Here is an 86,004-nt window from a genome sequence, read left to right on the forward strand (position 1 = left end):
GCGTGAGGAAAGACTCGGGCTGTGGATGGTAGTGACGGGTCATCGGAGGGCTGACCTTCGGCCGACACGGCGGGGGGCCGCGATACCGCTCATCGGTGGGCCACCACCCCGTACACGCCCGTGGCCTTCACCGACGCCTGTGGTTGTGGCGGCTGGCCCGGTCGCCACCGCTCGATCGGAACCAGACCGGGATCCACCAGCTCCATATCAGCAACAAACCGGGCGATCTCCGCCTCCGTACGGAGCCGGAGGGTGCCGTGATCGCCGGTGCCGATGAGGTCTGTGAGCCGGTCAGCGGTCTTAGCGGGAAGGAAATCGGCGGTGGCGTGCGACAGGACCACGTAGCTGCCGGGCGGCAGCGCCCGCACCAGCTGGGAAACGACCTGGTAGGGGTTGTCGGCGTCGTCGAGGAAGTGCAGCACGGCAACAGTAGGAGCCCGACCGGCCGGGTGAGGTCGAGCGTCCGGGTCAGGTCGGGGTGGGCCAGGATCGTTTCCGGCTCGCGCAGGTCGGCCTCGATGTAGGCGGTGGCGCCGTGCGGGGAGCTGGTCATCAGGGCCTGGGCGTGGCGGAGGACCAGCCGGTCGTAGTCGACGTAGACGACCCGCGAATCGGCGGCGATGGCCTGTGCCACCTCGTGCACGTTCGGCGAGGTGGGGATGCCGGTGCCGATGTCGAGGAACTGCCGCATCCCGACCTCGCCGGCTAGGTAGGTCACCACCCGACGCATCCACTGGCGGTTCTCCAGCGCCGCGGTTCGGGCGCCTGGGTAGATCTGCAGCAGCGCCTCCGCCGACTCCCGGTCGGCGGCGAAGTTGTCCTTGCCGCCGAGCAGGTAGTCGTAGCGGCGGGCCGGATGCGGCGTTGTCGTGTCGATCGGCCGGTGGTGGCTAGCGGGGCTACCTGACGTCACGATTGCCGCAGGGGGCACCGGTACGCGGGGAAACGGCTGGAGACTTTCACCCATCGCGGTGCCCCCGCTCGCGCTGGCCAGGCCGCTGACCGATCGCCGGCGGTTCGAAGGTGTTCGCGGCGCAGGCGCCTGTGGCGGGTAGGACGGGCACGGCCACGGCGGTGACCGCCAGACGGCGTGTGGATCGAGGCAGGGCAATCATCGGGGGGCGGTTTCTTTCGTGGTCGTGGCGGAGGGTGGCGAGGAGACCCACCGGTCGCCGGGGGTGTCAGGTTGCGGTGGGGCAAGGCATGCGTCGGGGCGTTTGCGTCGGCGGTGGCGGCCGTACCAGGCGGTGCCGTGCAGCACCTCGCCGCCGTCGCCGGGTGAGCGCGACCCGATCACCGGTCACGCTCCGGTGCTCCGCCGGCCAGGGACGAGGCGGCGGCCGCCGGCGATGCGTGGCGGACGCACCGGCCAGCTGCACCAGTCGCCGCGATCGCGGCGCCCTCAGGGTGGTAACCGGGCCGATCAGGCCACCGCGCATCGCGGGCAGATCCTGGAACGCCAGCAGTTCCTGGCCAACTCCGGACAGAGAGTGGGCAACACCTCGACGTCCCACACCAGGACCAGGTCCGTCCCGGCGTTGAGCGCATCGATGGCCGGGCCCGCCCGGTAGCCCAGCAGCGCCGGATGATGCTCACCTGGCAAACGACGCCCGCCGAATCGTCGGCGCGCGGCCCGACGCGCAGCGCCCACCACCGCGAGGCGGTACCGCGGCGGACCCCACCACGCCCCATCCGGCCAGGCCATGCGCCGACAGGCCCCCTCCGCCACCGGTTGCATCTCCGACAACCCAGCGAGGCGGACCAGCTCTGAGGCCCGGACGTCGTGACCGTGCCACCCGTCCGAGGGTTGCAGTCCGCGCCGGCGGTCGACCCACCCCCCGATCTCGCCCGCGCGGCGGTCTTGCAGGATCACCGCGCGAGCGAGCTGTTCGAGCACCCGTCCTTCATCGGCAGTGGCGCGTTCCTCGTCCTCGGGCGGGCACGCGAGATCTCGCTCGTAGTGCACAGCGGCTCCCTGCGCCGCCCGGTCGGCGATGATCTCGCGTAGCTGCGCGTAGTAGGACGACGCCCCGATCGGCCAAGTCCCCACAACGGTCACCAGCCGCCGGTCAGCCTCGTCCTCGTAGTAGCAGACGGGGGTCTGCAGCCGCCGAGACGCGACGATCCGCAGACCGGGGCCGATCGCAGACGAGTGCCCTGTCACTACAGTCGCTCCCGGGTATGGGCGGCCTGCGCGGCCAGATCGAGCTAGGTCATCTCGGCTGTGGCGACCTGCTCGATCGCTTCCGCCAGCCACCGCGACCGAGATTCCGAGGCCGGGTGTCCTCGACCTAGGATCGCCCTGTCTGCCGTGACATGCAGAAACGGTGGGTTCGCGATTCATGGCAGTCGCTTCCTCACGTCAATATCACTGCGGACTTGGGGTGGGATGGGGTTCCGCCGCGCCGGAACCGGCGGAACCCCACCCCACGTCAGGGGGAATCAAGCTGATCTGGTCATCGGCCAGAACGGCGGCCCACCGTCGGGCAGATGCACCGGAGCGAGCTGCCGGTAGCCGTGCCGGGCATACAGCGCGACGGCCCGCTCGCTGGCCTCCGCGTAGGCCGGGGAGCCAACCGCGTCCAGGTGGAGGTGGTGCTGGGCCAGCAGCGCGGCACCGATCCCCTTGCCCTGCCAGGGCGGGACGACGGCCAGGTAGGCCAGGTGCTCGTGCGGCGCGGTCGGATGCACACTGTCGAACGCCTCGTCCAACTCGAAGAACCGCTCCGCCCACGGACCGCACATGCTGCGTACCAGCTCCTCGTAGCGTGCCGGTGGACGCAGATCCCGCGTACGGTCGAACCACACAGCGGCGCCGGTAACGCCAGGGCCGTTGACGTCCTCGGCCACGTACACCGTGCCGGTCTCGAATGCGTGCAGCACCCAGATCAAACAGTCGGCGGTGAGCACGGACAACCGTGCGTCCGGGTCCGGAACGAGCCACTGCGAGATGGCCGACGGCCTGATCGCCTTTGCAATCAGCGCGGCGACCTGCTCGGCCTGGTCCGGGGCGGCGGGCAAAATACGGGGCCGAGTCATCGCCGGACGCCTTCCACCAGCTCCGGCTTGCCGGTCACGATCATCGGCGTGGGCACGCTTCTGGCACCCCTGCCCGCGCACGTCGCCGGTCGGGAGGCCCACGGGGAGCCTTTGGCGGGCCGGCCGGTGCCACAGCGGCGGGCACTGACGATAGTTCGGCGCCGACTGCCGGTTACTCGCATGGTTCCAGCCTGCTCAACACCACGAGCAGGCGGAAGGTCCCCCTGCCGAACCGTTGCTGCATCCGCGCAGAACCTACAACGCGGCACGCCGCCGTATCGGGGCCGGGTCGCCCGTTGTGTGGCGGAGCTTAAGAGTTACGCGGGCGCTGCAGACCCAAAGACATCAGGTGTCACTGCGCATCTGAACCCGGTGTCGTCATCGAACATATCAACGGATGCATCGTTGCTCGCGGCGCCAGCCGCCATCCTAAAAGGACTGGTAAATGCACTGCCCTTGAGTACGTAGCGACCCGGAGCAGTCTCGGTTCGACACCACTCCCACACGTTGCCGCTCAAGTCGTACACACCATATGGGCTAACGCCGCTGTGGTAGCGCTCCACGGGTGTCGTCCGCCCGATACCTGACTCACGTACATTGCATTTCGCGACCGTCGCCTGATCACCCCAAGGATAAGTCTGCCCATGCACGCCGCGCGTCGCCTTCTCCCACTGCTCCTCGGTGGGCAGGCCCACCCCGGCCCATTGGCAGTACGCCTCCGCATCCCAATGAGTCACGTTCACCACTGGATGATCTTCGATTTCACTCGGACAGCGGCCGCCTCTCCAGTGGTCAGGAAGACGATATGACGCAGCAGTAACGAACCGGGCGTAATCGGCATTCGTCACCGGAGTCGCGTCGAGATAGAAAGTTGGCAGTTCCACGACCCTGTTGTATGGTCCGAACAGAAAGGGACCAGCCTCCACTTGGATCATCTTCTTGCCCGTGCGTGGATGGACTCGCCCTCCGCCCAGTTGCGCAAGAGGCGCTGGAGCGTTCACCGGCGGTCGGGGTTGATCCCGCATGAGAGCGCCCAGCGCGGCGGCCTCGCGTTCGATTAGTAGATCAAATCGGTTTCGCACCTCATCGCCGGAACGTTCTAAGACCGTGTCCAGCATGGCCTGGCTATCCGGGCGGGGCTGTATCCGCTCTGCACCCGCCTCCCATTTCGACACCGTCCGGTCGCTGACCCCGAGGTACGCGGCAAATTCCCGCAGACTCATCCGCTTCGCCTGCCGCAGCGCCCGCGTCTCGCGCCCAGACCACTTTCCCACGGCCGTCAAGGTTCAGTCCTTCTGATCAACAAGATCTGAGCCTCCGTCAGACCCTTGATCGACATAGGCATCCACATGACCACATCTGGCGTTGTCCCGTCAACGTTGGCGAACTCAGGTTGCTAGAGACTGAAATCTAGCTGTTACAACGATTGCCACTCGATCGCGGCGTACTCCTTGCGCAGCCGGTCGACGAAGCCTGTGCCATCGCCCAACTCGACTCCGTCGATGCTTTGAACGGCTCGTACTCCGACAGCAGCGTTAGTGATGAAGGCGGCGCGCACACCAGCAAGCTGACTAAGCGCGATCGTCTCCCGCTGCACCTCGATCCCCGCCCGCTCCATCGCAGCGCTCAGTAGACGCATCGTGACCCCCGGCAGGCAGTCGGCTGCCGGCCAGCTCACCCGCCCGTTGCTGACGAAGCCGATGTTCCAGGTGGCTCCCTCGGTCACAAATCCGTCGAACCCTACGAAGAGAACATCGTCGAATCCTGCCTCCTGCGCAGCGCGTCGTTGATACACGGTGCCGAACAGCCCGGTGTGCTTCACCTCGGGCAGATCCCGCTCGTACCGGATGGTTCGCAGCTTGATTGGCGGCGCGGCCTCGATGGGGGCGGGTCTCAAAGTGATCAGCACACGAGGATGAGCGTCGCCGGCCGGATGTCCGAGGTTAAGGTCTGGGTCGAAGACGGTGACCCGCATCGTCACAGGTCTCCGCACCTCGCGGGCCGCCTTCCGCACGAGCGCTCGCACTCTATCGATGTCAAGGTTCACCCCAAAAATTCTCCGGCTGTCATCAAACAGCCGACTTAGATGCAAATCGAGTCCCCGAACCCGCCCGCCCTCAATACGCATCGACGTAAAATGTCCGTAGTTGACCAGCGCGAGCGCTCCGAGGTCGCTCGTCGCAACTGGTACACCATCCAGCTCCATCATGAGCACCATCGTGGCACTTAGACATGACGGCGCCACTGTCGGGCAGTCATGCCGCCGCAAAGGTTCGGCGTTGGTTCAGCAAGAGTGCAGCACTAGACGCTTCCGCTTACCTGGCCCGCGATCTAAAATGCACGCCCGCCCGCAACGAAGCGGCGCCGGAGCGACCGGGGATGCGCGGACCCCTCGCCGCGTCCGTGAGCTGACGCACCGCGCCACACCAGCCCGATGCACCGGCCCCTGCGGAGGTGCCGATGCAGCCCACGGCATCGGACCCGAGGTGCCCGAAGCAACTAGTGGCGGAGAACGTGTTGTCCGGGATCAAGAACACCTCTCGGCGCTCGGCGTTTGTGACGACTGCCATCCCGGCTCCCTCCCCTGCCCGCTGTGTCAACCAGCCCCATGTTGACCTTGGGGATGGGGCTTCACAGGACAGGTGATAGGTCCCTGCCGGAGCGCTCCGGCAGGGACCTATCACCTGTCCAGCACCCAACGCCGCAGCTCTGCTGGCAGTACAACATTGGGGCCATCTTGCGGACACTGACCACAGTGTTGTATCGCGAACGGCGAGACGCAACCCCCGTATCGAAAATTTCGCTACGGGGGTTGCGTGGGGGCGAAGGCGTGTCCAGGACGGATAGAACGAAGGGCGCCCAGCGGGCGCCCTTCGTGGGTTCCATTTGGGTGATCAGCAGCCCGGACGACCGTCCTTCACCTCGGCGATGAGAGCCGCCCACGCCGAGCGGTCAAACACGAGCGTCGGCCCCGCAACATCCTTCGAGTCCCGCACACCCACGCCGATCGAGGTTTCGGCGACCTCGACGCAGTTCCCCTGGCCGTTGCTGAACGAACTCCTGCGCCACCCGGCGCGAGACAGGTCGACAGACATCCCGCGCCCTCCCTTCACCGTTGTCATCCGAGCTCTTCCATCCGCCGCGCGATGAGGTCGGCCGACGGACCAGGCGCCAGCGCAGCGGCCCGGATGTGGTCGAACGCCACCTTGTAGCGCTCGATCTGGTCGGACCGCTCCGGATACAACGCGGAGACGTAATTTTCCAAGTACACCACCTCCGCCGAGGAGTCACCGAACGAAAGGATCACGAACGGCTGCCCCATCGCCGGGTGCGCGCCGGCAGAGAACGGGAGCACCTGCAAGGTCACCGCAGCATGGGACGCAAGCTTTACCAGGTGCTGTAGCTGCCCGCGCAGCACCTCGCGGCCACCCACCTCACGATGCAGCGCGGCCTCGTCAACGACCGCCCAGATGCGGGGCGGGTCCGCACCCTCGATCAGCGCCTGTCGCTTCATCCGAAAGGCCACCTTGCGCCTAATCTCTTCCTCGGTGGCCTTGCTGTACTCGGCCCGAATCGTCGCCCTGGCGTAGGACTCGGTCTGCAGGATCCCGGGGACGAGCTGAAGTTCAAACAGGCAGATACTGCTGGCCTCAGCCTCTAGACCGACGTACACCTCGAACCAGTCGGGATAGACGTCGCCGTACTGGTGCCACCAGCCAGGCTGACCCGCGTCCCGCGCAAGCTGCACCAGCACCTCGACCAGATCAGGGGACGCCTTGTAGGCCATCAACAACGAACGCACCACCGGTACCCGCGGCTTCTGCACCTTCGCGGATTCCAACCGCCACACCGCGCTGGCGCTCACGTCGGCCCGCTTCGCGGCGTCCTCAGGTGCGAGTCCTGTCGCCTCGCGCAGGCTCTTCAACTCCGCACCTAGCCGGCGACGCGGTACCGTAGGTCCCCTGCCCATACCGCGAAGTGTGCCACCCCGAGCCAGCGGAAAGTCAACCAAGCCAACTAGCGGCCGTCGTATCGACGTCTTCGTCGCGACAGAGCGCACGGATCCACAAGACCGGCCAGCTCATACGGCAAGACGACGCCGACGATTGGCGAACCCGCGCTACAGCGCTCCGCTATGCCCGCTGAGAGCCGTCCAAGCTCACCGCTCGCCGCTCCCACTGGCGCAGAGCAGCCCGCAGAGCGGCGTCGGGGACGCTCGGCCGGCTCACCTCTTCCAGCCAACGACGTACCAGGGCGGCCAACTCGTCGAGGTTTTGATCGATTGCTGCCTCGTGGAGGGCGAACCAGGCCAGCAGCGGTGTGACGGTGTCGGCGGCAGGTGAATTGGCGTTGCAGCGGGGGCACAGGATCACTGAGGTGTGTCCGGCTGGGGTGGGCAGTGACGCTGCTAGGCATGGTTCCTGGCCGCACGTTGGGCAGACGAGTTCGTCGTCGTTCTCGACATTGACGTGCACGATGCGCGGCTTCGGTCTAGCCGGCGACGGCGCTCGGGCCGAGCAGCGCCTTGAGGTCGGCCATCAGCGCGGTGGTCGGCGCGACCCGCAGCGGGCTGAGCCGCAGCAGGGTCGCCCGGGAGCCGTTGACCAGCTTGACGTGCACCTCGGCCGAGCCGGGATGGCTGGTCAGCACCTCACGCAGCCGTTCGACCAGTGGGGGCGTGCAGCGCGACGGCGGTAGCGCCAGAACGATCGGCTTGACCTCGTCGGCGGCGGTGATCTCCGGCATCGACATGTCCATCGCCATCAGCCGGGGCTGGTCGTCGCGCCGGTCCACCCGGCCCTTGACCACCACGATCGCGTCCTCGGCGATGTACTGCCCGATCACCTCGTAGGTGTTGGGGAAGAAGAGCACCTCGACCGCGCCGCCGAGGTCCTCCAGGGTGGCCGAGGCCCAGGCCCGGCCCTGCTTGGTGATCCGGCGCTGGACGCCGGAGAGGATGCCGGCCAGGTTGAGCACCTGGCCGTCGGCGACGTTGCCCTCCTCGGCCAGCGCGGAGATCGGCATGTCCGCCGCGGCGGAGAGCACGTGCTCCACCCCGAAGAGCGGGTGGTCGGAGACGTAGAGGCCGAGCATCTCCCGCTCGAAGGTCAACAGGTCCGTCTTGTCCCACTCGCCGGTCGGGATCGGCGGGGTGACCACCATGCCGCCCCCGCCGGCCCCGTCACCGCCGCCGCCGAACGCGTCACCGAACAGGTCGTACTGGCCGACCGCCTCGTTGCGCTTGAGCGCGATGAACGAGTCGATCGCGTCGGCGTGCACGGCGAGCAGCCCCTTGCGGGTGTGCCCGAGCGAGTCGAAGGCGCCGGCCTTGATCAGCGATTCGACGGTCTTCTTGTTGCAGGCGACCGCGTCGACCTTGCGCAGGTAGTCGTAGAAGTCGGTGAAGGCGCCCTTCTCCTTGCGGGACCGCCGGATCGACTCGACCACGTTGGTGCCGACGTTGCGGACCGCGGCCAGACCGAACCGGATGTCCTTGCCGACGGCGGCGAACCGGGCGTTGGACTCGTTGACGTCCGGCGGCAGCATCTTGATGCCCATCCGGCGGCACTCGGCGAGGTAGACCGCCGACTTGTCCTTGTCGTCGCCGAGGTCAGCAACGCGCTCATGTACTCGGCCGGATAGTTAGCCTTGAGGTACTCGGTCCACAGCACGACACCAGGCCGTACGCCGCGCTGGACGATCGGAGCGGGCTTTGCCTGGCCGGAACCGCGGGTCGGACGGGCTGTGACACGAGCGAGGGGCGAGCCGCAGCATCACCTGGGTAGTTCAGATCGTCGAGGACCGCCGTGCCGCCGTGCAGGCCCGTGACGGCTACGTGGAGTGCAGTAGTAGCGGCGACGCGAGGCCAGTTGAGCTGCCGGAGCGAGTCCACATGGCTGAGGGCAGGGCCCCGGAGCCTCGGCCGGAATCAACAATTTTCAGTGGGTGAAGGGCGCGGGCGCCTTCGACGGCGAGTGGTCTGCTCGGCGCTGGCAGGACCTTGCCGTGCGAGGACGGGGCCACGGCTGGACCACACCGTCAGATGAGGTCGGTACGGATTTCCTGCTGGAGTACTAGTCGTCGCATCCGGGTTGGGGACAGGAGTTGCCTTGGCCCGCAAAGACAGTGCTCGCACCCCGTGTCCGATGAGGTCGTCGGGCGAAATGATTTTGCAGTCGTCGATCGACGTCCTGCCAGCATACGGCCCGTCCGGACCTACGCGACATCGCTGACCAGGCTGCCGATCGAAACGGGGTCGACGGCGCCTACCGAGTTCGCCGTAGCTCTTGCAACTCTCGAAGCAGTTCCTGAACTGCCCTTGACCGCCTGCCGTCGTTGGCGAGGGTTTCGCGCAGCCGGTGCAGCAGCTCGACGCTTCGTACCGACGTCACAACCGGCAGCCGGGCGAGTGCCATCCGGGCGGTTCCCACCGCCTGGTCGAGGTCGCCCGCTGCCGTCTGTGCCAGGCTCAGCCAGGCACCGTGACGCAGCGCCGACCGCTGTGGTGGTTCGGTGGGATCGGTGTGGGCTCGGGTGTACAGGAGCTGCGACGCGTCGCGAAGTAGCTGCTTGCGTCGGCTCGGGATTCGGTCCGCGAGCACGACGAGTCCGCGTCCCATGATGGCGTCGAGTTCGACCGGGTCGATGTAGGAGGCCCAGCCAGGCGGTAGAGCGCCGGGATCGGTGTCCAGTAGTTCGAGGGTTGTTTCACGCATACGGCAGAAACCGGTGAGGTCGCCCGCCGCTGCGTGGGCGAGGCTGCTGCGGGCGGTGACTAGGGACCGTACAGCGGCCGGCGCGGCGGCGGCGGCTTCCTGGGCCGCCGAGGCGAGTTGAAGCGCGTCAAGTGCGTGTCCTGCGTCGGCGGCCTGGTTGGACATGAGGGCCAGGATGCTGGCGCTGAGCGCACGGTCGTCGGCTGCGTGCGCGGCTCGCAGTCCGGTGAGATACCAGCGCTGCGCCTGTGCGTCCTCGGCGGCGTCGAACGACATGAACCCGATCGTCTGCGCTAGCTGCGCGGCGGCGGCGGCCAGACGCCGGCCGGTCGTATTGCCAAAGGATCCGCTCCGAAGTAGCCGGGCCACCGCAGAGAACTGGTCGGCGACGAAGATGCGCGCGGCGCCCCCCTGGTTGTCGTCAAGCCTCTGAGCTTGAGTAACCACGAAGTCGATCATTTCTAGCAGCGGTGGGGTGACAGGCCGATTGGCTGCGGCGGAAACCAGAGTCGGTGCGGGGTGTTCGAGCGCGGACCAGGCTCGGTTGGTCAGCGCGGCGCCGGTCAACGCGATGATGGTGCGGCGGGTCGGCACGGGTCCTCCAAGGATGGTGACCAGGCCGGACCAGTCCCAGGGTAGATCCATCGAGTGGTCCGCCGGCAGGGCGGGTTGCGGGTGGCGACGTGCTCCCGGCCAGACGTCCTCGTAGGAGAGGTCCGCGCCGAGGGCGGCCGATAGGAGTTGCACGACCAGGTCGGGTACGTCGCCGTAGGGGACGTCGCCCCTCGATATCCACTTGTGCGGGGTCTTCTCGTGGATGGGGCTCCTGCCGCGCGGTGTCAGCTCGGCGTTCAGACGCCGTGCCAGGGTTTCTGGCCGCCACCCTGCCTGCCGGAGTAGGTCGTGCAGCCGCTCGTTTCGTTGCGGCGCTAAGGCGTCCACGGGTCCGACGGTAGCGGTCGGCGCGGAGTCGGGGAAGGAAAAGCACCACCGGCACCAAGTGAACGGCGATCCGCACCAGCGGCACCTCACCATCCACTCCTCAGACCGACCGGAGGCCGTCAAGGTCGAGGAGGATTCGCCGGTGCGACCGGCCCCAACCGTGTCGCCTGCTGGTGCGGGCGGCCCCAGTCGGAGGGATCGCGAGTGACTCAAGTTCTGCACCGGTCCGGCCCGGTGGCTGCCGCCGACCTGGCACAGCCCAAGTTCGAGGGTCCGAGGCGGACACTTTGGTTGACGGTCGACGCCGTCAACGAGTGCAGTGAATTGCCGGACGCTTGCCCGCAGCGCGTCCAGTGGCGGCTGCGTATGTGCGAGCCCGTTCGGTCTGAACTGTTCCGCGAACGGCTGGACCGATCCGGCCGGGCGCCACGGTCGAGGTCGGCAATTCACGCGTATAAAGGTGCCCGTTCGTCACCTTACGAGATCAGCCGACTACGGAGGATACTGGCTGCGGTCCAAAGATGTCTCGCCGGGGCTGGGGAGGCTCACCGAGTGCACGAAATGCCACATTGGCGCATTGGATCCAGAATCACACGATCGTCTCGGTCGGGCTCGATCCTCGTCGCCATGTCGCCACATAGACCGGAGCTCGCATGTCCACAATGATCGAGCCGGTCGAGCGGCGCTGTCGTGAATTTGGTGCGCGAGCCCGTCGTGATCGGCGTCGGTACTCCAATGCCGGGAGACGGGTTTTGTGCCAGCGCCCTCGGCGACGGCCTGCGGGACCTCCGGGTGGCGTCCGGGGCCATGGTGGCACTCAGTCTGCAGCCGGCCCCGGCCCCGGCCACAGGACCGATCCTTCGACCTTGAGGTGAGGAACGCCGTTGCTGCCGACCATTGCTGAGCACCGCTGTACCAGCTTCCCCGGCGATCTGATGATCACAGACGACGCAGGTGACCACACCGCAGGGCAGATCCAGGTGCAGGCCAAGGCCCTGTCGAAGGCATTGGCCGAGCATGGCGTCCGAACCGGCGCACGCGTCGCGCTCGCGCTGCCTGCCGGCGCGGACATGCTGACCGCGATGCTGGCGCTGTGGCGGACCGGGGCCTCGTTCGTACCCGTCGACCCCCGCGAACCGGCCGACCGGTTCGACGAGATCCTGCGCGCCTGCTCAGCCACGGCGGTGCTCGCCGCCAGTGAACCCCGTACCGATCTTCCCGGCCCTGGCAGATCGTGGCTTCGCCTGAACGCCGGCAGTGTCGACGGGCCGATCTGCCGGGCGGTCACGACGCACGCCGGCGACGAGGCGTATGTCCTCTTCACCTCCGGTTCTGCAGGCAGCCCCAAAGGCGTGCCCGTCTCGCATGCCAACCTGTCGTACTACCTCGACAGCATCCAAGCCGCCTACGGCGTCCCCCGGACCGGCATGCTCGTGCCCACCCAGCTGCCGCCGACGTTCGACGCCGCCCTGACGACTCTGCTGATGCCCCTTGTCACCCGCAATCCGGGAATCTCGGCCGTCGGCACCCAGGATCTGGCCGAGCTGCTGCGCCGGTCCGGCCGGCCGGTGCTGGCCAAGACCACACCCAGCCAGCTGCGCATCCTGTCCGGTCTGCTCACCCGCGAGCAATGGCAGCGGGTGGAAGGCATTCTCATCGTCGGCGGCGAGGCCCTGGACTACACAGACCTGGAGGAGGTCCGCCGGCACAGCCGTCTGACCGTGCACAACGAGTACGGCCCGACCGAGACCACCGTGGCCTGCAGCGCTCACGAGGTGCACCCCGGCGACCCGTGGTCCGGCCCAGTCCCTATCGGACGCCCGTTCCCGGCCACCACCTTCACCCTGCGTCCGGGCCCCGTCGATACCGGAGACACCGGCGAACTGGTCATCACCGGCCCCGGTGTGGCCAGTGATTACCTCAACGCCGACGCGGCTGCGTTCACCGGCGCCGGACCCGGTCCCCGGTCCTACCGCACCGGGGACCGAGTCAGGCGCACCGGTGATGGTAATTACGTGTTCCTCGGCCGGTACGACGACCAGGTAAAGGTCAACGGGTACCGGGTCGAACTCGGCGAAATCGACGCAGCGTTGCGCACCGTCACGCAGAGCCCGGCGGCCGCCGTGCTCGCCGACGGCGCCCTCATCGCCGTCGTGCAGCAGCGATCCGAACTGAACCTGGACAAGGCCCGCGAGCACCTGCGCCGTCTGCTGCCTGCACACCTGCAGCCCGCCGACTGGCAGAGTCGCGCGACACTTCCGCTGACCGCCCACGGCAAGGTCGACCGCAAGACGCTCACGGACCAGCTCATCGAGCGCACAAGCGAGTCCCGGATTGGAGCCCTCAGCGGGTCGCCCAACGGATCGGCCACCGGGCGTGCGGCGCTGGCCGGTTTGTGGCGCGAACTGCTCGGTGACGACGTTGGCGACGACACCGACTTCTTCGCCGCCGGCGCCAGCTCTATTACCGCCCTGGTCATGACAGGACGAGCCGGTGACCTCATCGGCGCGGAACTCGCGGTAAGCCTCATCTTCGACAAGCCGGTCTTCGCCGACTTCGCGGCTGCCGCACTCGCCGGCGACGGCACCGGCACGCCGGTGCCCGACTGTACTGGCACACGGGAATCCCCCAGCACGACGCAAACCCCCTCAGCCGCGCAACTGAACATCCTTGCCGCCGAAGGCTGGCAGCCCGGTAACGCGGCGTACACCACCGTCGCCGCAGCCCGCTTCACCCTGCCGTCCATCGGCGCCCTCATTGAGGCCTTGCGCGAAACCGTCGCCCGGACAGAGATCCTGCGCTGGCGGTTCGGCCTCGACGAGCAGTACCAAATCGTCGCGCAGGTCGGCGATGTCCCCGCAGTGACCGTCACCGACCTGCGCCGGATGGATCCGGCAGCCGCTGACCAGACTGTCGCTGCCCGCCTGGCCGAGCACCGAGACCGCAGTATCGACGTGCTCTCCGGCGCGCCGCTGGCCGAAATCAGGCTGTGGCACACCATGGACGATGATGCGGGACAGCGCGGAGTCTGCGCGCTGGTCGCGCACCATGTAGTCACCGATGAGGCATCGGTGGCGCTGCTTTGGAACCGTGCGCTCGATCGGGTCCGGACCGGCGGACCCGTGCGCGTCGACCGGTACTACGCCCGGTGGGCACCCACCACCGTCACCGACGCTGCACGACGCGCGGCCGTGGACGACGCCGCCATCGTCGCATGGGCTCTGACCAGCGAATCGCTGAGCCGGCTGCGCGACGGCGACCCACGCGCTGGCGCGGGCAGCTTCATCCGGCTGTTGCCCGACTCCGGCGACATCTCCGGCACTGCGCGGCGGATGTCGCTGCCCGCCGCGGCGATCCTGAGCGCTGCCGCCGCGGCAGCTCTGGCCGAGGACATGACCGGAACCCGGTTCGCTGTTCACGTTCCAGTCACGCGTCGGCGTACCGGAGCCGACACTGACGCTGCCGGATGTTTCGTCTCCTCCCTGCCGGTACCCGCCGACGTGCCTGACGACCCCGGCCCGGGCTGGGTGCGCACCTGGCACCGGCTGCTGGTGGACGTGGCCGGTCGCGCCGGTGCGGATCCTGCAGCCGTCGCCACGTTGTTGCGGGCCGCCGATCCTTCGGCGGTGGCGTTCCAGGTATCTCTGGTGGTGGAAACCCCATTCGCCGTGCATCAGGGTTCGATCCGCTGGCAACCGCATCCGGTGGCGCCCGGCCCGGCCAAGCATGATCTGGCGATCTTCTGCGGTCGCGATCCGCTTACCGGATCGGTGACCGTCCGGATCGACTGGCGTGCCGGCGTCTACGACGATTCCCGCGCCGCTGAGCTGGCCGGCCGAATTTCCAAGACTCTGCGCCGGCTCATTGACCAGGACCAGGCCGCCGAACCACCGGCCGCAGCCGTCACGGCCGACGCCGTGGCCGAGATCGCTTCGGCGGTCCTGGGCCGGCGGGTCGGCCCCGCTGACGACTTGTTCGCTACCGGTGCTCAGAGCATCGACCTGCTGCGGTTGTGCGCGGCCGTCCGCGCCCGGCTCGGCAAGGACATCACCCTGCTCGACATTTTCGACAAGCCCAGTGCGGAGCAGCTGGCGAACCTCGTCAGCGACCGCTTTGACTCCCGGAAGGAGCCCGCATGACCACCACCATGCCCGCGCCGCTGGACATCGAACGGTTCCCGAAGGTCGCCGCGTTCCTCGATGCGTACATCGCCGGCCCCGGCGACGTGGGACGCTCGGACGTCGCCGATCTGTCCGGCACGGTCGAGAGGGTCGTGCAGAATGACGACCCGTTCCCCACCGCCACCATCGACGGCTTCCTGCCGAGCAACCTGTACCGCCAGGTGCTGCGCGACTTCGACACGCTGTCGTTCGCGCCGCCGAAGATTCCCGGAGCCGAGTACGTGGGATCGCGCAAGGCATCCAAGCTGCAGGACTGGAAACCCGGCAGCGACGAGGGCGACACCCTGTGGGACGGCATCGCCCGCGCCGCGCGCGCCCCCCGGTTCGTGCGCGCACTGTTCACGCGCTTCGCCCCGATCGTCGAGCAGAACCTGTTGGACCCGCGGGTGGCCGATGCCACCAACCCCGGCTTCGTGTTGTACGCCAACCTCGACCAGGGCAAGGACGCTGACGAAGCCCTGGGCGCCCACCTCGACGCCTTGCACAAGCTACTGACCATCGTGCTGTACCTGGACCTGTCCGGCCCCATCACCGCCGAGTCCTCCCGGCTGTGGGGAACAGCCGTCTACCACGACGACGGTACCCGCAACACCGTCGAGTTCAGCTTGAACGCCAGCCACCAGCCCGCCGGCCACGTGCAGTTCCGGCCCAACCGCGCCTTCGTCATGCCGAACACCGCCCGTTCCCTGCACGGGGTGGCCGGCGGCGAGGACGGCGTCACCCGCCGCTCGCTCATGTGGGGCTACTGGATGTTCAGTCCGCAGCGCTGACTCAACCCGCACCACCCGTTTCCCGCCCGGCCTGGCCCCTCAGGACACGCCACCGTACTCGCCGGCCCCCACTCGGGACCGGTGTCCCACCGCCCGCCTGGAGAGCTCATGAAAGTCATCGTCGGGTACAACCTGAGCCACGACAGCAGCATCTGTGTCCTCGGCAACGGCCGGATTCTGGCCGCCTGCGCTCTGGAGCGCAGCAGCCGCGTAAAACGTGGCGTCGTCCCCGTTCACGCCTACCCGGCCGCGATGACGGAGCTCACCCGTGACGTCCTAACCGGCGTGGGACTGAGCCACGGCGACGTCGACTACTGGATCGCCACGTCGACCGAGGCACGCGGCCAGAACGACGAGGACCGGCTCACCGACACCCTCGGCCTGCTCGTGCCGGCCGGCCGCCGGTTGAGCCTGCCACACCCCGGTCATCACCTCGCGCACGCCAGCGCCGCGTTCTGGACCTCCGGCTACGACAGCGCCGCAGCCCTGGTCGTTGACGCGTACGGATCGCTACTCGACGCCGGCCGTGAACGGGAAACCGGGTTCTCCTTCCAGATCGGCAAGGCGCCGGAGACGATACTGCGCACCGTCCGGCACAGCGAACGCATCGCCGGGCGGCTGCGCCCCGACGGCAACATCGGCCTGCCCGATCACCTCAGCGGCATCGGCGAGGTCTACCGGGCCGTCACCCTGGCCCTGGGCTTCTACGAACGGGGCGGCACCTACGACGACGCGGGCAAGACCATGGGGCTGGCCCCGTACGGCCACCGGCTCAGCGAGCGTCCCCTGTTCATCGACGTCACCGCCGAGGGACCGTCGTTTGGGCCGGCCATCGACAGCCTCATCGAGTTAGGCCTGGCGGCACGGGACGCGACCGGCGTTCGCCTTATTCCGCGCCCGGCCGGTACGCCGTTGCAAGATCTGCACCGCAACGTCGCCGCCCAAATCCAGTCGGAATTCGAGCAGGCATGCCTGTGGCTAGTCCGTGACCTAGTGCAGCGAACCGGGCAACGCTCGCTGGTGCTCGGCGGCGGCTGCTTCCTCAACTCGGTACTCAACGCGCGACTGCTCCACGAGACCCCTGTGGAGCGGCTGTCGGTCTTCCCTGCGGCCACCGACGACGGCAACGCCGTCGGCGCCGCGCTCTACGCCCACCACGTCCTGACCGATGGCACGCCCCCGCCACCGGAGGAGCGCCGGTTACGGCACGTGTACCTGGGCCCGCCCCGACTGACCGGCACCGACGTGCCGGACCTGGCCCGACAGCTCGGTCTGCGCGCCATCGAGCACCCGTCCGAGCCCGCCGCAACGGGATCCGCCGCAGCCGCCATCGCCGCCGGTGAGATCATCGGCTGGTTCGACAACCGCGGCGAACTCGGCCCCCGCGCCCTGGGCGCCCGCTCGATCCTCTGCCACCCCGGCATCCCCGGCATGCGCGACACCCTCAACGCCAGGGTGAAGTTCCGCGAATCGTTCCGGCCCTTCGCCGCCGCGGTCCTCGCCGAACAGGCCGGGAAATGGTTCGACATGGCCGACCCCGACAGCCCATTCATGCTCATGGTGTGGCCGGTACGCACCGAACGCCGCGATCAGGTCAATGAGATCGTCCACGTCGACGGCACCTGCCGAGTGCAGACCGTCGACGAGCTCCTGCCCGGAAACCTGCGCCGACTGCTGGAGGAATTCGAACTACGCACGGACCTGCCGATGGTGCTCAACACCTCGTTCAACCTGCGCGGCATGCCGATCGTCGAACGCCCCAGGGAGGCGCTGGACTGCCTGTACGGCTCACGGCTCGACGCGGTCTTTCTCGGGCCGGTCGAGGTGCGAGGTCCCGACCACCGCACCCTGCGGCCGGTCGCTGCCGTGAAGCCGGCGCGCGGCGGCCTGCCCGAGCGGCTGCTGGCCGCCGCAGACGGTGACGCGACCATCGCCGAACTGGCGGCAGACTTCGGGGTGGACGCCGACGACCTGGTCGACGTGGCGCTGGACCTGCGCCGCACCGGCGAACTCCAGTGGGCAGGGGTGCCGGCGACGCCTCAGACGGCGTGGCCGCTGCCGCAGTACGAAGTCGGGAAGCTGGCATGACCGCCGAACACCGACCTGCCGGGCCAACCGTGCTAAATCTGTGGTCGACGGCAACCACCCGTCATCATCACCGCATCGCGATGTCCGCGCAGAACGGATGGACGGCTCGCTACGCCGAGGTCACCTCGGCGGCGACCACCGTCGCCGAGGACCTGGCCGGCCGGATCGAGCCCGGCGACCCGGTTCTGATCCGGCTGCCCCGGGGACCGCTGTGGCTGCCCACGCTGCTGGGCCTGTGGCAGGCGAGGGCCGTCGCCGTGCCCGCACGGGCCGACGAGGACGAGACATTGGCCGCCAGGGTCGGCGCCCGGTGGGAAGTCGCCGCCGGACGACAGGCGCCGCCCGGATGGCCGGACGGCTACCAGGTACGGGCTACTGGGGTCAGCGGCCCCCGGCATTCCGCGCTGACCGACCGGCACGCCTACGTGCTGGCGACGTCGGGAACCACCGGGACACCGAAGCTGGCCGCAGTCACCCACGCCACCAGCGCAGGGGTGCTGACCGGCCTGCGGGACCGCATTCCGGTCGCCGCTGACGAGTGCGCGGTGCACACCGCCACGTTCACCTTCTCCTCCAGCATCCGGCAGCTGCTGTTGCCGCTGCTGCACGGCGCACAGATCGTCATTACCAACCCGGCACGTAGATTCGACCCGCACCAGCTGCTGAACACCGCCGAGCAGGCCCGGGCGACCATGCTGGATCTGACCCCCAGCCAGCTGACCGCCCTCACGCACTGGCTCGAGACCGACGCCCAGGCCCGAGCCCCTGAGTACTTGCGCCGTCTCCTGGTGGCCAGCGAGGCCTTCACCCCGGCTCTGCTGGCCCGGTGGCACCGCCGGTCCGGTACCACCCACACCGTCTACCACCTGTATGGCCAGACCGAAACCGGAGGGGCGGTCAGCGCTCAACCGCTGACCCTCGCCGACGCAGCCGCCGACCGGCTGCCTCTGGCCGTGCCGGCCCCGGCGTTCACCGCCGTGCTCGACCGGCCCGCCGGCACGGCCGAGGACCAGCCCACGGAACTATTCCTGTCCGGTTTGGATCCCGCCGACGGCTACATCGAAGAGAACGGCCTCGAACGGAGCCGGTACGACAGCGTCGCCGGCGGCCTTAGCGGGCTATACCGCACCGGCGATCTGTTCGTGCGCGACGCTGACCAGCTGACGATGCGTTTCGCCGGCCGCACCGATACCGACGTGAAGATCCTCGGTGTGCGGGTGGATCCGCTCGCCATCGAACAGGCCGTCGGCGGAGTCGCCGGGGTCGGGCACGCTGCCGTCGTCGTCTCACCCGGGGCCGGCGGAGCCGATCTGTTGCACGTTGCCTGGACCACGACGACCGACGACAACCTGCGCCCGGCCGTCGCGCAAGCAGCCACGGCCGCGCTCGGCCCGCAGGTCGCCACCCCACTGCTGCATCCGCTGGATGTCATGCCCCTGACCACGTCCGGGAAACTGGACCGGGCCGCGTTGCGCGGCCAGATCGCCGCGCCCAGCAACGCCGGCCCCGCGGAACCGGCGCAGACCGGCGACCAAGACGTCATCGCGGACTTGTGGCGGGCCGCCACCCGGAACGCCGATGCCGACAGCGACTTCTTCGCCGCCGGCGGTAACAGCCTGTCCATGCTGGAACTCCTCGCAGGAATCGTGCAGCACACCGGCGTACGGATTCTGCCGCAGCAGTTCCACCACCAGCCGACCCTGGACGGTTTGCGAGAACTGCTGCGCGCCGCATCGTCGCAGCCGGCCGCCGCAGATAACCGGGCCGCGGTGGGGAATGAGGCAGCCGGAGACGACCGGGTCCCGGCCGGCAGCCTGACCCGGCGGGTGTGGGTTGCCGAATGCATCGGCGGACCGGATCCCGCAGCGTTCTGGATTCCGGTGGGTCTGCAGATCGATGGTGAACTCGACCTGCGGCGGCTGGAGGTCGCGCTGCGCCGTGTCGCCGGCCGTTTCGACGTGCTGCGTGCCGCCGTGCACCCCGAGGGTGCCAAGCTGACGCTGATCGGCGACAGGGTCGCGGTTGACCGGTTCACCGTCCGCCGCGCCGCCGCGCTCGGCTCGCTGACCAGCGGCGAGCCGCTGCTGCGGGTGTCCGCACACACCCAGACCGGGCGCACCGACATCGCTCTGCGGCTGCACCATGGCATCGCCGACCGGACCAGCCTCACGACGATCCTGCAGGCGCTAGCCGAGGCCTACACCGATCCGACAGCTGACCCCGCACCGGCGCCGTCGTACCTGAGCTGGCGCACCCGCCGCGCCGCGGCCGGCAACCCGGAGCAGGCCCGCGACTACTGGCGGCGGGTGCTGCCGCGACGACACAGCGGTGACATCGTGCCCGGATCCGCCCGCATCGCCCGGGTGTCCCGTCCCGCCGGGGCGCTGGCGGCGACGGCCGGCGCCAGCAGGCACGCGGCCTGGTTGTGGGCCTACAGTCAGGCGCTAGCCGCCCACCGGCTTCCCCAGCCACACCTGATCGGCGTCGACGTCGATCTGCGCGAGCCCGGCGAAGCCTTGCTGGTCGGCCCGAGCGTGCAGACCCTGCCCGTTGTCGTCCCTGCCGCGGACGTGGCCGGGCGCGGCCCCCGGGCCACGACCGGAGTGCTGGCCGAGCTGCTCTCACACCGCGACATCGACATCGATACGATCGTCGAACCATCGCGGCGCCCTACCGGCGATCCCCGCCAGCCGTACTACCGGCACCTGCTGGTGCACCAGCACACCGACTACCCCGCGCTGCTTTTCGATGGCACCACCGCAACGTACGTGCGCACCCCGCCCGGCATCGCTGCACACACCACCACCTTGTACGTGCGGGAACGCGACGCCGGCGCCACCGACGTCGAGCTGGCCTTCGACGCCCGCTTCCTCGACGCCGGCACCGCACAGACCATGCTCGACACCGTCGTGGCAACCGCAACCCTGGCGCAGGAGGTCACCCGGTGAGCGACCCAGCCGGTGCCGTCGAGGGCGACTTCACCATCACGCCGCTGCCAGCCACCACGATTCCCGGCGCACCCGCTCCGCTGCTGCTCAGCGGCGGCGACCGGGTGCCAAGCTCCGAGCAGGCGGCAGCGCTTCGTGCTCTGCTCGACCGGCACGGCGTGCTTCTCATCCGGGGCCGCAGCCCCGCGGGGCCTGCCGAAGTCGCCCGGTTCGCCGAAACCCTGTTCCCCCTCGATCCGGTGTTCGAGACCGGCGAGCACCCACAGGCCGACCAGGCCGAGGCGGTGTACCGTCCGGTGCCGTTCGACTCCCGGCAGACCCTGATGTGGCACCACGAGAACAGCTTCAACGCCGTCTTCCCCCGAGTCCTGATGTTCGTCTGCCGGACGCCCGCCGTGACCGGAGGTGCCACCACCCTGGTCGACTCCCGGCTGGTGTACCAGCGCGCGGACGCTGCGGCCACCAGCCGGCTGCACACCACCGGCATCCGGTACGTGCGCCTGTGCGACGAGAACACCGGCCGCAGATGGCAGCAGCTGTACGGCACCGACGATTCGGCTCAAGCTGCCCGGGCAGCCGCAGCGGCCGGCGAGGAACTCGAAATACACCGCAGCACCGCCCGTATCGTGGCGACCCGCCCGGCGTTCCGCACCGGCGCGCACGGCACCGTCTGGTTCAACCAATTGCTGCACTGGCACCCGGCGGCACTGCCCGACGATCTGCGCCGGCTCGTGCGCCGCGGCGCCGTTCCCGCCTTCCGCGACTGCACCCACGGCGACGGCACCCCGATCGGCGACGACCTGATTGAGCACATCACCGCCATCAGCCAGGACGTGGAGTATCCCGTGCCCTGGCAGGCGGGAGACGTCCTGCTGGTCAACAACCTCGTCTACGCCCACGGCCGTCACCCCTACCGCGGCACACGGGAACACTTCGTCCGCATGTTGGGTCACGCCCGTCACCAGCACCCGGACGCCGGGCAGCGTCGTGCCGAACAGGAGGGCTGACGATGCGTCTGGTCACCATCGCGATCTCTCGAGACGAAACCCCGTACCTGCTGCAATGGGTCGCCTACCAGCACCTCATCGGCTCTGAGCAGGTCCTCATCTACGACAACGGCCACGACGCCGAAGGCACCGACCTGCTCCGCCGGCTCCACGAGCACGGTGTCATCGAATGCGTGCCCTGGCGCCAACGCTTCCCGCACGGGCCGCAGGTGCCCGCCTACGACGATGCCCTGTCCCGAGTGCGCGGCACCACCGACTGGGCGCTGATCTGTGACCTCGACGAGTACGTGGTCCCGGTGCTCACCGACACACTCAGCGAACTGCTGGACGAGGCGACCGACCTGGACGCCATGTGGTTCCCGTGGCTGATCTTCGGTTCCTCAGGTGAGCTCAGCTACCGTCCCCAGCCGCTGATCGAACGCTTCCAGCGCCGGGAACAGGTCGACGACACCACCGTCACCCCGGTCAAGAGCGCCGTACGGCCCGACCACGTCGTCGCCGCGCACCTGCACGTGCACCCGATCGACAGCGACGCCTACGCCAACCCCCTGGGTGAACGAAACTACCTGCGTGCCTCCGACGGCGTCAGCCGGCGCTCCGCCCAGTTCGCCCGCGGCGCCGACGTCGCCCGCACCCACCACTACATGACCAAGTCCGCGCAGGAATGGGCGCACAAGGTAGCCCGCGGCAGGGCGGACCGCGGCTACGCCGACGAACAACCCCGCCGCAAGCTCGACGAGTTCGACCTGTGGAACCGCAACGCCGTACGCGACACCACCGCCCTGCGTTTCCTGCAGCCCCTGCACCAGGAAATGGCCCGCATCGAGAAGCTCATCGAGTGAGCATGACTGCCGCATCTCCGACCTCGTCGCCCCCTGTTCTGCCCGCGCACGCCTCCCAGCAGGGCCTGCTGGGAGGCGGTACCCCCGCCGCCAACTGCGGATTCGCCTACGTGGTCACCGGCGACCTCGACGCCGAACGCCTAGCCGCCGCGTACCACCATGCGCTAACCGGTTACGACGCACTGCGCCTGAGCCTGGTGTCCGGCCCGGAACCAGGATGGGCCGTCACCAGCTCCGTGCGCGCCATGGTTCACCTGCACCCCGGTGTCACCACCGCAGGCGTCGACGCGATCGTGCGGGAACGCACCACCGCGACCTTCGACCCGGCCGACGGCCCGCTAGGAGAGGTGCACCTGCACCGGATGCCCGACGGCCGGTGGCTGGTTACCGAGATGTTCAGCCACCTGATCGCGGACGGAAGCAGCCTGCGACTGTTGCACGAGCACCTGGCCGAGCAATACCGCAGCCCCGGGTCAGGCGGCCCCCGCGCCGGCAGTTACCAGCAGGTCCTGGCCACGACTCACCCTGCGCCCGACGCCGAGCACATGCTGCGGGAACAGTTCCGCGGCTATCGGACGCCGGCCGCTGCGGCCGTTCTGGGCGACGTGACCGGCGACGGCGGCCCACAGGAGGCCCGCGTGGAGCTTCGACTGACCGCAGGTGAGCGCGATCGGCTCGCCGCAGCGGCCAGCCGATCGCGAGCCACTCTGGCCGCGGCGGTGCTCGCCGCGCACGCCCATGCCGTGGCTCGACACCTCGGCGCCGGGGACATCGTCGTGCACGTTCCGGTCGACGCCCGCGACCCCGCCTCTGATGCCACGTTCGGGCAGCTGACCGTGCTCGCCCCGATCCGCCTCACGCACGACTGGTCCGATTCGCTGCGAACGCACCTGCGCCACACCGCGCGGGCGCTGCTCGCAGCCCGAGGCCGGCTGACAGCGGGACTTGCCCTGCTCGACGAGGTCGGCGCGCTGCACCGGCTGTCCGACCCCGCGGCGACCGCCTGCGTGGTCCAGGACAGCGCACCGCAGGCACCCGACCTGCCAGGCCTGAACTCCATCCCGGTCGCCATCCCCGACCAGCACACCGCCGGCGGTCTGACCACTGTGGTCCGTCACGACCGGGACACCACGACCATCACCCTGCGCGCCGCGCGCAACAGCGTTCTGTACCCGCATCTCGCCGGTATCGCAGCCACCATGAGGCATGTCCTCGACCTCGTCGCCGAGGATGTCGGCCCACCGCTGGGTGCCGATGCGATGCTTCCGGCTCTGGTGCGGCGGCCGGCGCTGCGGCACGCCCGGGCCGGGCAGCCGTATCCGTGGCGGCCCATCGACCACACCCTGCTCGACACGCTCGCCGATGAGCATCCGGTCGTCTCCGACGGTCCCACGACCTACCCGGCCGGCCGGCTACGTGAGCTGGCTCTGCACCGGCTGCGGGAACTGGCCGGCCACGGTGTCGGTGGCGGCGACATCGTCGTGGTCGACGACGCCACCACCATCGGCCGGATCGCCTCCTTCCTGGCGGTTCTCGGCGCCGGCGCGGTGTACGTGCCCGTCAGCAACGACACTCCCCGCCAGGTCCGCGACCAGATCATCCAGCAGTCGAACGCCGCCGTTCTTCTCACCGGCGACGGGTGCCGAAAACTTCGCGCAGACTGCCGCCGGCCGGCCGGCACGGAACGGACGGCCGGACCGGACGACCCGGCCTACATCATCTTCACCTCCGGGTCGACCGGCAGCCCCAAAGGGGTGATCGTCTCCCGGGCATCGCTGTCGAACCTGGCCCAGGGCGAGCCGGACCGTTTCGCGATCGCCCCCGGCAGCCGGGTGCTGTTGATCGCGCCGCCGACCACCGACCCCTGGCTGTGCCATGTCAGCGGCGCGCTGCTGGCCGGCGCCACCCTGGTTCCCGCCGACCTCAGCCGCGGCACCGTCGGCGATCACCTCGCCGCCGGTGGCGTCACCCATGCCTTTCTGCCCGTGGCGCTGTTCGACGATCTCGCCGCCGAACTGAGCACCGGCCGGAGCCTGCCCCAGCTGCACCTGGTGGCCACCGCCGGAGACCGGAGCCGGCCTCGGGCGGTCCGCCGGATCCTGGCACACGGTGGGCTGCGGGTCGTCAACGTGTACGGGCCGACGGAGGCGACTGTGACCGCCGCTGTCGCAGAACTCACCGACCCGGCCGACCCTGCGCCGGTCGGCAAGCCCATCCGCGGGCTCGGCGTACGTATCGCCATCGACGGCGTCGCGACCGCGCCCTGCGGGGTGCCCGGGGAGTTGCTGCTGACCGGGGCTGGACTGGCTCAGGGATATCTCGACGACCCCGCCACGACTGCGCGCCGGTTCACCACCGATGCGGCCGGGACACGCTGGTACGCCACTGGCGACCGCGCGCATCTGGGCACCGACGGGCAGGTGTATGTCACCGGACGGCTCGACCGGCAAGTGAAGATCCGCGGATTCCGGGTCGAGCCAGGACACCTGGAGGCCGCTGCTCACGCTACCGGGCTCTGCGGGGATGTGTACGCGCACGTCGTCGTCCAGCCTTCCGGGGACAGCGTGCTGCATCTGTACGCCGAACACTGCCCCGATCCGGCGGCTCTGCAGGATCAACTGCGCCGCCAGGTTCCTCCGGCGCTGATCCCTGCCAGGATCGTCGCCGTCGACCAACTGCCGCGCACCGCCGCCGGCAACGTCGTGATCGAGCAGCTTCCGTCACCACCGCCGAGAGCCGCTGCGACGGCGATGACCGGGGTGCTGGCCGATACCTGGGCCAAGGTGCTGGGCGCCGCGCCGGCGCCCAACGACGACTTCTTCGCCTGCGGCGGAGACTCGTTGCAGGTGCTGCGGCTGGTCCGGGCCATCCGGCAAGCCGGCGGCGAGCTGACGCCCGAGGACGTCTACCAGCTGCGTACCGCCACGGCGTTGCACACCGCCGTCACGCAGGACCTCGCGGCACCGGGGCAGGATCCGGCGTCGGATCCGGCGCCGTCACGCACGCCGCTCGGGCCGGCGCAGCAGTGGTTCTTCGCCATGCAGGTCGCCAATCCACGCCGCTGGCATCAATATCACTGGATGCCGTGGGCCGTGCTGCCTGACGGAGACGACCTCACCCGGGCGGTGCACGCCGTCGTGCAGTCCACCCCGTTGCTGTCGGCCAGCATCACCGCCGACGGAATCGACTACAGGACGTATCCGGACCACGCTCCACAGTCCGTGCCCGTCCACCACCCGTCCGCCGGCGCCGACCTGGACACGATCGTTCGTGACCTGCACGAGCGTGTCGATCACCAGACCGGGCGGATGCTGACTGCGGCGGCGCTGCGTCACCGCGACGGCTCCGGAGTCCTGCTGCTGGTGGCTCATCACCTAGTCGTCGACGACTGGTCATGGCACCTGATCACCGATCGGATCCGCAGCGCCGCAGCCGGGCAGGTACTGCGCCCGGACACCGGCTACCGCTGCTACGTTGCCGCGATCCGGCGCGCCGCCGATGCGGGCGCCTACCGGTCACAGCCGCGTCGGTGGCAGGCGGTCTTGGACGCCGGAGCCACCACGCACCAGGGAGCCGGAACGCCCGCGGCGGGCCGGCTGACCCGGACCTTGACCTTCGATCTCCGCACGGTCGCGGCCGACTGGGGCGTTTCTCAGGCAGCGGCACTGCTGGCCTGCCTCGGTCAGGCGCTGGCAGCGGCCGGCCTGCCAGGCGCGACCGTCGTAAACCTGGAACGCAACGGACGAACCGCGCTGGCGGGCACCGACCTGTCCGACACCGTCGGCTGGCTGGCACTGCACCACCCCGTCGTGATCACCCACGAACCGGCTACCGCGCGCGTGGCCCGCGGCATAGCCGATCTGCTGTCGGCGGTCAGCGACAGCGGAGTCGGTTACGCCGTCACCCGCTGGGACAGCCACAGCACCGAGACCCGGATCGGGCGCATCGCCGTAAACATCGCCGGCAGCCCAACGTACGGCACACCGCCGGCCGCAGGAGCCGGTGATCTCCTGGACCGGCTGGACCGCTGCCCGGTCCCGGCCAACAGCCCGGACAACCACCTGCCGTACGACGCCTCGCTCGTGTTGCGGCCCGGACCAGGCGACACCGTGACCGCCGAGTTCGACGTCGCCGACGGTGCCTGCTACCTACCCTTCGCCGAAGAGATCATCGACGGCCTCACCGCAGCTCCCGCAACACCGGCGCCACCGATCACGCCGATCTTCCACCGCAACGTCCCGGTAACGGCCATGCAACGGCTGATGCTGGGCACCGCGAGCGACGGGCCGGGTGTGTACCGCCCCCGGCAACTGCTGGAGTTCCCCGAGATCCCGACCACGGAGGCGGCCTCGTTCGCTGACCGGCTCGCCGCCATGCTCGGGACGCTCGCCCCCTTCCGGTCCCGCTTCACCGATACCGTCGCCACGATCGCGCAGTATCTGGCTCCGCCCACGGCCCTGGCCGTACACCGCCGGCCAGGCCATGCCGCAGCGGGCGACCAGTGGTTGCACTCGCCGGACGACGTCGACGCCGCCGCAGTCCGGCACGGCGCCGCACCCGCGTCCCTGACCGTGTTCGACGCCCTGGACGGACCGACACAGATCGGGATGACACTGCACCACGCGGTCGCCGACGGGATGAGTAACCGCACACTGCTGGATCTGATCGGCGCCATGGCCCGGGCCTGGAGCACCGGAGCTCCCATACCTGGCGACCGGCCCGTCGACGGTGACCTCGACGCTCTGGTCAAGCACGCCGCCGCTGAGCAGCACGCCCAGGAGCAGCACACCAGTGATCAGAAGGGTGACGATTCGGCAAGGGGGCAGCCTGGCCGAATCGGCGCGGTTTTAACCGGCGGCGCGACCGGTCGACCAGCAGGGGAGAGTCCGGCCGCACCGCATGGCGAGGACGCCACGGCGAGCCTGGACGCCGACGCCACCCGGCGGCTCACCACCTGGTCCGTCGGCCACGGTGTCGACCTGCGCTCAGTGCTGGCCGCAGCCGCCGTGGCCACAGCACGCGAGCACACCGCAGGGCCTGTCCACCTGGTCGTCAGCGGCCGCACCCCCGACATCGCCGAGACGATGCACGCCCTCGGCATGTTCTGGTACTTCACCGTGATTAGCACCGGAGCAACCGGTACAGGCGGTGACCTGGTCGCGCTGACACGCCAGGTCCATCGACACGCAAGCGCTCCGCTGAGCACCGTTCGTGCCGCCGCGATCCAATGGCCTTCCTGGACGCGCCCGGACGCGACCAGTGTCAACTACATCAAGGCCTCGCAGCCAGGCACCGGCGGCGAACCGGCGGGTGTCCGCGTCACCGGCAGCCGCGACCTGTTCCACCATGACCGCCAGCTGCAGTTGCTACACCAGGCCGATGGCGCGATCCAGATCCGCTGGTACTGCCGGCACGGCACCGCGCCGCACCTGCTCCGTGACTACCTCGACCGGCTCACTGCCGCCGAAGAGCCAGACCGCAGCCTCGCCATCGAGGAGAAATCATGACCCTGCCCGGACCGTTCGCACCCCAGCCTGGGGAGCACCTGCTGACCTGGGCGGCGGCCAACACCGATGAACTGCGACAGCGTCTGCGCACCGACGGCGTCGTCTGGCTCCGCGGTTTCGCCGCCGCCGAGGTTGACCTCGCCCAGCACCTGCTGACTCAGCTCGGCGCCGAACTGATGGAGGACGTGTTCTTCTCCACCCCGCGCAGCGCCGTCGCCGGCAAGACCTACACCGCCACCGAATATCCCGCCGACCAGATCATCCCGCTGCACAGCGAGATGGCCTACCTCACCCGTTACCCCCGGCTGCTGTGCTTCCACGCGCTGGTCTGCCCCGCCACCGGTGGGCATACCACCGTCGCCGATCTCGACGCGGTCACCGCCCACCTCGGAGATCTGCCGGACCTGTTCCACCAGCGGAAGGTCCGCTACACCAGGGTCTTCCACCCCGGCGTCGACATCCCGCTTAGCACGGCATTCGGCGCCGACGATCCCGCCGTCATCGCTGGTATCGCCCAGCGGCACGGCATGACCCTGCACGACGGCCCCGACGACCCCAGGCTCGTCTACACCGCGCAGGGAGTTCTGCGAGACAGCGTCACAGGGAAACTGGTGTGGTTCAACCAGGCATCCCTGCACCACCCGGCCCAGCTGCCCAATGCCACCCGCGCCGCCCTGACGTCCTTGTACGGCGCCAACGGGCTACCCCGGCAGGCGCATTTCGCCGACGGGCAACCGATCAGCGACGAGATCCTGCACCAGATCTCCGATGTACTCGAAACCAACACTCAGCTCATCGACTGGCAGCCCGGCGACGTCGTGCTGGTCGACAACCTGCGCTACCTGCACGGACGCAGCACCTTCTGCGGCGACCGCACCGTCCATGTCGCGATGGGGATGCCCTGCCACGGCGCCCAGCGCGATCCGCTGTTCAGCTGAACTCGACACTGCGACCCGAGGACGCCTCATGACTGAAGCCCCCGCCCATCCCGTCGCCGGCGGCGGCACGAGCTCACCCGGTGGCCCCGGAGCGGATCTGGGCGACCTGCTTGGCCACCGTCGGCAGGCACCTCGACGAGCAGCGGCGCACCGCGGCGGCGCTGGCCGACGCCAGGATGCCCGCAGACCAGCACGGGGAAGTCGTCCGGCTGCTGCGCACCCACCTCGCCCTCCCCGGGGCACCCCGTTTCTACGACCCTCGCCCCCGGCTGGCCCGCAGCAGGGACGAGGCGCTCGCCGCCATGGCGGTCCCGCTGGAGATCTGCGCGGCCAGCCGGGGTATCGGCACCGTGCTGCGCGGGCGAGGGCTGCCGCGGTCCAAGACCACTACGACCTGGCCGCCTACCCGATGCTGCTCGACGATCTGCGCCTGGCCACCATCATCGAGTTCGGATTGGGTACCGGCGCCAGAGCGCAACGGCTGGCCGACATCACCGCCTGCCACGAACTACAGCCGCACATCGTCTCGATGGACAGCCGCCCGGTACCGTGCGTCAACGACCGGGTTAAGTTCCTCGCCGGCAACGTCGCGCACCTGCCGGAACTGCCGCCCGAGAAGCTGACTCGCACCTTTGCTAACCCCTGTCTGATGACCGAGGACGTGCACGCCTGCGTGGACCAGATCCTGACGGCGGTGGGCCAGTTCCTGTCGCCGTGGAACTACCTGCTAGTCGAGGACAGACTGCCCACGCGCGACGGACTGCGAAATCTGACCGCCCACGGAACGTACCTGCTCGACACCCGCTACACGGATCTGTTCGGACAGAACGTCACCTGCGTGCCCGACTCGATCCCGCCCAAGACCCATATGAGCTACGCCACCGCGGAGGGCGCACGGTGACCGGCGAGCCGTTGTGGAACTGGGTGGACCCTGAAGCCAGCGCCCTGGCCCGGCAGGCGATCGACGCACGGCTCGCCCGGCGCGACCGGCTCGAACCGCTCAGCGCACCGGGCATGCGCATCACCTCCGACGACATGCTCCGGTGGGCGCTGACCGGCGCGGAGTTTGGCACGCTTCGAACCCGTCACCACCAAGGACTGGCAGTTGACACGGTCACCCTGCACGCCGGAGACCGTCGTACTGAGCCCGGCGTGCTGTACCGGGTCGACGACACCGGTTACTTCCTGCCGGTTGACGTCACCGGGCCGCTGCCGTTCGGGGACGGAACGCTGGACTGGGCGTACGCCGAACACCTGATCGAGCATCTGCGGCTCGGCCAGGCGATCGACTGGCTGCGCGAGGTCCGTCGGGTGCTGCGGCCCGGTGGGGTACTGCGACTGACCACCCCGGACCTGAGCCGTTACACCCAGGCACACGCTGATCCGGCGGGCCCGTTTTTCGCCGAGCACCGGTCTCGGATCGACGCGGTCGTGCCGGCTGTCACCCCTATGCCGGACCGGCCGGCGTTCATGCTGAACCAGCTCTTCTACCAGTTCGGCCACCGGTGGATCTACGACGAGCAGGAACTGCGGTACGCCCTCGAACAGGCTGGATTCGTCCGGGATACGACCAGCCGGTGCGCCTTCCGATCTGGCCGTGATCCCCACCTGTCTGCGCTGGACAGCGAACTGCGCCAGGACGAGACGCTGTACCTGCAGGCGGTCCGCTGACCGCCGTCTTCTGCCGCCGGGTCAAACGGCTTGGGTTCACCCCACCATGGTCCACCTCTCGGCAACTCGACACGGACGCGAGGAGCGTCCACTCAACGAAGCCGATAGTTCACTATTGCGCATTCGGGCATCGTAAGAGCTGTTTGTGGTGGTGGTGACGGCCGCCCCGACCGACTTGATGCCATGCCTCTCGACGTCCGGACTTATCATTTCGGCCGGCGATGGAAGGGGCTAAAAAAACCCCGACCAGTGGGATCGGCCGGTCTGAGATCGGCGGGACAGGGACGCCAACATCGCCACGCTGCTCACCACCCAAGCGAACCGGTGCGGCCGTCCGTTAGCAAGGAAGAGCCTCTAGTGGGAAACAAGTAGCCGGTGGTAGGTCGGAGCTTGCCCTCGACATGAAGTGAACGCACCCCCAACAGTGGTGGGTCGGTGGCTCACTCCTCAGCCCTCAGGCTGAGACCGTCGCGACGGATCGTCGCGCCGTCTCCCGAGCGTTTCGCTTTCGTCGAAGTCGCCTCGATGCCAGGCGGCAACATCGAGTTCAAACGCCTTAGCATCGAACGCTTCTGGGATTGGCAGGTTGAGTAGCCACTCATTGACCAGAGAGACGAACTCAGTCACGTTCGCGTCGTCAACGGATGGATGAACTGCGAAGAAGGCGAGGAGCCCTTGTGCTAGCGGCTCGTCTCCGTGGCACCACGGACAGAGGGGAACCAGCCGATTGGTTCCTTCGCCGAGCGATCCCGCTGGCCAGCGCGCCAGTTCGGGCGGTAGTCGCAGCATTAGGTACAGCCCGCCCTCGCACTGGTGGCAGCGTGTGTCGTTGGTCTCGATGGACCACCCGGATGCGCCCATCATTCCAGACATCCGGCGCCGAGGAGTGCCTTGAGTTCGCTGAGTAGACTTACGGACGGCTCGACTGCGAAGCCCTTCAGTTCCAGCAGAGTGACGCGTTGTCCGTCGCCGCGGAGCTTGACGCGCACCGTCGTCTTCCCTGGATGATCTTCCAGGACGCGCTTGAGGCTGCCGGCCAGCTGCGGCACGACCCGGTGCACGGGCAGCACGATGACCAGGGGCGGATGCGCCGCGAGGTCACCTTCAGAGAACTCAAGGATCTTGAGGTCCGACCCGAAAATACTCGTCGCACCGTCGCGGTGGTTGACGTTGCCTTGAACTGCCACGATTCGGTCCGGCGCAAGCTCTGTCCCGAAGAGTTCGTAGGTCTTAGCGAAGAACAGGACCTCGATGGTTCCGGACAGGTCTTCGACCTTGATGATGGCCCACGGCTTGCCATCCTTGGTTATTCGCCGTTCGACACTTGCGATCATTCCGGCGATGATCACTTTCGCACGGTCGGGCGTTTCCTCACCGATGGAAGCGATGGCAGTGTCGCTGTTCTTTCGGAGAATGCGTTCAGCTCCCGCCAGCGGGTGGTCCGATACGTACAGTCCGAGCATCTCCCGCTCGAAGGCGAGCTTTTCCTTCCGATCCCACTCCCGGTCACTGATCTCGAACGCGAAGGCGGCCGGGTTCCCGTCGTCCGTGGGCATCATTTCGCCGAACAGGTCGTACTGGCCAATTTGCTGATTCTTCTTGAGGCCGACGTGAGAATCGATCGCATCGGCGTGAACCGAAAGGAGGCCGCGACGGGTATGTCCGAGCGAATCGAAGGCGCCAGCTTTGATCAATGATTCGACGGTGCGCTTGTTGCACGCCACGAGTTCGACCTTGTCGAGGAAGTCCGCGAACGAGGTGTATGCACCCTTCTCATTGCGTGTCCTCACGATCGACTCGACGACGTTCGCACCGACGTTGCGGACAGCGCCGAGGCCGAAGCGGATCTCGCCCATACCAACGGGGGTGAAGTGCTGGTCGGAATCGTTGACGTCCGGCGGAAGAACGCGGATGCCCATGCGACGGCATTCAGCCAGGTACACCGCCATCTTGTCTTGGGCGTCGCCGACACTCGTGAGGAGGGCGGCCATGTACTCGGCGGGATAGTTGGCTTTGAGGAAAGCGGTCCAGAAGGAGATGATGCCGTAGCCGGCTGTGTGCGACTTGTTGAACGCGTAGCCGGCGAACGGAAGCAGAATATCCCACAGCGTCTTGATCGCTTCATCGGAGTAGCCGTTGGCCTTCATGCCAGCTTCGAAGCCGATGAACTCCTTGTCGAGAATCTCCTTCTTTTTCTTGCCCATGGCGCGGCGCAGGAGGTCTGCCTGACCAAGGCTGTAGCCCGCCACTTTTCGGGCGATGGCCAGGACCTGCTCCTGGAAGACGATCAATCCGTAGGTCGGGTCGAGAATGTCGGCGAGCGTTTCCGCGAACTCACGGTGGATAGGCACGACCGGCTTGCGGCCGTTCTTGCGGTCGGCGTAGTCGATGTGCGCATTCGCAGCCATCGGGCCTGGCCGGTAGAGGGCGAGGACGGCCGCGATGTCGACGAAGTTCGTCGGGGCCATGGCTTTGAGCAGCGCCCGCATCGGTCCGCCGTCGAGTTGGAACACGCCGAGCGTTTCGCCACTGGCGAGTAGTTCGTAGGTCTTGGAATCTTCGAGTTTGTGTGCGGACACGTTGAAGTCGGGGTTGCCGGTGGTTCGGCGGACGTTGTTCACAGCGTCGTCGATGACGGTGAGGTTGCGAAGCCCCAGATAGTCCATCTTGAGCAGGCCGATGGCCTCGCACGAGGGGTAGTCCCAGCCGCTGATGATGGCGCCATCCTGGTCCCGACGCCAGACCGGCAGGATGTCCAGCAGCGGGTCCTTGGACAGGATCACGCCGGCCGCGTGAACCCCAGGCTGGCGGATTAGTCCCTCCAGCCCGAGGGCGGTGTCAAAGACACGTCGAGCATCGGGGTCCGATTCGATCAGTGCGCGGAACTCGGCGGCCTCGCCATATCGGGGATGGTCCGGGTCGATCATGCCGGCGATTGGGATGTCTTTCGCCATCACCGGCGGCGGCATCGCCTTCGTCAGCCGCTCGCCCATGGCAAACGGGTAGCCGAGGACGCGTGACGCATCCTTGAGCGCCGCCTTAGTCTTGATCGTTCCGAAGGTGACGATCTGGCATACTCGGTCGTCACCGTAGACCTCGGTGGTGTAGCGAATCATCTCGCCGCGCCGACGCTCGTCGAAGTCGAGGTCGATGTCCGGCATCGAGACCCGCTCGGGGTTCAGGAATCGCTCGAAGATCAGCCCGTGATGGATCGGGTCCAATTCGGTGATCTGTAGCGCGTAGGCGACGAGACAGCCGGTTGCCGATCCACGCCCTGGGGCGTAGCGAATCTTCTGGCTTCGCGCGTGGCGAAGCAAGTCGGCCACCACGAGGAAGTAGGCGGGGAAACCCATCTGTTCGATGATCCCCAACTCGTAGTCGGCACGCGTGACGTACTCGGGCGGAACGCCGTCGGGGAAGCGGAAGGACAGCCCCCGCTCGGTTTCCTTCCGGAGCCAGCTTCCCTGCGTCTCGCCGTCCGGTACTGGGAACTCCGGCATCCGGCTGTTGAAGGCGAACGCCTCGTCGTAGGGCTGGATTCGTTCGGCGATGAGAAGCGTATTCAGGCAGGCATCTCGTAGGTCACCGTCGAAGATCTTGCGCATCTCCTCGGGACTTTTGAGGTAGTAGCCGTCTCCGTCGAAACGAAATCGGTTGGGGTCATCCAGCGTGCTGCCCGACTGGATGCACAGGAGTGCATCGTGGGCCTTCGCCTGATCCTGGGTGACGTAGTGCGAGTCGTTGGTGGCCAGCAAGTTCAGGTTGAGCTTCCGCCCGACATCGAGAAGACCTTCGCGCACGCGGCGTTCGATGTCCAGGCCGTGGTCCATCAGCTCCAGGAAGAAGTTGTCAGCACCGAAGATGTCTCGATAGTCGGCTGCGGCCTGGAGGGCCTCCGCGTCCTGGCCGAGCCGCAGGCGCGTCTGCACCTCACCGGAGGGGCAGCCGGTGGTGGCGATCACGCCGGCAGCGTGGCGGGCGATCAGTTCGCGGTCCATCCGCGGCTTGTAGTAGTAGCCCTCGATGCTGGCCAGGCTGGAGAGCTTGAAAAGGTTGCGCAATCCTTCGGCGGTCTCCGCCACCATGGTCATGTGGGTGTACGCGCCGCCGCCAGAGATGTCGTCCCTGCGGTCACCTGGCCCGCCCCAGAAGACCGGCTTCTTGTGGAACCGATCGTGCGGGGCGAGGTACGCCTCGATCCCCACGATCGGCTTGACGTTGGTCGACTTGGCCGCCTCGACAAACGAGTACGCACCGAACATGTTGCCATGGTCGGTCATGGCAACCGCTGGCATCCCGAGCCGCTCGGCCTCCTTGAACAACGGCCCGAGCTTGGCCGCACCGTCAAGCATCGAATACTCAGTGTGAACGTGCAGGTGCACGAACGAGTCCGACATCTGAACCCGTCTCCCGTCCCGGTCACGGCCTCGTGGAGGCTGAATCAGCGCCTCAGCCTAGTGCTCGTACGGGGTGGTCGGGGTCGCCTGACACCCCAGAGAGACAAACGGCACGGACCCTATCGATGAGGCAGCGTCGACGGGGATCGTGTTGGCGAGATTACTCACCGCTACGCGCTGGCATCGCGCACAGGCCCGTCAGGCTAACAGTTGGGTGCGCGGCAAAGCAGTGAGCCGGCTTTTGGACGGCGGCGGTCGGCGAGCTAAGAACACTCAGGCCAACGAGCGGCTCTGATCAGGCGCGTTGCGCTCCGATGGGCTGGGTTCGGCGGGCTGCCTTCGGGCGTGCGGCGTGAGGCACCGCCCCCAGAAATCTGCTCCTGCTCGCCTCCACTCGTTGCCAGGGGCCCAGTGAGGTGCGACGAACGAGACCAGGATCGGCGTGTCGGCGCGAACCTGCCCTGCCGGGGCCATCGCGGAAGCGAAGAAGATCGCCCAGTCGGGGACGGCGTGATCAGGCGGGACGGCCACCCGCCTACCCCAGCGTCGATATGTGGATTGACGCTGGGGTAGGCGTGCACCGCCAAGGCGTGGCCGGTAGGTGTTCGCTGCTGGTTGAGGTTGGCTGGGGGCGGCCGGGCATCGTTCCCACGTCAGAGCTCGGTGGCTCGGGGTTGACTCAGGTGTCCCGGCCGACCTCCAGCCAACCTCAACCATGCCCGGACGCGGTGGCGCCGAACGCGGAGTGCTCGTCGTAAAGCTCGCCGCGGGCCAGGCAGTGGTGAAGGCCGCTGAGCAGGCGGCCCGCGACGATGCGCAGCGCACCGGCATAGCTGTCGCCGACGGTGCGGCGGCGGTCGTACAGGCCCCTGCATCCCGGTGACCTGGTCAGCGACGAGAACGCCCACCGATGGCAGGTGGTCTTCAACCGGCGGTTGCAGACCCTGCGGTGCGTGACGTGCCGACTCGAACCACTCGCCCAGGTCAACGGTGCCAAGCCCGCATAAGCGCGAAGACCTTGACCGGTGGCGAAGCGGGTCGGGTCGTCGCCGATCTCCGCAAGCAGCCGCGCGCCGGTCAACGCCCCGCACCCGGGAAACGACAGGTAGATCTTGGCTGCGGGATGATCGAGGAAGGCCTCAGTCACCTGCGCGGTGAGCTGATCGCTGGTCTCGCAGGCATGATCGAAGAAGGCGAGAGTCGCTCGCACCTCGACAGCCATGGCCTCCTCGACCGATGCGGGCAGCCGGAGTACCGGTACCGCGAACGCGTCACGCAGCCGGTACGCCTCGTCATCGATCAGGCGTATCCGTCCGGCGCCGGCGAGGATTTTCGCAAGCCGGTACTGAGTCAGCCGCCCAGCGGTGGCGGCGGTGGGCCCGGCGGCGAGGACCGCCCGCGCCTCAGCGCGACGGATCCCGTGGTCCATATCGGCCCAGACCCTGACCGCAGCCGGGTGCGCCTCCTGCAGCAGCGCACGCAACTTGGCCTGTACCTGATCACGCGTGCGCTGAGCCCGCAGCTGCGCATGGACGAGCAGCCTGGTTGACGCCGCCTCCGGCGTGCACTCTGGCAGTGAACGCAAGCGGCCCCAGCCGTCGCGAAGATACATCGCGATCAGTTCTGCATCGGATTTGTCAGATTTTTTCCTGGTCGGTGAGGCTCGGCGACGGTAACCGGCGATCGCTCCCGGCGGGACCTGAAACACCGGCTGCCCCTTGGCTCGCAGCGCGTGGACCAGCAGGCCCCGGTTCGTTTCGATCCCGACCGGGACCTGCCGCCGCCCGTGGGTGTGACTGGTCCGCAGGCCGTTCAACAGCCCGAAAAGCTCACGGACCCCGTCGGGCGTGGCTGGCACTCGGGCGCGGGCGACGACCGCCCCGAGCCGGTCCACGACCGCGACATCATTGAGATGCTCGCTCCAGTCGATGCCGGCTACGAACCGTGGTGACCTGTCCATCCGTACCGAACCCCCTGCCTGAGACGGGATTCAGGCGAGGAAGCGGTACGGACCGACTCCTGCCTGAACACACGGGCACGCCACGGCTACCGCAATAGGCGGGCGGGAAGCACGAATTACCCCGCGCAAACCACCGCTTGGCAGCGCCGTCAGACACCACACGTGAACACGGTGTGGTGCGGCGAGACACCCCCACTCAGGTGGGGAAATACAAAGAGCCCGATCAGCTGGGCAAACCCGGCGTACGCCCGGGACTGGAACACCCCCACGCAGGTGGGGAAGCTGATCGCCAGAGAAGATACCTCACCAACCGCCCCAACGCCACCAACTCACACCAGGTGCACAGTGGCCGAGCCCGCGCACGGTCGGGCCTCGCTGCTACCTCCGCGCCGCTCTTCCTGGGTCGATCTCACCGTTCTCCACGAGTGGACTCACGTGGGCCCCGCCGGTTGCGCCGATTGGTCTGCAGGATGCGACAGGGCCGCACCTCTCGTACCTGAGCCCGCTCGATTGCGGAGGCCCACCCCCGCCGCTACGCTGCTGTTCGAACGTGAGTGCGAATCCTTCCCCCCGTTCGCTCACGGCACGGACCATCTCGCGTGGGGGGGACGTTGTGGCAGGAGCAGCCAAACAGGACGATGGCTCACCGGATCTTCCGACCGCGATGAGGTCGAGCGGATTCTGGCGGAGGTGTCGGCCGGCCGGGGACGACGGCCCGCGCCTGGCGCGCCGGTCCGCCGTGCGGTCGACCCGGCGGTCGCCGACCGGTCCTCCGCAGCGGCGTTGGCGGTGTCGGAGGAACTCGCCGAGTTGCTTCCCGCCGGGCTCCGGCAGGGCGCCACGGTGCGGGCGACCGGCTCAGTATCGCTACTGCTGCTCCTGCTCGCCGGCGCGATGGCGGACACGGACCGGTGGAGCGCAGTGGTCGGCGCGCCGAACCTCGGCCTGGCCGCCGCAGCCGAGTTCGGTGTCCCGTTGCATCGGCTGGCGCTGGTTCCGCACCCAGGACCGGACCTACCAGCCGTCGTTGGCGCACTGGTCGACGGGATGAGTCTAGTCGCCGCTGTGCTACCGGCTGAGATCGGCGAGGCGACGGCGCGAATGCTGAGTGCGCGGGCCCGCAGCCGCGGTTGCGTTCTCATCGTGGGGTCTGTACGGGCTGGGTGTGTCGACCTGGAGATCGGAGTCAACGCACGCTGCTGGATCGGTCAGATGGTGTCGTGGGACGGCTGCGGCACTGCGAGTTTGACATTGAGGCGCGGGGACGAGGCGCAGCCGGCCGCCCCCGCCGCGCGACGATCCGCCTGCCTCGACTCGCCGACGCCGAGTGGAGCCAGCCGCGCCAACTGAGGGAGCAGCGGCGCAGGGCAATCGGCACGAATTCGTTGAGAGGTTCTTCCTCAGTGTGGGAGACCGGGCCGGGCGGCCTGCCCGCCGCGACACGCCAGACGGGATGACGATCGAGAACGTGTGGGCTCCGGCGCGGACCGTGATGGCCGGCGCAGATAGTGGGTCCGCGCCTGTCGAGTGGTCTCGACGATTCGCCGACAAGCCGCGACCGCCTGGCTGGCGTTGCGGGTTGACGGAGAAAGAGTGTGGGAGAAGACGCCCCGGCTACCGCCGTTCCGGACCTGACGTTCCCAGACGGGTGTTCGTTGAGTCAGCCGGGGATGATCTCGCGCGGTACGCCTACCGGCGCTGTCGGTGAGGCCGACCTTCACCTCGATCAGGTCATCGACCCGCCGCCCAAAACCGTGTATCGGCTTGCCGGCATGCTCAACGACTCGCTCCGGTTCAGCGGCGCTGCTGGGCCAGAAGACCCACCCAAGGTTCACAGGCCCCGACACCAGCACCCCCACAGATAGCACGGTTGTACGAGGGGCGAGTCTAGTCACACCACCACCGGTAGCAGCCTGCGACACGACGACCGGCCGGGCACCGGCTGCCGGTGACGATTAGGCGAATCGGCGACGTTCAGCGAGCACAGCCCGCCGCGTGGCCCCTGTTGCCCTACCCGCCGAAGGTCGTCCCGACCGCCGGCCGGCGATGAACGCGCTGGCTGCGCCGACTCGCGTTAGCAGTGGACTGGGCGTTTGACGCGACGGCCTTTCCGTGCGTGCCGCCCGCAACACCGCCATGATGCAAACACTGGCCGACCTGCCATCCATCGTGATCGCCGACCTCTTCGGGATCCATCCCGGCACCGCCCACTGATGTTCGAAGTTCCCCGGCAACAGCTGGTCGGGCTACCTCCCCGACCTGCCCAACAACGCACGCGCCCGACCAACTGGCCGGACCTGAAAGCCCGTCACCGTCGTCCGGCGTCGGCCAACGGGCCGGCCGTGTCTGCCACTGGATTGCCGCGCTGCGCCTCGGAATCGCCCGTGGTGACGTCCTGAGGGTGAAGATCAAGCCGGATCCGGACCAGGCGGCCACGATGCCGGACGCGGCCGAACGGGCCGTCCAGCGCCGTGTCGACTTCCACTTCGACAACGACCGTCGGCTCGACCGGGATGAACGCCAGCGGGTGCCGCTCGGCGAAGTTGCCAGTCCACGCGGCCGGCAACGGGCACGGCCACGGGTGCCCGGCGCCAGGACCGCGGAACAACAGGCCGCGCAGCGCCCGGACTAGATCCTGACGATCGTCGGCCTTCACCGGATGAGTCTGTCCCACGAAACGGAAAGTTCCACTCCCGTCGAAACGACCGAGCAGCAATGTCACCGGCCGATCGAGGGCACCGGTCACCCCACCGATCACGAACTCGGCCGTGTCACGAGCACGGACCTTCACCCACAACTGGGCGCCAGCGCGATAAAGGCTCGCCGCCGGCTTAATCACGACGCCCTCAACACCGGCAACGCCCAGGTCGTCAAGCCAGCCCAGCGCGACGTCCCGGTCCCCAGTCTGCGGACAGACGGCGATCTGCGCAGGCGCGCGGCGCAGCAACCGCTCCAGTTTCGTCCGGCGCGTGATCAGCGGCTGACCAAGCAACTCGACGCCGCGCCCATCGCGGAGCAGATCGAACGCGACCAAATGGGCCGGATGCTGCCGGACAACCTCCGGCAGCCTGCGGCCGGCAGTCAGCCGGCGCTGCAAAAGCGAGAAGCTGCACCGGCCCCGTTGGGCGTCCCAGACCAGCAGCTCCCCGTCCAGCACCGTCCGGCCCGGCAACACGTCCACCAGCGGGGACACCAAGTCCGGGAAGAATCGAGTGAGATCAACACCCTGACGCGACTGGATCCGCACACCACCGCCCGTGCGCCACACGATCGCCCGGAACCCGTCCCACTTCATCTCATAGACCGATCCGCCACCCGACTCGGGCACCGATCGGGCCGCGACCGCCCGAACCGGATCCACAGGCCAACTCAGCACGACCGGTCCTCCCACACTCGGAACGCCGAACGCTAACCCCGTACACAGATAGGCTGACCTGCGGATATGCCGAATTCGCTGAGCTTGAGAGGACGGCCAGACGGAGCCGAGGGGGCCCTCCACGACAGCGACAGGCACAACGGCCCCGAATTGGCCGAAACACCGCTCGCTGGCTATCCGACCTCGATCTCGACATGGTTCATGGCGTTCCGCCGATCCAGTTCCGCCGATCCAGGTCGCTGTGGTCCCGCAGTAACCCAACGGGAGCAGCCGTCCACGCGGCCCGAGCAGGCGCTACGCCCGGCGCCCGGCCTGAGCCACGACCCGTCGCCAGATAGCGGTTGCCCAGCGGCTTGCGGAACTCGTGGCGGACGTCGCGGCAGGTGACTTACCGGGATCGGCGTGAGACTTGGCTAGCGAGACATCGACAGCTGGTGGTCGTGCGCATACGGTAATGGGATGTCGTTGAGGCCCTCGTGTCGTCTGCTGAGTGCCTACGGATACAACCTTGGTGGTCCCCGAACCTGGAACCTGCACCGGTTCGCCGTGGGTGACGAACTCCGGAACGGCTGGTACGACGAGACCGATCCGACGCACGAGTTCGCGCTGCGTGCAGCAGAGACGGCCCGTGATCGTCTTGGCGTGCGGTCCGGCCGTCCCCCTACTGTTGTGGATCTACCGGCGGTGTTCATGGAGGCGCTCGAGGTCTCCCCGCCGGACTGGTCCCGGGAGGCCAACGCCCCACCGACGCCCAGCCTCAGCCTGCCGGCCACGTCGGAGCTGCGCTCGTGGGATCGGGTCGGAGTCGCCCAGTTCGTCCTCGTCATCGCCGACTCGTTGTTCGACCGCGACGCGGAGGACGTCGCCCACCACAACGGGGACGACTACATCCTCGATCCGGCGGTCGGCGTTTCCGGTGACCCGGACCTCGACTGGGACCAGGTCCTCATCGGCACACTGACCACGCTCGGTCTTGAACCGGTCGGCATGCCGGACTGGCTGTGGTTCCGCTCCAGTTGGTCGGACGAATAGTCCGCCCTGGCCGGCGGGCTGGAAGGAAGGCTGCGACCCGGCGGCTGCTGCCGGATCAGGACCTGCAGCGGACAGGGGCGGTGCAGCCTCGGCCGTGTAGGCGTCAGAGCGCAGGCGGGGCCGATCTGCGGTGGTCGCAGCGGATCCGGGGGTGGTCGGCCAGGAATTGGCGCAGATGGCCGGAATGGGAGGCGTTGGACAAGGCTGCCCAGGACTGTTCGGCAAGCCATGTCGCTGCTCGGTACGCGAGTTCTGTTGGAACTGGTGCAGTTGGGCGCCCGGCCCGGTCTCCGGCGGCCTGGAGCATCGCCCCGTATGCATGAGTCAGTGGCTGTGGAGTTGGATGGCCGAGGGTGGTCAGGCTGGCCGCGAGTGTCTGGGGAATGTCCAGGCCGGCAATGTCAAGATCGCCGACATAGAAGATTCGCTCGGGTGCGGCCCTCAGTTGCAGGTGGTCGGCGATCTTGACGATCGGGTCGGGTTGGGCGGCCTCCCAGCCGTTGCCGAATGCGACCGCTGCGAATGGTCCGGGTGTTCGGTGCAGCGCGCGCCATGCGGAGTCGAAGGTCGACTGGTTTTCGATGACTAGCAGATCGCTGCAGTCGGCTAGTCGAGCGGCGCGCAGCGGGGCGGTGGGTTGTTCATAGGCAAGGTCGCTTGGCTGGAGACGGTCGGGAGCGAAGATGCTGCTCGACTCGATCCTGGCCAGAGTCTTCTCGTCGCCGAAGACCTTTAGTGACCGTTCTTCGCGGGCTACCGGCTCGATGAGACGGGCGGCGTTCCGGTAGGTGTCCACGAGCGCCCGCTGGTGGAAGTTGTCGCTACGGCACCCCGAGGTGACCGCGCCGATCGCGGCGATCTGGGCCCGCCTCGGCTACCTCCCGGAGGAGGCGGGGCCGCTGATCGCCGACGGGATCACGCCGGCCACGGCACGGGAGATGGAACGGCACGCCGTGCAGGAGGCCGGTGGCCGGGACGAACTGGCCGCCAACGCATCCGGGAAATAGTCGAGGCTGGAGAGATCGTCGACCCCGGCCGGGTGGTCCGCCTCCCGGACCCGCCCCGCGAGATCGTCACGATCCGCGACGAGGAGTAGAGGCGACCGTCGCCGGCAGCGGACCACACACCCCTGCCCCTCCTCCCGAAGGGAGGGAGCAGGGTAGGGCAGGGGCACTGTGAGTCACGCGTGACGTCACGCGTGACGAACTACTGCATTCCGACGACAAGTCCCCGTCGGGCCGCGTCCTCAACGCCGGACCAGACCTCGAACTGACCTCAAGGGCGACGTCCTGCTCTACCCCATGGGGGTGGGCCAGCAGGTGCAACCGACACACAAACCAGCCCCGGAGACGCTTCCCGACGCTGACCAGGGCATTCCTGTCTCCACGCCGTACACCCCGCAGAGGGGGCACGAAACGTCGCTGATTGATCCCGGACACGCGGGTGTGTCGCGTCGCGAAGGTGTCGCGGCCTGGCCGTACCTTCAACGTCCAGCACCAAAACGCACACGCACCGCTCTCCACGCTCGGCTCCCGCTCCGCGGGGCGTCCGCGCGGCGTCCCGGACGAACGATCCGGAATGGCCGATTAGGAGAGATCGGTGCCAGTGCAAGAGCAAGAAGAGGTTCCGGAACCACCACGGCCTGTTCCGCTCGCCGAGCGGATCTGGCGGATCGTGGGGTCCGTGCTTGAGGTGGCGGCGCTGGTCGCGGCTCACCAGCAGCACGAGGGCCTCGCCGTGGCGGCCAAGGCCCTCGCGGTGCTGGGTGGATCCACGGTGGTGGCGCTGACGAGCTACTTCCGCCGTTGACCCGCTGAGTAATTCGAGTGACCTGAGGGGCGGGACGTTGGCGCGTTCTGCCCCTCAGCACTTCCACCATCACACGTTGCGCCTTATTTTTGCGTCGTGTAACGGCTGACCGAACGTACGTCAGCGCTGGCGGCAAGGCTAGGACCGACACTCGGGTTGACTCATTCCGCACGAGCCGGTAGCCCGCCAGCCGGAATCAACCCTGCCGACATCCAGCGGCAGAACCCGCCCCCGCGCCACACCGGCAAGGCATCAGCCCACCGGAATGATCGACGGGAAGTCCACGCCGGGTACGCGAACGGCGCGCGGCAGGAAGCTGGCCGGGCGAGATGAGCGAAATGCCAGCATGCGCACGTTTATTCGGGGGGTCAGGGGACGGCGGGTAGCAGATCGTCATCGCGGCCGGTCTGGGACAGCCCGGAGGCGTCGACGATGGCGGCGATGGTGTCCTCGATCGGGCTGGTCTCGTCGATGACGAGTTCGTCGGGCCAGCCGAGGACGTCGCGCGGGCTGTACCAGCCGGTCATGTTCTCCGGTGTGAACTCGCTGGCCTCGGGGCGGGTGGTATGTCGGCGCAGGGTCTCCGGCAGCGTGACGTCGAGGTAGCAGAACAGCGACGTTCCCTGGTGGGCCTCGCGGAGACGGATGAGCATGTCTCGGTAGCGGCTGGTGTGCAGGATGCCGTCCAGGACGACGTGATAACCGTGGTCAAGGCAGAAGCGAATATTCTGCTCGATCAGCGCCGGCGCGAGGCCGCCCGGCTTGTCTCGTTCCCTGAGCAGGATTCGGCGAAGATGATCTTGCTCGACCAGGGCGCACCCGCGGCCGTGGCGGCGGCGTAGCTGGCGGGCGATGGTGCTCTTGCCCGAACCGGAGTTGCCCCTGATGCAGATCAAGATCGTTGAAGCTCGGGAATTGCATTCGATGCAAGATGCGTCAGCGGCGTGGCCGTGTGGCATGGCGAATCGTAGCAGTGGCCGCCCAGGACCTGCGGCCGATCAGGGTGCACCGACGGGGCGGGGTGTTGGCCATCGGCGTCCTTCCGGGCAGCATGATCCGACTGCTGACCAGCCGGCTTCGGCGCCACGGCGCCCGGCCGGATGGCAGCACCACCTCGACGTGCTGGAGACCGAGGTGTACCGGACCCGCCGCGAACGGCGCGACGGTCCCGAGCGTACGGCCCGTGGGAGGGCGTTAGCTCGGCACTCCGGGCATCACCGCTGGCGGCGCCGCCCCGGAGTGCTCCGGACGTACGTCATCGTCCAGGTGCCGTCGGCGGCCGGCTCGGGTTCGGCTTCGTAGCGGTGATCCTGGTCCGGGGTCATGCCCGGTACCGAGTTTCGCTGTTCCAGGACCCACACGGCGGGCGGGCCGCCGTCCGGGCCGGCGGACAACTCGCGCACCGCGCCATCGGCCGGGCCGCCTCGGAGCATCACGGTCACAGTTCCCACCGCCTGATACTACGAACGGGCGGCCAGCTGCGCGCGGCCCGTCGCGACCGGCCGTGTCCAGGCACGCGCCACGCCCCGCGACCGACGGTCCCGGCAGGGACCACGCCGGGCATCGTCTCGCAGCGGGCAAGGGCTCCGAACCAGCAACTCACACCAGCTTATGGACCGGGCTTCGGGCCCGCCGCTGACCGACGCGGAACGGGATGCGGCCCCACTGACGCACCGCCTGGGAGTAAACGATCGGCGGCCACGAGCGGCACGAGAACACGCCCTACCTGACCCACTACGGAAGGTACCTGTGGATAACCGGGCGGTCCGGCGGGTTATCCACAGGTTGAGGCGCCGGGCCTTTCCAACCATCCGGCCACGGCCGCACCCTCCTTCCATGCGAACGCCAACCGCGACTCCATCAGCACCTCACGATCGGCAAGCCCGGCACGGCCCGGACGGCTCCTCCGCCGCGTCGCGACGCCGTAGCGGGGTGGGACCTCGATGACCTCGCTGGCGCAGGTAGGCGCGCGTCTACGAGCCACCATCACCACCATCCGCGCCGGCGCGGCGCTGGCGGTAAAGGCGTCGACCCAGTTGTCGGAGGCCACCGACCGTCTGCGCGATCATCTGCGTGGCGCGGACGTCCCCTCCGCCACGGGCCTCATCTCCAGCCTGCTCAGGGCGGTCGACAGGGCACGGAATGCTGCCGCGGCGGCGAGGCGCAGCGCCGCCGCGGTCGAGGCGTACATGGTTACCATCGGCATCTCCGTCTCCGACGGGGACCCGCCAATGAACCCGGCGGCTTCGCCCGAGCCCGTGCCGCATTTGGCCGCGGTCGCGGGGAGCCTGCGGGCGATGCTGCCCCGCGGCGCGAAGACGGTCGGCATGCTGGTCAGCCCGGATGGCCGTACGCGGAGCAAGCCGATCTGGAGCGGCGAGGACGGCCCCGGCCAGGGAGCGCCGGGACTGCGTCGCGATTCACCGCTGCGCTGGCACCAGATGGCCTCGGCCACCCAGCACGTGGAAGGCCACGCCGCTGCCGTACTCCGCAGACCGGACGCCCCCAAACAGGCCGTGCTGGTGGTGTCCGCGCCGCCCTGCGGCGGGCCGAAGGGCTGCCACCGGCGGCTGGCCGAGATGCTCTCCGAAGGCACGACCCTGCGGGTGTACGTTGCCGGTGACAATGGCACCACCACCTGGTGGGCCGACTACCACGGCAACGGACGAGGAGTCGCATGAGTCCCGGCTACTCGCTCTACTGGGGCGCCGACCACACCGCCCTGGTATCCGCGCCCGCCGACCTGGACGCCGTACTCGACCAGATCGCCAGCACGGCACCACACATCGTCGATGTCGTACCCGATGACAACGACGACCTCGGCCTGCAGATCGGCGTCGGCCACCCCGACCGCGCGGTGCTCCTGGTCTTCGGGATCGAAGGCGGTTACGCCTACGAGCCCGACCTGCCGCCCTGGCCCGAACCCATCGACTACGACCAGGGCGGACAGGCGACGACCTACATCCCGGAACGGACCAGACTCACCCCGGGCACCGCCCGACGGGCAGCCCACCACTACCTCCTCACCGGCACACCACCCGCCGACCTGCAACTCGACCCGAACTGATCACGACAATCCGGCTGGGATCGGTGGCCGGCGGTGTCGGCGACCGGGCGAGCTCGGGGCAACCACAGGTTGAACTCCACCACCTCGTCAGCGGCCTACAACGCCACCGCACTGCCCGGGTTGGATCTGGCGCCGCTCAACGTTCTGCACCTGACCCTGCAGAGCCTCGGGTTCACCGACGAGATGAGCGACGCCGACCTCAACGCCATCGTCGCCGAGACCCGTCCACGCGTCGCCGATCTGCCGCCGCTGGAACTGTCCCTCGGCCCCGTCGGCCCCGACGCCGAGGGAATCGGCCTCCTCGTCGACCCGTGGAACGGGATCGAACACCTCCGCGCCACCATCGCCGCGGTGTGGCGAACCATCCCCTAACCCGCGCAGGGGTTCCGGCCGCACGTCACCATCGTCTACAGCGGCTCACCAGCGCCGACCCCACCGATACGGGCCCGACTTGCCGAGCTCCGCAGCCGGCCTCCAGCACGCGCGACAATCAGCGACGTCGCGCTGATCGCGCTCCGCCGCGAGGACCGCACCTACCGATGGACGACGATCGCAACTGTGCCCCCTGGGGCGAATGACGCCGATGCGGCCTCAATCTCGGTTGGGTAGAACCGCCGTCGCCCGCGGCATGGGTAGACGGACGGCAGTTCCACGGCGACGCGAGGCGGGGCATCTACCGGGTGGGGCGCGTACAGGCCCCACGGCGTACCACGCGACGCGGCTGCCGTAGTAGGGGTCAGTCCGGATCGGGCATCAAGCCCAGTGCGCGGAGTTGTTGGACGTGCCGCGCCGGTGGTTGATGCGAGTCCCGGTCTGAGGGGCGCGGTCCCTCGGGGCCGTCCGGCCCGACCCGGATGAAGGTTTCGACCCGGATCACCCGGCGCGACACGCCCCGCACTTCGAAATCGTCGGTACGCGGGGGCTGGTGCGCCGCGCGGGCGCGTTCGTAGGCCGCCATGAACTCCTCCATCGGAGTGTCCTCCTCCGGCACGAGGTCCGCGATGGAGAAGGACCCAGCGTCCCGGGCAGCCTGCGGCGTCGCGTACGTGGTGACCGACCGGGGCCGCCAGCTGCCGTCGACGTACTCTGCGATGGCGTAGCCGACCGGGAGCAACACCACGTTCGGATGAGTGGTCACCGCCCGGCGGGAGTCGGCGTCTACGTCCTCGGGGACGGTCGTCGGCTGGTGATACGCCGAGATCATCTCCATCCGGACGAGCCCGCCGGTGAGGCCGGTACCAGCGGTCGGGTCGATGACGAATCCCTCCATCGGCGATGTGTCCCGCTCCGCCTGGCCCGGCGGGTACGGGTCCGGATCGGTGGGCCGGGGCGGCTCCGGCCCGTCCGGGCCCATCCGGATAAACGGTTGGGCCCGGATGATCCGGTAGCGGCGACCGTTGACGGTGAGCTGGTCGACCGGCTCCCAATCGAGCAGTTCGTACGCAGCCTCGCACTCGGCCCGCTCGGCCGCGTGCCCCGCGGTCCGCGGCGTCTCGCTGAACACCTTCCGGAAGTGCGACGCGAGGCCGTCCCGGGCATCCTGCGGCTCGTCAGCGTTGAGCCGCAGGACCCGCCACCGTCCGTGCACCTCCTCCGCGCAGCCGAACATCGGGGCAGCCCACAGAAGCGTCGGGAAGGCAACCGAGCGGAGTCGGGCGTCGTCCTCGGAGACCGCCGACACCGGATCGCCCCGCTGAACGATCTTGACCAGCAGGTGCTCGGGCACCCGCTCACCGCGATAGGCCATGTACGCATTGTGTTCCATCGGCTGCAGGACCGCAGCCCCGCCACCACCACAATCGTCCTAATACCAGCAGTGCGTCCCCCGGGCTGACCGGTCGCGCACACAGCGCGAGTCGGGGCGGTCTGCCTGCCGGTCGGTCCGAGCGCCCTCATCAGCAGGGCCTAGGGTGCGCTTACCGTTCGGATCGAAGATAGTGCATTGCCCTTGTGCACACCTCGGTCAGTGCGCGGACTACACCGCCGTACATCGGCAGCTTCTGCTTCTCCAGTGGCGCCCAGACGAGCCGGATGTAAAGGTTGCCGTCGTATGCGACGAGTGCGGGGCCAAGGTCCTTTTCCACGTATGCGTAGGCGGCAGTTCCGAGACCGGACACGGGCGTCAGGACAGTGTCGGCGGGGATGGCAGCCCGCAGCCCTTCGTACATTCCCTGGGCGCTACCGTTGTTGATTATCGTGATTTCGGCCATCGCGACACCGGCGGCCTGACCCTCTCCGAGGATGGTGCTGCAGTTCATGGAGACCACGTTTCCCGTGGCGGATCTGTCTTCCTGGGGATCGTTGCCCTTTCGGCCGACTTGCGTGGACAGTGGACCCCACCCGATCGCGGTGCAAGGTTGGCTCACCGCCGCGTAACTGCCGCCGGTGGGGTACGGCCCCACCGAGATTCCGATGCCCTCCGGAGTAGTGCTTGGCGCCGTTCCGGTGGGCTCCTGCTGTGCTGGCTCCCGCGCGGCATCTTTGGGCCAGTAAATCACTGCGGTCGTCACAATCGAGGCTGCTGCGATCGAGACCACCACCGCAAGAATGGTGAGGGGGATGCGTCGGCGCGGATTTATCTGTCTGTTCGGCGCCGTCTGCTGGCCGTCGGCGAGATGCGGCTCGCCGTAGCCCTCTTCGTGATTTGACATGTTGGACTCCTGTGGATCCTAATTGGGGCGCAGTGGGATGGCGGATCCAATGAAGGGAAAATGCGCGTCGGCGGGCCTGGCTGAACCTGACGGCATTCGAATCCGTTGGTCCCCTTAGTGCAACCGGCTCATACCCTGGGGCTCAGAGGGCCGGCTGGGCGGGCAGTGCGTGAGGCCCTCCGGTCGCGGTTTCGGCCGTCCCGTGGTTGACGAGGCGTCGCAGCGCGTTGGCCGGGAAGAGCGGTTTCCCGTCGTCGAGCATCCGGGTCTCCTCAGCTTCGACCGCGCAGTGGGTTCGCTGGGCCATTTCGCAGCCGGCGTCTGTCAGGCGCAGGACGGTCCGACGGCGGTCTGTAGCGTGTGGTACTCGCTGGATGAGGCCACGGTTGGACAGGTCGGCGACATGTCCAATAAGGGTTGTCTTCGGTACGCCCAGAATCTCCGCGGCGGCGCCGGTTTCTACGACGCGCCTGCGTCGTAGGAGTTGCAGGAGATCGAATCCGGTCCAGCGAAGGTCTTCGTGTCGCAGGACAGCCCCTTCGAAGTGTCGGCGGACGACGTTCGCTGTGCGGCAGAGTTGGCCCGCCGCGAAGCCCGGTCCCTCGATGAGGGGTTCCTGGTGCATGGCTTCTCCATAGGTGTTGTTCTTCGTCTCGCTATCCGAGGATCAGGGATTTCGTGTTCCGCTGGGCGGGACCGGCGGGTAGGGCGAGGCTTCCCGTCTGCGGCGGCGTTCCGGGCGGGCCGGTCGCGACGTCACGCTGGACCCAGGCGCAGCCCGCGTTCTCGCTGGGGCTGCCGGTTCTTCGACCGGTTGCGCGGGCGGTGTAGACGGCTGCTCGCGTCGAACTCGTTGATCGATCGCTCTGGTCGCAGGCTCTTCCCCGCTGCCTCGGCCGGCTGATACCTCGACTTCATTGGGCTCGACCTGCCGCCATCCGCCCAGGGCGTAGTTGAGCTGCACCCCCATACCTCGCACGACGTTATGCAGGTTGATCAAGTGCGCGGCCCGTGCCTGAGGGCCACGGCGGCTACGCCGAGCCTTGGCGAGACCGGTGAGCAGGATGAGGGCGGCAGTCTCGATCTGGTCGAGGGTGCCGAGGTAGGGGTCTGAGCGGCGACGCTCGGCGTCTGTTTCCCCGGTGGCGGTGGCTATGCGACTCATCGTTGCGACCTCGAGGGGGTCGCATGCAATGTCGCTACGCGCCGGTCCGGTGGCCCTGTCACAGGGACGGGCATCGGAATGCGGCTGATTCGGATTCTTTCCCGCTCGGTGAGTTGCTCAACCGGTTTCACGGGCCTCCTTCGAGGTCTGGGGCGCGGCTGCCACAACCGCGGTGGCGAGGTCTACGAACGCTCGACGGGTTGCCTTGGCCAGCTGTCGGACGTCGATGGGTTCTGCCCGCGTCAAGATCGGGTCGAAGGGCACGACAACGACGTGAGGTACCGCTCCCACCGCCTGGTATCGCGCAGCCCGCAGTTCCCGCAGGGCGCGCGGGCGGCTCACGACCATGACCAGGATGACCCGCTCGGCCATCCCATCGGCGAGCCCGCGGAGTTGGGTCAGTAACCGGAGGGTGTGCTGCACGCTTTCGGTGTCGGCCCGGGCGACAAGCAGCGGGATGCTCGCTCCCTGCAGCGGTGACCAGGTCCCCCGGAGCTCCACCACGGGTAGGTCCAGGATGGCGATGCGGTACAGGTGCCGTAGGTGCTGTACAAGGGTGTACGTCTCGTACAGCATCGGGGGGCGTCGGCCGTTGGTGGTTTCTGGTTCGCCTACCAAGGCATGCAATCCGGTCGGGCCGTACTGCACGAAACGGTCGACCGTCGCGCGGTCGGCGAAGTCGCAGGCGTGGTGTACGGCGTCCCAAACGCTGCTTGGATTCGCGCGGCCGATCCGGTGTCCCAGGCCGCCCCAGTTGCGCCCAGTGGCGTCGATCGCGATCACGGGATCGCGGGATGCCAACGCCAATACCCCGCCGAGGGCTACCGCGACGGTCGACCGGCCGACCCCGCCATCTGCCGAGCCGACCCCCACCACCGCCCCTGGGCGTAGCGATGCCGCCCGAATCCAGAGGGCGTCGACGACGGAACCGGATCCGAACTCGCGTGGTACGGGCCGTGGCGGGCGCCCGGGTGGATCGGAAATGGCGCTAAGAACTATTGGTTGCGGCGACCTGTCTGGGCGCGCCGCCGATTCGCTGGTGCCAGTTTCGTTGGGCGGATCGGCCACAGCCATCACCTCCGACGTCGTTTTGTTTCCAGTTCGTGTCATCCCTGGTTCTTCGAGTGCCCGTGTCGGCTGCCTGGGAGCGAACGCAGCCGACACGGGCGTGAGTACCGCCTTCACGGCACGCCCCCCAGATGGTCGTTATTGACCGCCCCGCGCCCGTGCTCGCGGCCCTCACCTCCGCAACAATGCCCGGCCCGTTGCGTCACGAAAAGCTGACACGACTTGACACCGGTTAACAGTGGATGCCAACGCTTGACGGCTGCCCACAGCCACTAGTGCGGTTGCGCTTGAACGTTGATCGCGCTGACTCTTCCGCGATCACACACGCAGGAGCAGCTCAAGGGCCGACCCCAACCTAGATGGACCCGGGAGCGCCTGGAACCCCCCGGCTGGCTATGCCCCGCAGGACACTTCGGACGCTAAGTGCCAGGAATCCGACGGGAGGAACCACTCATCAGGCTGGCGAGTAGTCCGATCGTCGCGCGTGACGGGGATGGCTTCCACTCGCAGGTAGCCGGCCCTCGCGCTGGCACCTAGCGACGTTGTTCTGCCGCTTTACGTCAGATTGCAGCGGGCCTCGCAGAGAGGCTGCGACTCAACCGCCACGGTACAACAAAGGCACGGGAGCAGAACAGGGCGATTTCGAGTGGAGTCATCCTCAGTCACCTAGTGCGGCGCCCTGCGCGCGAATAGTTTCTTAGTTGACAGTCCAAGCGCGACGGGGGGAGGGCGCGCGTCTGTAGCCCTTCCGCGAGGGCGGGGCCATCGCCTCACTCACACGACAGCGACAGGGGTGGGTATGCGGTTATCACCGTTCGAAGGGAAATATCTCGCTAATCCGACCGACGTCTGGCGTGATCTGCTGAACGGTTCCGACGGGGTGCATTACGCCGAAGACCTCGGGATGTGGCTGATCAGCCGACACGACGACGTTCGGCAGGCGTTCGGGGATTCGGACACTTTTGGCAACAGGCTGACGCTCGCCCCGGTCTACGAGATGTGTCCGCAGGCTCGCTCGACCTTGGCGCATCTGGACATGCCACCGACCACGGCTGCGGCGGATTCCCCAATCCACACCCGAACTCGACGGGCGTTGCGAGCGACCTTCGCCAGTACCTCCTCACGCGTCGGCGCCCAGTACGAGCCAATCGTGCGGCGCCGCGTGGACGATCTGGTGGCCGGGATTGCCGCCTGTCGACGCGGCGAGGTGGTCGATCTGGTCCCGGAATTCGCCTCGCTGCTGCCGCTCCTGGTACTGGCCGACATACTCGGCGTGCCTGAGCAGGACGTCCCTGCGATCAGGAGCTGGGCCGACGGGCAGATCGCGCTGAACTGGGGCCAACCCACGCCGACGGAGCAGGTGCGGCTCGCCCAGGGGCTGGTCAACTTCTGGCAGTACTGCCAGGTCCTCGTCGCGCAGCGGGTCGACGAAAACGCCACCGGCGACGACTTCGTCTCTCGGGCTCTGCGCTACCGCGATGGTCACGACGGAGTGCTGACCGAAGCGGAGGTGGCCAGCATGGCGTTCAACCTGCTCGTGGCGGGCCACGAGACAAGCGCCGCGCTGCTCGCGCACGCACTTGAGCGGGCACTCTCCACGCCAGCCAGGTGGCAGCACCTCGCCGCGAATCCCCAGGTCGTACCGACCTTCATGGAGGAGGTACTGCGCCTTCAGCCGGCCATCGACGGGTGGGTGCGCCTTGCGCGGCGACCGGCAGTGGTGGCCGGCACGACCATCCCGGCCGGCGCCCGGTGCCTGTTGCTGATCGGGGCGGCCAACCGGGATCCAGCAGCGTTTCGTGACCCTGACTGCTTCGTCCCGGGCCGAGCCAACGCGACGGCACACCTGTCCTTCGGGCATGGGCCGCATTTCTGTATCGGAGCCGCATTGGCCCGACTGCAGGCGCGGATCGCCCTGGGCCAGCTCGCGACGAGAGCCCCTGGCCTACGGCTCGCACCCGGACACGCGGCGGGGTTCACACCCAACCTCGCCTTCCGCGCCCACCGGACGCTCCTTGTTGTCACCCAGCCCCGCTCCAGCCACCGCTTCTGATCAACCCATCTGAGGCGGCCGAACGAGGCGAGGCGTTCGGCAGAGGCCGGCAGGCAGGGGTCGGCAGGCAGGGGTCGGCCCCCTGCTCGCTGCACCTGCACCTGCACCAAAGGTGCCTGAAGCGCATTGAGGCCCAACCGGTAAGTGCGGCTCTCTTGCCATGCCACTACCGGTGGGTCGTCGCCGCTGGCCGTTCGGTTGTAGGGCGCGGATGCGGGGCCCCAATTCGACGTCGGGAACCTCGCCTTGGGCTGCGGCTGCCTCGCCCCCGGCGTACGTGGCTCCCTCGATCCCGGGGGGCAGCCACGCCCCGTCTAGCCCACTTCCGCCTTCGCGCCAGTCCGAGTCTCGCCCCTCCTACCGGCACCGGTGCACGCTCTCTCGGCTGACAGTCATGCCAATGCCGCGCCGAGAACCGCGTTGTGGCCAGGTAGCAGACGCCGATCTCAGGCCGATGGTCACCACGACACCTCGAGCGCCACCCACTGGCTGTCGCGACCAGGGACAGGGCAGCACGTGGGGCAGCCGCCATGTGGTTTCGCACCCACCCGCTCGGCTCAAGGAGCAGCGCCGGCCCGCCGATCGACGCCGCCCGCCGAGTGCTGTCTAGAGAGGCCGTGTAAACCGGAGTCAACCAGTGTCAACTAGCGGCTCATCACAGACCTGGGCACTGTGGACGAATGAAATGCGGCTCACCCAACCGAAGTCCACTGCCCTCCGTCACAGAGCACGCCCACAGGCATGCGCGTCGGTGCCCTCGATGACTGCCGCCACCCTGGACGGCGCGCCTGCGATTAACGATCTCCGTCGCCACGGCGATAGAGATTGCAGCAGATTGTCGGGCGGGACGGACCAGCCGGGTGATGGTAACGGGTTCAACGTCCGCTGAACGTCCCGCAGCTCCTCAAATGGCGCCGGGCCGATCCACATCTTCGTGACACGAGGGCGGATATGTCGCGAAGCCAAGCTACGGATCGGGTTGCAGGCTTGCGGCCAGGTAGCGCGTCTGCGAGCGCGACGTTTTTGGGCCAATGTTAACGATTAACTCCGATGAGGAAAGAACTGTGGTCAAAAGGCGAGGAAACTTCGCGAACGTCTTCGGATACGCGTCTCTTGAGCCGGGGCATGCGAGGGGAGCGGTGGCCGGCGATCCCCTGCGTGGGCTTGGTCGAGCGGGGCAAAATGGCGCCTCCGCTCGGTGCCCGAGCCCGAGTTCGGCCCCCCTGCTGACATACCCCGGTCGGACTGCCATCACGTGGCCACCCGCGTCGAATCACGACCCCATGGGCTGGGCAGGGGCTGCTAGGACGGTTCGCACATGACTTCATTGCCGCTTGATGATGAACCGACGCCCGCGCAAAGAGCTGGGGAAGCTATTAGGCGTGCCCGAATGGGCCGCAGCTGGACCCACGAGAGGGCAATTCACGAGATGCGGCGGGCGGCGAAGGCCCATGGGATGGAACTTCCCAGTGATGTGTCGCTCAAGTCCATGTGGTCTAGGTGGGAAAACGGCCATCACACACCCGGAGAGACTAATCGGCGCCTGGTGTGTGAGGCACTGGGAATATCACTGCAGGACCTCGGCCTGCCCATTGAGGCACATTTCGTGTGGCCGGTTACCGACTCTCACGGGAGGTCGGCCTAACGCATGTTGCTGGCTGATGTGGAGTATCGGCTGACACTCCAACTGATTGCGCCTGCGTAAAGGGGGCGTTGCGAGCACCCGGACCGAGCTGTCAGGTGGCGCCCGTGCCCCCTACCGGTCGCCGTCGCTCCCCTGCGCACAGGCGACGCGGATTGCGGCCCGCCGAGCCGCCTTGCAGTCCGGTTCGCCTCGGGCACAACTCGGCGCCGGCAACAACGGCAGGTCTCCGTGATCAAGTCGTGGGTGGCGGTAGCACGGTGGCGTCGCTGGGGTCGGGAGGGACGCCGAGGGCACAGAGGATCGCGGCGACCGAGACGCGGTAGCGGGATCCGACCCGTAGGACTGGGACCGGCAGCTGATCGGTTCGCGCCAGTTGGTAGGCGCTGCTTCGCGACAGTCCGAAGATCTGGCCGGTGGTGACGACGTCGGTGACCGCGCCGAGAGTTCGGATTCGCTCGATAGTCCACGTCCGGGCGGGCGGCGTCGGTCGGTCATCGACCGGCGTGGTGTGGGCGCTGGCTGCGTTCTTCATCGCTTAGTGTCCATATCTCTTTATTGGCGTGGGGCCGCGCGCCCGTGGCCGGTGGAGGATGCTCGACATGACTTGGTAGCGGTTGGCGTGGTCGACGCCCGTCTCCGCCGTGCTAGCGGCGATCCAGGCGCGAGGGCGTACATCGGTCAGCGGCACTCTGATCACGCACTTGATCTATGTGCCGGCGTGGCGGTTCATGGTGTGGCACCAGCGGATCCGGTGCCGACGGCGTAGCCACTGCACCGTCGCCCTGCAAAGTGAAGGAGCATCCATGCAACCACCAGAGGCAACGTCAGCTCGGCCCGAGCGAAGCGATGAAGTGCTGGGAGCGAAATCGCGAACGGTCACTTCGCCTTTCGCAGCCGAAGATGTGGCCGCGCCGACCGCGATGACCGCGATGGTCGGGTCCGCGCGTCACGCCCTGCGGGCGGTGCAGTCCAGTGGGCTCTATCCGCCGGAGCTCGCCGTGGAGGCCGTGGAGGAGGCCACCGCGGTGCTACACCGGCTCAGTGCCCACGTCGAACCGTACGTGGGTGACTACTCACATACGGCTGCGAAGTCGCTGTTGCAGGCCCGAGAGTCGCTCAAGCAAGCCCGTGTGGCCCTCAGTGACGCACGGCATGCGCTGTCGCTGGACCTGGTGTTCGACGTTGAAACGACATCGGCCGCACCGGTGCCCATCCTCTAACGCATCACCGCCGGAGCAAGGCTCGCCAGCATCAAACGTGACTGGCGAGCTTTGCCTCGTCGTATTCCGCAAGTTCTGATATCCGTTGTTGCGGTTAGGGTCGGGCCGTCGTCGAGCATCCGCGCGAATGGTCGCCCGACGACGGCGACGCCGACCAGGACGTTGTCCTGGCCGGTTACACCGATCGCCCGGCGACCAGGTCTGCGGCGGCAGGGCCGAGTTTCCAGGGCAGTTGAGCCGCCGCCGAACAGAACGTCGAAGTCGTCTCGGGGGAGGCGTGGACGCTTCAGTCCGTCCTGGGCGACAAGCGCCGCCGGGTAGCCGGCGACACGGACGCGTGGTGGCGGGCCCTCCGGGATCGGCGGTGACTGCCGGCCACGCCCGCCGGGCTCAGTCGGATGGCTGCCAACGGTGTCGGGCGATTCGCCCGGTGCCGTAATCGGCGCGCGGCCGGCTGGGTCGTGACCAGCCGGGCTGTGGTGGCCGAGCGGCGACGACGCGCCAACCGGCGGCCCGCAGGCTAGCGCCGCTCTCACCAGCAACCGGGCTTGTCGTCAGTTCATGAGAGACCTCCTGTTCGTTCTTGACCTGCGGTGCAGGTAGGTCCCCGTGCCGAGCAGCTCGGTGCGGGGTTGACGTTTGGTCGAGAATCCCGAAGGATCTACCGAAATCATTGGAAGATCGCCCCTGGGATGAACGCGAGGTACGGCGTGGCGCTGGCAGTGGTGCGCTCCATCCGTTCACCGCGAGAGCTGGCGACCGCCCAAGAGGTAGAAGACTTCGAGCAGGAACTGCTCGATCAGTACGCGCTGGCAATGTCGGCCAGCGGTGTCGGTGATGAGCAGGTGGCGGGCCAGCGGGCCACACTGTTCGAGTTCATCCGGTTCCTGCAGCGACCGGTATGGACGGCGGAAGCGTCGGACGCCGACCGGTATCTGGCGTGGCTGCGTTCGTCGAAAGACCAGGCGACCAGCACCCGATACGCCAAATCGATCGCGCTGCGGCAGTTCTACGGCTTCCTGGTGATGCGGTACCAGGGCGACATCCACGCACTGACCGGGCATGTCGTCGACCAGCCGATCGACGAGTTCAACCGGCCGACGAAGCCATACCACGACGTGCCACGTGTGCCTCCATCACAGCCGGAGGTTGAAGAGCTGTTCGCCCGGTGGCGGGAGTCGCTGCCCCAGGCCCGCAAGTTCCTGCCCGCCGCTCGCGACTACCTGGCAGCGTCGCTGTGGCGCCGTGCCGGGCTACGCATCAGCGAGTCGGTCATGCTCGACATCAGGGACTGGCGGCCGGATCTCGGCGAGCTCGGCAAGCTGCACGTGCGCTACGGCAAGGGCAGCCGCGGCCGAGGGCCCAAGACGCGCCTGGTGCCCGGGATCAACGCGGTCGACGAGCTGCTGACCTGGTGGCTGCGCGATGTCCGGCACCAGTTCGGCGACGAGTGGGACGACCCGGACGCGCCGCTGCTGCCCAGCGAGCGCCGCGACCGGTTGACCGGCCGGTGCCTGCGAGCCGGAGCGAACGCGCTGCGGACCGGGCTGGCCGACGCGGTGCGGCGCTGGCTCCCGGCCTGGGACGGCCAGTTGACCCCGCATGGCCTGCGGCACTTCTGCGCGTCGTCGTTGTATGCCCGCGGCGTGGATCTCAAGGCGATCCAGGAACTTTTAGGACATTCGTGGTTGTCGACTACGACTCGGTATATCCACGTGCAGGAGTCACACATCGAAAGTGCTTGGGCGCAGGCGAACGAGCGGGTCGCCGCTCGGCTCGCCGGCGAGAGGAGGTGGGCGGATGCGGTGGAACCTGCGGCTGAAGGCCGCTGAACGTGGGATCTGGAAGTCCACGGAGATGCGCCGGTTGCTGGCCGAGCACGGGCTGGAGATCAGCGCGGGCAAGATGTCGGCGCTGTGGACTACCACGCCTACGTCGGTCCGCCTGGACGACCTCGACGTGTTCTGCGCCGTGCTGGACTGCACCCCGGCGGAGCTGCTGCTGCACGAGCCGCAGCAGGTGAAGACCCGCCGCGACGAGCTCAAACGGGCCGCCAACGCCGACATCGCGCCGACGGGCAGTCCGGTCGTACCGCGGCTGGGCCGTAACCGATCCCTGCCGCCGGCATGACGACAGCGCCGCCCAGCGTCCACGCGGCGCGTCTGACCCGTTGCACCGTCTGCCGGCAGCAGCCGGTGGCCATGCGCGGCGTGAAATTCTGCTTCACCTGCTGGCCCGGCGGGCCCGTGACACCGCCCCCGTGCGTGCGGTGCGGTGCCAAGACCGGCTACTTCACGTCTGGCCTGTGCCGGCGTTGCCATCGCTACGCGCCACCCGAGGTCGACGCCTGCCGGGATTGCTACGCGTGGGGCACCGTCCGCAACCAGAGCTGGCTTTGCTTCGGCTGTCAGCAGTGGCGCCGCGCCAGCGCGGGTATCGGTGCCTGCGTCTGCTGCGCACGCGTGGTGCACCTGGCGCCTACAGGGACCGGGGTATGCCGGCTCTGTTACCGGCAAGCGGTGCTGCACCGCAAGCCCAACGGCGACCTAGACTTCGCGGAGGCCAACCGGTACGGACAGCAGTTGTTCCTGGCCAACATGTTCCACCGCAACACGACCGGCACCCCGAGCGACGCGCCACAGCATCGGGCCGGGCTGCCCGACGACGCCCTCGTCTGGCCCGCCTGGCAACAGCTCGCCCTGTTGCCGGCCATGCCGAGAATCCTGACCGGCCGCGACCTGCAACACCGCGCCGACCCGCAGCAGGCTGCTGAACTCGACGAACATGCCGCGGTGATCGCGGCGCGACTCGGCTGGGCCGACCGGCTGCGGCGAGAGGTATGCATCGGCCTGCGCATCGTGATCGGGCTTAGGGACCACCGCGACGATCCGGTCCGGGCCAGCGACGTGACACTGCTCAGCACGATCAGACTGCCCGTCGACGCGGTGACCAGAGTCCTCGCCGACGCCGGCATGCTGGCCGATGACCGCGTGCGCGCCCTCGACGCATGGGCGGCAGCTCAGATCAGCCGTTTCCCGGACACGATGGCCGCAGAGCTGACCCTGTGGTTCGAGGTCATGAAGCACGGGAGCCTCACCCCGCCGCGGCGACGGCCACGCAGCGAGACCACCATCCAGCTGCACCTGCGCTGGGCACTGCCCACGCTGCTGCGGTGGGCGGCGGCGGGGCACTACAGCCTGCGCGAGATCACCCGCGACGACGTGGTCCGTGCGCTGCCGCCATCGGGCAACCCGCGGGCGCAGGTCGGGCAGGGGCTCAAGTCGATCTTTCGGCTGCTCAAGGCCCGGAAGATGGTCTTCACCGACCCGACCATCCGGATCGCCACCGGCCGACACGAGACTCGGCAGCCGCTCCCGGTCGACCTCCCCGCGCTCCGGCAGGCCCTGACCTCGAACAACCCCGCGCACGCCGCGGTCGCCGCGCTCATCGCTTTCCACGGCCTGCGCACCAGCCAGGTGCAGCTACTGCGGCTCACCGACGTCCGCGACCGAGTGCTGCACGTCGACGACCGGGCGATACCCCTGGCCGAGCCCGTCCAGCAGGCGCTGGCCGCCTGGCTCGACTACCGCCGAAGCCGGTGGCCACGCACCAACAACGCCTACCTGTTCGTGACCACCCGGACCGCCAACACCGACGCTCCCGTCAGCCGCACCTGGGTCTGGCAGGCCACCGGACCCCGGTTGTCCGCCACCGACATCCGACAAGACCGCATCCTCGACGAAGCCCAGGCCACCAACGGAGACGTCCGCCGACTGGCCGACCTGTTCGGCCTCAGCATCGCCGCTGGCAACCGCTACGCCGCCACCGTCGAACACCCCGACCTCACCGCACTTACCTAGCCGTGCAGAAGATCTAGGACCGCCAGACGCAGCGGTCCTTCCCATTCGGTGAATGGGTTGTCCACGACGATGTCCGGCGAGACGGACGTCAGAGTTTGCACCACGGCAGCGGCTTCGTGGTGCGGCAGCGCTCCTGCTTGCCGTAGGGCCAGGGCGAAGAGATAGGCCCGTTGCGCCGGCACCATATCTGGCCATTGCTGGGCGATGGGATCCGCCTCGATCTTGAACAGAGGAGTTTGCTGCGCGATACCCATCGGTTCGCGGACGGCGTTCTTGAAGGCGTCGACCGCGATTGCGTCCCGGCGTAGGCGCCGCATCAGGGGGTTGAGCAGGGTGGGGAGGAGATGCGTCAGCCTGGAGTGGCGGAAGCGTTCATGAACACGGAGGAAGATCACAGGAAGGTCCTGCGAGGGAGCGAGCGCGAGCGCCAACGCCAACGTATCGTCCCATTCTCGAGGCGCGCGGCGGGCCTCGTCGTCACGGAACCAGGCTTCCAGGTTTCGGAATGCGGTGACGGATACGGCGTCGTCGGGGAAGAGTTCCACGTAGGCGGCGAGCTTGGCCCCGTTGTACCACCGATGGCCGGATGGGCTGGTGTGCGCGTCGTCGGTGAGCACCGCTTTGAAGGTGTCGTCGGGCACGGCCCAGCTTTCTCTGTCGAGCACCGCTTCAAGCACCTGGCTCGCCCAGCTCTGCCTGGTGGCACCGAGCTTGCCGGCCAGGGCGCGCAGAACGGTTTCGTCGCCGCGATTCTCCTGCTTGGCCCAGAGCAGGAAGTTCGGGTCTTCACGAAGTTTCGGATCGGTGTCGGCTTCGTGGCGCAGCATCTCGGCGATGGCCGGGAACCGGGCAGCCGTCGTCGCCAAGGCCGCCATGACGTCGTGCCTGTGGTCGTCGACGCTTTTGGCCCGGTCGCTGGCGGTTCGGTCAAGGCGCTGGTACAGGTCATCGCCGAAGTGTTCGCGTAGACGGTCCCAATGCTCGGCGATGAGGTCGATCAGGATTTGGTCGACGGCGCCTTCGGGTAGTTTGGTGAGCTTGACGGCGACAGGGCGGGATTTGCCGATCCACTCGGTGATGCCGTCGATGACTGTGATGTCGCCGAGCATCAGCATGCCGATCCATGCCAGCTGCCGCAGGTCTTCGAGGTCGGGGCCGTAGGCGCAGAGGTTGGCTTTCATCTTCTCTACCAGCCACTGCATGTGGCCGGTGATCACTTCGGAGCCGGCCGTCTGGTTGTGGGCCTTTTGGTGGCGCTTTATCGCTTGCACCAGCCCGATGAAGGCGATGCGGCGGACTTCGGAGTCGGGCTCCTTCTCCCACTCGGATAGCACCTCGACCAGCTGGTCAAGGGTGAGCGCGCTGCGGTTCAGCTCGAACGTCAGCACTTCGCGCAGTTCCGGTTCCAGGTTTCCGAGCTGGGCCCACACTTTGGCGCAGAGTTCTCGTGAACGTGCGTCGTCTCGGGTGCAGTAGCTGCGGAGGATGGCGACCGGGATGGTGTCCGGGAGGCCGGAGGTGAGCGTTCGGACGTCGTCGATGAGCTGTTCGGCAAAGTCCTGTACGGCGGGCTGGGACGGCCACGCGTTGATGACAGCGTCAACATGCCAGGTCAGCGAGTGGGCTTCGCCAGCTGTGCACAAGGCGGCCAGTTCGGCCGGGTCGTATTCGGCGAGAACAGACGGTGCTGCGCCGGCGCCCGGCTCGTCCGCGGCCGCCGTCAGACGGATCCATGCCTCGGCGACCGCTTCGGCGACCACGACGCGTTCCTCGCTGGGTCCCTCCTCGGCCGACTGGCGCAGCAGCGAGACGAGGACAGCGAATCCTTCTTCGGGGCCGAGCACATCAAGGGCTACGCCGGCCAGGGGCGCCGCCTGCTGGTAGGGGCCGCGCAGCCGACCGGTCAGCGCCTCGCGGACGGTCTCGTCGTCGCCGTACTTGTCGGCCAGGACACGGGCCGCCCCGTACGGGCGCCAGGCGTCCAGGCCGCGCAGCAGCACCGTTATGGCCTGGTCGGGCGGAAGCGTGGTGGCCAGGCCAGCGCTGCCGGAGGAGGCAAGTTTCGCCAGGTCGTCTTGGATGCGCGGACGAAGGGCTTGGGCGAAAACCGGGTCGTCACGCCACTGCTGGGGAATCGCGCCGAGGTTGTAGAGGATGAGGCTGTGCTCGTCCTTGCTGGCCAGTTGCTCGGCGACCCAGTCTTTGAAACGGGCATCATCAGCGAAGGCTGTGCAGGCCAGATGCCACGCCAGGCCACGATCACCCCCGGTCGTCTGCCCATTAAACTTGAGGGTTTCTAGCGCGAAGTCGGCGGCCTCGGTGTTCGCAGCGGCGCAGGCGGCGACCAGATCCGCGGCTGGCCAAGGCCCTGAACGGTAGTCCTCGTGGTACAGCATAGAGAGCAGCCAGGCACGCTCCTCCGTCCGGAACGCGGAGCTGTCACGTGGTTCAGCGGCCTTGAATACCGAGTTCAGCGCCACCAGCCGCAGCGCAGTGGACGGTTGGTGGCGGCCCCACTCGATCAGGCGCTTGGTGTCCGGCGCATCCGGCCATCCCTCACCCAGCGCGAATATCGCGGCGGCCTGGGTGGCCGAGCTGGGCCCGGTCTCAGTAAGTGCTACCAGAGGCGCGACAAGGTGCGGCTGTCCGCCAAGTCGCCGGGCGAGGGCACCGGCCGCGTTGGCCTTCACCTCGTCGCGGGGATGCCTTAAGCCCCAGAGGAGATGCTTGGCGGCTTCTTCGTCGGCGATGGGCAGTTCGCGTAGCGCCCACATGGTCGCGGATGGCTCGGGACGCGGCGCGGTGAGCCACCGCTTCATGATGGGCAACAGCTGGTTGCTGGCGGCGGGGCTCGCGAGTGTTGCGACCAGCGCGGTAATCAGGTTGGCTCGGTGCCGGGCGTACGGGTGATTCTCCACCCGATCCACCAGGTCCATGGTGTGGAGGACTTGAACGCGGGGGGTGAGTCGGACGCCGGCGGCCAGCGCGTCGGCCAGCAGCTCGTACCCATCGAGGTCTGCCCAGACGTAATCGCCCGCGTTCAGGGCCGCCGCGAGCAGGAGTTCGGTGGTGTGCGGGCTGACCTGGGCGCTGAGCAGGGCGAGTAACACGTCGCGCCAGGCAGGATCGTGAACGAACCGCCGGACGGCGCCGAGCTGTTCGTCGGGCGCCAGCATCGCCAGGTGCTGGCCGGCCAGGTGGTCGAGCACGACGCGATGCAGGAATCCGTAGGAGCCGGCGCCGTGCGAGACGATCAGACCGAACTCGTCTTCGGCCATCGCAAGGACCGCGTCGGCCAGGCGCCGGGCTTCGGGCTGCTGGTATCCGAGGACTTCGTCGTCGGTCATCGACTCGACGATGATCTTCCGCATGTCTTGCTTGGTGGCGACGCCGGCTGCGTCCTTGAGGCGCAGCCGATAGGCGACCGCAGCGAACAGCGTGCTGGCGTCAGCGGCGGGGAGCGGGCCGCCGCGAGCGTGCGAGGCCCGCTGCCGCATCTGTGGATGCTTTTCGATTAGCAGCTCGACGAGGCGGGTGTAGATCTTGAATCGTTGGCGGGGTAACGGCTCGCCCTGCCAGGTCGTCGCGAGGAGCGTGAGGAACAGCGGCGACCGTGACAGCTGAGCGAGGTCGGCGGAAATCTCGAGCTGGGCTAGAAAGGCGTCCACGCCGGCGCCCCAGTGCAGCCGTGGTCCAGGGTCAACCCCCGCAGCCGTGCCTGGCTGCAGGATCCCCGCAGCGATGCTGCGGCGTTGCCCGTCGGTGAGCGGCGTGATCTGGGCGTGTGCCCACGGGCGCTGCCAGTTGAGCCGGTCGACGGCGTAAGGGCGGGTGGAGAGGACCGCGGCGGCGTTCGAGCGGCCTAGGAACGCCTCGAGGACGCCAAGGGCGCGTTCGGCTGAGCTGATGTCGCTCCACTCGTCGATGCCGTCGACGAACAGCATCAGCCGGTCGTCGCGCAGCGCCCGCTGGGCCAGCGGCCAGAGATCGGCGGCGCTTTGCGACAACAGCCAGGCTTCGACGGCGGAAACCAGCGAATTCTCCGTCGAGGCGTCGAGGTGCCGGCACAGGAACCCGAAGGGAAGCCAAACGGGAAGGTCACCGCCGTACTCGCGCTGCAGTGCGATCGACTGCGGCCGTTCGGCGAGTAGGTCGGCCGCCGCGAACCGCAGCAGGCTCGATTTGCCCACGCCGGGGCCGCCGATGACGAGCCGGTACTTGCCTGCGGCCAGCCATTCGTCGGCCGGCACGGCACCTTGGGCACTCGGCCCGTCCGCCGTGGCGGCGGCGATGAGCTGCTGGGCGGATCTAAACGACTGGCGGCGAGCGCCCAGCCGCGAGGCGACGTAAGTGAAACCGTCCTCCGGATGCTCCGATCTGATCGAGCTTTCGGTGCTCGGCTGCTCAACGTCCACGACGCCTTGCTGTTGGGGCCGAGGGTCAACATTCACAATTACGAACTGCTGCTCGAAGGCAGGCTCCTCCGTCTGCTGTACGCCGCCTTGGGCGGAGAACACCGCCTGATAGAGCTGCCGCAACCGCATGCGCAGCTCCCTGCTCTCCAGGGCGGGCAGGTTATTCGCCAACGTCTGGGCTGCTTCAGGGCCGCAGAAGGCCTCGACCCAGCTCCGGCCGAAGAAGTCGTCAACGATCCGCGGATGGTCCTTCAGCAACGTGGATACCTCTTGTACGCCCCAAGGGATAAAAGTCATCCCGAGCGCGGCCAGACGATCGCCTTGCGTCCGGAGCTCCTCGTCGAGCTTGGTGTCTTGCAAGTCGTAGGACGTCGCGTAGTAAAAGGTGCGGGTCTTGTCCGACCAGTCGCCCTTCAGGAAGTCGTCCACCGCCTTCTTGATCTTGGCAGCGGTCAACGCCTGCACCCGACGCGACTGAAGCGTGATGTAGTCCCGGCCGGCGGCGTCGGCAGCTGTCAGATCCAGGGGCAGACGGGCGTACGCGTCGATGCCCTCCTGCCCCTGGCCGGGCGTGCCGAACAACTTCGCGTAAGTGACCGGCCGAACAGTCTGCAGAAGACGCAGGAAGAGCTTCTCGGCGTCAGGCCAGCTCAACTGGCTGAGAGGCAGCACCTGGAGGTTGGTCCCGACCGGCGGCTTGGGCAGCGGTCCGGCTGGCGAAGCCCAGAGGACCGCTTCGGTCTGATCATGAACCTCGGACCCGCTTGTGATCCCCACCGTCGTACCTCCCCGACCGCCCGAAACACTCACTTTATGCACCCCAGCGACGCTGGGTAGGGCACGACACCACTGGGGTGGTGGCGACAGCCAAGCTCGGTGGGGCGATACTGCCTCCTCATGGCGGACCAAGGGGCTGGTGCGTCGGGTGGCCCTCGTGATCGATTACCTGGTGCCGGCGATCTGCTCGGCTGGTGGTGCCTGCTGGACCAAGGGTGTGCCGAAGTCGGAGTAGGTCAGGTCCAGCGGATAGGTGCCGCCCTGCGCGGCCAGCGGACGAAGATCGACTCGACCTTATGGCGGCCAAGCCGCCAGCCAGCGCCCCGAACGCGAGGATCCACGCACCTTCAGGGAAACACGAAGCTCAGCCACCGGCCACGGCGGCGACCGCCTTCAGCACCGGCACGCTGGGGCATGTCACGAGTTCGCAAACTGGAGGCCCGATGTAGGCTCGGCGACTGCCGACACCGCTCCAGTTCACGGCTCTAGGCACTTCGGAAATCGCGAACCCGAGAACTTTCTGGGTGTAGGTAACCATGCGCCGGTAGCCCAGCGCCTTGGCTGCCTGCCACGCCGCCGCGTACAGCAGGGAGCAGGCGTTGCGGGTGCCGTCGGTGGCGACTCTGGTCACTTCCAGGGTCAGGCCGTCGTCGAGCATCCGCGCGACTGGGCGCCCGACGACGGCGACGCCGACCAGGACGTTGTCCTGGCCGGCTACACCGATGCTGTACTTGTGACCTTGCGGCGGCCGGTGATGGCGATGCCAGGCCTCGACGAATTCGCACGCCTGGGCGAAGGTGACCGGCACGGTCCGCAGGCTCACCCCTCCCCCTCGTCATCCAACCTGTCGGGCAGGTGCGGGGTGAGCCGAGCAAGCGCCTCGTCATGGAATGCGGCTTTGATATCGACGCCCAGGTAAGCGCGTCCGAGTTGAAGCGCGGCGAGCCCGGTCGTCCCAGCGCCGGAGAAAGGGTCAAGGACTCGGCCGCCGGGCGGGCAGCCGGCGGCGATCGCCCGCAGGGGCAGATCGATCGGGAATGGAGCGACGTGCGAGCCCCGGTACGGGCGGGTGGCGATGCGCCACACGTCGCCTGGGTTGCGCCCCTTCGGGTGCGCGCCGGTGTGGGCGTGCCCGAGCGGGACGAGGTTGCCCCGCCCCGCTCGCGACTCGACGGCGGCGTCATCGGCGCTGTACTTGCCGTAGGCGGTCGCGCCGCGGCGGCGTGCGGTCGCGCCGATCCCGCCGGTGGATCCTTTGCGCGCCCCGCCGATGATCCGGGTGCCGTCGGCGGCCTCCGGCCGCAGCAGCGGGATCCGGATCGGGTCGAGGTTGAAGTAGTAAGACTGGGACTTGGTGAGCAGGAACAGCAGTTCGTAGCTGGTGGAGAGTCGGTCGCGGACGGACTCCGGCATGGGGTTCGTCTTCGACCAGACGATGGCGTTGCGCAGCCACCACCCGCGCGACTGGAGTGTGAGGGCAACGCGCCAGGGCACTCCGACCAGGTTCTTTGGGGGAAGCATGTCCTGGACGCGGGGGCGAGCCGGGCGCAGGCCGCCGGGTTGCGGCCGGCCGCTCTTGGGCGCGCCGCCCGAAGCGGTGCTGTAGCAGTCACCGAGGTTGAGCCAGCACGTTCCCGTCGGTGCCAGGATCCGCATCGCCTGGTCGAAGACTGCGGTTAGGTGGTCAAGGTAGTCGTCCAGGGTCGCTTCTAAGCCGTACTGAGGGTCGAGCCATCGCGCCCGGCAGGCGGTGCACACGGCTCCGTCGGTGCGGCGGGGGTCGTGGAGGAGGTGCGGGCAGGCTGGGTCACCGCCGTGCCACGCACCGGTGCGGTAGTCGCGCAGTCCCCAGAACGGCGGGCTGGTGACGATGCAGTCGACGCTGGCGTCGGGCATCTCGGCGAGCACCTCGCGGGCGTCGCCGAGGTACAGCTGGACCGGGCCGATCTGCCGGTAACGGTAGGGGTCTAAGGTGGGGCTGGTCATCGGCTCACCGCCCACCGGTATGGGCACAGCAGCAGCCGCAGCGCCGCGGCCGCCTGCTGGGGGACGACGCCGTTGCCGAGCACCTTCAGCGCGAGGGTGCGCGGCAGGTCGAGCTCCGGGTCGGTGACCCAGTGCGGGTCCAGGCCCATGAGCCACTCGACGAACGGTGGGGCAAGCACCGGTCTGCCGTGGCGGCCGATTTGGGTCGGCTCCGGTGCGGGTCGCCCGAGCAGGGTTTCCCAGCGCGCGACCGCGGCGGCGTAGCCGCCCCATCGGGCCTCGTCCGGCGGCACCGCATGTGGTAGTTCGGCGATGGTCGAGCGTAGGTCGGCTCCGCCGGTGCCGTGTCTGCCTGGGCCGCGCCCGTCCGATCCGGTCGGGGTTGGCAGGCTCCGCACCGGGAACCGGACCGCCGCGGAGGGCAGGGTCAGGTCCCCGTGGGAGCCGCGCTGCCCGGGGCAGCCTTTGAACCCGTCGGTGGCTCGTGGTGTGGGCAGCAACCGGGCGGCGTCAGTGTGGGTGCGCCCGGCGTGCCCCGTCTGTCCGGACCGGCCGGCGGTGGCGTTCGCGGAGGATCTGCTGTCGGCTGCTGTGGGTGTCGGCAGCAGTGACTGCGGCCTGTCGGGTTTCCCGTTGGGACTGGGCAGGTAGCAGCCCTGAACGGCTGTCTCGGGGGTGGGACGCCAGGTGTCGCGTTTGTTGCCGCTCAGGTAGCCGGTGCCACCGCCGGCGGTGGGTGTGGGCAGCAGATGCTCACGCACCAGTTGCGGTAGTGATGGTCGGCGGGCGGCGCCGGCCGACGTCGATCGGTTGGAGCCGGCGCTGGCGGCGGTGGGGGTCGGCAGCAGCGCGTGCCGGCTGCCGGCCGGCTCGATCAGATCGGGGAGTCCGTACTGGTGGCCGGGTCCTTTGCCGTCACGGGCGCAGGGGGTCGGCAGGGTCCGCATCCGCGTGGTGGCGTGCGGGGGTGGCCAGCAGGAACAGCCGGTCACGGCGGTGTGCGGCCCCGATGTCGGATGCGCGTATGCACGTCCAGCTCGTGTCGTACCCGAGCGCGGCCAGGTCGGCTTGGACGACGTCGAGTCCCCGGCGCAGGAGCGCGGCGACGTTTTCCACGAACAGGATCGGCGGTCGAAGGTGGCGAACAGCCTCGGCGACGTTTCGCCAGAGGCTGGAGTGTTCGCCGGTGATGCCGACGCGTTTGCCGGCGTTGGAGATGTCCTGACAGGGGAATCCGGCGGTGAGGATGTCGACGGGCGCGACCTGTGTCCAGTCGACGGTGCGGAGGTCGCCGAGGTTGGCGACGCCGGGCCAGCGGTGGGCCAGGACGAGGCAGGCGTGGCGGTCGGTTTCGGCGTACCAGGCGAGCTGGCCGCCGAGCACCATTTCGACGGCCAGGTCGAGCCCGCCGTAGCCGGTGCACAGGGATCCGATGCGTGGGGCGGCAGGGTGGTCAATGCTCACGCCACCTCCCCACGTCCGGTTCCGGCGTCGGTTGGTGCCGACGGGTCGTGCGGGCAGGTCCACGGCCCGCAACCAGGGGTACCTGCTGGCTGGATGGGTGGACGGAGCACCGCCTCGTCCAGCGGCACCCGTTGGCGGTGCAGGAAGAACTGACCGCGCAGCGGGTGCCCGTCGGCGTTGGCCCGCGCGGAGCCGTGGCGGATCGCGCGGTCGAAGGCGACCGCCTGCGCCCACTCCGCCGGGCTGTTGGCCTTGAGGTGCGCCCAGAAGCCGTCGTCGTGGAATGGGCAGCCCACGCACGCCGACTTCGGTGTGCCGGCCAGGCCGTGTGCGTCGAGGAAGGCGACGCAGTCCTCGCGCCGCCAACGCAGGTCCAGCAGCGGGAAGATGTTGCGCATGTAGCCGACGTCGGCGTCGCGCGCCCGTCCCACCTCGTCCAGGCTGATCCCGATCGCCATATCCGCTCGGATCCCGGCGGGCACGCGGTTGGGGTGCGGATAGCCGAGACGCCGGCGAACCTCGGCCTTGATGGGTTTGATCTTGTATTCGGAGGTGCTTATCTGCACCTTGGTCGGGGCGGAAGCGAGGGTGCTTCGCTGGTCTGATTTGTGTGGTTTGGTGTGAGTTTTACTTGCGTTCAAGAGTGAACTCCCGTTGAAGATGGAGGCGCCGCGCACCTGGTCAAGTGCGCGGCGCTGGAGGGCCGAGATTTGTGGCTGTGGTTGCTCCGGAATGAAGAGCGGCGGTGCCCGGGTGGGCACCGCCGCTGTGTGGTGGGGCTGGCTGTTAGAGGCCGAAGGTGCCGCCCTCGATGAGGATGAGCAGGCCGATCCCGACCAGGACGACGGGGAGCAGGATGTGCCCCAACGGCTGAGTGCTTTCGCGATCAGGGGGCGGGTGGCGAAGACGCGGCCGGCCGCGATCCAGACGGCGAGGAGGATGAGGAAGACGATGACGTGGCTGCTCATGCCGTCGATGCCTGCGGCGGCGAAGAGCGGTCAAGTCTGGTCGTTGCCAGGGTCAGGACCAGACGGGTGGGCGCCATCGGCGGCAGGCTGGTCAGAGGTGCCGCTTGCGGCGCCGTCGGGATCCGACAGGGCGGCGGAGATCTTCGGAGAGAATCTGCCGCCGGAGCAGCAAGGCCTTGAACTGGGAAGAGCCCTGTTGGCGGGCGGTCGACGGTGCCGCGGGCAGCCTCAGGGAGGCGCCCTGCCTGCCCGGTCGTCCGTGCTACCGGCGCTCGTGTCTGCCCGGGGTGTGCCCGAAGGTGCGCCGGAAGACGTCGATGAACGCGCTGGCGGAGGACCATCCACACTGATACGCCACGGCGGTGACCGGAACCTCCTCGGCCAGCATCACCAGTGCACGGTGCAGCCGCAGTTGGGTACGCCACTGCGGGAAGGTCATGCCGAGGTCGGAGCGGAACAGGCGGGACAGCGTACGGTCGCTTCCGCCCACCTGTCTGCCGAGCGCGGCCAGGGTGCGGTTGTCGGCCGGGTCGGCGTACAGGATCGCGCAGAGTGCCTTCAGTCGGGGCTCGGTGGGCGTGGGCAGGTGCACGGGCTGGGTGGCCGAGGACCGCAACTGGTCGAGCAGGACGGCCCGCAGCCGCGCCCGCGCGGGGCTGTCATCCTGGGGGGCGCGGGTGTAGGCGAGGATCAGCTCGCGCAGCAGCGGCCCGACGGCCAGCACGGTCGGCTCCGTCAGATTCAGCGGGTCCTCGGTCGCGGGCAGGCCGATCAGGTGCAGTTCGAGTGCGCCGTGGGCCTGGTGCTCGTGCGCGGTTCCGGCGGGCACCCAGATGGCGCGGCTGGCGGGGACGACCCAGGCACCCGCGTCGGTGGTGATGGCCAGCACGCCGCGGGCGGCGTAGACGATCTGATGGTCGTCGTGGCGGTGCACGTCGATCACGGACCCGGACGCCAACTGCTGGGCGCGAGTCGGTGCCACCGGCCGGTGGCGGATTCTCGTCATTGGTTGGCAGGTTATCGGAAGCCCGACAGTTCGGGAAGCGGCGAGCATGGCGGCGTGCGGAGAAACAGAACGATCATCTTGCTGTCCGTCGGGCATGGTTGCGTGGACGTCTACCAGGGCGCTGTGGCCGCGCTCGTACCGTTCTTCATCGCCGAGCGTGCCTACACCTACGCGGCGGCCTCCGGTGTGGTGCTCGCCGCCTCGCTGCTCTCCTCGGTGGCGCAACCGCTGTTCGGTGCGCTGACGGACCGGTGGGCAACACCCTGGCTGTTGCCACTGAGCACGATCCTGGGCGGACTGGGAATCGCGTGCAGCGGGCTCACCGGTTCGTACCCGTTGACGCTGGCGTTCGTGGCCGTCTCCGGGATCGGAGTCGCGGCGTACCACCCCGAGTCCGCCCGAGTCGCGCGGATCGCCAGCGGCGGAAGCCACGCCGGCATGGGTTGGTTCTCCCTCGGCGGCAACCTCGGCTTCGCCGTCGCGCCCATTCTGGTCGCCGCCGTCGTCGCCAACGGCGGTCTGCGACTCACTCCACTGCTCGTGGTGCCGGCCCTCGCAGGCAGCGTGCTGTGCCTGCCCGTCCTTCGCGCGCTGCACCCGACGACGGGGGCCGGTTCCGATACCCCGCGATGGGTCGGGACCGACGACAGGGCCTCGTTCGGCCGGCTGTCGCTGGCCGTGGTCTGCCGCTCCATCGCCTTCGCCGGTCTGAGCACATTCCTGGCGCTCTACGCGCCGCAGCGCACCGGCGGGGGAACGTTTGCGGGAACGGCGGCGCTTGTGGTGCTCTACCTCGGTGGAGCGGTGGGTACGGTGCTGGGGGGCAACCTGGCCGGCCGCTGGGACCGGGTCACCGTCGTGCGCTGGTCGTACCTGCTGAGCGTCGCCGCCGTCGCGGGGGTCGTGTTCGTCCCCGGGCCGGCGTTCTATCTGTTCGTGGCGCTCACCTCGGCCGGGCTCTACATCCCGTTCTCGCTCCAGATCACCCTTGGCCAGGACTACCTCCCGACCCGTGTGGGCACCGCGAGTGGCATCACCCTGGGCCTGACCGTCAGCGTCGGTGGCCTGGTCAGTCCGCTCATCGGCGGTGTCGCCGACGCGACCACCCTCCAGGTGGCCCTCGCCCCGCTGATCGTGATGCCCGCGCTGAGTTGGCTGCTGTTCCGCACCCTCCCCGAGCCGGCCGCACCGAGGCGCTGAAGCACGGCTCGACGGGCCACGGACGCCACCGGAGGTGGCCAGCCCTGCCCGGCCGGGCCCGAACCCACCGCCAACCGACGGGGACCCCAGTCTTCGCATCGAGGTTTGCGTTGCGCCCCTGCCTCAGATACCCAGTGGAGCGTGCGACAGTTGGGAGCCTCAGTCCGCGACGCTTACCGCTCACTTGGTTGGCCGATCCGGCTTCAACGAAACCACGTCGTCACCGTGAAGATCGTGTGGAAACATGCGCGACGTGGCTCACGAACACCTCTGGTACGCGCTACCCGTCCTCACCGGTCGAAGAATCCGGCTGGAGCCGTTGACGCTCGAACATGCCCCCGGCTACCTGGCGGCGGCAGGCACCGAACCCGACGACGCCGAAGTCTTCCGCTGGCAAAGCCCACCCGGCGGCGCGCTGCTCCAACCCGTCACCATCGAGGACGCGACCCGCCACATCAGCACCGCGCTCGCCGCCAGAGCCACCGGCACCAGACTCCCCTACGCCCAGATCGACACGCGTACCGGCGAGTTCGTCGGAACGACATCGTTCGCCGACCCGCAACCCACCCTGCTGGCGCTGTCCATCGGCTACACCTGGCTCGGCCGGGCCTGGTGGCGATCAGGCCTGAACACGGACTCGAAGCTCGCCATGATGACGTTCGCGTTCGAAACCCTCGGCGCGGTCCGGGTCGCCTTGCACACCGACAACAACAACATCCGCTCCAAGCAGGCGATCGAGCGGCTGGGAGCGTCCCGCGAAGGCGTACTGCGCAAACACAGGCGCCGGGCGGACGGCACCTGGCGCGACACCGTGCTGTACGCGATCGTCGACGACGCCTGGCCAGCGGCGAAGGAGAGGCTGCTGGCACGGCAGGCGGCCCACGACCGAAACTAGCGACCCATAACGTCAGCAACTCATGACCTTGTGGCCTGGCCGGAGGCGTCAAACCTCCGGCCAGCTCGTCGGTGATTTCGGCTATCGCCTGGGCGGCCGGATGCTGGGCATGCCAAGCCCGGCGGCGCCGGTGACTTTGCTCAGCCGGATGGCTTGTTGCCGTTTGTCAGCGAGGAACCGCAAGGTCAGGTCGAGGCCTTCGATTTCGCCGAGCCAGCCTTCGGCCTCGGCGCGTGCACGCCGGGCGTGGAGGTCTTCTTCGAGCTCGGCGAGCCGGTCCAGCATCTTGGGGTTGACGTTGAGCATCGGGCAGCGGATGCAGGCGTGTTCGTGCTGGCACGGTGTGCCATAGGGGCGGGCGCAGGAGCCCAGCTCGACGCGGCGTTTGTCGAAGTGCTCCTGGAACTCGCTCCATTCGGTGCCACTGGCGTCGCGGTATTCGGTGGCCGGTCGGTGGTCGCGCCGTTGCTGAAGGTATTGCTGGTAGTGGCGGACCACGTCGTCGTCGAAGACGGCGACGTAGCCACGGGTGGTCTGGATGTTGAGGTGCCCGAGCAGCGCGGCGCCGATGTGGATCGGCAGTCCGCTGTTGACCAGCTCGGTGGCGAAGATCCGTCGGAAGTCGTGCGGAGTGAAGGCCAGGCCACGGAAGCCTGGGTGCTGCTCAGCCAGTGCCGCGCACCGGCGGCGCAGCATGAGCGCCATCGTGGATGGCGTGATGACGTGCCGGCTGGTGCCGCGCTGGCGCTGGAACAAGAACGGCAGCGGGGTGCTCCAGACCTTGTCGTGCGCGTCGAACCGACTCACCATCGCGATCGGCTGTCCGCCCTGGGTGTGACGGCGCACGATCTGGGCTATGACGTGGAACAGCTCGGTCGACATCGGGATGACGCGTTCCCGGTCGGTCTTTGACGGAGCGATCACCAGCAGAACGATGATCTCGCCGTTGGGGCGTTCGTATTGCCTGATGCTCAGGTGTGACAGCTCGGCCAGTTCTTCGATGCGCACGCCGGAGTGCCGCAACGTCTCAACGATCGCCCACTCCCAGAAGGCGTTGTCCTCGAGTGTGCTGATGTGGATGACTTCGCCGGTGGCGACGTCGACCGCGCGCACCGGCCGGGTTTCGTGCCGGGCCCGTTTGCGGTCCATCGACGAGAGGTATCGCCGGTAGACCTGTCCGGCGACGGTGAACGTGTCACCCTCGGCCACCGCGCTCGCCTGGTCGAGCAATTGCTTGGCGTGCTGATGGCGATCTTCGACGTGGGCTACGAGTGCTGGCAGCAGCGGCTGCCGGACTCTAGTGCGGTCGGCGGAGCGTTCCTCGATGCGTCGGCGCCGCTGCCCGCCGCCGCGGAACTCGGTCGGCGAGACTGGGCACGGCGCGACCCAGACCGCCCACCGTTCGGGTTCCTCGACCGCCCAGGTGTGCAGGTCAAGGTAGAAGCTGCGGATCGCGATCACGATCTCGTCGATGTTGCTGCGCGGCTGTCCGTCGTCGCGGGTGCGCAGCTGCTCGCGCCACACCGCGTAGACCTGCGGATCGATGTGCAGGTCGGCCTGGCCGGGGCTGAGCCGCTCGATTTTCTCCCAGAAGTGATGCGCCAGCGACCGGGCGAGGTTGTTGACCGTGGCGTAGTCGGTTTCTGCCCGGCGTCGGCCGACGTAGTCGATCAGTAGCTGCCGCACGCCCTGATGCGCGATCGGATACCGGTCGACCAGCTCGGTCGTGCTCAGCTGCCCGCGCAGCATCGCCGCCCGCATCGTGGCCGGCGTGCTCGCCGGGAAGTGACCCATCGCGTGCAGCACGTTCCAGACGCCGATGCCCCAGAACCGGTTGGCGTCCTTCTTGCCCTCGCGCAACACAGTGAGGATCCGCCGGGTCTCGTGCGTGTAGTGCAGCAACGCGCCCGGTGTGACATCGACCAGAGCGACGCCCTGCACCGTCAACAGGCAACACACGTCGAACAGCGCCTTGCGCCGCTGTTCCCAGGTCGCCTCGTGCGCGTCGACGTGCGCGACGTACTCGTCCAGCAACGGATCGCGCTGAGCGGCGACGAACGGACCCGGATAGTCACGAAACTTGTTGCGCCGGAACGCCATCAACGACGGCTGGATCACGCGCAGCGCGAACAGCAGCCGGACGCCCGGGCTAATCGTCTGGCTTGGCTCGATACCCGACGGCACGCCACTGGCCGCGAGCGTCCCAGCACCCAGCGGGCTGGCATCCCAGCGCTGCTGCCACGACGACCCGGGAAAAGTCTGCAAATACTGCAACGCCGCCAGCACCTGTGTCTGCCGGGCCCCACCTACCCGTGCCGAACCGTCCCAAGCCGCCACGGCGACCTCACCGAGGTGTGCCGGCACCGCCTGCGACAGATCCCCGTACGGGCGCGGCGGCACCGACGCGATCGCCGGCTGCGCAGGAATCCGGCCGGAGACGAACCGGCTGGGGAAGCCGAGCTCCTTCAGCACTGGGCCGTGCCGGTGCCGGCGGGTCAGCCCTGTGGTGTTCGCTGATGCGCTGTTCTTAGGCACCGAACACCGCCGCGATGTCGGCCGGGTCGTAACCGGGTGCGAACGTCGCCGCCGGCCGCGGTCGGCTGTAGTGCTCGGCGAGCTTGTCGACCAGGTCCTCGACCCGTGCCGTCACGTAGCGGCCGGTCACCCGGATGTCGGCGTGCCGCAGGATGGCCTGCACCTCCGCCAGGGTCAACCGGCCACCGTTGGCCATCCGCGTCGCCGCGGTGTGCCGTAGGTCATGCAGGGTCCAGTTCGTGCCGAGCTTACGGTTGGCTCGTTGCAGAACCCGCCGCAACGCCCAGTAGCTCAACGGCCGGGCCTGGCCCCGGCGGGCACGCCAGATTCGCTCATCCGCCGCCGGAGTTCCGGCCTGGTCAAGGTAGCGAGCCAGGTAGATGAATGCTTGCGGCGAGGCCGGCACCATCTCCCGTGCCCGGCTGCCCTTCGAGATCACCCAGATCCGCTGACCTGCCCAGTCCAGGTCCGCAGTTGTCAGCCCGAGCAGTTCCTCGGCACGGGCGCCGCCGGAGACGAAGAACTCGAGCAGCGCCCGGTCCCGGTCACATTCCATTGCCGCGAACAGCTCGGTCCACAGCCGATCCGGGATCGAGCGCGGCAGCGGGTCGGCGACCTGCTGACGGAGCCGCGCCCGCCCGAACCGAGGCGGTGTCTCCAGCGGGCTGCGATGTGCCAGCGCCTGCCGCCGCTGAGCCGAGACAGGTACCGGGTTACGCACCGGCCCGCGACCGTGATGAGCATGGAATTGATAGAAGCCGCTCACCACCGACAACGCGTGGTTGATAGTCCGCGGCGCATAACCCGCTCGCAGCGCTGGCTTCCCGGTCCGCGGGTTCACCGACCCTGCCGGCGGCGACTGCGGATCCGACCGGTGCCGCTGCGGGTTCCGTGCCGACCGCAGCCACCCGACCAGCACAGCGACCTCAGCCTCGGTCGCCCGATCCCAACCGACCTGCAACGCCCACAGCAATCGGAACCACCGCAACAACCCGTATGCGTAACTTCGGCAGGTCAACGGGCTGCAATCGCTGAGGGCGAGCTTCCGTAGGTAGCCGGTCACCGGCTCGATCTCGGCGGCATCCGGGCCATGAACGGCGAACGGTGGATGCCGTAGGCCGGTGCCGATCACCGAGCCGACATCCGGGACGGTTCCTTGGCCTTCCACCAGCAGCACACGCAGATCCAACGTCAGCTCCCTGAGTCATGGTGTACTGCACCATGATCGAGTCGCCGTCTGGTGCAGTTAACTCAGCACTGCCGGCGTGCCATTCCCCGCTCACCGTTGCGGCCGAGGGTGAACAGCGGCATGGAGGCGAAGCGGTGCGCGGGGTCGAGCGCGTCGGCCCTGATGTCACCGGCGCGAACCCGGACAACGTCGATGCCGGCCCGCTCGGCGATGCTCGTCAGGTGCCGCAGGTGCCGGTAGACCGCGCGCGGCTCCCACGACGTGTCGGCGAAGATGGCCGCGTCGAACCGTGGGATCCGGCCGAGTACGGCCAGCAGCAGGAGGGTGGAGCTCTGTACGCCAGCGCCGAGGGACAGGAACCGTTGGGTGGGTGCGTTCACGCGACCACCCCGTCTCCGGGCTGCGGCGAGGGCTTGCCGAGGACGAGCACGTCCTCATGGGCGATCAGGTGCATGGGCACTCCGCCGGCCCGTGCCTTGCGGACCTGCTGGAGTTGGAAGAACGACGGGCGGGCGACGAGCTGCCCGCCGCGGACGGCGGCGAGTAGTGCCACGCACCGCTCAAGGGGCACGAGCCCGGCGGCGGTGCCGGCGGACAGGATCGCGGAGGGCAGGTCGACCAGCTCTCCGCGTTTGCGCCAGGGCCGGGCGGTCACCACGACCACTCCGCCCGGTCGCAGCAGGGTGAAGCAGCCGCGCAGGATGTCGGTGAACCCCTCGACGAGGCCGCCGAGCGAGGAACGGTAGGCGAGGTTGCCCTTGTCTTCGCCGTAGCGGTTGTCGTATTTGGTCACCCCGTCGCTGCCGGGTCGGACCAGGCCGTGCACCGTCGGCCCGTACGGCGGGGAGGTCACCACGAGGGCGACCTGGCCCTGCAGGGCGGCCGGCAACAGGACGGCCAGGTGGGTAGCGTCGCCGCGGATGACTGAGCCGCGACCGGTGGCGCCGTGGCGGTGGGCGTGGGCGATGTTGGCGTCGGCGGTGTCGGACCAGCGTGATTCGTACTCCACGCCGATGCCGTCACGGCCGGCGTGGATGGCCTCCACGATGGTGGTGCCGATCCCACACATCGGGTCGAATACGAGGTCACCGGGCTGGGTGTAGGCGTGTACCGCGTGCGCGGCGATGGCCGGCAGCATCCGGGCCGGGTGTTTGACCGACTGCGGGACGTACCGGCCGCGGCGCTGCACCGGGCCGGTCGACTGGGCGGTGGCCCAGACCGACAGTGTCTGCGGCCATGACGGGGCGCTCGTTGTGCCGTACGGCTGGTCGGGCTGCGGAGTCGGGGTGGTGGTGTCCATTTCAGGCACGGCGACCACCGGCCCGGTTGCCCGTCGCCCTGGTGAAGACGAGCAGGTCGGCGTGGACCTTGACGTGGAGTAGGACATGCTCCGCGCCGCTGGCTCGCGCGAGGGCGAGAAGCTCCTCGTCGGTGGCGTGGTAGGTGAACCGGTCGCCGTCGGTGTCGGCCGAGACCGCGACGATGTGCTGCAGATAGCCCAGGCCGGTGTTGGCGGCGGCCTGGACCACGGGGGTGAAGTCCTCCGGGGTCGCCACCGCGCCGGCAGGGACGCCGACGATCAGCACCAGGCAACCGCCGGGGCGCAGCAGCCGTTCGCCGGCGGTGAGCAGCCACGCCAGGCGAACCTGGTTCTCGGCGTCGCTGGTCTCGTCCAGCGGCCAGCTGGCCACAACCAGGCTGGTCCGCTGTCTCAGGCTGTCGCCGTCGCGCAGGACCGTGGGTGACTCTTCGGCCGGCGGCAGGTCCGGGTCGGTGAGGTCGTCGCCGAACCAGACCAACGGCTCGTCGGTCTCGACGTCCGTGTCCGCAGCGCCGTCCAGTACACGGCGAGGCGGCGGCGTGGCGGCCCCGACGACCAGGGACCTGGCGTCGGTGAACCACGCCCGGTGGTGCCGGCGTCCGCCGCGCAGGCAGACGTCGTCCAGGGCGTGGCTGTCGGTGAGGTCGACCACCGCCTCACCGGGCCGGCTGTACGCGGCGATGAGCCGGTGGGCCAACCGGTGGGAGATGCTCGCCCTCAGGTCGTCACCGCTGCGCGCGGTGCGCCAGACGGTGATCGGCACCGGCGGGTCACCGGCCACCAGATCGATCGATGGGATGTTGGATGTGCCGCCATGGGAGGCGGGGTCGGGCGTGGAGTGCTCGATCATTTGGTGTCGGCTCCGCGCCGCACCGTGCTGCGCTGACGTCTACCAATCGGCGATTGTCAGACCCAGCGAACACTTGGCGATCTGACAGCGGTCTCACACCATCCGACAGTCCCCATATCACCCGGTTTGCCCCCAGGACGGGAACGGGCCGCCGGTACCTCGGGCGCACCCCTGTCAGAGTTCGACAGCCGGACCGCGAGTCTGACAAGCCCCGCGGCGGGTCTCACGGCGCACAAGGCAGTGTCATCGGCGGGCATTCGCGTCACCGCCGCGACGTGGGGCGACGAGGCGCCGTTGTCGAGCGCTGGACACCGCTCGGACGGCCACGCGCGCTACGCCACTTATCGGCCACGCCGCCAAACCGCCACGCCCGGGGGCGGTGGCCGAGGCTCCGCCATCGGCGCTGACCGGCCGCCGGCTGGGCGTCGCGGTGGCCGCGACAGCTTGGCCATTCATAGCCGTGACCACACGAGCGCCGCAACCGGGACATGTCCTCGGCATGTCCGGGACGTGTGGCATGGCGCGAGGACGCATGCCGGGTGCGTCGGCCGCCGCCATGGCCGTGTCAGAGCCGCCTGGTCTGACAGACCGGCCCACGCGAGCGGCCTGGCCCGTTCTCATAGCGCTCCGGAGCGGGGCGCGAGGATTCGTGACCGCGCAGGTCACGACCGGTCTGACAGATTCGGCGCGGTAATGACGGCCACTCGGCGCCGTGATGGCCAGATGGGCATGCACGGTCGCCGCTGGCGCCGCGTCACGAACGGTCTGTCAGATTCGGCGCGGTCATGGCGGCCACTCGGCGCCGCGATGGCCAGATGGGCATGCGCGGTCGCCGCTGACGCCGCGACCTGCCATGTCATAGGCGTGTCAGATGGCCGTGTCCTACTGCGGACCTAGGACATTCCCTGCGTTCGCGGGATGTGACCGCTGTTCCGTTTCCTGTCATTGGAGTCCTCACGTGTTCATCTCTGGTACCCCCGACTGGCCAACCTCCCCTCTGCGCGCCGCGGACATCGCCTACGCGGCACTGACCTGCGACCCGGCGCCGCTGACGCTCGACTGTGACGCGCTGGCCCGCGACATCGGCGTTGGCGCCGCTCTGCCGACCGGCGTCGTGGCGCTGCCGGTACTGCGAGCCTGGCTGCTGGCGCACCCGGACGACTACGCCGGTCGTGACGCGGTGTGGCGGGAACTGATCGTGCGGGCCCGTCTGCACGGCAAGGAATGGACGATCGCCGCGGTCGGGATGGCGATGCCGGCGTTGGTCCGCATCGCCGGGCAGTTGTCCGCGTCCTACCGCGGCGACCCGGCCGATATCGACGGCGAGGTACTGACCGGGTTTCTGCAAGCTGTGCGGGATCACCTCGACCTGACCCGGCCGGCGCTGTACGCGTCGTTGACGATGGCGGCGTGGCGGGCCGGCCGACGACTGCGCCTGGCCGACGACGAAGCCGTCCCGGTCGACGACATCGAGCACCTCACCACGGGACCACGCACCCCCAAGGTGCCCTACGCCCACCCGGATCTCCTAGTCCGCCGGGCGGGGCGGCTGCGGATCATTGACGAGACGGACGTTCAGCCGTGGATCGAGGTGCGGCTGGGCCGGCGGGCTCCCGAGCCGATCGCCGCCCGGCTCGGGATCACCGTGGATGCCCTGCGGATGCGGCTGGCCCGCGCCGACAATGCCCTCGCCAAGGCACTCGCCGCGGGATCCCTGAGCGACCTGGGGTCCGCTGCGCCGGACAAACAGGTCACGGCACGAGCCAACCGGCGCGCCGGTATCCGCTCCGGCCGGGCCGCTCCCGCCCGAGCCGCTGCCCATGCTCACCCGGCCGCCGCGGTGGCCGCCTGAAGGAGCGGTACCTGCCGTCCCGCAACGGCTGTGGGCCCTGGCGCTCGGCGCCAGGGCCCACAGCCGTTTTTCGCTCTGCCGCGGCTGTACCCACGGCTGGCGGGTCTGACAACCGGCGAAACCCACCGACGTCAGCCAGGGCGGTTGACCTGCGGTGTCAGATGGACCGCGAGGTTGTCAGAGCCGTGACAGATCGCCAAGTGTTCGCCACGTCTGACAAACGCCGATTGGTAGGTGCGGGACTCGACAAGGCGTGCCGGGCATGCCGCTTGAGTCCCGTCCGCCGTCGGGCTTTCGGGGACGCGTACCGCGTCGCCCCGGGTGCCGCGCCATCGCTGCGCTGACACCTCATCGATTACCGCAACCACCCGCAGAGGGAGGACGAGCTCCTCCCGGGGTAGAGCGACACGCCGACCTGTCGCCCGGCGGCGGCCATCCCGTTAACCCAGCTATCGCCCCGCCCCGGTGCCGCGTCGTACCGGGGCGGGGCGGGAGGTGAGCCATGTCCCGCACCCACATCCGCGCCCTCGTCCACCACCGGTCGCTGCGCCGCGCGGTGCGCGTCGTCGTGCCGCTAAGCGCCCTCGGGGTGATCCTGCTGGCCCCGCGCGCCGCCCACGCGGACGCCGTCGACGGCGTGTACCTGGCGGCGAACAGCCTGCCCGTCGTCATCGCCAACCTACGACGGTTGATCATGGGCCTTCTCTTCGCCGTCGCCACCCTGTTCCTGGTCCTGGCCGGGGTGTACTGGGCCACCGCCGGCGGTGACCCGTCCCAGGTCGACAAGGCCAAAGGCGCACTACGCAACGCACTGATCGGCTACGGCCTGGCTGTCCTCGCCCCGGTCCTGCTGGAGCTCGTGCGGGGCGTCGTCGGAGGCTGAGGCAGCGATGGCTTGGATGGGCACGATCCTCGACCAAATTCTCGACTGGCTCACCACCGCGATCCTGGACTGCCTCGACGCGGTCCTGAATCTGATCATCGACGTCCTGCTCACCACACCACAGGTCACCGCGCTACCCCAGGTGCAGACGTTGACCGGCAGGTCGATCTGGATCGTCGACACCACCTTCGTTCTGGTGTTCGTCGCCGCCGGCGTCCTGACCATGGTCTCCGGCGGCAACGAACAGTCCCGCTACACGGTCAAGGACCTCGCGCCACGGCTGGTTGTCGGATTCATCGCCGCGCACTTCTCGCAACTGTTCTGCCGCCAGCTCATCGAACTCGGCAACGCGGTCACCGGGGCGATCAGCCAGGACTACGACGGCGAGCGGGCGTCCGCCGCCATGCGGATCTACCTGCAATCCGGGCAGGAACACATCGTGCCGCTGCTGTTCGTCATCATCGTCACGGTCATCACCGTGCTGATCGTCGTGACAGCGTTCCAGCTCATCGCCCGGATCGTCACCCTGCTGATCATGACGATCATCGCGCCGCTGGCCCTGGCCTGCCACGCCCTGCCGGCCACCGAGGACATCGCCCGCCTGTGGTGGCGCTCCTACCTCGGCTGCCTGGCCATCCCCGCCGCGCAGGCGTTCTTCCTCACCGCCGGGCAGTGGATGCTGTCCGACCCCACCCACACGCTGCCGGTTCTCGACCTGCCCGTCGAACCCGGCGGCGTGCTCAACCTGCTCGTCGTGATCGTGCTGCTCTGGACCACCGTCAAGATTCCCAGCCTCGTCGGCCGCTGGGTGGGGCAGAGCGGACATGGCGGCAGCAACATCGTCGGCGCGGTCGTCCGGGTCGCCGTCGTACAGCAGATCGCCCGCAGCGTTCCGGGCCTGAACAGCCTCAGGAGAGTGACCAGATGACAACCAACCCCTCAGATGAGTCGCCGGCACACGCCCGGATGCCCGCCGATGTCGACGCGCCGGACAAGGTCGTCTACGGACTGACGTGGCGGCAGTTAGCGATCCTCGCCGTCGCTGGGGTGATCTTCTACGGCGCCTGGAGCGCGCTGCGCACGATCATCGCACCTCAGGTCCTCATCGTGGGCGGGGTCGTGTTCGGCGGAGTCGTGTTCGCCCTCGCGGTCAGCCGCCGCGACGGCCTGCCCATGGACGTGTGGCTGCTGCACGCCATCAGCCACACCCGCCAACCCAAGGCCCTGTCCACCACCGACGCCACCACCAGCGGCGTACCCGACTGGGTCCAGATTCCGAACAGCCGCCTACCTGTACCGGCGCCGCTGAAGCTGCCCGCCGACGCCATCGACGACGACGGGCAGGTCACCCTCGGCGCCACCCAGGCGGCCCTCGTCGCCGCGACGAACGTCAACCTGACGCTGCGCACCGGCAGCGAGCAGGCCGCGCTGATCGACGGGTACGGCCGATGGCTCAACAGCCTGTCCACCCCCACCCAGATCGTCGTCTCCGCGCAGCCGGTCGACCTGGCCTCCCACGCCCGCAGGGTCGCCGAGGCCGTCCCGGCGATGCCGCATCCGGCGCTGGAAGCGGCGTGCACCGACCACGCCCAGTTCCTCCACGACCTGGCCACCCGGCGAGACCCGCTGCGCCGCCAGGTCCTGCTGGTCACCCGCACCGCCGCCGGCGAACAGGGCGGACACGCCGCACGCCGGCGCGCCGACGACACCGTCCGGGCGCTGTCCGGTCTCGGCGTCACCACCCGAGCCCTCGACGGCGCGGCCGTCACCGCCGCGCTCGCCGCCGCCGCCGACCCCTACCGCCCCCCACGACCAGGCGGCCTCGCCGCACCGGACGCCGTCATCACCGCAACCCGACCCCACCGGCAGCCCAGGAGGACCACATGATCGGCAAACGACGCCGCCGCGTAGACCCGACCGACGCGTCGAGATCTGCGTCCGGGGCAGGCCTCGCCGCCGCCGTCACGCCCGCCGCCGTCGAGGTCACCCCCCGCTGGCTGCGGGTCGGCGACGGCTACGCCGCCACCCTCGTCGTCACCGGCTACCCGGCCGAGGTCGGGCCGGCGTGGCTGGAACCACTGCTGTCCTACCCCGGCCGCGTAGACGTCACCCTGCACATCGACCCGCTGCCCGCCCCCATCGCCGCCGCCCGGCTACGCACCCAACGCGCCCGCCTCGAATCCAGCAGGCGGGCCGACTCCGAACGCGGCAAACTCAGCGACCCCTACACCGACGCCGCCGCCCACGACGCCGGCGACCTGGCCGACCGCCTCGCCCGCGGCGCCGCCAAGCTGTTCCGCGTCGGGCTGTACATCACCGTGCACGCCAAGACCCAGGAGGAGCTGCTGGAGGCCTGCGACCGGGTCAAGGCCGCCGCCGCCTCCACCCTCCTGGAAGTCCAACCGGCGACGTGGCGCCAGCTCGCCGGCTGGACCACCACCCTGCCCCTGGCCCACGACGGACTACGGATGCTCCGCACCATGGACACCCAAGCCCTCGCCGCCTCATTTCCGCTGGCCGGCCCGGATCTACCGGCACCGCTGCCCGGCGAACCGGCCACCACCGGCGGGGTCCTCTACGGCGTCAACCCGGCCAGCAACGGTGTCGTCTGGTGGGACCGCTTCGCCCAGGACAACTACAACTCCGTCGTCCTGGCCCGATCCGGCGCCGGCAAGTCCTACATGGTCAAACTCGAAGCGTTACGCCACCTCTACGCCGGCGTCCAGATCTCAATCATCGACCCGGAAGACGAATACCTGCGGCTGGCCGACACCGTCGGCGGCACCGTCGTACGCCTCGGGGCGGCCGGGGCCAGGATCAACCCCCTCGACCTGCCGGCCGGTGACACCCGGCCGGACACGCTGACCCGACGCGGCCTGTTCCTGCACACCCTCATCTCCGTACTGATCGGCAGCCTGCCACCGCCGGCTGAGCGCGCCGCCCTGGACCGGGCCATCCTCGCCGTGTACCGCAACGCGGGTATCACCGCCGACCCACACACCCACCAACGGCCCGCACCGCTGCTACGCGACCTGGCCGCGATCCTCGCCAACGACACCGACCCCGCCGGCCCGCACCTCGCCGCCCGACTCGCCCCATGGGTCCACGGGTCATTCAAAGACCTCTTCGACGGGCCCACCACCTCCCACCCGCACGGACACCTGGTCGTCTGGTCGCTACGGCAGCTGCCCGACGAGCTACGCACCGTCGGCACCCTCCTGGCGCTGGATTCCATCTGGCGCATCGTCGACACGCCACCGGCCTCCGGTCCCCCGCCGCGTCGCATCGTCGTCGTCGACGAAGCCTGGCTACTCATGCGCGACGGCGAAGGCGCCAAGTTCCTACACAGAATGGCGAAAGCCGGACGCAAACGACACACCGGCCTGACCGTCGTCACCCAGGACGCCGCCGACGTCCTCAGCACCGACCTCGGCCAAGCCGTCGTCGCCAACGCCGCCACCCAAATCCTCCTGCGCCAGGCGCCCCAGGCCATCGACACCGTCGGCGACGCCTTCGGCCTCACCGCGGGTGAGCGGCGACTGCTCCTCACCGCCCACCGCGGTCACGGCCTACTCATCAGCGGAACCCACCGCACCGCATTCGAAGCAATCTCCTCCGACGCCGAACACCATCTCGCCACCACCGAGCCCGAGATCGACATCGACGCGGACTCGGCGCCGTGAAGCCGGGGACCAAACCACCAGCACGCCGTCACTAATTGCCCCAAAGCTCCCCGGTCCCCGGCCAGGGCGCCAGGTCGGTTGACGTGCGCGCGGGCCCGACTACATCTTCCGGAGGACACCCCGTGACCCCGTACCGAATCCCCGCGCCGACGCCGCAATCGACCCCGTCAGGACCCCACACCACAACCACCACGGTCCCCAGCCCGGCTCCTTCCCACTGGGTCCTGCACACCGGCGACTGGGCCGCCGACCGACCGTGGTTGCTCGCCGTCGCGGCCGGCCTGCTCATCACCTGGGTCGCCGGCGGCAACCTCGTCGCCCTGTGGCGACATCAACACCACGCCCGCGGGGCCCGCCTGATCGGAATCGCGCCGCCACCGCAGGTCGACGAACACAGCGCGGCCGCGCTGTGGGCCAATCTCGCCGGCATTCTCACCCCCGTACGACACCGACGGCTGCTCTACGGCGCCCCACACATCGGCCTGCAGTACACCTGGACCGGCCGGCGACTACTGATCTCCCTGTGGGTGCCCGGCAGCGTCCCGAACGGGGCGGTCGAGGCCGCCGTACGCGCCGCGTGGCCCGGCGCGGCCACCACCGCCAACGAGCCCGCGCCCGCGCCGATACCCGCCGACACGGCCGCCGCGGTCGGCGGCCACCTGCTGCCCGTGGCAGCCGACTGGCTACCACTGACCAGCGACCACGACGCGGACCCGCTTCGTGCGTTGATGTCCGCCGGAGCGCAACTGCACGACGGCGAGTACGCCTGCGTGCAGATCCTCGCCCGCCCCGCCGCACCAAAGCGTGCCAGCCGAGCCCGCCGCGCAGCCGGCCGGCTGCGCCACGGCGCCACCGCGCTGCCGGGCCTCAACATCGGCCGGGGCCTGACCGAACTGATCGAGGTGTTCCTGCCCGGCCGCGGCCAGACCGGCGGCACCGCGAAGGCCGCGTCCCGCCCGGACCCGACCGTGGAACGCGACGTGCGGGCGATCCTCGACAAGACCTCCCACCAGCTATGGGACACCGGT

Annotated in this window: 60 protein-coding genes and 3 pseudogenes; 29 read left to right on the plus strand and 34 right to left on the minus strand. The window is 68.6% G+C overall.

What is annotated here, in order from left to right:
* Window positions 1-89 precede the first annotated feature (89 nt).
* The 10 genes and pseudogenes from ACQEUR_RS19355 to ACQEUR_RS19400 form a co-directional block, all read right to left on the minus strand.
* Window positions 90-967 (minus strand): annotated as a pseudogene (locus ACQEUR_RS19355) (SAM-dependent methyltransferase).
* Between the two features lie 456 nt (window positions 968-1,423).
* The gene (locus ACQEUR_RS19360) at window positions 1,424-2,164 is read right to left on the minus strand and encodes a hypothetical protein (protein WP_433032978.1); all 741 of its coding nucleotides are present in this window, start codon (window positions 2,162-2,164) and stop codon (window positions 1,424-1,426) included.
* A 278-nt stretch (window positions 2,165-2,442) separates the two neighbouring features.
* Window positions 2,443-3,039 (minus strand): GNAT family N-acetyltransferase, encoded by a 597-nt coding sequence (locus tag ACQEUR_RS19365; RefSeq protein ID WP_433032981.1) that lies wholly within the window; start codon window positions 3,037-3,039, stop codon window positions 2,443-2,445.
* 317 nt (window positions 3,040-3,356) lie between these two features.
* Window positions 3,357-4,313, minus strand: a complete 957-nt coding sequence (locus ACQEUR_RS19370; protein ID WP_433033148.1) for an SUMF1/EgtB/PvdO family nonheme iron enzyme — start codon at window positions 4,311-4,313, stop codon at window positions 3,357-3,359.
* 143 nt (window positions 4,314-4,456) lie between these two features.
* Entirely contained in the window at window positions 4,457-5,248 is a 792-nt protein-coding gene (locus ACQEUR_RS19375; protein WP_433032983.1) for an aminotransferase class IV family protein, read from the minus strand.
* Between the two features lie 685 nt (window positions 5,249-5,933).
* Window positions 5,934-6,134: a DUF397 domain-containing protein gene (locus ACQEUR_RS19380; RefSeq protein ID WP_433032986.1), complete on the minus strand. Its 201-nt coding sequence runs from the start codon at window positions 6,132-6,134 to the stop codon at window positions 5,934-5,936.
* A 23-nt stretch (window positions 6,135-6,157) separates the two neighbouring features.
* Window positions 6,158-7,009, minus strand: coding sequence for a helix-turn-helix domain-containing protein (locus tag ACQEUR_RS19385; protein WP_433032989.1), 852 nt, complete (start codon window positions 7,007-7,009; stop codon window positions 6,158-6,160).
* A 163-nt stretch (window positions 7,010-7,172) separates the two neighbouring features.
* Window positions 7,173-7,514, minus strand: coding sequence for a DUF6300 family protein (locus ACQEUR_RS19390; protein WP_433032992.1), 342 nt, complete (start codon window positions 7,512-7,514; stop codon window positions 7,173-7,175).
* A gap of 16 nt (window positions 7,515-7,530) precedes the next feature.
* Window positions 7,531-8,743 (minus strand): annotated as a pseudogene (locus tag ACQEUR_RS19395) (OB-fold nucleic acid binding domain-containing protein); the annotation flags it as partial.
* 562 nt (window positions 8,744-9,305) lie between these two features.
* On the minus strand, window positions 9,306-10,349 hold the full coding sequence (locus ACQEUR_RS19400) for a hypothetical protein (protein ID WP_433032995.1): 1,044 nt from the start codon (window positions 10,347-10,349) through the stop codon (window positions 9,306-9,308).
* Between the two features lie 1,232 nt (window positions 10,350-11,581).
* On the opposite strand from ACQEUR_RS19400, the gene ACQEUR_RS19405 reads away from it, so the two are divergent.
* The 8 genes from ACQEUR_RS19405 (at window position 11,582) to ACQEUR_RS19440 (ending at window position 28,978) form a co-directional block, all read left to right on the plus strand.
* The gene (locus ACQEUR_RS19405; protein WP_433032998.1) at window positions 11,582-14,836 is read left to right on the plus strand and encodes an AMP-binding protein; all 3,255 of its coding nucleotides are present in this window, start codon (window positions 11,582-11,584) and stop codon (window positions 14,834-14,836) included.
* Window positions 14,833-15,648, plus strand: a complete 816-nt coding sequence (locus tag ACQEUR_RS19410; RefSeq protein ID WP_433033000.1) for a hypothetical protein — start codon at window positions 14,833-14,835, stop codon at window positions 15,646-15,648. The genes ACQEUR_RS19405 and ACQEUR_RS19410 overlap by 4 nt, the downstream gene beginning before the upstream one ends.
* 108 nt (window positions 15,649-15,756) lie before the next feature.
* The gene (locus ACQEUR_RS19415) at window positions 15,757-17,736 is read left to right on the plus strand and encodes a carbamoyltransferase C-terminal domain-containing protein (RefSeq protein WP_433033003.1); all 1,980 of its coding nucleotides are present in this window, start codon (window positions 15,757-15,759) and stop codon (window positions 17,734-17,736) included.
* Entirely contained in the window at window positions 17,733-20,684 is a 2,952-nt protein-coding gene (locus ACQEUR_RS19420) for an AMP-binding protein (protein ID WP_433033006.1), read from the plus strand. The genes ACQEUR_RS19415 and ACQEUR_RS19420 overlap by 4 nt, the downstream gene beginning before the upstream one ends.
* Complete coding sequence (locus tag ACQEUR_RS19425; protein WP_433033009.1) at window positions 20,681-21,691, plus strand: TauD/TfdA family dioxygenase; 1,011 nt, start codon at window positions 20,681-20,683, stop codon at window positions 21,689-21,691. The genes ACQEUR_RS19420 and ACQEUR_RS19425 overlap by 4 nt, the downstream gene beginning before the upstream one ends.
* 2 nt (window positions 21,692-21,693) lie before the next feature.
* Entirely contained in the window at window positions 21,694-22,533 is an 840-nt protein-coding gene (locus ACQEUR_RS19430; protein WP_433033012.1) for a glycosyltransferase family 2 protein, read from the plus strand.
* 2 nt (window positions 22,534-22,535) lie between these two features.
* A complete protein-coding gene (locus tag ACQEUR_RS19435) occupies window positions 22,536-28,040 on the plus strand; it encodes an AMP-binding protein (RefSeq protein ID WP_433033015.1) in 5,505 nt (1,834 codons plus the stop codon).
* The gene (locus ACQEUR_RS19440) at window positions 28,037-28,978 is read left to right on the plus strand and encodes a TauD/TfdA family dioxygenase (RefSeq protein WP_433033018.1); all 942 of its coding nucleotides are present in this window, start codon (window positions 28,037-28,039) and stop codon (window positions 28,976-28,978) included. Before ACQEUR_RS19435 ends, ACQEUR_RS19440 begins: the two co-directional genes overlap by 4 nt.
* A 73-nt stretch (window positions 28,979-29,051) precedes the next feature.
* On the opposite strand, the gene ACQEUR_RS19445 is transcribed toward ACQEUR_RS19440, so the two are convergent.
* Window positions 29,052-29,198 (minus strand): hypothetical protein, encoded by a 147-nt coding sequence (locus ACQEUR_RS19445; RefSeq protein ID WP_433033021.1) that lies wholly within the window; start codon window positions 29,196-29,198, stop codon window positions 29,052-29,054.
* 189 nt (window positions 29,199-29,387) lie between these two features.
* Between ACQEUR_RS19445 and ACQEUR_RS19450 the strand changes: the two genes are divergently transcribed.
* Complete coding sequence (locus ACQEUR_RS19450; protein WP_433033024.1) at window positions 29,388-29,879, plus strand: hypothetical protein; 492 nt, start codon at window positions 29,388-29,390, stop codon at window positions 29,877-29,879.
* Window positions 29,876-30,649 carry a class I SAM-dependent methyltransferase gene (locus tag ACQEUR_RS19455; protein ID WP_433033027.1) on the plus strand — a complete coding sequence of 258 codons (774 nt, stop codon included), beginning with the start codon at window positions 29,876-29,878 and terminating at the stop codon, window positions 30,647-30,649. The genes ACQEUR_RS19450 and ACQEUR_RS19455 overlap by 4 nt, the downstream gene beginning before the upstream one ends.
* Before the next feature lie 447 nt (window positions 30,650-31,096).
* Here the strand turns inward: ACQEUR_RS19455 and ACQEUR_RS19460 are convergent, their stop codons facing one another.
* From ACQEUR_RS19460 to ACQEUR_RS19475, 4 genes are all read right to left on the minus strand, one after another.
* Window positions 31,097-31,522 (minus strand): DUF6300 family protein, encoded by a 426-nt coding sequence (locus ACQEUR_RS19460; RefSeq protein ID WP_433033030.1) that lies wholly within the window; start codon window positions 31,520-31,522, stop codon window positions 31,097-31,099.
* A complete protein-coding gene (dnaE, locus tag ACQEUR_RS19465) occupies window positions 31,510-35,046 on the minus strand; it encodes a DNA polymerase III subunit alpha (protein ID WP_433033033.1) in 3,537 nt (1,178 codons plus the stop codon). Before dnaE ends, ACQEUR_RS19460 begins: the two co-directional genes overlap by 13 nt.
* A gap of 709 nt (window positions 35,047-35,755) precedes the next feature.
* Window positions 35,756-37,006 carry an IS110 family transposase gene (locus ACQEUR_RS19470; protein WP_433033036.1) on the minus strand — a complete coding sequence of 417 codons (1,251 nt, stop codon included), beginning with the start codon at window positions 37,004-37,006 and terminating at the stop codon, window positions 35,756-35,758.
* A 2,308-nt stretch (window positions 37,007-39,314) separates the two neighbouring features.
* Entirely contained in the window at window positions 39,315-40,382 is a 1,068-nt protein-coding gene (locus tag ACQEUR_RS19475) for an ATP-dependent DNA ligase (protein WP_433033039.1), read from the minus strand.
* A gap of 459 nt (window positions 40,383-40,841) precedes the next feature.
* On the opposite strand from ACQEUR_RS19475, the gene ACQEUR_RS19480 reads away from it, so the two are divergent.
* Complete coding sequence (locus tag ACQEUR_RS19480; protein ID WP_433033042.1) at window positions 40,842-41,414, plus strand: hypothetical protein; 573 nt, start codon at window positions 40,842-40,844, stop codon at window positions 41,412-41,414.
* A 103-nt stretch (window positions 41,415-41,517) separates the two neighbouring features.
* Here ACQEUR_RS19480 and ACQEUR_RS19485 read toward each other — a convergent pair whose 3' ends face one another.
* Complete coding sequence (locus tag ACQEUR_RS19485) at window positions 41,518-42,210, minus strand: Wadjet anti-phage system protein JetD domain-containing protein (protein ID WP_433033045.1); 693 nt, start codon at window positions 42,208-42,210, stop codon at window positions 41,518-41,520.
* Here ACQEUR_RS19485 and ACQEUR_RS19490 point away from each other — a divergent pair.
* Entirely contained in the window at window positions 42,203-42,421 is a 219-nt protein-coding gene (locus ACQEUR_RS19490; protein ID WP_433033048.1) for a hypothetical protein, read from the plus strand. The genes ACQEUR_RS19485 and ACQEUR_RS19490 overlap by 8 nt on opposite strands.
* Window positions 42,422-43,013: 592 nt before the next feature.
* Window positions 43,014-43,223, plus strand: coding sequence for a hypothetical protein (locus tag ACQEUR_RS19495; RefSeq protein ID WP_433033051.1), 210 nt, complete (start codon window positions 43,014-43,016; stop codon window positions 43,221-43,223).
* Between the two features lie 368 nt (window positions 43,224-43,591).
* On the opposite strand, the gene ACQEUR_RS19500 is transcribed toward ACQEUR_RS19495, so the two are convergent.
* The gene (locus ACQEUR_RS19500; protein WP_433033054.1) at window positions 43,592-44,182 is read right to left on the minus strand and encodes a kinase; all 591 of its coding nucleotides are present in this window, start codon (window positions 44,180-44,182) and stop codon (window positions 43,592-43,594) included.
* Window positions 44,183-44,437: 255 nt separating this feature from the next.
* Complete coding sequence (locus ACQEUR_RS19505) at window positions 44,438-44,674, minus strand: hypothetical protein (RefSeq protein WP_433033057.1); 237 nt, start codon at window positions 44,672-44,674, stop codon at window positions 44,438-44,440.
* 492 nt (window positions 44,675-45,166) lie between these two features.
* On the opposite strand from ACQEUR_RS19505, the gene ACQEUR_RS19510 reads away from it, so the two are divergent.
* The 3 genes from ACQEUR_RS19510 to ACQEUR_RS19520 all read left to right on the plus strand — a co-directional run bounded on the left by ACQEUR_RS19510 (window position 45,167) and on the right by ACQEUR_RS19520 (window position 46,662).
* Window positions 45,167-45,904 (plus strand): DddA-like double-stranded DNA deaminase toxin, encoded by a 738-nt coding sequence (locus ACQEUR_RS19510; protein WP_433033060.1) that lies wholly within the window; start codon window positions 45,167-45,169, stop codon window positions 45,902-45,904.
* Window positions 45,901-46,290 carry an Imm1 family immunity protein gene (locus ACQEUR_RS19515; RefSeq protein WP_433033063.1) on the plus strand — a complete coding sequence of 130 codons (390 nt, stop codon included), beginning with the start codon at window positions 45,901-45,903 and terminating at the stop codon, window positions 46,288-46,290. Before ACQEUR_RS19510 ends, ACQEUR_RS19515 begins: the two co-directional genes overlap by 4 nt.
* 69 nt (window positions 46,291-46,359) lie before the next feature.
* Window positions 46,360-46,662, plus strand: a complete 303-nt coding sequence (locus ACQEUR_RS19520; protein WP_433033066.1) for a 2'-5' RNA ligase family protein — start codon at window positions 46,360-46,362, stop codon at window positions 46,660-46,662.
* Between the two features lie 364 nt (window positions 46,663-47,026).
* Here the strand turns inward: ACQEUR_RS19520 and ACQEUR_RS19525 are convergent, their stop codons facing one another.
* The 4 genes from ACQEUR_RS19525 to ACQEUR_RS19540 all read right to left on the minus strand — a co-directional run bounded on the left by ACQEUR_RS19525 (window position 47,027) and on the right by ACQEUR_RS19540 (window position 50,889).
* Window positions 47,027-48,037 carry a DUF5954 family protein gene (locus ACQEUR_RS19525; protein ID WP_433033069.1) on the minus strand — a complete coding sequence of 337 codons (1,011 nt, stop codon included), beginning with the start codon at window positions 48,035-48,037 and terminating at the stop codon, window positions 47,027-47,029.
* A gap of 169 nt (window positions 48,038-48,206) precedes the next feature.
* Complete coding sequence (locus tag ACQEUR_RS19530; protein WP_433033071.1) at window positions 48,207-48,941, minus strand: hypothetical protein; 735 nt, start codon at window positions 48,939-48,941, stop codon at window positions 48,207-48,209.
* A gap of 142 nt (window positions 48,942-49,083) precedes the next feature.
* A complete protein-coding gene (locus tag ACQEUR_RS19535) occupies window positions 49,084-49,566 on the minus strand; it encodes a MarR family winged helix-turn-helix transcriptional regulator (RefSeq protein WP_433033074.1) in 483 nt (160 codons plus the stop codon).
* A 657-nt stretch (window positions 49,567-50,223) separates the two neighbouring features.
* Window positions 50,224-50,889, minus strand: coding sequence for a MinD/ParA family ATP-binding protein (locus ACQEUR_RS19540; RefSeq protein ID WP_433033077.1), 666 nt, complete (start codon window positions 50,887-50,889; stop codon window positions 50,224-50,226).
* 1,084 nt (window positions 50,890-51,973) lie between these two features.
* Between ACQEUR_RS19540 and ACQEUR_RS19545 the strand changes: the two genes are divergently transcribed.
* The 5 genes from ACQEUR_RS19545 (at window position 51,974) to ACQEUR_RS19565 (ending at window position 59,952) form a co-directional block, all read left to right on the plus strand.
* Window positions 51,974-53,227, plus strand: coding sequence for a cytochrome P450 (locus ACQEUR_RS19545; protein WP_433033080.1), 1,254 nt, complete (start codon window positions 51,974-51,976; stop codon window positions 53,225-53,227).
* Window positions 53,228-55,675: 2,448 nt separating this feature from the next.
* A complete protein-coding gene (locus ACQEUR_RS19550) occupies window positions 55,676-56,092 on the plus strand; it encodes a hypothetical protein (RefSeq protein ID WP_433033083.1) in 417 nt (138 codons plus the stop codon).
* 710 nt (window positions 56,093-56,802) lie between these two features.
* The gene (locus ACQEUR_RS19555) at window positions 56,803-57,924 is read left to right on the plus strand and encodes a tyrosine-type recombinase/integrase (protein ID WP_433033086.1); all 1,122 of its coding nucleotides are present in this window, start codon (window positions 56,803-56,805) and stop codon (window positions 57,922-57,924) included.
* Window positions 57,893-58,222 carry a helix-turn-helix domain-containing protein gene (locus ACQEUR_RS19560; RefSeq protein WP_433033089.1) on the plus strand — a complete coding sequence of 110 codons (330 nt, stop codon included), beginning with the start codon at window positions 57,893-57,895 and terminating at the stop codon, window positions 58,220-58,222. Before ACQEUR_RS19555 ends, ACQEUR_RS19560 begins: the two co-directional genes overlap by 32 nt.
* Window positions 58,223-58,611: 389 nt before the next feature.
* Window positions 58,612-59,952 carry a hypothetical protein gene (locus ACQEUR_RS19565; RefSeq protein ID WP_433033092.1) on the plus strand — a complete coding sequence of 447 codons (1,341 nt, stop codon included), beginning with the start codon at window positions 58,612-58,614 and terminating at the stop codon, window positions 59,950-59,952.
* On the opposite strand, the gene ACQEUR_RS19570 is transcribed toward ACQEUR_RS19565, so the two are convergent.
* The 7 genes from ACQEUR_RS19570 to ACQEUR_RS19600 all read right to left on the minus strand — a co-directional run bounded on the left by ACQEUR_RS19570 (window position 59,949) and on the right by ACQEUR_RS19600 (window position 70,568).
* The gene (locus ACQEUR_RS19570) at window positions 59,949-65,144 is read right to left on the minus strand and encodes an NACHT domain-containing protein (protein ID WP_433033095.1); all 5,196 of its coding nucleotides are present in this window, start codon (window positions 65,142-65,144) and stop codon (window positions 59,949-59,951) included. The genes ACQEUR_RS19565 and ACQEUR_RS19570 overlap by 4 nt on opposite strands.
* Window positions 65,145-65,508: 364 nt before the next feature.
* A complete protein-coding gene (locus ACQEUR_RS19575) occupies window positions 65,509-65,967 on the minus strand; it encodes an XF1762 family protein (protein WP_433033098.1) in 459 nt (152 codons plus the stop codon).
* On the minus strand, window positions 65,964-67,130 hold the full coding sequence (locus ACQEUR_RS19580) for a DNA-methyltransferase (protein WP_433033101.1): 1,167 nt from the start codon (window positions 67,128-67,130) through the stop codon (window positions 65,964-65,966). The genes ACQEUR_RS19575 and ACQEUR_RS19580 overlap by 4 nt, the downstream gene beginning before the upstream one ends.
* A complete protein-coding gene (locus tag ACQEUR_RS19585) occupies window positions 67,127-68,077 on the minus strand; it encodes a hypothetical protein (protein WP_433033104.1) in 951 nt (316 codons plus the stop codon). Before ACQEUR_RS19585 ends, ACQEUR_RS19580 begins: the two co-directional genes overlap by 4 nt.
* Window positions 68,046-68,594 (minus strand): DNA cytosine methyltransferase, encoded by a 549-nt coding sequence (locus ACQEUR_RS19590; protein WP_433033107.1) that lies wholly within the window; start codon window positions 68,592-68,594, stop codon window positions 68,046-68,048. The genes ACQEUR_RS19585 and ACQEUR_RS19590 overlap by 32 nt, the downstream gene beginning before the upstream one ends.
* The gene (locus tag ACQEUR_RS19595; protein ID WP_433033110.1) at window positions 68,591-69,052 is read right to left on the minus strand and encodes a hypothetical protein; all 462 of its coding nucleotides are present in this window, start codon (window positions 69,050-69,052) and stop codon (window positions 68,591-68,593) included. Before ACQEUR_RS19595 ends, ACQEUR_RS19590 begins: the two co-directional genes overlap by 4 nt.
* A 772-nt stretch (window positions 69,053-69,824) precedes the next feature.
* Window positions 69,825-70,568, minus strand: a complete 744-nt coding sequence (locus ACQEUR_RS19600) for an AraC family transcriptional regulator (RefSeq protein WP_433033113.1) — start codon at window positions 70,566-70,568, stop codon at window positions 69,825-69,827.
* Window positions 70,569-70,622: 54 nt separating this feature from the next.
* On the opposite strand from ACQEUR_RS19600, the gene ACQEUR_RS19605 reads away from it, so the two are divergent.
* Together ACQEUR_RS19605 and ACQEUR_RS19610 are read left to right on the plus strand one after the other, a co-directional pair.
* Window positions 70,623-71,768, plus strand: a complete 1,146-nt coding sequence (locus tag ACQEUR_RS19605) for an MFS transporter (protein ID WP_433033116.1) — start codon at window positions 70,623-70,625, stop codon at window positions 71,766-71,768.
* A gap of 244 nt (window positions 71,769-72,012) precedes the next feature.
* On the plus strand, window positions 72,013-72,663 hold the full coding sequence (locus ACQEUR_RS19610) for a GNAT family N-acetyltransferase (protein WP_433033119.1): 651 nt from the start codon (window positions 72,013-72,015) through the stop codon (window positions 72,661-72,663).
* Between the two features lie 81 nt (window positions 72,664-72,744).
* Here ACQEUR_RS19610 and ACQEUR_RS19615 read toward each other — a convergent pair whose 3' ends face one another.
* From ACQEUR_RS19615 to ACQEUR_RS19635, 5 genes are all read right to left on the minus strand, one after another.
* Complete coding sequence (locus tag ACQEUR_RS19615; protein WP_433033122.1) at window positions 72,745-75,135, minus strand: tyrosine-type recombinase/integrase; 2,391 nt, start codon at window positions 75,133-75,135, stop codon at window positions 72,745-72,747.
* 55 nt (window positions 75,136-75,190) lie between these two features.
* Window positions 75,191-75,919 (minus strand): tyrosine-type recombinase/integrase, encoded by a 729-nt coding sequence (locus ACQEUR_RS19620; protein WP_433033125.1) that lies wholly within the window; start codon window positions 75,917-75,919, stop codon window positions 75,191-75,193.
* A gap of 530 nt (window positions 75,920-76,449) precedes the next feature.
* Window positions 76,450-76,767 carry a hypothetical protein gene (locus ACQEUR_RS19625; protein WP_433033128.1) on the minus strand — a complete coding sequence of 106 codons (318 nt, stop codon included), beginning with the start codon at window positions 76,765-76,767 and terminating at the stop codon, window positions 76,450-76,452.
* Complete coding sequence (locus ACQEUR_RS19630; RefSeq protein ID WP_433033151.1) at window positions 76,764-77,687, minus strand: TRM11 family SAM-dependent methyltransferase; 924 nt, start codon at window positions 77,685-77,687, stop codon at window positions 76,764-76,766. Before ACQEUR_RS19630 ends, ACQEUR_RS19625 begins: the two co-directional genes overlap by 4 nt.
* 1 nt (window position 77,688) lies before the next feature.
* Window positions 77,689-78,558, minus strand: coding sequence for a hypothetical protein (locus ACQEUR_RS19635; protein WP_433033131.1), 870 nt, complete (start codon window positions 78,556-78,558; stop codon window positions 77,689-77,691).
* A 958-nt stretch (window positions 78,559-79,516) separates the two neighbouring features.
* On the opposite strand from ACQEUR_RS19635, the gene ACQEUR_RS19640 reads away from it, so the two are divergent.
* From ACQEUR_RS19640 to ACQEUR_RS19665, 6 genes and pseudogenes are all read left to right on the plus strand, one after another.
* Entirely contained in the window at window positions 79,517-80,410 is an 894-nt protein-coding gene (locus ACQEUR_RS19640; RefSeq protein WP_433033134.1) for a hypothetical protein, read from the plus strand.
* A gap of 502 nt (window positions 80,411-80,912) precedes the next feature.
* Complete coding sequence (locus tag ACQEUR_RS19645) at window positions 80,913-81,293, plus strand: pilin (protein ID WP_433033137.1); 381 nt, start codon at window positions 80,913-80,915, stop codon at window positions 81,291-81,293.
* 16 nt (window positions 81,294-81,309) lie between these two features.
* A complete protein-coding gene (locus ACQEUR_RS19650) occupies window positions 81,310-82,221 on the plus strand; it encodes a conjugal transfer protein TrbL family protein (protein WP_433033140.1) in 912 nt (303 codons plus the stop codon).
* Window positions 82,218-83,180, plus strand: coding sequence for a PrgI family protein (locus tag ACQEUR_RS19655; protein WP_433033142.1), 963 nt, complete (start codon window positions 82,218-82,220; stop codon window positions 83,178-83,180). Before ACQEUR_RS19650 ends, ACQEUR_RS19655 begins: the two co-directional genes overlap by 4 nt.
* The gene (locus ACQEUR_RS19660; RefSeq protein ID WP_433033145.1) at window positions 83,177-84,976 is read left to right on the plus strand and encodes a VirB4 family type IV secretion system protein; all 1,800 of its coding nucleotides are present in this window, start codon (window positions 83,177-83,179) and stop codon (window positions 84,974-84,976) included. The genes ACQEUR_RS19655 and ACQEUR_RS19660 overlap by 4 nt, the downstream gene beginning before the upstream one ends.
* A gap of 122 nt (window positions 84,977-85,098) precedes the next feature.
* Window positions 85,099-86,004: pseudogene (locus ACQEUR_RS19665) on the plus strand (type VI secretion protein); the annotation flags it as partial.

The organism is Plantactinospora sp. CA-290183 (assembly GCF_050936375.1).
In the GTDB taxonomy this organism is placed as follows: Bacteria; Actinomycetota; Actinomycetes; order Mycobacteriales; family Micromonosporaceae; genus Plantactinospora.

Excerpts from the sequence above, each read along its gene's own strand:
- ACQEUR_RS19365 (WP_433032981.1), bottom strand. The coding sequence starts at position 3,039 with ATGACTCGGCCCCGTATTTTGCCCGCCGCCCCGGACCAGGCCGAGCAG.
- ACQEUR_RS19375 (WP_433032983.1), bottom strand. The coding sequence starts at position 5,248 with ATGATGGAGCTGGATGGTGTACCAGTTGCGACGAGCGACCTCGGAGCG.
- ACQEUR_RS19380 (WP_433032986.1), bottom strand. The coding sequence starts at position 6,134 with ATGTCTGTCGACCTGTCTCGCGCCGGGTGGCGCAGGAGTTCGTTCAGC.
- ACQEUR_RS19385 (WP_433032989.1), bottom strand. The coding sequence starts at position 7,009 with ATGGGCAGGGGACCTACGGTACCGCGTCGCCGGCTAGGTGCGGAGTTG.
- ACQEUR_RS19410 (WP_433033000.1), top strand. The coding sequence starts at position 14,833 with ATGACCACCACCATGCCCGCGCCGCTGGACATCGAACGGTTCCCGAAG.
- ACQEUR_RS19415 (WP_433033003.1), top strand. The coding sequence starts at position 15,757 with ATGAAAGTCATCGTCGGGTACAACCTGAGCCACGACAGCAGCATCTGT.
- ACQEUR_RS19420 (WP_433033006.1), top strand. The coding sequence starts at position 17,733 with ATGACCGCCGAACACCGACCTGCCGGGCCAACCGTGCTAAATCTGTGG.
- ACQEUR_RS19430 (WP_433033012.1), top strand. The coding sequence starts at position 21,694 with ATGCGTCTGGTCACCATCGCGATCTCTCGAGACGAAACCCCGTACCTG.
- ACQEUR_RS19435 (WP_433033015.1), top strand. The coding sequence starts at position 22,536 with ATGACTGCCGCATCTCCGACCTCGTCGCCCCCTGTTCTGCCCGCGCAC.
- ACQEUR_RS19440 (WP_433033018.1), top strand. The coding sequence starts at position 28,037 with ATGACCCTGCCCGGACCGTTCGCACCCCAGCCTGGGGAGCACCTGCTG.
- ACQEUR_RS19450 (WP_433033024.1), top strand. The coding sequence starts at position 29,388 with ATGCTGCTCGACGATCTGCGCCTGGCCACCATCATCGAGTTCGGATTG.
- ACQEUR_RS19460 (WP_433033030.1), bottom strand. The coding sequence starts at position 31,522 with ATGTCTGGAATGATGGGCGCATCCGGGTGGTCCATCGAGACCAACGAC.
- dnaE (WP_433033033.1), bottom strand. The coding sequence starts at position 35,046 with ATGTCGGACTCGTTCGTGCACCTGCACGTTCACACTGAGTATTCGATG.
- ACQEUR_RS19470 (WP_433033036.1), bottom strand. The coding sequence starts at position 37,006 with ATGGACAGGTCACCACGGTTCGTAGCCGGCATCGACTGGAGCGAGCAT.
- ACQEUR_RS19480 (WP_433033042.1), top strand. The coding sequence starts at position 40,842 with ATGTCGTTGAGGCCCTCGTGTCGTCTGCTGAGTGCCTACGGATACAAC.
- ACQEUR_RS19500 (WP_433033054.1), bottom strand. The coding sequence starts at position 44,182 with ATGCCACACGGCCACGCCGCTGACGCATCTTGCATCGAATGCAATTCC.
- ACQEUR_RS19510 (WP_433033060.1), top strand. The coding sequence starts at position 45,167 with ATGACCTCGCTGGCGCAGGTAGGCGCGCGTCTACGAGCCACCATCACC.
- ACQEUR_RS19515 (WP_433033063.1), top strand. The coding sequence starts at position 45,901 with ATGAGTCCCGGCTACTCGCTCTACTGGGGCGCCGACCACACCGCCCTG.
- ACQEUR_RS19525 (WP_433033069.1), bottom strand. The coding sequence starts at position 48,037 with ATGGCCTATCGCGGTGAGCGGGTGCCCGAGCACCTGCTGGTCAAGATC.
- ACQEUR_RS19530 (WP_433033071.1), bottom strand. The coding sequence starts at position 48,941 with ATGTCAAATCACGAAGAGGGCTACGGCGAGCCGCATCTCGCCGACGGC.
- ACQEUR_RS19535 (WP_433033074.1), bottom strand. The coding sequence starts at position 49,566 with ATGCACCAGGAACCCCTCATCGAGGGACCGGGCTTCGCGGCGGGCCAA.
- ACQEUR_RS19545 (WP_433033080.1), top strand. The coding sequence starts at position 51,974 with ATGCGGTTATCACCGTTCGAAGGGAAATATCTCGCTAATCCGACCGAC.
- ACQEUR_RS19550 (WP_433033083.1), top strand. The coding sequence starts at position 55,676 with ATGCAACCACCAGAGGCAACGTCAGCTCGGCCCGAGCGAAGCGATGAA.
- ACQEUR_RS19560 (WP_433033089.1), top strand. The coding sequence starts at position 57,893 with ATGCGGTGGAACCTGCGGCTGAAGGCCGCTGAACGTGGGATCTGGAAG.
- ACQEUR_RS19580 (WP_433033101.1), bottom strand. The coding sequence starts at position 67,130 with ATGACCAGCCCCACCTTAGACCCCTACCGTTACCGGCAGATCGGCCCG.
- ACQEUR_RS19585 (WP_433033104.1), bottom strand. The coding sequence starts at position 68,077 with ATGCGGACCCTGCCGACCCCCTGCGCCCGTGACGGCAAAGGACCCGGC.
- ACQEUR_RS19595 (WP_433033110.1), bottom strand. The coding sequence starts at position 69,052 with ATGGCGATCGGGATCAGCCTGGACGAGGTGGGACGGGCGCGCGACGCC.
- ACQEUR_RS19600 (WP_433033113.1), bottom strand. The coding sequence starts at position 70,568 with ATGACGAGAATCCGCCACCGGCCGGTGGCACCGACTCGCGCCCAGCAG.
- ACQEUR_RS19610 (WP_433033119.1), top strand. The coding sequence starts at position 72,013 with ATGCGCGACGTGGCTCACGAACACCTCTGGTACGCGCTACCCGTCCTC.
- ACQEUR_RS19630 (WP_433033151.1), bottom strand. The coding sequence starts at position 77,687 with ATGGACACCACCACCCCGACTCCGCAGCCCGACCAGCCGTACGGCACA.
- ACQEUR_RS19635 (WP_433033131.1), bottom strand. The coding sequence starts at position 78,558 with ATGATCGAGCACTCCACGCCCGACCCCGCCTCCCATGGCGGCACATCC.
- ACQEUR_RS19645 (WP_433033137.1), top strand. The coding sequence starts at position 80,913 with ATGTCCCGCACCCACATCCGCGCCCTCGTCCACCACCGGTCGCTGCGC.
- ACQEUR_RS19650 (WP_433033140.1), top strand. The coding sequence starts at position 81,310 with ATGGGCACGATCCTCGACCAAATTCTCGACTGGCTCACCACCGCGATC.
- ACQEUR_RS19655 (WP_433033142.1), top strand. The coding sequence starts at position 82,218 with ATGACAACCAACCCCTCAGATGAGTCGCCGGCACACGCCCGGATGCCC.
- ACQEUR_RS19660 (WP_433033145.1), top strand. The coding sequence starts at position 83,177 with ATGATCGGCAAACGACGCCGCCGCGTAGACCCGACCGACGCGTCGAGA.